This window comes from Rhizobium sp. TRM95796 (assembly GCF_025779995.1).
In the GTDB taxonomy this organism is placed as follows: Bacteria; Pseudomonadota; Alphaproteobacteria; order Rhizobiales; family Rhizobiaceae; genus Rhizobium_E.
In genome coordinates this window covers 853,985-964,922 of the sequence record NZ_JAOXHE010000001.1, presented here as the reverse complement: position 1 = coordinate 964,922, position 110,938 = coordinate 853,985, and the positions used below count along the sequence as shown (strand labels likewise).

Here is a 110,938-nt window from a genome sequence, read left to right as displayed (position 1 = left end):
CGGCGAACGCGGCGGCAGCGGAGAACAAGAGCCTCAACGAGTGGATCGCCGATACGATCCGCGCGGCCGCCGACGCCGCCTGACCTCAACGCCCTTCGCGCCACCAGGTCGAGCCGAGCGCCAGCGCCAGCAAGCCCAAGCCGAGGAAGCCGGCGAAGAGCGGTATCGAGGTCACGCCCTTCAGAACCGTCTCGTCGGTCATGCGGATCACCATCCGCTCGGGATCCGAGATGCGCACGTCGCCGCGCACGGTGAGGATCTGCGGCAGGGTCACGCCTTCAGCGCCATCGTCGAGGCGCTTGACGATGCCCTTGCTGGCGGCGGCCAGCGGCGCGAGCTTTTCCGTGGTCGAGATCATCTCGCGGAACTCAGGCGCATCGACCGCGCCGACATGGACCAGCGTCTTCAAGCCGCCATTGTCGACCTCGTAAAGGCCGTTCCGGGCCGTGCGGAGAGTCGTGCGAAACAGGCCCGGCTCTTCCTCGGTCAAGCCGGTCTCCTGGCGCGCGCCATCGGGCCCGATGACGACGGCCTTGTCGACCGTCTTCTTGAGGCTCTGGCGGGTGATCTCGATGTCGCGGCCGAGCGACCGCGCCGTGAGCCGTTCTTCCTCCAGCGACGGCTCCTTCATCAGCCAATGGGCGATGCGTCGGTAGAGGTCGACATGGGGGCCGCCGCCTTCGAAGCCGCGCGCCCAGAGCCAGCCCTGATCCGAGAGCAGCATCGCCACGCGGCCCTGATCGACATGGGAAAGGACGAGGAGCGGCGAGCCGTCGGAGCCGTTCATGACCACCTCGCCTTCCGGCGGGGTCATGTTGACGGCGCGGAACCAGCGGCCCCAGCGCGGCGGTTCGGCGGCGGAGCCTTCCAGCCCACGGGTCACCGGATGGCGCTTGCCGAGGTCCGAAAGGCGCGGGAAGAAGGGCTTTTCCAGCATCTGCCCGGTCGGGGCCGCAGGCAGGATGTCGGCGAGCGGCGTATAGGCGATCGACTCCGAGCCCGCATGCTCCGGCCCCGACACCAGCAGGATGGCGCCGCCCTGGCGGACATATTGGGCGATGTTGTCGTAATAGAGGATCGGCAACACGCCGCGATGCTGGTAGCGGTCGAAGATGATCAGGTCGAATTCACTGATCTTTTCGACGAACAATTCGCGGGTGGGGAAGGCGATCAGCGACAACTCGTTGATCGGCGTGCCGTCCTGCTTTTCCGGGGGCCTGAGAATGGTGAAATGCACCAGATCCACCGAGGCGTCGGATTTGAGCAGGTTGCGCCAGGCGCGCTCGCCGGCATGCGGCTCGCCCGACACCAAGAGCACGCGGAGATTTTCACGGATGCCGTCGATGGTCTGCACCAGGCGATTGTTGACCGGGGTCACTTCGCCGGGAACCTCGGCCACCGCGACTTCGACGATATTGCCGCCGGCGCGATCGAGCTTGAAGCGGGCGGTGCGGTTCTGGCCGGCGACGGCGGGAATGCGGTTGACCACTTCGCCATTGACGCTGACGGTGATGTCGGCCGGCTGGGAGATCGGGCGGCCGTCGTCGATCACCCGGAGCACCATTTCCTGCTCCTGATCGACGAGACCGAAGCGCGGCGCTTTGATCACCTGGATGCGGCGGTCGAATTCGTCGGCCTTGCCGGTGATCAGTCCATGCACCGGCGCATTCACGCCCGGCAGCCTGTCATCGGCCGGGATATCATGGACCTGACCGTCGGTCACCGAGATCACCGCGCCCAGCCGCGACGGCGGCACGTCTTCGAGCGCCGAGGCGATATTGCCGAACAGGCGCGTCGACGGCGTGTCCGAGCCGTCGTCGCCGCCGGCGTCGATCACGCGCGTCTCGATCCCGGAGAAACGGCCGAGCGCGGCGCGAAGATCGGCGACGGCCTTGTCCGTCTGCGCCTTGCGAGGCCCGACGTCCTGGCTCTGGCTGCGGTCGGCGGCGATGGCGACGACGGTGGGCAGAGGCTCTCGCTGCTCGTCGACCAGGATCGGATTGATCAGCGCCAGCGTCAGCGCCGCGAGCGCGATCGTCCGCAGGATCATGCCGCGCTGGCGCCGGTAAAGGCCGAAAGCCGCGAGCAGAGCAGCCAGCGCGCCGACAAGCGCGATCAGCCAAAGGGGCAGGAACGGGTCGAATGTCAGGTTCATCACTGTCCCAGCCTTTCCAAAAGCGCCGGCACATGCACCTGATCGGCCTTGTAGTTGCCGGTCAGCATATACATCATGATGTTGACGCCGGTGCGGTAGGCCATTTCGCGCTGGTTTTCATCCGGCGGCACGAGCGGCAGCAGCGGCGCGCCCAGATTATCCACCGCCCAGGCGCCGGCGAAATCATTGCCGGTGATCATGATGGGCGTGACGCCGTCGCCCTGCCGCGCCGGGCGGTTGGGATCGCTCTTGGCGTCCGGCTCCGCCTCCACCCAGAGCGGGCTGCCGGAATAGCGGCCGGGATAGGATTTCAGGAGATAAAAGGCCTTGGTGAGCACATGGTCCTGCGGCACCGGCTCGAGCGGGGGAATGTCTATGCGCGCGAGAATGGCGCGCAAGCGCTCCGTATTGGCGCTGACGCCGCCCATGGCGGTGATCGAGGAGGCCTGGTCGCGTGTGTCGAACAGTACGGTGCCGCCCGAACGCATATAGGCGTCGATGCGGGAAATGGCGTTTTCCGACGGCATGGCCGCCGACGCGTCGACGGGCCAGTAGAGGATCGGGAAAACCGACAATTCGTCCTTGGCGATGTCGACGCCGACGGGATCGCCGGGTTCGAGCGTGGTGCGGTAATAGAGAAAATCTGAGAGGCCGGCGAGGCCGCGTTCTGAAATCCGGTCGACTTCCGCCTCGCCGGTGATGACGTAAGCGAGATGGGTCTTGTCGAGCCGGCTCATCAGCACGTCGTCGCCGGGGCGGGCGTCGTCGGCGCGGGCCGGGTCGACGCCGCCCGCAAGCCCGCCGATCATAGCGAGGGCGCACATGGCGGCGGTCGCCGCGCGTCGGGCGAAAGCGCCGCCGAGGATCAGCATCGCCAGCGTGTCTGCGAGCGCCAGAATGGCGGCCGCGGCGAACAGCCAAGGCTTGAGATCGAAGGCGTCATCGCCGGCGAAACCGCTTTCCGTCACGGAAAAGTCCTGCGGATAGGCGATCGGCGCGAGCGCCGCGTCGGATGCGAAGAGGTTGACGGCCTCGAAGCCGTCCTCGCCGCCATAAAGGCCCGGCGGGCTGTCGAAGGAGGGCGTGACGGCGGCGCCCGCCTCGATCGGCTTGGCCAAACCTTTCTCGGTGGTCAGCGCTCCCGCCGCCGTCAGCAGGCGATAGGGCGGCAACACGGTTTTGCCGTCTTCGCTGCGGGCGGCGTTGCTGGAATGGGAGAGTTGCACGATCCGGCGCAGCATTTCGACGAATTCTCCCGACAGCGGCAGGTTCGACCAGGACGATTCGGCGCTGACATGGAAAAGGACGATGCGCCCTGCGCCGATGCGGCGGGCGGTGACAAGCGGCGTTCCATCTTTCAGGCTGGCCCAGGTCAGGCCGGCGAGTTCCGGCGTGGGTTCGGCGAGAACCTGCCGTTTCACCAGCACTTGGTCCGGCGGGGTCAGACCGGTGAACGGGCTGTTTTCCGGATAGTTGTCGAGCGTCTGCGGTTCGGCCCAGGACATGGAGCCGCCCAATGCGCGCTCGCCTTCGCGCAATCGCGTCGGGATCAGCGGATCATCTGCGGGCGCTGCGGCCAGACGAGGTCCGGCGAAACGCACCAGCGAGCCGCCGTCGCGGATCCAGTCGGTCAGAGCCTTTTCAGCGCTGGCCGGCATCCGGCCGATATCGGCCATGACGATGACCGATGGCCGCGCCTTGATCATGGCGGGGATGGCCGAGACGAGATCGGAGCCGTTCGCCTCGGAGAGATTGGCGAAGGGCGAGAGCGCACGGTTGATATAGTAGAGCGGCGACAGCAGCGGCTGGCTGCGATCGCCGGCTTCACCGGAGATCAGCCCCACCGAGCGTCGCTTGAAACTGTCGTCGAGCAGCCGCACCGCGCCGGCCGTGTCGAGGCCATCCACGGTGAGACGCGCGAATTCGTTTCGCAGTTCGAATGGCGCCGTGATCTCGCCGCTCGCCCTGGCCTGACCCGCGCCGAAAGCGATGCTCGTCGCGCCGAGAACGCGGCCCTGAATGTCGCGCGCCGAGATCGCCACGGTCTGCGGCGTAGCCGTCTGCAGGCGGGCGGCGGTGACGGTGAGCCGGTCTGCGGCGTTGTCCGCGCCTGTCACCGCGATGGCCGCGGCATTGTCGGCGCCGATCACGTCGAGGCGGGTCACGCCCGCGTCGCGCAAAGCGGTGAAGAGCGCGGCGTCGCCGACTCCCCTCACGCCATCGGCGATCAGCACGGCGCGTTCGGGCTTCTCCTGCTGGAAGCTCGCCGTCAGCGCGGCCGCGGCTGCGGCGCGATCGGCAGGCAAGGGGGCGGGCTTGGCGGCGGCCAGCACCGACAGCGCTTCGTCGGCGCGCTTGAAGGTGGCGTCCGGATTGCGGTCGGTGGTGAAGGTGAGGCTTACGGGCGCATCGCTTTCGCCGGCGCGGCGGATGAGATTTTCGGCGGTGGCGCGGCGCTTGTCGAAATCGGTTGCGCTGGCCCAACTGTTGTCGACGATGACCGCGAGGCTGCCGCTCGTCGCGCCCAGCCGGGCGTTCGGGTCATAGACGGGGCCGGCGAGCGCGAGCACGAGCAGGCCTGCGATCAGCATGCGCAGAGCCAGCAGCCACCACGGCGTCGTCGCCGGCGTCTCCTCCTGCCGCTTCAAGAGCAGCAGCAGCCGGAAGGGCGGGAAGGCCTCGCGCGACGGCTGCGGCGGGGTGATCCGCAGCAGCCACCAGATCGCCGGGAGCGCGATCAAGGCTGCAAGGACGAGCGGAGCGGCAAAAGCGAGACCCGGCATCAGCCTGCTCCCCCGTGGCGAGCCCGATCCGGCTGGCCGGAAAGATACATATGCACGGCGGCCAGCGCCTCGGATGCCGGGCGGCCGGTGTTGTGGGCGATAAAATTCCAGCCGAGATGGCGCAGGCCGTCGCGCAGGGTCTCGCGACGGGCGTGATAGAGGGTCTTGTATTCCTCGGCCAGGGCTTCCGATCGCCCCGAAAGAAACTTGGCGCCGGTGGCCGGATCGGAAAATTCCACGCGACCGGCATAGGGAAAGGTTTCCTCGGCGGGGTCGGAGATTTCGATGACGTGGCCCCGCAGGCCGCGCCGCGACAGCGGCTGCAGCGCGGCGAGCACATTTTCCGGCGGTTCTAGAAAATCGGAAAACAGCACGATGTCGCTCGCGCCGCGGATCATGCGCGTGTCGGGCAGCGCAGCCGTCGGATCTTCATGCGCCAGCGCATAGGCCAGTCGTTCTGCGGCGTTGCGGGCGGAGATGGGCTCCATCACGCCCGGGCAGCCGATCCGTTCGCCGGAGCGGGCCATGATCTCGGCGGCGGCCAGCATCAGCACCAGCGCCCGGCTCTCCTTGGACACCATGCCGAGGCTCGATTTATACATCATCGACGGGCTCATCGACGCCCAGAGCCAGATCGTGTGCGCCGCCTCCCATTCGCGGTCGCGGATATAGGTGTGGTCGTCGCGGGCCGAGCGGCGCCAGTCGATGCGGGCCAGGCTGTCGCCTTCGACGAAAGGACGGAATTGCCAGAAATTCTCACCCGGGCCGCGCCGCCGGCGGCCATGCCAGCCCGAAATCACCGTATTGGCGATGCGTCGGGCTTCGACCAGACAATCCGGCAGAAGGCGCGCCCGCTCGCGCGCGCGGACGAGAGCGGCGCTCGAGGGCGTCGGAATGACGATATGGCCTATGGACGCCAAAATGCGGATCCGCCTCTGCTGTTCCTATTTCTCATGGATTCAAGGGCTCCACCAGTTTGGCGATGACGTCCTTCATCGACACGCCGTCGGCGCGGGCCGCGAAGGTCAGCGCCATGCGGTGCTGCAGAACGGGGCCGGCCAGCGCCGCGACATCGTCGATCGAGGGGGCGAAGCGGCCCTGATAGAGCGCACGGGCGCGGGCGGTGAGCATCAGCGCCTGGCCGGCGCGCGGGCCGGGACCCCATGCGATGCGGCTGTCGGTGAATGCGTCGCCGTGGCCGGGCCGCGCCGAGCGGACGAGCTTCAGGATCGCCTCGACCACGCTTTCCGGCACCGGCATGCGGCGGATCAAGCCTTGAATTTCCAGAAGCCGCGCCGGCGTGATGACGCCTTCGACCTGGGCTTCGGACGTGCCGGTGGTTTCCAGCAGAATGCGCCGCTCGGCCTTGAAATCGGGATATTCGACGTCGATTTCCAGCAGGAAGCGGTCGAGCTGGGCTTCCGGCAGCGGATAGGTGCCTTCCTGCTCCAGCGGGTTCTGCGTCGCCAGCACATGGAAGGGATGCGGCAGGTCATAGCGCTGGCCGGTGATGGTGACGTGATATTCCTGCATGGCCTGCAGCAGCGCCGACTGCGTCCGCGGGCTGGCGCGGTTGATCTCGTCCGCCATCAGCAATTCGGAGAAGACGGGGCCTTTGACGAAGCGGAAAGAGCGGCGGCCATGCTCGTCCTGATCCATCACTTCCGAGCCGAGAATGTCCGACGGCATCAGGTCGGGCGTGAACTGGATGCGGTTGGTGGCGAGACCGAGAACGGTGGCGAGGGTAGAGACCAGCTTGGTCTTTGCGAGGCCGGGCACGCCGACGAGAAGCGCATGGCCGCCCGAGAGCACGGCGAGCACGGTCTGCTCGATCACGCTTTCCTGGCCGAAGATCACCTTGCCGGTTTCGGCGCGGATCCGGGCGATGTCCTCCAGCGCCTGTTCGGCCTGGGCCGCGACGGCCTTTTCGTCGATGACGGCGTCCGTCGGTGTCAGTGCGCCCATGAAACCCTCCGGCGATGGTGGCGTTGGTGGTTCGAATCGACCTATCGAAACCCCATATGTCAGATTAAGAGTGACAGTGTGGTCAGAGCGTGACAAGCGCGAAGCTTTCAAGATTGCGTTAGCAATGGATGATGAATGAGGATCAAATCATGGCGGTAGGTGATATCGGCGCACAGAGGAATGCGGGCGACCTCGCCGCGCTGATTGCCCGCGCATCCGCCGATTCCCAGGCGGAGGGACGATCCATGCCGCCGGTCGAGCGCTGGGACCCGCCGTTCTGCGGCGATATCGATATGGAGATCCGCGCCGACGGCACATGGTTCTACATGGGCACCCCGATCGGCCGCGCGCCATTGGTCAGGTTGTTTTCCACAGTCCTGCGCAAGGACGAGGACGGCAAGACCTATCTGGTGACGCCGGTGGAGAAGGTCGGCATACGCGTCGAGGATGCGCCGTTCCTCGCCGTCGAAATGGCGGTCGAGGGCGGAGGGGCGGACCGTGTCCTGTCCTTCCGCACCAATGTCGGCGACGTCGTCGCCGGCGGCTCCGATCATGCGCTCCGCTTCAAGATCGTCGGCGAACAGCGACAGCTCAAGCCCTATCTGCATGTGCGCGGTCGGCTGGAGGCGCTCCTGGCGCGGCCGGTGATGTACGAGCTGGTGGAACTCGGGGAAGTCGTGGATCTGGGCGGCAGAGAGATGTTCGCGGTCCGCTCCGGCGGCGTCTGGTTTCCGATCATGCCGGCCGATGAGCTCGAGAGACTGTCGGCATGATCGGCGCCTTCTCTGCCGGCGATTTTCGCAGCCGAGCCGAACGACATTTGGCCGCAGGACCGGGCGATTTTCTCAGCTATGGCGATTATCGCCTCAATCCCGGCGCGGAAAGGGGGCTTGTCAACCTGGAGCTCAGGGACGCGGCCGTGCTGGTGCCCGTGGTTGACGAGGGCGATGACGCCCGCGTCATTCTCACCAAGCGAACGGCGGCGCTGCGCAAGCATTCCGGCCAGATCGCCTTTCCCGGCGGCAAGCTGGAGCCGGATGAGAGCCCAGAAAGCGCAGCGCTCCGCGAGGCCGAGGAGGAAATCGGGCTGGCGCGGCATTTCGTCGACGTCATTGGCCATCTGCCGCCGATTCCCGTATTGTCCGGCTTTCGCATCACGCCGGTGCTCTCGATCGTCAAGCCGGGTTTTACCCTGTCGCCCAATCCCGGCGAGGTGGAGAGCGTCTTTGAAGCGCCCTTGTCTTTTCTGATGAACCCAGACAACCACGCCCAGGAAACGGCGCTGTTTCGCAATCAGCAGCGCCATTATTATGTCATGCCCTATGGCGAATGGCGCATCTGGGGCATCACGGCCGGCATACTCCGGTCGCTTTATGAAAGGTTTTACGAATGACCTCCGTCGCAGGCGAGACCTGGTTTCGAGATCCCGCGCTCACCCGCGTCTTCACGCTGCTCAACGCCGATGGCGGCCAGGCGCGCGTGGTCGGCGGCGCAGTGCGCAACAGCCTGATGGGCCTGCCGGTCAGCGACATGGACATCGCCACGACGCTGAAGCCCGAAGAGGTCAAGGCGCGCGCCGAGGCGGCCGGGATCAAATGCGTGCCGACCGGGATCAAGCATGGCACTGTGACCTTGGTGATCGACGGCAGGCCGTTCGAGGTCACAACCCTTCGCCGGGACGTTTCCACCGATGGCCGCCACGCCGAAGTCTCCTTCACAGACGATTGGCGCGCCGACGCCGAGCGGCGCGACCTCACGGTCAATGCGCTCTATGCGGACGCTCAAGGCGAAGTGCATGACTATGTGGGCGGACTTGCCGATATCGACAGCGCCACGATTCGCTTCATCGGCGACCCGGCGACGCGGATCGAGGAGGATCATCTGCGCATCCTGCGTTTCTTCCGCTTCTTCGCCCATTACGGCCGCGGCCGACCGGATGCGGCCGGGCTCAAGGCCTGCGCCGCCGCTCGTTCGCGGCTTCAGTCTCTTTCGGCCGAGCGCGTCTGGGCGGAGTTGAAGAAACTGCTCTCGGCGCGCGATCCCGGCCGGGCGCTTCTCTGGATGCGCACATCCGCGGTGCTGACCGAGGTGCTGCCGGAGACGGAGAAATGGGGCATCGACGCCATTCCCGGCCTCATCGCCGCGGAGGCGGCTTATGACTGGACGCCTGATCCGCTGCTGAGGCTCGCGGCGGTCATCCCGCCGGTCGATAGCCGGGTTGAGGCCATGGCGGATCGTCTGAAACTCTCGGGCGCCGAGCGCGCGGTCCTTGCGGATTGGGCCGGTTCGGCCGAGATCAAGCCTGATTTCTCCGAGAAGGACATGCGGCTGACGCTTTATCGCAACGGCAAAACCGGCGCGATCCACCGGTTGAAGCTCGCGCTCGCCGGGCAGGTGTCTAAGGGAGAGGATGATCTCGAGGCGCTGGGCCGGCGCGGCGGGCTCAAGCGTCTGCTCGATCTCGCAAACCACTGGGAAAGGCCCGTCATGCCCGTCAAGGGCAGCGATCTGATCGGAAAGGGTTTTGCGCCCGGCTCAGAGATGGGCGCGGCGCTGAAGCGCATCGAGGAGCGGTGGGTCGCCTCGGATTTCAAGGCCGACAAGAACGAACTGTTGTCCGCGCCGTCGCTCTGAAAGCCGGCGGCGCGGTTAAATCATCCTCAGCGCATGTAATCCGGCATCGCCCAGGCCTGGAAGCAGTCCGAGCCCTTGGGCGCCGCGACATGCTTCTTGAGGCCTGCCAGGCGGTTATCGTTGCCGGCTTCGGCAATCGCCTCGGCATGCTGATTTTCATAGTAGAAAATCTGTTCGATCATGGACCGCGTCTTGGCGTCGCGCACGGTTTCCAATTTCGTGTCACCAGCCGTCTTGTCATTTGTCGTCATGACACTCCTCCTCAGGTCAATCGGCTAATACAACGACTCATAGCATGTTTCTGTTCCAATTGCATGACATGAATTCTATCACGCATGTTCAAAATCCCGGCATCACGGCCAGCGGACCACCGGCGGCAGGGAAGAGAGGATGGATTCGACATTTCCGCCCGTCTTCAACCCAAAGGTGGTTCCGCGATCGTAGAGCAGGTTGAATTCGACATAGCGGCCGCGGCGGATCAGTTGCTCGTCACGGTCCTCTTCCGTCCAGGGCTGGTTGAAGTTCGCCCGGACGATCTTCGGATAGACCAAGGAAAAAGCGCGGCCGACATCGCGGGTAAAGGCAAAGTCGGCGTCCCAGCCGCCGGCTTCGTCGTCGGAATGCTGCCAGTCATAGAAGATCCCGCCGATACCGCGCGGTTCGTTGCGGTGTTTCAGGAAGAAATACTCGTCGCACCAGCTCTTGAACCGAGGATAATCGGCGACGGGATGGCGGGAGCAGGCGATTTCCATCGTGCGGTGAAAGATCTGCGCGTCCACGTCTTCCTGATTGCGACGCGCGCCGAGCACGGGAGTCAGGTCGGCGCCGCCGCCGAACCACCACGAATTCGTCACCACCATGCGCGTGTTCATATGTACGGTCGGCACATGCGGGTTGACGGGGTGAGCGATCAGGGAAATGCCCGACGCCCAGAAACGCGGGTCCTCCGTCGCGCCGGGGATCTGCTGTCGGAACTCGGGCGAGAATTCGCCGTGCACCGTCGAGGTATGGATGGCGGCCTTTTCGAACACCCTGCCTTCGAGCATGGACATCACGCCGCCGCCGCCGGATCCTTCCTCCCTGAGCCAGGCCTTGCGTTGAAAACGGCCCGGGGGCTGGTCGGAGAGAGGACCCTGCAATTCGTCTTCGAGGGATTCGAATGTCTGGCAGAGATGGTCTCTCAGGCTTTCGAACCAGTCGCGCGCGGCCTGCTTCTTTTCGTCGATGTCGGCGGGCAGGCCCGCAGGGAGGGTGGGTCGTTCCATCGCCATGCGCTTTCTCGAAGTTCTCGTTGATTCGTCACACTGCTCCGAAATGCTGAAGAGAAAATCAACCATGCGCCAAAATTTCCGCCGCGTGGTATTTATTTCAAGACGCATTAATCCTTTCCTAGGACATCCGACCGTATCGATTTACTCAGGCTTAATTTTTGCGCGCCAATGAATGGCCGTGGGCCGGCAAAACTGTGCATGCGCGTAACCAGGAGTTGCATGGACAATTGGACCGCGTTTGGAAGACTTGCCTCCAAGCGCATCTGGCAGGTTAGCGATGTGGTTTAGCGGATTGAAAAAGTCATCTGGTGCGATGTCAGGCGCCAAGTCCGTCGAAGGAGGCGGACTTACGGTGATGTTCAATGACGGACGCGACGTGATCAAGGCGCTGTCGCAATTCAATGCGCGGCGCGTGAAGCAGATGATCGCCGCGATCAACCTCCTGATCGTGCTTTCGCTCATCAACAACCTCGTCTTCGACAGGGGCGTTTGGCTCAGCGTCGCCGCCATGTCGGTCTTCGGGCTGCTCTGGATCGCGCGGATGTTTTTCGATCGCGAGCGACCGGCGATCGGCCAGTTCCTATTTATATGGACGATCTTCGCTTCGGTCACCGCGATCACCTGGCTGGGCGACGGGCTGCGCGACCAGGTCATCCTCGGCAACGTCACCGTTCTGGTGTTTGCGGCCATGCTGTCGACGCCGAAGCATTTTCTCATTCTTTATCTGGCGATCGTCGCCAACGCTTTCGCGCTGGGCTTCGCCAGCGAATATCACTGGGTCGATTTCGGGCTTTTCCCGTTCGATTGGTCGAATGTCGGCGATGTGCTGCTGCTCTATTCGGTGACGGCGGTGACGATCTTCATGCTGGCAACCGACATGCGTTCGCTGCTGGCGCGCTACAACAGCGAGTATCGAAAGGCGAAGGCGTCGGAAAACGAGATCTACAGGCTCGCCAATCACGACGCCCTGACCGGGCTGCCGAATCTGTTCAGCGCCCAGAAGAAATATCGCGACGATCAGGCCCGGGCGCCGGATGCGCAGGCGACGTTGTTTCTGATCGGTCTCGACAATTTCAAGGCGGTCAACGATTCACTCGGCCATGTGTTCGGGGATCTCGTGCTCAAGACCATCGCCGACCGGCTCAACAAGATCGCCGGCGACGACTTGATCGCGTTCCGGGTCGCCGGAGACGTGTTCGGCATCCTCACGCATCGGCCGTCGAACACCGACGAAATCATGGCGACCGCAGAACGGATCAGCGGCAAGGTCAGCGAACCGCTCGGCGCCGGGCACCAATATATCATGCTGACCTGTTCGATCGGGGCTGCGCAGGGCTCGGGCGTCGATCCCGACTTCGAAACCTTGCGCCGTGAAGCCGACATCGCGCTCTATCGCGCCAAGGGCTCGGGACGAAACGCCTTCAAACTGTTCGACGAGAGCATGAACAGCCAGGCGATCGCCTCGATCAGCATGGCGGCCAAGCTCAAGACGGCGATCGAGCGGCGCGAATTCCAGATCTATCTCCAGCCCAAGGTGGAGCTGGACACCGGCCGCATCAGGGGCGCGGAAGCGCTGTTGCGCTGGTTTCCCGAAGGCGAGCCGCCGGTGCGTCCCGACGATTTCATCCCGGTCGCCGAGAATACCGGCATGATCGTGGAAATCGGCGAATGGGTCATCCAGCAGGCCTGCATGGAATGCAGGCGCATTCAGCGCCTGGATTTGCCGGACTTCTCCATCGCCGTGAATGTTTCGGCGGTGCAGTTCAAGAGGGGCAATCTCGAGCACGTCGTGCTGGACGCTCTCTATGTGAGCGGTCTCGGACCGCAGTCGCTGGAAATCGAGCTGACGGAATCCATGCTGTTGGAAGACGAATACGATATTCGCGGCCAGATCAGCCGCCTTGCGGCGAAGGGCGTGAAATTCTCCGTCGACGATTTCGGCAAGGGTTATTCCAACCTCGGCAATCTCAGCCGTTTCGAAGTGTCGACGCTCAAGATCGACCAGTCCTTCGTCTTCGGCATGTTCGACAATCCGCAGAGCGCGGCGCTGGTCGAAGCCATCGTGCGCATGGCCAAGGCGCTCGGCCTCAAGATCGTCGCCGAAGGCGTGGAAACACAGCGCGCCGCCAATATGCTCGGGCTGCATGGTGTCGATTATGCTCAGGGCTATTTCTGGTCAAGGCCGCTCGACGTCGAATCCTTCATCGCCTATGCCGCGCCGGATGGCATGGCGAAAGCGAATCGGGCCTGACGGCGCCTTTTTTTACTCCAGGACGCAAATACGACCCGGCCGGTCGCAGGGCACGGGGAGCGTCAGCTCGCCAGCAGCCGTTTCAGACCGGCGCCGTCGCTGTTCATGATGTTGAGCGCCTGCGCCCGCAGCGCGTCTCGCGTCACCGACGCCAGCAGGGCGTCGATTTCCTTGCCGATGTCCATGGGCCCCTTGTCGCCGCTCGATTGCTCCACGGGATCGCCGTTCGGCCGCCGCACCGCGTCGAGACGAGCGCCGCCGCCGGCGAGACCCGCCGTGATGGAGGCGAGCGCCGCGCGCATGCCCTTGAGGTCCTCGTCCGACATATCGTCGGTGATGGAGATCTCGCGCGACAGTTCCTGGCCGTAGGAGGCGTCGTCGGACAGGAGGTGATAGCCGCCGAACTCCAGATCCTCGGAGGCTCCGTATGTGCGGGTGAGAATGCCGTCGGCCGCGTCCGCGGAACTGATCAATAGGATCGGGGACGTGTCCACCGGGATGGCGTCGTCGCCGGCCGGGAGCGGCAGCCTCTTGTCCTGCGGGTCCTGGCCGAAGTCGAGCGTGAGCCAGTTCACGCCGTCGCTCTCGGCGTCGGCGATTTCCGCTCGGAGGCGGTCTTTCAGCATATCGACATCGGCGCCGAGATCGCTACGCCGCTCCGGCTCCTTGATGGCGGCGTCGACCCGGCCGAGAATGGCGGCCACCGTTTTCTGCACCTTTCGCAGGCCGACATCCGCCGCATCCAGGCTGGCGGAGACCCTGTCCGATTCCGGGGGGGCTGCCTCGACGGGTTGATCGAACGCAGTCGTCGGTTTTTCCACATAGGTTGGAATGTCGAAGGGGCGTTGACCGCCGGGGGCGACCTGCTCCCCGGGCATCGGCCTTTGCTTGATCCAGAACGGCGTCACGGGCGCCAGAAGACTTGGTTTCATCGATCTTATCCCTGTTTTGGGACGATGATAAGGAAACCACCTCGCCATTCCGTGAAAATAAGTAGTAAATAATAATCAAATCTCGTCGAAACCGGTCTGGCGCAGCGCTTCGCCGGCGATCATGGCCGCCGACATCGCGACATTGATGGAGCGGCGTCCCTCGCGCATCGGGATCAGGACCCGGGCGTCAGCCTTGTCATGCACGGCATCGGGCACACCGGCGCTTTCGCGACCGAACAGCAGGATGTCGCCGTCGGCGAAGGAGAAGTCGGTATAGCGCATCGCCGCCTTGGTGGAGGCGAGAACCAGCCTGCGGCCTTGCTCCGCCCGCCAGGCTTCGAAATGCGCCCAGTCGATATGGCGATTGAGGCTCGCCGCCTCGAGATAATCGAGCCCTGCGCGGCGCAGGTTGCGGTCGGATGAATCGAAGCCTGCAGGCTCGATGAGCTCCACCGTCAGGCCGAGACAGGCCGCCAGCCGCAGGATCGTGCCGGTATTGCCGGCGATATCGGGCTGGTAAAGCGCGATCGACAGGCCCGGCATGGCATTTCTCCCATCTCGATATGGTTGCTCGACGGTGCGTTACCGCCTCTGTGCTCAAATGGCAACATGGGCCGTCCGCAAGACCTCGGACGCCAGATTTCGCGGGGCCGGGGCTGGCGATCGCCCCAATTTGCGGTTAGTGAAGGCTCACTTTCAATGCGGAGAGGGAGGACGCTATGGATAACATCGCTGTGGTCGGCGTTCTCATCGCCTGGCGCGCAACCCGCCGCCGCTGATTTTTTCCCGCGCATCTTTACATCTGCAATTTGTTTCGCCGCCGGCGCAAGCGCGCCTTGAGCTTCAGTCCTCTGAAGCGCGGCAGCCGCCAATGGAGCATCGTCATGTTCGCCTGGTTCGAATCCCGTGTGAATCCCTATCCGGTCGAGGAGCCCGCCCGCCCGCCTGCGACGCTGTTCGCCTTCATCCTGCACTATTCCCGTCCGGTCATGTTCTGGCTGATCCTGATGGCCGTCGTGACCGCCGCGATCGGCGTCGGCGAAGTGATGTTGTTCAACTTTCTCGGCCAGATCGTCGACTGGCTGGCGAAGTCGGACCCCAAGACCTTTTTCGCCGACGAAGGCGATACCTTGCTGGCCATGGGCGCCTTCGCGCTCATCGTCCTGCCGGGGCTCGTGGTGTTCCAGTCGCTGATCGTGCATCAGGTGCTGCTCGGCAATTACCCGATGATCGGCCGCTGGCAGATGCATCGCTATCTGCTGCGCCAGAGCATGACTTTCTTCGCCAATGAATTCGCCGGCCGCGTGGCGACCAAGGTGATGCAGACCTCGCTCGCCGTGCGCGAAGTGGCGATGAAGGTGCTCGACGTCTTCGTCTATGTGTTGAGCTATTTCATCTCAATGTTCGCCGTGGTCGGCATGGCCGATTGGCGGCTGATGGGCCCGCTGGCGCTCTGGGTTGTCTGCTACGCCGGCTTGCTGACCTATTTCGTGCCGCGCCTGCGGAAGATCTCGGAAAAGCAGGCCGACGCCCGCTCGATGATGACCGGCCGTATCGTCGACAGCTACACCAATATCGCCACGGTGAAGCTGTTCTCGCATGCGGGGCGCGAAGAGGCCTACGCCAAGCGCGGCATGGACGAGTTCCTGCAGACCGTGCATGGCCAGATGCGCTACGTGACCACCTTCCACGCGCTGGTGCACACCAACAACGCCATACTCGGCGTGCTGACGACGACGATGTCGATCTGGTTCTGGTCGAACGGCTCGATCGAACTCGGGGTGATCGCTGTCGCGATCTCGCTGGCGCTGCGCATCAACGGCATGTCGCAGTGGATCATGTGGGAAGTGTCGGCGCTGTTCGAAAACATCGGCACGGTCTATGACGGCATGGGCATGCTGTCGAAGAAGCAGGACATTCTCGACAAGCCCAATGCGCCGTCGCTCAAGGCCGACAAGGGTGGCATCGAGTTCGACCGTATCCGCTTCCATTACGGCAAGAGCAAAGGCGTGATCCAGGACATCACGCTGTCGATCAAACCGGGCGAGAAGGTTGGTCTGGTCGGCCGCTCCGGCGCCGGCAAGACCACGCTGATGAACCTGCTCCTGCGCTTCTACGATCTCGAAGGCGGCCAGATCCGCGTCGACGGTCAGGATATCGCCGATGTGACGCAAGACAGTTTGCGCGCCAAGGTCGGCGTGGTCACGCAGGACACGTCGCTGCTGCATCGCTCCGTGCGCGACAACATCGCCTATGGCCTGCCGGGCGCCAGCGACGCGGAGATCATCGAAGCGGCCAAGCGCGCCAATGCCTGGGAGTTCATCGAGACGCTGGTCGATCCGCAGGGCCGCAAGGGCCTCGACGCCCAAGTCGGCGAGCGCGGTGTGAAACTGTCCGGCGGCCAACGCCAGCGCGTCGCCATCGCACGTGTTTTCCTGAAGGACGCGCCGATCCTGATCCTCGACGAGGCGACCTCCGCGCTCGATTCCGAAGTCGAGGCGGCGATCCAGGAAAACCTGTTCGCTTTGATGGAGGGCAAGACGGTGATCGCCATCGCCCATCGCCTGTCGACCCTGACGGAGATGGACCGGTTGGTGGTGCTCGACAAGGGCGCGATCCAACAGGAAGGCGCTCATGCCGATCTGGTCGCCCAAGGCGGCATCTACGCCGATCTCTGGCGTCGCCAGTCGGGTGGCTTTCTCGCCGACGATCCCGAAGCGGAAGCCGCGGCCGAGTAAGACTGAGGCCCACTGCTTACTCCGCCGCCTCGGACCCTTGCGGGTCCCGGGCGGGTTTTAATTCGAGTGGTGAACCAGCCTCGCTGCAAAGGTTGGAGTTGGGCCCTGGCGTCAAGATCGGCGTATCAAGGGCTCCGACCCTTGTTCCGCCATCAAAAGTCTTTATAGCCCCATCATGATCTTTCGCTCCATTTCCCGGCTGTTCGAAAGCTGGATCGATCCGTTTCGCCCTCGCGACAATTATCGCCCGCCGGAAAAGGCCCTGGCCTTCGTCTGGCATTTCGTGTCCCAGGCCAAGGGCGCCTTTCTGGCCATGCTCGTCCTCGGCGGCGTGGTGGCGATGCTGGAGGCGGGGTTGTTCTGGTTCACGGGTCGGCTCGTCGACCTGCTCGATGGAGCGACGCCGGCCGCCGGCTGGGCTGGATTGCTGGGCGATCACGGGCTCGAAATCCTCGGCATGGCGTTCATCGTGCTGGTCGTGCGTTTTCTCGCCATTGCGCTCGGCGCGCTGGTCGAGGAACAGACGGTTGTGCCGGGCTTCTTCAATATGGTGCGCTGGCAGGCGCATGCGCAGGTGTCGCGCCAATCGCTGACCTTCTTCAACAACGAGTCGTCCGGCCGCGTGGTCAGTCGGGTCTGGTCGGCGGGGCAGGCGACAGGCGATCTCATGGTGTCGCTCCTGCAGGTCGTCTGGTTCATGCTCGTCTATACGATGACGACGCTGACGCTGATTTCGAGCCTCGATCTCAGACTGGGCGGCATCGTCGCAGCCTGGATCGTCGTCTTCGGCCTGATCGCCCGCTATTTCGTCCCGCGGGTGCGCAAGCATGCCCGCGAGACCGCCGACATGTCGTCGATGATCAACGGCCGGCTCACCGACAGCTACGCCAATATCCAGACGCTGAAGCTCTTCAGCCGCGAAGAGGACAATGATCGCTTCATCCGCGACGGCTTCGAGCAGTTCCGGCGGACGCTGATCCGCTTCACCCGTCATCTCACCGGGGTCCGCGCCTCCCTCGCTTTCTTGTCCGGCCTGATGATCACGGCAATCGGCGCGATGGCGATCGAGCTGTGGATGCGCGGGGAGATCACCACAGGCTCTGTCGCCTTCACCCTCGGCCTCGTGCTCAGGATGAACATGCTGCTCGGCCGCATGATGGGCCAGTTCAACGCGGTGATGCGCAATATCGGCACGATCCAGAATTCCGCCGACATGCTGGCCGCGCCTGTCACGCTTATCGACAAGCCCGGCGCGCCCGAACTCGTCATGCGCGAACCGTCGATCCGCTTCGACAATGTGCGTTTTAACTATGGTCGCGAGGCGGGCGTCATCGAAGGGCTGTCGCTGGCGATCGGGGCAGGGGAGCGGGTCGGCATCGTCGGTCGTTCCGGCGCGGGCAAATCGACGCTCGTCAATCTGCTGCTGCGATTCTACGACGTGCAGGGCGGACGTATTCTGGTGTCCGGCCAGGATGTTCGAGACGTGAAGCAGGAAAGCCTGCGCAAGCATATCGGCATGGTCACGCAGGACACGGCGCTGCTCAACCGTTCGATCCGCGACAATATTCTGTTTGGGCGCGGGGACGCGTCGGACCAGGCGATGGCGCAGGCTGCCGCGGAAGCCGAGGCCGACGGCTTCATCGCCGATCTCGTCGACCACAAGGGCCGCAAGGCCTACGACGCTCATGTCGGCGAGCGGGGCGTGAAACTGTCGGGCGGCCAGCGCCAGCGGGTGGCGATCGCCCGCATGTTGCTCAAGGATGCGCCGATCCTCGTCTTCGACGAGCCGACCTCGGCGCTCGACTCGGAAGTCGAAGCGGCGATTCAACAGAATCTGGAGCGGCAGATGCGGGGCAAGACGGTGCTGGTCATCGCGCACCGTCTCTCCACCATCGCCCATCTCGACCGCCTCGTCGTGATCGACGGCGGGCGGATTGCGGAGGAGGGAAGTCACGAGGCGCTGATCGCCCGGGGCGGCATCTACGCCGATCTGTGGGCGCGTCAATCCGGCGGCTTCATCGCGCCGGACTGAGCATTCTCATTCTTCCCAGACGATTTCGCTGATCAGGCCGTAATGATTGGAGCCGATCGGATCGGGGATGCGCTCGAGCGCGCCGATCTTGACCTGGCCGCGCGCGAAGACGTGGTCGATCGCCATGCCGATCTGCGGCAGAGCGACCGGCCATGTGTTCGGCTCGGAGCCGGCCGTTCTCAGGCCGGTCGCGCGCAGGAAGGCGCGAATGTCGGACACGAGAATCGAGGCGTTGAAATCGCCCGCAAGCACCATGGCGCCGGGATAGGCGTCGAGGCGGCGGGCGACCTGAGCCAGTTCGATTTCATGGAAGTTGTCGAAATACGGCTTGGTGAGATGGACATTGGCGAAATTGACGACCCGTCCGTCGAAATCGATGCTGGCCAGCATCAGGCGGTCGCGATAGATCGGGCTCGCGGTGAAGACTTCGCCGCGCAGGAAGGGCCGTTTGGACCAGAGGGACTGGTCGCAGGTGATGGTCTTGGCGCCGCAGCCCAGCCGATAGGGATAGACGGCCTTGATGCGGTCGATCTCCGGGCCGATCGGCGCCGATTCCTGGATGAAGACGACATCGGCGCCCGATCCGATGATGTAATCAGCGATACGCGGCCCGCCCGGACCGTTGTTCCCCATGATATTGAATGACAGGAAGCGGAGAAGCGGCTTGGCCTTTTCGGCTCTGACAGGCTCCTGGCGGAACTCCCCGAGCATGAAAACACCATGCGCGCCGATCGCCACGGCGAGCGCCATCATCAGTCCCGTCGTCACGCTGCGATGCAACATGAAGGCCAAGCCAGCGATCAAAAAAGCCAAGATCGCCGCCTGAACTTGAAAACTAGAAATTGTAAAGAAAAGCCACGAATTCGAGAAATATCTGCCGGTTAACGCGACTAGCAGCAGTGCTGAAAGCGTGCCGAGAATGGTCGAAATCGTCTTCATGGTTGATGCTCGAGAATATTGCGCTGCAGCGCGCTACCATCTGGGAATGTCGGGCGCAATTGGGATTTGTCAAACGCATAGGCGCAAAGGATCACATTTTGCTCCGGTGGCGGCGCCGAAGTGGAAAATCGGCCGGCTCCTCCGCGACAATCTGCCCCCATCCCATTGCCAACCCTAGACTTAATCTGCAATCAAGCATAGAACGCAATTTGAAAGTTGGGGAATCTAAGGCCGTTTCGCGGCTATCGGAGAACTTTCATCTAATCTGGTTTAAATCGACTCTGCGCAAAGGATGGGAAAACCGTGAGCGGACACGAGACGACAAGCGGGGATGCAGGCGGGCCGACCCGTCGCGATTTTCTTTACCTCACGACGGGCATGGCGGGCGCAGTGGGCGCCGTTGCCGTTGCCTGGCCTTTCATCGATCAGATGCGCCCTGATGCGTCTACTCTGGCTCTCGCCTCCATCGAAGTGGATGTCGGCGCGCTCGAGCCCGGCATGTCGTTGACGGCAAAGTGGCGCGGCAAGCCGATCTTCATCCGCAACCGCACCCCGGAAGAAGTCGAAGCCGCCAACAAGGTCGCTTTGACGGACCTCAAGGACCCGGTGGCGCGCAACGGCAATCTGCCGGCCGACGCCCAGGCGACCGATCTCGATCGCTCGGCGGGCAAAGGCAAGGAAAACTGGATCGTGATGATAGGCTCCTGCACCCATCTCGGTTGCGTGCCGCTCGGGCAGGCCGGCGATTTCGGCGGATGGTTCTGTCCCTGCCACGGCTCGCATTACGATACGGCGGGCCGTATCCGGAAAGGTCCGGCGCCGCAGAATCTCGCGATCCCGACCTTCTCGTTCGTTTCCGACACTGTGATCAAGATCGGCTAAGGGGGACTGCGGATCATGAGCGCTGAACACCATTCGACATACGAGCCACGCACGGCTCTGACCAAATTCATCGATTCCCGGCTGCCTTTGCCGCGCCTGATGTATGATTCCTTCGTGGCCTATCCGGTGCCGCGCAATCTGAACTTCGCCTACACCTTCGGCGCCATGCTGTCGGTGATGCTGATCGTGCAGATCCTGACCGGCGTCGTGCTCGCCATGCATTACGCAGCCGAGACGACGGTGGCCTTCTCCTCCGTCGAAAAGATCATGCGCGACGTCAACCATGGTTGGCTGCTGCGCTACATGCACGCCAACGGCGCGTCGTTCTTCTTCATCGCGGTCTATCTGCATATCGCCCGCGGCCTGTATTACGGCTCCTACAAGGCGCCGCGCGAAATCCTCTGGATCCTCGGCGTGATCATCTATCTCCTGATGATGGCGGCGGGCTTCATGGGCTATGTGCTGCCCTGGGGCCAGATGTCTTTCTGGGGCGCGACCGTGATCACCGGCTTCTTCTCGGCTTTCCCCTTCGTCGGCGATTGGATCCAGCAGTTCCTGCTCGGCGGCTTCGCGGTCGACAACCCCACGCTCAACCGCTTCTTCGCGCTGCATTATCTGCTGCCGTTCATGATTGCGGGCGTGGTGGTGCTGCATGTCTGGGCGCTGCACGTCACCGGCCAGACCAACCCGACCGGCGTGGAAGTCAAGTCCAAGACCGACACCGTGCCGTTCACCCCTTACGCCACGCTGAAGGACGCCTTCTATGTGGTGTTGTTCCTGCTGGTCTATGCCTGGTTCGTCTTCTACCAGCCGAACTTCCTCGGCCATCCGGACAACTATGTCGAGGCCAATCCGCTGAAGACGCCGGCGCATATCGTGCCTGAATGGTATTATCTGCCCTTCTACGCGATGCTGCGCGCCATCACCTTCAATGTCGGCCCGATCGACTCCAAACTCGGCGGCGTGCTCGTGATGTTCGGTTCGATCATCATCCTGTTCTTCCTGCCCTGGCTCGACACGTCCAAGGTCCGTTCGGCGGTCTACCGTCCCTGGTACAAGACCTTCTTCTGGATCTTCGTGGTCAATGCGATCATGCTCGGCTGGCTGGGCTCGCGCCCTGCGGAAGGCCTGTATGTGATCATGTCGCAGATCGGCACCGCCTACTATTTCGGTTTCTTCCTCGTCATCATGCCGCTGCTCGGCCTGTTCGAGACGCCGCGCCGCATACCGAATTCGATCACGGAAGCCGTGCTCGAAAAGACCGCCAAGGCCTGAGGGGAAGGACGAAAACCATGAAGACTGTGTTTAAATCCCTTCTCGCCGCCGCCATGATCGCGGGCGCCGGCTTCGGCGTCGCCTCGGCAGCGGAAGAACATGACCTCAAGGCGCAGGTGGAACACGCCGTCGCGGCTGGTCACTTCCCGGTGTTGAAGCCCGAGCAGGAAGAATGGAGCTTCGCCGGCTTCTTCGGAAAGTATGACAAGGCCCAGTTGCAGCGCGGCCTCAAGATCTACAAGGAAGTCTGTTCGGCCTGCCATTCGATGCATCGCGTGGCCTTCCGAAACCTCGAGGATCTCGGTTATACGGAAGCGCAGGTCAAGGCTTTCGCGGCCGAATACGAAGTGCAGGACGGCCCCAACGGCGATGGTGAAATGTACACCCGCAAGGCCGTGCCGTCTGATTACTTCCCTTCGCCCTTCCCGAACGAAGAGGCGGCAGCCGCAGCAAATGGCGGCGCCGCCCCGCCGGACTTCTCGCTGATCGCCAAGGCGCGCAGCGCGGAGCGCGGCTTCCCGCAGTTCATCTTCGATATGTTCTGGCCCTATCAGGAAGGCGGCCCGGATTACATCCACGCGCTGCTGACCGGATACCAGGAACCGCCGGCTGGCGTCGAAGTGGCGGAAGGGACGCATTTCAACCCGCATTTCATGTCCGGCATCGCGCTGAAAATGGCGCAGCCGATTTCCGACGATCAGGTGACCTATGACGATGGTTCGCCGCAGACGCTGGAACAATATAGCCGCGACGTCTCCGCCTTCCTGATGTGGGCCGCCGAGCCCAAGCTGGAAGAGCGCAAGCGCACGGGCTTTATGGTGATGGTGTTCCTGGCGGCTCTGCTCGGTCTGGTCTATCTGACCAAGAAGTCGGTCTACGCCAACAAGCACTAAGCGGGTCACCGTTTAAAAGATGAGGAAGGCGGCTCCCGGGCCGCCTTTTTTGCTGGCGTCGGGGGCTGTCATTGCTATGGTCCCAACCGCTCAAGCTTTTTGCTCGCAATGGACAGACCCTCACTATGACAAGCCTTCAGGACGATCTCGTCGCCGCCATCCGCAACATTCCGGATTATCCGAAGCCCGGCATCATGTTCCGCGACATCACCACGCTGCTCGGCAATCCTCGCGCCTTCCGTCGCGCCATCGACGAATTGGTGCACCCCTATGCGGGAACGAAGATCGACAAGGTCGCCGGCATCGAGGCGCGAGGCTTCATTCTCGGCGGAGCCATAGCCCATCAGCTCTCGGCCGGGTTCATCCCGATCCGCAAAAAGGGCAAGCTGCCGCATGACATCGTCCGCATCGCCTACAGCCTGGAATATGGCGTCGACGAAATGGAAATGCACCGCGACGCGGTTCAGCCCGGCGAAAAAGTCATCCTCGTCGACGATCTCATCGCGACGGGTGGAACGGCGGAAGGCGCCGTGAAACTGTTGCGACAGATGGGGGCGGAAATCGTCGCCGCCTGCTTCGTGATCGATCTGCCGGAACTCGGCGGGCGCAAGAAGCTCGAGGATCTCGGCGTCACCGTACGGACGCTGATCAGCTTCGACGGGCACTGAAGTCCTATTCGAGACGCGGCTCTGGGAGGAGCGCAATCATGACCAAGACAGCATTGATCTTCTGGGGCGGCTGGGAGGGACATACGCCACGCGAAAGCGCAGAACGCGTCGCTTCACTTCTCTCGCCACACAGCGTCGATGTGACCGTGGGCGAGGGCACGAAGACGCTGCTCGAACATGACCTGACGGGCTTCGATCTGATCGTGCCGATGGTGACCATGTCGACGATCGAAAAGGACGAGGTCGCCGCGCTGCTCCGCGCCGTCAAGGGTGGCGTGGGACTTGCCGGCTTCCATGGCACGATGGGCGACAGTTTCCGCAATGAGGTCGAGTATCAGTTCATGGTCGGCGGTCAATGGGTTTCCCATCCGGGCAACATCATCGACTACCGCGTGAACGTGACAAAGCCCGACGACCCGATCATGGCCGGCATCGGCGATTTCCCCTATCGTTCCGAACAATATTACATGCATGTCGATCCCTCCAACGAGGTGCTGGCGACGACGCGGTTTACCGGCGAGTATCTCGATTTCATCGACGGCGTGGAAATGCCGGTGGTGTGGAAGAAGCGCTTCGGACAGGGTCGCGTCTTCTATTCCTCGCTCGGCCATCAGGCGAGCGAATTCGACGTGCCGGAGATGCGGACGATCTTCGAGCGCGGCGCGCTCTGGGCGATGCGGTGAGGGGGCGGACCGCTATGCGGGGATAGAGCGGCGGCCTGTCCATTCCGCTTATGGATGCGGCGTGATCGCAAAGACCGTGATCTCGGACTTGCTCGGACCGTAGAACCAGAAGATCCGATAGGCGCCGGGCGTGTTATTCTCGGCATAGGCCTCGAACACATCTTCGCCACGCGGGCCTTTCAGCGATGAGAATTTATGCGTGTTGAGCCCCGGGTGTCGAGGATTTGTCTGCAGATATGCCAGCGCCTTGCCGACTGCTTTCCACCGCTTGTTCAGCGCGGGATCTGATTTCAGCGCGTCCAGCGCCCGCAGGGCTTCGTCGGTAAGAAAAAGATCGAAGCCATTACTCATCGACCTCTTCCAGAAACGATGAGAAGTCAGGCGCCTTTGTCACCCGACCCGCCTTTGCGTCGGCGAGACCGCGTTCGACCATCTCTAAGGCTTTAGGGCTGTTTTGCAGCCAAGCTTCGTCCGCGGAAGCATCGGATGTCGGCTGCAGTATAAGGCTGCCGTCGGGGCGCTGGCTAATCCTGTAGCTACTGACACCCGCGGCAAGCGCGCCAAGGGAAACACGCCCTTCGGCGTCCGGCTTCACCGTAATCGCTTTCATCGCCATGATGTAAAGTCTCCGCTCGCCTGAAATGTCGCACCGAGCGCCGGAGAATTCAAGGCGTCACACGAACTCCACCACCCGACTGTCGAAGCGCATCACCGTCTCGCCGTTCTGGTTGATGGCTTCGAAGCGGATGTTGCAGATCTCGTAGTCCGGCCGGTAGCCCGGTCCGTCGCCGAGGAAGGTCAGCGAGAAGGCGATGGTGTCGCCCGCGAAAACCGGTTTCAGCCATTTGAGATCGCGGATGCCCGGGGAGGGGCCGAGCTTCGGCGGTTCATGTCCCTCGGCCTTCAGGCGCAAGGCCTCTTTCTGGTTATGGGCGACATTCAGCTTCATGGCTGCGGCGGCGACGTGCCAGCCGGAGGCGCAGAGGCCGCCGAACAGCGAGTTTTTCGCCTTCTCCGCATCGACATGGAAGAAATGCGGATCGTATTTGGACGCGAAGGCGATGATGCCCTCGGCGTCGAAATGATAGGAGCCGATCGCGACGGGCGCGTTCAGGGGCATCAGATCGCGAACTCTCATGCAGCGGCTCCCGCGCGCATCCGGAACATGCCGGGATTTTCCATCGCCATCACCAGTTCGCCGCGCTGGTTTCTCACTTCGTGGCGCAGTTTGACCAGGCCGATGCCGGGGCGGGATTTCAGCGGCCGCGCCGCGATCACTTCAGCGACGCCGCTCAGCGTGTCGCCGGCCAGCACCGGTTTGCGCCATTCGACGAAATCGATGCCGGGCGCGCCTTCGCTCGAGGAGAAATGCAGAAGATTGTCGTAATAGAGCCGCATGAACATGGCGCAGCTATGCCAGCCGGAGGCCGAGAGGCCGCCGAGAATGCTTGCCTCACCGGCTTCGACCGATAGATGAAAGGGCTGTGGATCGAACTCGCTCGCAAACTCCACGATCTCGTCGGCGGTCACCGTCTTCGAGCCGAGATCGAAGCGCCGACCCGGCGTCATGTCCTCCCACCAGTAAGCGATTTCGCTCATGATCCTTGCTTTTGCCTCCTGAAACGTTTCTTTGGAATAGTGCCGCGCGGAGATGATGCAAGTGAAATATGACTTATCGGACTGGGAAAAACGTCGTCGGGGATTGGCGCCGTTGGTGGAGGACGCGGTGCGCGCCGGACTGGTGGCGGGCGACAAAGCGGCGCCGCTGATCGAGTTCATGGTGTCGCGCGGCGCGGCGCTCGGGGATCGGCCGCAACCGCTTCTGGCGGCCGGCGAGGCGGGCGGCGTCGATACGCCTGTCGCCGCCGAGCCCAGCGTCGGACTGGAAGAATCCGAAGCGCCGCGCTTCATTCGCGGTTTCCACGACGTGCTGATCACCATCGGCCTGGTGATCGGGTTGATCGGCTTGGGCGGCCTATGGTCCGTGCTGGCGGTCATCCCCGCCGTCATTGTGCTGTCGGAAATTCTCGTGCTGCGGCAGAGGCTGGCGTTGCCGGCGGTGGCGCTCACTTTGGCCTTCGCTGGCGCATCCAGCTTTGCAGTCGCCAGCCTTCTAGAAGGCAAGCTGGGCGATTGGGAATGGGTCGCGATGTCCTTCGCGCCCTTCGTGATGCTGTCGATCTATTATTGGCGCTATCGCGTCCCGGTCAGCCTTGCGCTCGCCGCCATTTCAGGTTTTGCGGCGATCGTGTTCTTCATCGGAGAACTGCTGATGCATTGGGCGGGCAATGATCTGCTGTTCGTCAATCAGCCGTGGCTTATCTCGGCGCTGATCGGTCTGTTCGCACTCGCTTCTTTCGCCACTGCGCTGCATTTTGATCTTTCCGATCGCGCCCGCATCACGCGCCGCTCCGACGTGGCTTTCTGGCTGCATCTCGCCGCTGCGCCGGCATTGCTCTATACGGTCATCAGCCTTGTCTACCTGCGCGATCCCAATGCGTCCTGGTTCGCCGACGGCACGACGCTTGGCCAAGCGACAGCGATCGTGGCGGCGGTCGCGGCGCTGATGCTGACGGGCATCCTGCTCGATCGCCGCGCCTTCGTGACCTCGGGATTGCTGTCCTTCGGCTATGCCTTCAAGATCCTGCTCGACGAGGGCGGCGTCAGCGGCCTGTTCACCTCGTCCGATACACTGCTCTTCGTCATCCTCTGCGCCGTCGGCGCAGTGGTTTTGAGCCTGGGCATAGGCTGGAAGGTCTTGCGGAAGCGCCTGTTGGCGATCCTGCCGGCCGCAGTGCGGGACCGGTTGCCGCTCACCCTTTGAAACGAAAAACGGCTCCGCGCCAAGCGGAGCCGTCCTCGGTCGTCTCTCGCCGGCTCGCCTCAGGTGTTGAAGCGGAAATGGATGACGTCGCCGTCGGCAACCACATATTCCTTGCCTTCGTCGCGCGCCTTGCCGGCTTCCTTGGCGGGCACTTCGCCGCCCAGCGTGACGAAATCGTCATAGGCGATGGTAAAGGCGCGGATGAATCCGCGTTCGAAATCGGTGTGGATGACGCCGGCTGCCTGCGGAGCCTTGGTGCCGCGCTTGATCGTCCAGGCGCGGGTTTCCTTGGGGCCGACGGTGAAATAGGTGATCAGGTCGAGCAGGTGATAGCCTGCGCGGATCAGCCGGTCGAGGCCGGCTTCCTCAAGCCCTAGGGCTGCGAGGAATTCCTTGGATTCTTCGTCGGGAAGCTGGGCGACTTCCGATTCGATCGCCGCGGAAATGATCACGCATTCCGCGCCCTGCTCGGCGGCCATCTTGGCCACGGCCTTGGTGTGTTCGTTGCCATCCACCGCATCGCTTTCGGCGACATTGCAGACATAGAGCACCGGATGGGACGTCAGCAGGTTGAGCCCCTTGAGGATCTCGACCTCGTCGGGCGCGAGCGTCTTGAGAAGCAGGCGGGCCGGCTTGCCGTCGTTGAGCAGCGCCACCACGGCCTCCATGATCGGAAGCTGGGCGACGGACTCCTTGTCCTTGCCGGTGGCGCGCTTGCGGGTCTGGTCGACGCGGCGCTCCAGGCTTTCGAGATCGGCGAGCATCAGCTCGGTCTCGATGGTCTCGGCGTCGCCGACCGGATTGATGCGGCCTTCGACATGGGTGATGTCGTCGTCTTCAAAGCAGCGCAGCACATGCACGACGGCGTCGACTTCGCGGATATTGGCGAGAAACTTGTTGCCGAGGCCTTCGCCCTTGGACGCGCCGCGCACCAGGCCGGCGATGTCGACGAAGGAAATGCGGGTCGGGATGATTTCCTTCGAGCCGGCGATCGAGGCCAGTTTCTGCATGCGCGGATCGGGAACCGCCACTTCGCCGGTGTTGGGCTCGATGGTGCAGAATGGGTAATTGGCGGCCTGCGCCGCCGCCGTTCTGGTCAGCGCGTTGAAGAGGGTGGATTTGCCGACATTCGGCAATCCGACGATACCGCATTTGAAGCCCATGAAACTCGTCCGTCTGGTGATCTCTGTTGCCCCTGCCTATGCGGAAAGGGGAGGGCAAGGTCAAGACGATCAGGGCCTGCGCCGCCATTTTATTGCTGCGGGGCGCAGACTTGAAAAGCGGGTGCGCCGCACACATAATATGTGGGTCGCCGCCTCTCCGAGCGAGAAGACCATCTGCGCGGCCGATCTTTCGCCAAAGACAGCACCCAGACATCGGAGACCGCCGGTGAGCGACAACAATACGATCATCACCCCCAAGACCGTGGTCAAGCCGAAGGTGGAAAAACCCCGGCTCTACAAGGTGATGCTGTTCAACGACGATTATACGCCGCGCGAATTCGTGCTCGCAGTGCTCAACGCCGTGTTCAAGACCGGCGAGAGCGCCGGCTACCGCATCATGATGACCGCCCACAAGCTCGGCAAATCGGTGGTCGCGGTCTATACCCGCGACGTCGCCGAAACCAAGGTCAAGGAAGCGATGGACTGGTCGAAGCAGGCCGGTTTTCCGCTGATGTTCACGGCCGAGCCGGAAGAGTGAACGGGCCTATTTCTTTTTCTTCTTCGGACTTTCCACACCCAGCGCCTCGGCGGTGATCCAGAAGACTTCGCCTTCGGATTCGGCCGAGTCCAGCCAGAAGAAATCGAGATCCGGGAATTCCTCTTCCAGAAGCTCGCGGCCGGTGCCGATTTCGCAGATCATGCCGCCGCCGGGATTGAGGTGCTTCGGCGCCTCCGCCAGGATACGGCGCACGAGATCGAGACCGTCGGGGCCGCCGTCGAGCGCCATGGCCGGTTCGGTGCGGTATTCTTCCGGCAGCACCGCCATTTCCTCGTGATCGACATAGGGCGGGTTGGTGATGATCAGGTCGAAGCGCCGGTTGCCGAGCGGCGCGAAAAGATCGCCCTGATGCAGCGTCAGGCGGCTTTCAAGCTCATGCTCGGCGACATTCAGCCTGGCGACTTCGAGCGCGTCCTTGGACAGATCCACGGCGTCGATTTCGGCGTTGGGGAACAGCTTGCCGGCGAGGATGGCCAGGCAACCGGAGCCGGTGCAGATGTCGACGACGCTTTCGACGCCATAGGGATCCGGCAGATAGAGGGAGTCTTCCTCGCCCGAATATTCGGTGAACAGGATCTCGCCGATGAAGGAGCGCGGCACGATCACCCGTTCGTCGACCAGAAAGCGGACGCCCTGGATATAGGAGCGGCCGGTGAGGTAGGCCGAGGGCTTGCGGCTGGAAACGCGCGTCTCGATGCGCTCTGCGAGCAGGCGGCGTTCGGCGCTGGTCAGCCGAGCGTCGAGAAAGGGGTCGAGGGCGTCGATGGGCAGGTCGAGACTGTCGAGCACCAGAAAGGCGGCGTCGTCGACAGCGGTCGAGGTGCCATGGCCGAAGGTGAGGTTTTCGGCGCGGAAGCGGCTGATGGCGTAGCGCCAGTAATCGCGGACCGTTTCCAGTTCGCTTGCAAGCTTGTCGAGATCCACCGTCGCCGTCATTCTGCCCTCCATGCGCTGCGTCGCCTCGGGATACACGCTCGCTCGCGTCTCCGCCACATCAAATGCCATTGTAACCCCTCGAAATCGATCGTTAACGTTTTCCCTTAGGGGACGGTTGAGGCCTTCCTGTTATTCTGAAAGGACGATCGAGGAGGTGAATTGTTGCAAGCCGGCGTCTATCATTTCGCCATTGCTGGGCTCGGTTTCTGCCTGATCGGCGCGGCGGCCCATGCGACGCGGGCAATTTTCAACGTGTTGCCCGATCGGCTGAGCGACAATGATCGCATGGACATGATCCTGAGCGACGGATATTCGCTCGGCGACAAGATCTTCGGCACGGAATATGACGACGCCGGCTACTATCGGCTCGACAGTCTTCGCAATCTCAAGAATTCGGTCGCGGCGACGCTGATCGGCGGCTGGGCGGCGATGTTGCTCACGCCTGGCCTGTCCGCGTCCATCGCCCGAGGCGTCGAATGGGCGGAAGACTGGCTCTGGGATCTCTTCCTGCATCGGCTGGAGACGCTGACGCTCTGGTAAGGCGTGCTCAGAACCGGATCTGGAAGCCCTGCTTGGACGCAGTGAGGCCGCAGGCCCGATAAAAAGCGTGGACGGCGGGATCGGGCCGTCCGGTCATCAGCATCACCTTGTAGCAATCGGCCTCGCGTCCCGCATCGATCACGGCCTTTACGACAGCCTTGCCATAGCCATGGCCGCGATGGGTCGAGAGGCTGACGACATTCTCGACCAATCCATAGGGCCGGCCGCCGCGCGTCATATTGGGAAGGACGAACAGCGTCGCCGTCGACACCAGCAGCCCGTCGAGATCGCCGACGAAGACGCCGCCCGGCATGGCGAGCATTGCGCTGAGCCGGGCTTCGGCGACCTCCGGCGAAAGGCGAGGGTCGCCTGGGTTGAGATCGCGATAGAGCGCCAACAGGCCGTCCAGATCCTCCATCGTCGCGTTACGCGCAACAAATGCCATGTCGATATCCTTTTCGTCTCCTCCTGCCACAGGTCCATGACGGAAAAAAGAAGCCCGCCCGGCGAGATGCGCGGGCGGGCTCGAGTCGCCCAGAACGCGATGAGACCGTCTCGGTCAGAACTCCGACCAGGTCTGCTTGAGCATGTTCAGCGCTGCGTTGCCGCGTGAGGCGAGAGCGGCGGCGGACGCCGTGCGCGGAGCTGCGGCGACCGGGCGCGGGCGCGACTGGGCCTGAGATGCGGTTGCGGCCGCGCCGATCCGGAAGCTCGCCATCAATTCCCCGAGGCGGGCGCTTTCCTGGGCGAGGCTGACGCCGGCGGCGTTCATCTGTTCGACCATCGCGGCGTTCTGCTGTGTCGCCTGGTCCATATGGTTGACGGCGGTGTTGACTTCGCCGAGGCCCGAAGCCTGTTCCTGGGCTGCGACCGCAATGGCGTCCATATGGGCGTTGATCGCCTGCACCACTTCGGCGATGGCCGACAGACCTTCACCGGTGTCGCTGACGAGGCGGACGCCTTCGGCGACGGCAGTTTCGGAATTGCCGATCAGCGCCTTGATCTCCTTGGCGGCGTTGGCCGAGCGTTGCGCCAATTCGCGGACTTCCTGGGCGACGACGGCGAAACCCTTGCCGGCTTCACCCGCGCGGGCGGCTTCGACGCCGGCGTTGAGCGCGAGCAGGTTGGTCTGGAAGGCGATCTCGTCGATCACGCCGATGATCTGGCTGATCTGCTTGGAGGAGTGTTCGATCTTGCCCATGGCGGTGACGGCGTTGGACACGACCGCGCTCGAGGTCTCGGCGCGGCTGCGGGCGCCGCGCACGAGGTCGCGGGCTTCGGAGGCGCGCTTGGCCGTCGCCTGGATATTGGCGGTCACTTCTTCGAGCGCCGCCGCCGTCTCTTCCAACGATGCGGCCTGCTGTTCGGTGCGGTTGGAGAGATTGTCCGAGGCCTGCGAGATTTCCGCGCTGCCGTCGCGAACCATGCGCGCGGCCTGGCCGACGCCGACCAGAGCATCGCGCAACTGCTGGACGGAGGCGTTGAAGTCGCGACGGAGCGGTTCGAACTGCTCGGCGAAAGGGTTGTCGATCTGGCAAAGCAGATCGCCGGCTGCGAGGCTGCGAAGACCGGAGGCAAGAGCGCCGGTCGCCTGGTTGAGGCGCTCGTCGGCTTCCTGTTCGGCGCGGCGCTGAACCTCCAGCCGCTCTTCTTCCGAACGCTTGCGGGTTTCCTCGGTCTGGCGCTCCAGATCGGCGTTATGGATCGCGGCCTGACGGAAGACCTCCAGAGCGCGGGCCATTTCGCCCACCTCGTCGTGACGGCGCAGGCTCGGCACGGCGATGGCGCTGTCGCCATGCGCCAAGGCTGTCATGCAGCGGGTCAAGGCGGCGATCGGGCCGGTGACGCGGAACAGGATGATCGAGATCGTCACAGCGCAAATGAAGAGGATCATCAAGAAGGCGGCTGCACACAGAACCGCTGTGGTCAGCGCCGTCCGCTGATGGTCGCGCGACGACGTCGTCAAAATCGACACCGCCTCCGAGGCGACATCGGCGATCAGCTTCAGTTTTCCGGTGACCATCGGACGCCATTCGTTGATGACCAGCGACGTCGGGGCGCCTTCCTCCAGCGCCTTGATGGTCCGGTCGCGCAACGCGGTGAAATCCGCGCTGAAATAGCCATTATTCGCCTGCAGGACCGCAGCCTTCACAACATCCGGGGTCGCTTCATGATTCACAAGCGTTTCGGTGGCTTTCCACCCGAAGGACGCCGTCGCCAAGTTGGCGTCGATCTCACTGCTCTGTTCCTGGGTCAGTTTGCCGTCGCCGGCCAAGGCGGCGTTGATGCTGAGAAACGCTGCGCCTGCTGTCGCGCGGGTCGACCAGGCCAAAGCGCGGATCTGGGTGAGCGGCGCCAGATTTGGGTCTGCAGAACGGATATCGGCTTCGGCGAGGTTCGACGCCGTTTCGAGCTCGTTCAGGAACTGATCGCCCTCACTCATGATGGTTGCCTGCGCAGCGGCTGCGTCGCGGACCGCCAGCGGGCTGGAGACCGCCGCGTCGACATCGACGCGAACGGCGAGAATGCGATCGTAGCGCGCAAACAGTTTCGACAAGGCGTTCCTGATATGGCTGCTGTTTTCAAAGCCGGCGGCGGCCTTGATCTGCGACATCGATTCATCCACCGCGGCGCGCTTTTTCGCGAGGGATGCGAGGGCGGCTGCGTTGTCGTTCACGTCGAGCTTCAGCGCAGCGATGCTGTCGCCCCGTTCGTTTCTGAAATTGAGGAGAATGTGAAACACGCTTTCGTCCAGAACCGCCAATTCGTTGACGCGGGACTGCGCAGTATATTCATTATAGGCTGTGAGTGTGGATTTGCCCATCAGCCCGCTGGCGATGAGGCCGATGAGGATGAATGTTCCCATCAGTATATTTCGAATTGAAATGGCCATCGTGTCCCCTTTGCCGTTTTCTCCGGCGAAAAATCTCAAATTGACCCTGCGCCCGGGCAAGTCGGATTGCCGGCGAAGTTTTACTCTGATCTTGTGGAAGCAATAATGTTTCCCTAGAGCAAATTCACTTCAGAAAGTTTCGCTTGTCTTAATGAAAAGCAGAAGATCTCGTAAAAACTAGGACGTTGTCTCAGCTTTCTATACGTTGAGCCATTTGGGATTGCGTTTTAAATCACTTTTACAATCAAAGAATTATAATTAGATGTGACTTATTTAAGATATTAAATATACGTAATTGTATTAACTTATAGAACGAACCGAAGTCGCCGACTGATCTATGGCCGGCGTCATGACGCTTGTCTAGTCGCTGGGGCCTCCCAGGAGCTTTTTGAGCATATCCGCCATAGGGCCGATGGTCGGCGTCTTCTGGCTCTGTGGGCGCGCTTGGCGGATATGGGATTGTCCTGCGGGTTTTGCCTTTAGAGGTTCGCCCTTGGCCTCGCCGCCCGCCAGCCTGTTCATGAACTGGCTTCCGTCGCCCTCGAGCAGAAGCTGGGCGTGAAGGGCGATGTCGTCGAGCAGCGGGTCGAGCCAGGTCTGATCGGCTTTGGCGAAATCGCCGAGAACATGATTGTGCACCAGTTCCTTGGCGCCGGGATGGCCGATGCCGAGGCGCACGCGGCGATAGTCCCGCCCGCAATGCGCATCCATCGACTTCAGTCCGTTGTGTCCGCCATGGCCGCCGCCGATCTTGACCCGCACTTTGGCTGCGGGCAAGTCGAGTTCGTCGTGAAAGACGGTGATATCGGCGGGAGCGAGCTTGTAGAAGCGCATGGCTTCGCCGACGCTTTCTCCGGAGAGATTCATGAAGGTCTGGGGCTTCATGAGCAGGATCTTTTCGCCGCCGATGTCGCCTTCTGAAATCTCCGCCTTGAACTTCTTCGACCACGGGCCGAACGGCAGCTTGCGGTGGATGGCGTCGATGGCCATGAAGCCGATATTGTGGCGGTTGCCCTGATATTTCGAGCCCGGATTGCCCAGTCCTGCGAAGATTTTCATCGGTGAATGCCTCGGCTTGCCCTATGCGCCTTCCAAGCCGCAACCGGGCCGGAATGTCAACAGTTCCATCCGGCGCGGCATGAAAAACCCCGCGCGGCTTTCGCCGGCGGGGTTCGAAGTCGTCGCCCGGCTCGCGCCGGGCGGCAATATTGTTGTTGTTATTCCTGTTCGCCGGTTGTGCCGCCAGCCGGCGACGCGATGGTGGCGATCGTGAAGTCGCGGTCGGTGATCACGGGGGTCACGCCAGCCGGCAGCTTGATGTGCGAGATGTGGATGCCGTCGCCGATCTTGAGGCCTTCCAGGTCGGCCGTGATGAATTCCGGGATGGCGTCGGCCGGGCAATGGAACTCGACTTCGTGACGCACCACGTTCAGCACGCCGCCGATCTTGATGCCGGGGGACTTTTCTTCATTGATGAAGTGAACCGGGATCTCGACGGTGACCTGGGTGTTGCCGGACACGCGGAGGAAGTCGACATGCATGGTGAAGTCGCGGACCGGATCCAGCTGATAGTCCTTCGGCAGGACCGAGATCTTCTGGCCGTCGACGTCGATGGTGGCGACGGTGGTCATGAAACCGCCGGCGTGAATCTTCAGCGTAACTTCCTTCACGGGGAGGGAAATCGACAGGGGGGCCTGCTTGTCGCCATAGATGACGGCAGGGATGCGGCCGTTGCGGCGAAGTTCGCGGGAGGACCCCTTACCAACCCGTTCGCGCAGCTCGGCCTTGAGCTCGTAAGTTTCCTGGCTCATGGCTATTCCTTTCAAGTTTGCGGAGTGTCCCGGGCGGCGCGGACGCCGACCCAAAACGACATATCTTTGTGGATACGCCTCCGCCGTGCCTCCAAGGGTGTCCCGGCGGATGCGGGCCTATAACAAAACAGTCTCTGGAATGCAAGTCGCGGGCATGGCGGGAAAGATGCGCCCGCCGCAATTGACCCGCAGGACAGGCCGGGGCAATCTCCGGCCATTCGAATCCGACTTCATACGGAGCCTGCCATGATGCGCAAAGCGCTATTCGCCGCGACGGCTGTCGCCCTCGTTCTTTCCCCGGTCGCCTCGCGCGCGGCGGAAATCAACGAGGCCGGAGCGCAAAAACTGCTCGACAGTCTGACGTATTATCTGCCCAAGAACGTCAACGACAGCGGGTTCCTGCGCGTTACTCCCGGCTCGCAGCGCTATGAACTGCGCATGGACTTCAGCGCGCTCCTCAAAGATGTCGATCCCAAGACCTTCGCCATCGAGGGCTTGAAGCCCATTTCCTATTTCCTGACGCCGCAGGACGACGGGATGTGGAAGGCGGAACTCAGCGACCGGCTCGACGTTTCGGGCAGCTTCACCGCCGACGGCAGGCCGTCCACCTTCGTCTACAAAATCGAGAAGATGACCGGCGACGCACTGTATGATCCGGCCGTCTCTTTCTTCCGAACCAGCAATTCAGCGTACGAGAATGTCGCCATCACCACCCAGACCGGGGCCGAAATGGTGGATATCGCGGTCGCCAAGGCCTCGCAGGACATGCGCCTCGAAAACGTGACCGACGGCCGCGGCGACCTCGTCAGTAATTTCGGCTTGAGCGGGCTCAGCGAAACGATCAACAGCCCGGGCCAGGCGGGGCAGGTGCGCATCGACGCGGCGTCCATGGATGGACGGGTGCAGTTGGACAAGGCCGGGCTCGCGCCGCTGCGCGATCTCGTCGTCTTCGTGCTCGATCTGATAAAGTCCGGACAGCAGAATCTGACGGCGGAGCAAAACACCAGGCTGAAGGCGCTGATCCGGGCCAATGTGCCGCTGGTCGACAATCTGGTCGAGGACATCCACATCCGCGACGTCAAGGTCAATGCGTCGAACATGAATTTCTCCGCCGCGGATATCGGCTACAAGCTCGCCTTCAACGGCTTGAAGCCCGACAGCCGCTTCGAATTCGAGGTGAGCGCGACCGATCCGACGGCGCCGGCCGGACTTCTTCCGCCGGGCACGGAGGGGGCGTTGCCGAAATCGCTGAGCTTCGGCATGGCGATGCGCTCTCTCAATCTGGAAGGCATGATGACCTATCTCGCCGATCACGCCGACTTCACCAAGGATCAGCCGCTGACGCCGCAGCAATCCGAGGAACTTGGCAAGATTGTGCTGCCCGACGGCAAGATGAATTTCGAATTCACCAATGTCGCCGCCAAATCCGACGTCTACGATATCGCGCTCACCGGCACGATGCAGGTCGATCAGGCCCAGAGCGACAAACCGAACATGAATGTCGACATCGTCGCGCGCGATTTCGACAAGACCGTCAAGTTTCTGCAGGACAATGCCGCCACGGTGCCGGAATTCGGCCAAGGCGCCTTCATGGCGCTGATGATGAAGGGCTTCGGCCGCGAACAGCCGGACGGCTCCATTCTCTGGAACGTCAAGATGGGCGCCGACGGGGAGGTCTTCATAAACGGCCAGGCGATGAAGATGTGAGCCAGGCGCGGCGCGCAAGCGTCGCACAATTGCGACAGGCCGGCAGGGCAGGGGCGAATGCGTCACATTTTCCTTATGTATGCCGGCCTTTTCATGCTAGCTCTATGAGTGGAATGCCGGGAGAATGACGAACGCGCGCACAGCGCCGGATGTAGACACGGGCAGACGCTTTGGGAGGAGCTCATGCTTGGATCGAACCAGCACGCGGATAAAGTCTATCAACTGACCCAGGAAAAGTCGGCCGGCGCCAGTTCGCCGATCGCGGCGTCCTGGCGGCGATGTCTGACGCGATACGGGCTGACGCCCGAGGAGAAACGCGATCCCCACAGACTGACGGAGGCCGAATTCCAGGAGGTGCTCGGGCAATCCGGCCATGTGGTCGAGGAAGCCTCGGGCGAACTCGACTGGCTGTTCGGCATGGTCGGCCGGGCCGGCTGCTGCATCGTCATCACCGACAGCAACGGCGTGGTGCTCGACCGTCGCGGCGTCAGCGGCGAGGATAAGGAATTCCGCGATCTCGGACTGTGGACCGGCGCCTTGTGGAGCGAGGCGAGCGTCGGCACCAACGGCATCGGCACCGCGCTCGCCGACGGGCGGATGGTCACCGTGTTCCGCGACCAGCATTTCCTGTCGTCCAATATCGGCCTGTCATGCGCCTCCGCGCCGGTTCGCGACCATGTCGGCCGCATCGTCGCGGCGATCGACATTTCCACCGCCCGGCGCGACGCCTCCGAAATGATCATGCCGGTGCTGGCGCAGGCGGCGAGGGACACCGCCGGCCGCATCGAAGTCAATCTGTTTCGTCGCGCCTACAGCCGCGCGCGGATAGTCCTGCTCGACAGTCAGTCGCATTCCGGATCGGCTCTGCTCGCGGTCGATCGCGACGACATGGTGCTGGGCGCGACGCGCGCGGCGCGACTGGCGCTCAAGATCGACGATGCGATGATCCAGAGCGGCATTCCGGCCTCCGATATTCTCAGCGAAAGTCGTGACGACAGGAGCGCCGATCTCCTCGCGGCCGAACGGGCTGCGTTGCGGCGAGCATTGGCGCGCAACAACGGCAATGTGTCGTTGACCGCGCAGATGCTCGGCATCAGCCGCGCGACATTGCACAGGAAGATCAACAAGTTAAATCTGCACGGGGAGTGAGGCGCGTCTCTTCGGCCGAAGACCGCCTCTGTAAACCGAGGCGTTTTCTACCTAGGATTTTAGTCAAAGTTCGCCGATGGACGCGTTGAGCCTGCGTTTCAGCGCCTCCAAGCCGATACTGCCCTTTAGCGTTGCAGAAGAGAGAACCCTAATTAAGCCAGTATTAAACCGCCCGTGATAGATGCTTGATGCTAGCGGGGGAGCCGATGCTGCTGATCGTCAGAAAATTCTTTTCCATTCCGGCGGATAAGCCCGAACTCGCGCTTGCCCAGTTCTCCGCTTTCCAGCGCCAGGTGCCCCTGATGTATCTGATGCTGGTCGCCAATACGGTCGCTCTTTCCCTCACGCATGCCGGCTTGGCGCCATGGCAATTGACCGTCGGAGCGCCGAGCATTCTCTATCTTCTCTGCGGCTACCGACTTGTCGGCTGGGTCGTCAGGCGCAAGCAGGTGGTCACGGCCGAGGCGGCCATCGCCAGGCTCCGCGGCACGTTGCGCTTCACCGTCGTGCTCGGCGTCGGCTTCACCGCCTGGGCCTTCTCGCTCTACGGCTATGGCGGCGACCTCGAAAAGGGCCATGTCGCTTTCTACATGGCGATCACGATCATCGGCTGCATCTTCTGCCTGATGCATCTGCGCGCGTCCGCGGTGCTGCTGGTGTTCATCGTGCTCGGCCCCTATGTGGTGTTCTTCGCCTCGACCGGGGTGGAAGTCTTCCAGATGATCGCGGTGAACGTGCTGCTGGTATCGGCCGCGCTTCTGTTCATCCTGCAGATCTATTACACCGATTTCGCCAATCTCATCGCCTCGCGCAAGGAGATCCAGGCGCAGCAGCAGGAAGCGCAGCGGCTGTCCGAGGAGAATCTGCGGCTCGCCAATCTCGACAGTCTGACCGGCCTGCACAATCGCCGCTGGTTCGTGACTGCGCTCGAGCGGCGACTGGCCGCGGCGGAGAGCGCCTCCGAACGGCTCGCCATCGGCATGATCGATCTCGACGGCTTCAAGCCGGTCAACGACGCCTATGGCCATGGGGTCGGCGACAAGGTTCTGATCGAGATCGGCAGGAGACTGTCCCTCGCCGCTGAGCGGGAAGGGTTGGAAATCGCCCGCCTCGGCGGCGACGAATTCGGCTTCATCCTGCACAATCCCGCCTCCGACGAGGCCGCCGTCGACGCCGCGGCGCGTCTGATCGCCGATGTCAAACAGCCTCTCGACCTGCCGGAACTGACCGTGCGCGTCGGCGGATCGAGCGGCGTGACCATTTTCCCCGACCATTGCCGTTCCGCGGAAGAGGCCTTCGAGCACGCCGATTACGCGCTCTATCACGCCAAGCTGACCCGGCGCGGCGCGGTCATTCTGTTCACGCAGGCGCTCGCCACCGAGATCGCCTATCGAAGTCTGGTCGAGCAGGAAATCAAGCGGGCCGATCTCGATCGGGAGTTCCACCTCGCATTTCAACCGCTCTGGTGCGAAAGCGGACGCCGGACCTACGGTTTCGAGGTTCTGGCGCGTTGGGATTCACCGGTGTTGGGTCCTGTGCGGCCAGACGTCTTCATTCCCGTGGCCGAACGCTGCGGCATGATCGGCGCGCTGACGCTGTCGATCTTCTCGCGGGCGCTGAAAGCGGCGAGCGCATGGCCCGACGACGTGCTCCTGTCCTTCAACCTCTCGATCAAGGATATCGAGGCGCCCCAGATTCTCGAAGGGCTCCTCGAGATTCTGGCGCGGAGCGGCTTTGATCCGCACCGGCTGGTTTTCGAACTCACGGAAACGGCGGTCATGCAGAAGTTGCAGATCGCCGCCGGCAATATTCGCCGTCTCCGCGACCTCGGCATCGGCGTGGCGCTCGATGATTTCGGCGTCGGCCAGTCCAATCTGGGTCAGATCCACCGCCTGCCGGTAAGCGCGCTCAAGATCGACCGGAGCTTCATCGCCGACATTTGCGAAAGCACGGTCAGCTGCAACATCATCCGAACCCTCAACGACCTCGCGCGCAACCTGGATTGCGCCTGCATCATCGAAGGCGTTGAAACACAAGAGCAAGCGGCGGTGTTGAAGGCGCTGGGCCTCACCTTGTTCCAAGGCTATTTCTTCGGTCGACCGATGAGCGAGGCGGCTGCGCTCGACCGTCTTCAATCGGAATACGCCTCGTCGCACGCGGCCTGAGGCGCAACCTGCGAACTTACGGAACGGTCGTTCAGAAAAAAAAGGCCGCCGGAGTGTCAGGAGATGGGGTTATCTCTTTGTCCGGGCAAGTGGATCTCCTGGCGGCCTTGAGTCCGAAGTCCTAAACGCGTCGGTTGCAGTGGTCAAGAATAACGGCCTTATCATTTTTGGGGGTATTTTCGACGCCGACGCCTGGTATGTCAGAGGCCTGCCTCGCAGGCTTCGTCGATCACCGCGAGCTTGACGGCCTGGCCTAGAAGATAATCCTGGATGAATTTCTGTCCGACCCACAGGGGAGACTTTCCGGGCTGGCCCGTCCATCCCATCGCCCCATGGGCCTCCGCCTCCCGAAGCTTCCTCGACAGATGCGGCCGGGATATCGCCAGCCGGATCGCGAGCTCGGACGTCGGAATGAAGCCGCAGATCAGCCTGTCCGGCTGTTCCGGATCGGGGCTCCATGTCTGGGCGAGGATATCCATGAGATGCGCGCCGGCGTCGAGCCAGTTCAGGAGCGCGAAATCCCTGCCGATCGCCTCGAAGCCCCGTCGCTGCGCGAGCCCGCGCGCAAGCATGGGCTGTATGCGCGGCAGGGCGGCGGGATCCGACATCAGGCGTCGCACGCGTCCGCCGGGCGAAATCCGATCGAGCGTGCCGAGATGCACGAGCAGCCAGAGCTGGTAGATTTGGAAGACGGACTGCACCGGCTTCAGCGGCTTGCGGCGCCGGTCCTGCCAGCTGTCCGCCGTCTCCAGATAGCCGTAATTGACCAGTTCCTTGCAATAAGCGTCGGCCGTGTTGCGGCTGGCGATGCCGAGATCGGCCACGGTTTCGGTGAAGGTCGTGATGTTCAGGCCAGGCGCGTCCGGATCCCGCATCTGCTCGAAATAGAGAGCCAGGCCGATATGGCTCATCAACCAGCGCTGCTGGTTGGTGAAAGCGCTGGACAGTCGGGCTTCGGAATTCGACGCCTCGATCAGCTGTCGCGATTGATCCCTGATCAGATCTGCGAACCCGACATGGCCGATAATGACTTCATGTGTAAGCGCCAAGTCGCATTCCGCCTCCTACGGAAGTTCCGGCGGCGGTTACACGATAATGGCGCCGCGCCCGTTTCTCAATCGAACAAGCTCGACACGGACTCTTCGAGCGCAGTGCGGTGGATCGCCTCACCCATCAAGGGCGCAGTCGAAAGCACGCGGATATTGGCCGCCTGCAGCACCGCGGTGGTCGGCTGAATGGAATCGGTAATCACCAGTTCCTTGAGCTTCGACGCCACCACACGATTGACGGCGCCGCCCGAAAGCACGCCATGCGTAATATAGGCCGTCACGCTGGTCGCGCCCTGGTTCAACAGCGCTTCGGCTGCATTGCAGAGCGTGCCGCCGGAATCGACGATGTCGTCGATCAACAGGCAGTCCTTGCCGGCCACGTCGCCGACCACGTTCATCACTTCGGATTCGCCGGCCCGTTCGCGACGCTTGTCGACGATGGCCAGATTACGGTCCGACAAGCGCTTGGCGAGCGAGCGGGCGCGCACCACGCCGCCGACGTCGGGCGAGACCACCACGACATTGTCGAGATCGTAGTGGGACTTCACGTCGCGCGCAAGAACCGGCACGGCAAAGAGATTGTCGGTCGGAATATCGAAGAAACCCTGGATCTGGCCGGCATGGAGATCGAGCGTCAGCACACGGTCTGCGCCGGCTTCGGTGATCAGGTTGGCGACCAACTTGGCGGAGATGGGCGTGCGCGGACCGGATTTGCGATCTTGGCGGGCATAGCCGAAGTAAGGAAGGACAGCGGTGATGCGGCGGGCCGACGATCGACGGAACGCGTCGATCATGATCAGCAACTCCATCAGATTGTCATTGACCGGATAGGAGGTCGACTGGACGACGAAGATGTCTTCGCCGCGGACATTTTCCTGGATCTCGACGAAGATTTCCTGGTCGGCAAATCTCCGGACGCTTGCCTTGCCGAGTGGAACCTTCAAATAGGAACAGATCGACTCGGCCAGTTGCCGGTTGGAATTGCCCGAAAAAACCTTCATGACCTGCCGCCTGTTTTCATGCCGGATGCCGGCTTAATAACCGGCTTTGCCGTGAATGCAAGGGGATTCCGACGAATCCCCCCGCTGTTTTGCAACGCGGTAAACCGGCGCCGATTGTTTGCGCGCCGGTCTCCGACCCATCTCGCGGATGTGGTCTTGCAGAGGGTCAGTCGGCGGAAGCCTGGGCCGACGCGTCGGGCGAGCAGGCGGTGAAGCGGGTGTCGCAGAGCGCGCCGAGGCCGCGGCAATGCTTGAGCGCGGTGCGGATAGCCACCCTTTTGTTTTCATGGACGAAATAGGCAAAGTTGTCGCCTGCGGGCGCTTCGCCCTGGAAGCGCGCGACGCTGAAGCAGGCGTTCGAGAAGGTCAGGAGCGGCTCGCAGCGGAACCGGGACTGGCTCGTGCATTTGCTCGCCGCCGCCTGCCGCGCTTCGCCTTCGCCCTGTTGGTTCTGCACCGAGTAGATAACGCCGGCCTGATCGATGGAGGCGGCGCCCCAGATGCCGGTCGACCCCGGGATCGGCGTTTCGGGCGCGCTCGCCGCCTCGCCGCCGGCCTGCGGCGTCTTGAGAGAGGCGATCTGGGTTTCGAGCGTGTCCTTGTCGGCCTTGAGCGCCGTCATGCTGTCATTGAGCTTGTTCAGCTGAGTCTGGAACAGATCGCGCTCCTCCCGCAGGCTGGCGACCTCCGCCTCGAGCTGCTGTTCGCGCGCGGAGGGCGTCGCTGCCTGGGAGGCGTCGCTTTCGTCTTCGGCCGGCGGGGCGTTGCGGGCCGCGTTGAGATCGGATGTGAGCTGCGTCACCTTGTCGGCGAGTTGCTGCCGCTCGAGTTTGGCGGAAGCGGCGTCGGCGGCTACTTTCTGCAGGGCTTCGAGCTGCACCGTCAGCACCGAGATCTTGGCCTGAGCCTCACGCAACTGGTTGCTGCGCTCGAGCAGCGCGGCATTGGCTTTTTCGACGTCTTCGTCCGGCGCGGGGGCTTCGGCGCTCGGAGCGGGCGCTTGCGCCTTGAGGTCATCGAGCGCCTTCTGCGCGGCGGCGAGTTCCTCCCGCGCCTTGTCGCGTTCCTGCGCCGCCTGATCGGCGCGTTTCTGGAGATCGTCTATCTTGCCTTCGGCGATGACGGCGCTGTTGGCGTTGGTATTGCCGGCTGCGGCGCCGCCGTCACCGCTGGACAGCGCATAGCCGAGGCCGGCGCCGAGAAGAAGGAAAACACAGGCCGCGATCGCCGTCGGACGCCAGCGCGAGGGCTGATGGTCTTCCGGCTTGTCGCCGGCGAGGCGAGGACGGTCCTGGGACAGGCTGGGCGCGATCGTGGGCGCCTCGGAGACAACCTCTTCGTCTTTCGCCGCGCTGTCGATGGTCTGGGCGTCATCCTTGCCGGGGGCGAGCGTGGCGGCGGCGGAAATCGGCGCGACGGCTGGCGTCTCGGCGTCCGGCGCTTCTGCAGCGGGGGCCGTTTCGGTTTCGCCTCTTTCGGATGTCGCATCGCCGTCGGCTTCGGCAGACGCTGCGAGTGGAACGAGGCCGATCGCCGCGAGGCCGTCGTCCTTGGTCTCCTCGTCATCGCTCTCGACGGCGTCCGCCACGGCCGGCGGCGCGTCCTTGCCGCCGGTCCAGATGACCGGCTGCACAAAAGCCGCCGCCGGCGCTTCGATTTCGAGGGCCGCGAAAGCGGGGATCCTGCGGGCGAGATCGGCGTCCAAGGTCAGCCGGGCTTGTCCCTCGACGATCTCGGCGTCGCCGGGCAGGAAGTTGGCGGTCTTGCTCCAGCCTCGTTTCGACAGAAATTTCCCGGAGGCGACGTCGCGCAGCCTGAATCGGGTTTCGCCGTCCGGCGGGTCCTTGATGGTGATGGTGGCGACGCCCGTCTCGGCGTCCTGCTTGATGTCGATCTCCGCCACTGTCGGTCAACTCCTGGGGTGCAAAGGGGCCCTGTCTCACCCTGACTAAGGTTTTAGATGGGCGAGATTTGGACGGAAAGAGGCATGAACCGAATTTTTTCCGGCCACTTGAATCGACCGTTTCACGCAACATATAAAGTTACATGAAAAGAGATTCGCGACTGTCCGGCGTGCTGCACGCCATTCTGCACATGGCTCAATCCGAGGCGCCCGTGACCTCGGAGCAGTTGGCCAAACATATGGACTCCAATCCGGTGGTGATCAGGCGGATCATGTCGGGCCTCAGGGAAGCCGGCTTCGTGACGTCCTCCAAGGGCCACGGCGGCGGCTGGGTCATGGCGCGCCCGCTCGCCGAGATCAGCCTGCTCGATGTCTACCAAGCCATCGGCGCGCCTGCGCCGTTTGCGATCGGCAACCGCAACGAAAGCCCCGGCTGCCTGGTCGAACAGGCGGTCAACAGCGCTCTGGACGATGCGTTTCGCGAGGCCGAGGCGATCTTGGTCGCCCGACTGGGCGCGGTCACGTTGGCCCAGCTTTCCGAGGATTTCCATCGCCGCTTCCAGGCGCTCAAGAAGGATCATGTCCATGTCGCTTTATGATGTCGTCGTCATCGGAGGCAGTTACGCCGGCCTCGCGGCGAGCCTGCAGCTCGCCCGCGCCCGTCGCAACGTGCTGATTGTCGACGCCGGTCTCCGGCGCAATCGCTTCGCATCGACGTCGCACGGTTTCCTCGGCCAGGATGGTCGCCCTCCGGCCGAGATCGTCGAAGAGGCCCGGGCGCAGGTGCTGGCTTATCCCAATGTGGGCATTCATCACGGCAGGGCGGAAAGCGCGCGCGGCGAGAAGAACGAATTTTCGGTCCTGCTCGACGACGGCTCCGCCGTGCAGGCCCGGCGGCTGGTGCTGGCCACCGGCGTGAAGGACATTCTGCCCGAAATTCCCGGCCTCGCCGAGCGCTGGGGACGGAATGTGTTCCACTGCCCCTATTGCCATGGCTATGAACTCGATTGCGGCAGGATCGCCGTGATCGCCGTCGGGGACATATCGATGCATCACGCGCTGATGCTGCCGGATTGGGGCGAGACCACGCTGTTCACCAATGGTCGCTTCACGCCCGACCCTCAGCAAGAAGAGGCGCTCGCAGCCCGGGGAACCCGGGTGGAACACGCCCTCATTTCGGCGCTGGAAGGCGAGGCCGACATCGTGCTCGCCGACGGGCGACGCCTGTCTTTCGCCGGCGTGTTCACCGCGCCGACGACGGTTCCGTCGTCGCCGATCGCCGATCAACTGGGTTGCGCCTTCAAGGAGGGGCCGCTGGGGCGCTATATCGATGTCTCCCCGATGATGGAGAGCAGCGTGGCCGGCGTCTTCGCCTGCGGGGACGTCGCCCGCATGGTGGGATCGGTGTCGTTCGCGGTCGGCGACGGCGCCATGGCCGGCGGCGCGACGCACCGATCGCTCATGTTTGAGTGATCAGCCCTGGCTCTCTCGCCACTTCATATAGGAGGCGATGGTGGCCGAACCGATCGATTGCATGACCTCGGGCGGCACGGCGCTCCAGGCGTCAGCGCCCTTGGCAGGCACGATTTCCTGTCCCTGGATGCGGTGCAGGCGGGCGCCTGCATTGTCGAGCACGTCCCAGACATAGATGACTGTCACCCGCTGGCCATCCGAAAAGGCGGACAGATAGCCCTTGAGCACATGTTCGGCGTTCTGATCGTTCGACCCCTTGATGGTCAGGCCGTTGCCTCGGGCCGAGGTTCCGAGTTCGCGCGACAGCGGCGTCACCGCAGCGATCGGCGCGCCGATGATCGGCATGAAGCGGATCGCGCCCTTGACCGGCTGATTGGAATAGATGCTGGGCGTCGCCGGCGCTGCGCCGTCTGTGCGGTAGAGATTTGCGCCGAGAGTCCCGTTGTTGGCGCGGGGCGCGGCCGGGGTAGCCGCGACCGGCTCGGCGGCGGCGGGATTGGCCTGACCGCCCTGCAGAGCCTGCGCCTGAGCTTCGAGCGTATTCTGGGGCGGTGAAGGATCGTCGCCGTCGTCGATCGGGGGCAGGCCGGCCTGCGGCTGCGCAGACGCCTGCCGGGTCGGTGGCGCATCCGATGAGGGGTCGACGGGAACCGTCTGCTCGCTCGCGGCGGGCGCGTTGGGAATGTCCGCCTTCGGCGTCAGCGCATCGGTGGAGTTGCAGGCCGACAGGGCGATCAGCGCCGAACCGAGGATCGCCAGACATCCGTATCGCTGCATCGTCGACTCCCGCTCGCCGTCCACTACAAGTTTATGACGGCGAGCGCGTCGGTCTGTCAATTCCGCAAACTTCACACCGACAAAAGGTCGAGGCCGAGCCGGCTCAGGCATTTGGCCGGACCGGAGGTGGTGAGATAGGTTTGACCCAGGGTCATGGCGACACCCGTCTCCGAATCCATGATGATCATATGCACGAAAAGCGTCATGCCCGGCAGGATCGGCTCGGGATTGCCGATGTGGAACATCTGGTGCTCCATCCAGGAAGGGGAGAAGCGGGCGCCGAGCGAATAGCCGCAGGCGTTGAGCCGATGACGCGCCAGCCCGCGTTCGTCCATGATGCGCGCATGGGTGTCGAACACGTCGCCAAAGGTCGAGCCGGGCGCCAGCACCTGTTCGATCGCCTCGATCGTGTCGCGGGCGGCGGCGTAGAGTTCCTTCTGGCGGTCGGTGGGCTTGCCGATCACGATCGTCCGCATCATCGCGGCGTGATAATGGGCGTAGGCGCCGGCCCATTCCAGCGTCAGTTGATCGACCTGGTCGAGCACGCGGCGGCCGGCCTTGTAGCGGCAGAGCAACGCGTCGGGGCCCGAGCCGATGATGAATTCATTGGCGGGGTAATCGCCGCCGCCGGAGAAGATCGCGCCTTGCATGGCGGCGAGAATGTCGGCCTCGTTGGCGCCGGGCTTGATCAGCGGCAGCGCCGCTTCGAGCGCGTCGTCGGCCAGGACCGCGGCTCGGGTCGCATAGTCGATCTCGGCCTGCGACTTCACCAGACGGAGGCGGCTGACGACATAGGAGGCGTCGAGGATCGTGCCGAACGATGTCAGCTGATTGTCCAGCAGCCGGGCGTTCTTGCCGGTCAGGCCGTGGGTGTCGTATTCGACGCCGATGCGGGCGCCGAGCAGATCCAGTTCCATCAGCAGGTTCTTGAGATCCGCAGCCGGATCGGCATTGGCGCGGTCGATCCAGATCCGGATGTCCTCGATGGTCGAGGTCAGTTTCGCCTGGCGCAGATCGGCCGAACGGGTCATCAGCACCATCTGGCCGTCGGCCTTCACCACCAGCGTCTGGAAGAAGCAGTAGCCGAACGTGTCGTAGCCGGTCAGCCAATACATGCTTTCCTGGGCGAAGAGCAACATGGCGTCGAGCCGCTCTTCCTTCATCCGCGCCTTCAGGAGTTCGAGACGCGCGGCGAATTCGTCGCGTGAGAAATGCAGCGCCATAGTCAGTGCTCCCTGATCATGATGGCCGAGATCTGCCGGCCGTAATCGTCTTCCTTGCGATGCGTCGCGCGGCGATATGAGAAGAAATTCTCCTCGTCGGCATAGGTGCATCGGTCGATATTTTCCGCCTGCACGCCTGCGGCTCTCAACCGCTCGACGGTCAGGGCTGGCAGGTCGAACATGCTGTGCCCGGTCTTTTCGGACGGTTCGAAGAAGCGCGACCATTCGGGGTCCACGGCGACGAAGCGGGCGACGAATTCCGGGCCGACTTCGTAACTGGCCTGCGATATAGACGGGCCGAGGCTGGCCGCGATCCGCTCGCGGCGGGCGCCGAGCGCGATCATCGCCTCGATCGTGGCTTCGAGCACGCCGTCGAGCGCACCCTTCCAGCCGGCATGCGCCGCGCCGATGACGCGGGCCTCCCGATCGGCAAACAGCACAGGACCGCAATCGGCGGTCAGAACGCCCAACACAATGCCGGGGGTCGACGTCACCTGGCCGTCGGCCTGCGGGCGCTCGCTCTTGTTGGCGGCGTCGACGGTGACGACGTCGGCGGAATGGATCTGGTAGAGCGTGGCGAGATCGCCGACGTCACGTCCGAACCAGGCCGCGACGCGGCTGCGATTTTCCTGGATGGCCGCGGGCGCGTCCTTCGAGCCAAGGCCGACATTGAGTCCGGAATAGAGTCCTTCGGAAACGCCGCCCTTGCGGGTGAAGAAGCCGTGTTCGATCGCGGCGCCTGCCGTGTCCGACAACAGCGCGCTTTGGATAGGCCGGACGCCTTGGAAATCTTCATGGGTCATCGGGAAGGGCAGCCTTGTCAAACTCTGTCGATCGGAGGGGCGGGGTCGCGCGACGCAGTCACCGTGAGGCTGGCGGATGTTTGCAGCGTCGCGGGAGGCGAGTCAACTCTGGAACGGCGGAAGATCCACCGCCGGGCTCGTCACCACCAGCGCCTTGAAGAGTTCGCCCATCTCGTTTTCGCCATCGCCCGCCAGGCGGCGCACCGCCGACACGATTTCTTCCTGTCGGGAGGCGTCCTTGCCTGCGCCGAGCGCGCCGGCGCGGTCGGCGAGGCCGAGGCCGAGCAGGAAATCGCCCTGGCTGCCCAGGCCCGCGACGTGAACGGCGCAGTGACGCGCCACATCGGCGAGCGCGGAGAAATCGACATGGCTGGTCAGATCGGCTTCGCCGGGATGGGCGAGCGGCGGATCATAGGCATGGCGATAGATCGCCTGCAGCGTATCGCCGAAACCCTGTTCGACATGGCCGTAATCGATGATCAGGCCGACGCCGCCGGTGCGGAACAGCCGTTCGGAGATCGCCTGCATGATCGCCGCCCGCGCCGGGGCGAGCTCCGCCACGGCGCCCATGGGCGCCTCGCGATGGTCGGGCGGCAGCAGGATCGGGTCGACGCCCGCGACCCCCACCGCAAAGGTCAGTTGATCATCGGCGTCGAGCCCGACGAGCCGCTCGCGAAAGCCGTTCGGCGTCTTGACGAATTGCCGGATCGGCACCGCGTCGAAAAATTCGTTGGCGACCAGCAACAGGAAGCCCTCGGGGATCGCGTCGAAGGTCTCGCTCCATTCGGTCTTGCCGGCATGGTCGGCCAGCGTCTTCGCCTGGATGTCGCGCAGCGTCGGACTGGTCTCGATCATATGCACGGAGGCCGCCGCATAGAGTTCCGGTTCGAGACGTTCGATGGTGCGGAGAATGTCGGCCATCATCGTGCCGCGGCCCGGGCCGATCTCGGCGATGCGCAGCTTGTCGATCGGCTTCAGATGGCGTCGCCAGGCTTCCACGAAGAAGACGCCGATCATCTCGCCGAACAGCTGGCTGATTTCGGGAGCCGTGACGAAATCGCCGCCACGACCGAAGGGATCGCGGGTCTTGTAATACCCGTATTCCGGATCGGCGAGGCAGAGCGCAAAATAGTCGGTGATCGAAATCGGGCCGTTGGCGCGAATGATGGCGCGGATTTTCTCTCGAAGCGGCGTCGTCATGCGTCGGCGAACTCCCGACCGGCGGCGCGTCTGGCGCGCGCCATCGCCCAGAGGCCGAGCAACAGCATGGGCAGCGACAGAACCATGCCCATGGTCAGCCAGCCGCCGGCGAGATAGCCGAGCTGCTTGTCCGGCTCGCGCACGAATTCCACCGCGATCCGCGACAGCGCGTAGAGGCAGACGAATGCGCCGGCGGTGAAGCCGGGCGTCTTCAGGCTGCCGCGCAGGAAGACGAGCGCGGCGAGGATGAGGCCGGTGACAACGCCTTCCAGGCCCGCTTCATAGAGCTGGCTCGGATGCCGCGCGAAGGGCTCCTGACCGGGAAACACCACGGCCCAGGGGACATTGGTGATCTTGCCCCACAATTCGCCGTTGATGAAATTGGCGATGCGGCCCATGAACAGGCCGGTGACGCAGACTGTGGCGACGACGTCGAACAGCGACCACACGCGGATGCCGCGACGGCGGGCGAACAGGATCATGGCGATGGTGGTGCCGGTGATGCCGCCATGGAAGGACATGCCGCCGTTCCAGATCTCTATCGCTCGCAGCGGCTCGGCCAGCACGCTGTCGAGATCATAGAAAAGGATATAGCCGAGACGCCCGCCCAGCACGATGCCGATCGCCGCCCAGAAGACGAAATCATCGATGTCGTTCAGCGTCATCGCCGGCTTGTCGTTGCGCCACAGCCGCGGGGTGGTGACGATCTTGCGAGCATAGGCCCAGCCCAGGAGAATGCCGACCACATAGGAAATTCCGTACCACTTGACCGAGATCGGCCCGAGCGACAGGGCGACCGGATCGATGTCGGGAAAGGGGAGAATGGCGAGATTGTACAGCGTCTCGGTCAATGGCTCGCTCCGTGCAAGTCTTGTTCTCGGAAAGCGCGGCTTATAGCATGGTTGCTCCGGCAGGACAGAGGCGGGAGGCGGAAGTCGGGATTTTTTGCCGCGCAGGGCCGAAATTCCTTGCATCGCGAGGGGCCATTGCCTACCTCCGGTTCATGCATTCATTCCGTTTTCGGAGGCTCAAATGACCACGGGACCCAACCGCATTCTCGACGATTTCGCCAAGCTGATGACCGACGCGGCCGGCGCGGTCCAGGGCGTTGGCAAGGAAGTCGAAACGGCTTTCAAGGCGCAGGCCGAGCGCTGGCTGAACAGCATGGATCTCGTCAAGCGCGAAGAATTCGAAGCGGTTCGTGAAATGGCGGTCAAGGCTCGCGAGGAAAACGACGCGCTCGCCGCGCGCATCGCCGCGCTCGAAGCGAAGCTGGGTGGGTCTGGAGAATAAATCCAGACACTTATAGGGTTTATGACCGGTTAAATCGGCGGGTGTGGTTTATCCACAGCCCGCCGATTTTGTTTTCAGCAGTTTTTTGCGGCCTGTGGAAAGGATCGAAAAATCCTTTTCGGAGAGTCGGTTAAGTTTGGCTGTTGAATCTGAATATCAGTCTTTTCTAACCGGGGTCCGCGCAAATTCGAAAGTACAGGGCTGGAAACGCGAATCCGGCGCTATAGACTGATTTTACAAGATGATTCGAAGCGAAAGACGCAAGTTCCGGGCAGGGTAGTAAGCTCATACTCAGTGCGTCGCCTCGCGGGTCATTCCTAGAATTTAAACATTTGCCCCCGCGACGGCGTTGCCGCTTTCGCGGAGGGTCGAGAATTGTCACTCTTCAGGTGCAGCATGAGCCTTTTTGATATCAAGGTCGAGCGACAGTCCCATCCGGTGGACATGATCGAATTCGTCGCCGACACCAACGACTGGTCCTTCGAGCGTTCCGCCGACGACGAGATCGCCATGACCGTCGCAGGGCGCTGGACCGATTATTACGTGTCCTTTTCCTGGATGGAGCAATTCGAGGCGCTGCATTTCTCCTGCGCCTTCGACCTGCGCATTCCCGAGGCGCGGCTCGCGGAGGTCAACAAGCTCGTCGCCATCATCAACGGCGACATGCTGCTCGGCCATTTTGACGTGTGGAACAAGGCGGAGTCGGTGATCTTCCGCCAGTCGCTCCTGCTGTCGGGCGGGCTCGAGCCTACGGGTCGGCAGGTCGAGGCGATGCTGGCGTCGTCGATCGACACTTGCGAAGTCTATTTCCAGGCGTTTCAATTCGTCGTCTGGTCCGGCATGGGCGCGCAGGCCGCCATCGACGCCGTCAGGTTCGAGACGGTCGGCGAAGCATGAGCGCGATCAAAGGCCCCATCATCCTCATCGGCGCCGGCAATATGGGCGGCGCCATGGCGCTCGGCTGGGTGCGCAGCGGAATTGCGCCGCAGACCATCATCGCCGCCGATCCCAACCCGCAGGGGCCGATGAAGGCGCGGCTGTCCGACGCCGGCATCGGTTTCGTGTCCGAACCGCCGAAAGGCGTGAAGGCGGGCGTGCTGTTCATCGCGGTCAAGCCGCAGGTGATGGGCGAAGTGCTGCCTGCCTACAGGCCGTTGGTCGGACCTGACACGATCATCGTTTCGGTCGCCGCCGGCAAGACGCTCGGCTTCATCGAGGCCAATCTCGGCGAGGCGGCCATGGTGCGCGCCATGCCCAACACGCCGGCCATGATCGGCCGCGGCGTGACCGGCGCCTTCGCCAACGAACATGTGACATCCGAGCAGCGCGCCGCGGTGGATGCGCTGCTCAAGGTCTCCGGTCCGGTCGAATGGGTCGAGACGGAAGCTTTGATCGACGCCGTGACCGCCGTTTCCGGCTCCGGCCCGGCTTATGTGTTTCATCTCGTCGAGTGCATGGCGGAGGCAGGCCGTAAACTCGGTCTGCCGGCGGACCTCTCCATGCGTCTCGCGCGAGCTACAGTGTCGGGCGCTGGTGAATTGCTTCACCAGTCGCCCGGCGAAGCCGCCGAATTGCGCAAGAACGTCACCTCTCCCGGCGGCACCACGGCCGCGGCGCTCGCCGTGCTGATGGCCGAAGACGGCATGCAGCCGCTGTTCGACATCGCCATTAAGGCCGCGCGCGACCGCGCCGAAGAACTGGCGGGCTGAGGTCATGACGGAACAGATTTCCTACGCCGATTTCGAGCGCGTCGACATTCGCGTCGGCACGGTCGTCGACGCCCAGCCCTTTCCGGAGGCGCGCAAGCCGGCGATCAAGCTCGTCATCGATTTCGGGCCCGAGATCGGCCTGAAGAAATCGTCGGCGCAGATCACCGCCCATTATACGCCGGAGTCGCTGGTCGGGCGGCAGGTGCTCGGCGTCGTCAACTTTCCGCCGCGCCAGATCGGTCCATTCATGTCGGAATGCCTGACGCTGGGCTTTGCCGACGCGGATGGCGCGATCGTGCTGGCGCGTCCGGATGCAGCCGTTCCGAACGGCCAGAAACTGATCTGACGCAATTCCTTCCTATTCCTGCGCTACATCGCGCCGCGATGAACCGACCGGAGGCCGCCATGCCGCTCAGCGCCATTCACGAGAAATTCAAAGTGTCCTGCCTGCCGCGCGCCACCGAAGTTGCGCGGGAATGGCGCGCGACGCATGTGATTTCCCTGCTCGATCCCGGCATCGCCGACGAACATGTGCCGCGTATTTCCGGCGCCGAACACGTCGTGGCGCGGCTGCGGGACCAGGAAAACATGTTGGAGACCGGCCACTTTCCCGATCTGGTCGTCAGCCTGTTCGAGACGGTGCGTGCGGCCGCCGAGCGCCACGACGCCCGCATCCTCGTTCACTGCCATGCCGGCATTTCGCGTTCGACGGCGTTCGCCTATTCGCTGATCGCCCATCGCGCCGGACCGGGCCGTGAGGCGGAGGCTTTCGACGCCTTCCTGTCGATCGTTCACAAGCCCTGGCCGAACCGCCGCATCGTGGAGATCCTCGATCGGCATTTCGGCCGCGACGGCGCGCTGCTCGCGCCGCTGGATGCGCTCCGGGAGAAACATCCGCGCCGGATCGATGCGTTGCATCGTCACAATATCCGCCGCGGTTTCTTCGAACTGGTGCCCTGCGAAATCTACAATCGCTGAAATCAGACCGGGATACGGATCGTCGCGCGAAGGCCGCCCAGCGGGCTCTCCGACAGCGTGACGTTGCCGCCGTGACCCCGGGCGATGTCGCGCACGATGGCGAGGCCGAGGCCGGTGCCCGACGCATCGAGATTGCGCGCCTCGTCCAGCCGGAAGAACGGCTTGAACACCTCTTCCCGCATCGCTTCGGGAATGCCCGGACCATCATCGTCCACAGTCACGGTCAGGAAACGGTCGGTGTTGCGCGCCTCGATCCGGATCGTCTGGCCATGGCGCCATGCATTGGCGACGAGATTTGTGACCAAACGTGAAAAGGCCATCGGCCGGACATGCACCATGGTCGCCCCCGCGACCGAAGAGGTCAGTTCCTTGCCGTGCAACAAGGCGTTTTCCTCGAGCTGAGAGAAGAGCTTGGTGAGATCGAGTTCGCCATGCGCCTCCTCGATCTGGCCGCGGGCGAAGGCGAGATAGCCTTCGAGCATGCTGTCCATGTCGTCGATGTCGCGATTGAGGTTTTCGAGGTCCGCGGGCGTTTCAGCCACCGCGAGTTCCAGCCTGAAGCGGGTGAGAATGGTGCGCAGATCGTGGCTGACGCCGCTGAGCATGGCGGTGCGCTGTTCGATCTGCCGCTCGATGCGCTCGCGCATTTGCAGGAAAGCGTAGCCGGCGCGGCGCACTTCGTCGGCCCCTCTGGGAATGAAAGGCTCGGCCGGCTTCTGCCCCTTGCCGAAGCTCTCGGCGGCCCGCGTCAAGGCGACGATCGGGCGGATCTGGCCGCGCAGGAACAGGATGGAGATGAGCAGCAGCACCAGCGAGGCGCCGACCATCCAGATGATGAAGATATGGGTGTTGGACGCGTAGGCGCGATCGCGGCGCGTCACCACGCTGAGGATACGCTTCGGACCGAGCTTGATCCGCACTTCCACCGTGCGCTCGTCATTGCTGGTGTTGAGCCAGAAAGGACGGCGGATCTGTTCGCTGATCTGCTCGGAGAGGATCTGGTCGAGAATGGAAAATGGCGGCGCGGGCTTCGGGGCGGGCAAATCGTCGTCGGAGAGAATATGCACCTGCAGGCCGAGCCGGCGACCGGCGATGCGGACGACGTCGCTTTCGATCTGGGGAGAGGGAAGGGTTTCCATCACATCGATGATCGCGGAAATGTCGCGGGTGACGGCGGCGGAGAGCCGTTCGGTGACCATCTGCCAATGACGCTCCATGAAGACGGCGGCGACGACGCCCTGCAACAGCACCATCGGGATGATCACGATCAGCAGCGAGCGCGCGAACAGGCCGCGCGGCAGGTTGCGGCGCATGAAGCGACTGAAGGCGCCCTCGCAATAGACGGGGCGCAGGGCGTCGTCCGAAGCCTCGGGCGCGCTCATCCGTTCTGGTCCAGCGACAGTCTGTAGCCGATGCCGCGCACCGTCTGCAGCCAGACCGGATTGGCGGGATCGTCCTCGATCTTGCGCCTGAGGCGATTGATCTGAACGTCGATGGTGCGCTCGCCGACATCGCCGCCGCCGCCGGAGAGTTCGTGCCGCGGAATAGTCTGGCCGGCATTGGCGGCGAAGATCATCATGATCTCCTGCTCGCGGCCGGTGAGGCCGATGATCGATGCGCCGCGGCGAAGCTCCTTCTTGACCAGATTGAAGTTGAACGGGCCGAAAATCAGCTGGTCGATCTTGGGCTTGGTCGGATTGGTGGAGCGCTTGAGGATATTGTTGATGCGCAGCACCAGTTCGCGCGGTTCGAACGGCTTGGCGAGATAATCGTCCGCGCCCGCTTCGAGGCCGGCGATGCGCCAATCGGCTTCCGATCGCGCGGTCAGCAGGATCACCGGGATATTGCGGATGTCGCGCAGAGAGCCCGTCAGCGCGATGCCGTTTTCTCCCGGCATCATCACATCGACCACCATCAGGTCGAAATCGAGGCCTTCGAGCTTGCGGCGCGCCTCGGCGGAGTCTGCGGCCACCGTGACCCGGAAGCCCTTGCCGGCCAGAAATTTCTGCAGCAATTCGCGGATGCGCCGGTCGTCGTCGACGATCAGCAGATGCGGGGCGTCGTCGTCGAGTGTTCGCATCTCGGTCACGGCTGGTCCTCCTTGTCGCACATGCCCTTCAGAAAGGCGAGAACGGCGCCGCGCGTCTCGTCGTCGGCGCCGCCGAGAGCGCCCGCGATGCGCCGTGATTGCGGCCGTGCGAGGGCGAGGGCGAGACTGCGGCCCGCCTGGGTCGGATAGAGCCGTCGCTGGCGGCGGTCGTCCGGCCCTTCCCGCTGGGCGATGTAGCCGGAATCGATCAACTGCTTCAGCACCCGGGCGAGCGACTGCTTGGTGATGTTGAGCGTGTCGAGCAGATCCGCCACCGTCATGCCCGGACGGCGATTGACGAAATGGACCACTCGGTGATGCGCGCGGCCGAAGCCGCTCTTTTCCAGGATCGCGTCGGGGTCGGAGATGAAATCGCGATAGGCGAAGAACAGCAGTTCGATCATCTCGAAATCGATATCGCCGCCGCCATCCATGCGATCGGTCACGAGATCAGCCGCTACGTCCATCCTGTCTGCCTTCATTCTTGGTCACCGCGTTTGCCGCTCGTCGCGCCGGGATGTTATGTCAGCATCACTGACGCAATTTCCAGCCCTTATCGTCCGAAATCGTCGCGCATGCGCAAAACGTCTGTTTTCGGGCAGACGACGAATAGATTGAGCCTGCCCGCCGTTTTCCCAGCGAGGTTACATCATGGCCTTGTCGATGACCAGCGATGGACCGCGCCGCCGCCTGTTCCCCCGGTGACGTCACACATCGAATTTTTTTGCGACTGTCGGGGAGCCATTTTCGTCGCCGCGCGTTGCGGTCAGTGCAAGGATAGGGACTTAAAGCCATGAATCATATCAGCAATCCGGACGTTTCCGTTGCCCGTCAACTTCGCCCTCTGGTCGCCATCGTCGCTGCGTTCAGCATGAGCGTCTTCGCGCTCCTGATCACCACCGCGAGCCTGGGCGCATCGCCGATCAACACGATGGAAATGGCCGACGCCGACATCTGATCGACGGCGCAGGTAGAGATCTTTTTGCAGCGCCGGCAAGCGCGGCAGGCGACAAATATCTCTCGGCATGTTTTATCATCGCCCTCCGGAGCATGAATCAGGAGTAGGCGCATGGCCAAGCTGCAAGCGGGGATCATTCCCGTCACCCCCTTCGAGCAGAACTGCACGGTGCTGTTCGATCAGGATACGATGAAGGGCGTGATCGTCGATCCCGGCGGCGACGTCGAGGTGATCCTGCAGACGTTGCAGGAAAACGGCATCCAACTCGAAGCGATCTGGATCACCCATGGTCACCTCGATCACGCCGGCGGCGCAATGGAGCTCAAGGAGGCGCTGGGCGTCGACATCATCGGCCCCCATAAGGCGGACCAGCCGTTGATGGACCAGATCGAGGCGCGGATGAGCGCCTTCGGGGCAAGCGGCATGCGCAATTGCACGCCCGACCGCTATCTCGACGAGGGAGACACCGTGTCCTTCGGCGAGCATGTGTTCGAGGTCTATCACGCGCCCGGCCATTCGCCGGGGCATGTCATCTTCTTCAACCGCGACCAGAATTTCGCCCATCTCGGCGACGTGCTGTTCAACGGCTCGATCGGCCGCACCGACCTGCCGGGCGGCGATCACCAGCAATTGCTGGACTCCATCCGCGACAAGGTCTTCCCGCTCGGAGACGAGGTCGGCTTCATCTGCGGCCATGGGCCCGGCAGCCGGATCGGCGACGAGCGTCGGAGCAATCCTTTCCTGAAGGGCCTCTGAAGTCGAGACCGAACGGATCGCGAAAAGGCCCCGGGAGGGGCCTTTTCTCATTCATTCGACTGTGGTTATGCGCCGGTGCAGAAATGATCCTGGCCGTCATAGCCCCGATAGGTGCCGGTGCGGGCGTTGAAGGACTGGTAGCGCTCCGCGCAATAAGCGCGCCAGCGCGCGGTCCAGGGCTGAAGCGTCGCGGCGGAGGCGTCGACCTGTCTGCGGGCAGGGCGCGCGGGATAATAGTCCTCATCCTGCGCCGGCGCGGCGTAGTCTTCGTCCAGCGTATCGGGCTCGGCGTAGACGTCTCGGGGCGCCGGTTCGACATAGACGCGACGCGGCGCCGGTTCGACATAGACGGGCTCCGGTTCCACATAGACGCGGCGGGGACGATAGATCACCTCCGGTTCCGGATCGGCGGCCAGCGCGCCGCCGATGATGGCGCCGGCCGCCAGACCAATCACGCCGGCTGCGACGGCGTCGCCATGATGGTGATGGCGCGGCGCGTGCCGCCAGTAATAATCACGACCGCCGGCGCTCGCGAATTGGAAGGAGCCCGCGGTTGCGGCAAGCGCAGCTGCGCCGAGGATGGCGGATTTGACAAGACGGTTCATCGTTTTCCCTCTTGGGCAACAGTCGAATTTCAATGGCGCGACCCTAGGATCGGATCAATGAACCGTGGCTGAACGAAATGAGGAGAAAAAGTGACGTCCGGTCATCAACAAAGAAGCGCCGCCCGCCGGATTTCGGCGGCGACGCTCACGCGTAAACACGGTTGAACCGCGGCTGGATCAGCCGGTCACCTGGAGGTTGACGGCCTTCGGGCCCTTGCCGCGGCGATCGGGCTCGGTGTCGAAGGAAACTTTCTGGTTCTCGGTCAGCCCGGTCAGGCCCGACGCCTGCACTGCCGTGATATGGACGAAAATATCCGAGCCGCCCTTGTCCGGCTTGATGAACCCAAAACCCTTGTCGGTGTTGAAGAATTTAACGGTGCCAGTTTCGGCCATGGAGCAGTTCCCTTTTCCTCTCTGTCCTTATTTGCGCGTTCGGACAGCATGTCATGAAACCCGTAGGGGCTGGCAGGCATATTTCGACTAGAGGAAAGGTCCTACTATCGTGAATGGGTATCGGCGACCCGTCTCCCACACACCCGGAGCTTATTGCGCCTCCGGCGCGTTATTCTCAAGGTTTTCCCATTGTTCGCAAATTGCCCGAACGCGGTGAGATTGCGGGCAATCCCCAATTTTGGCAAGCAAAACTTTCACGTTTGATGCAAAATTGGCACGAAACGTGATGTCCCGGCTGCCGCAACGGAACGCCATGCTCGCGATTGAAGCAAAAATCTAAAGGTTATTTCACGCGGCTACTATAGCCGGCGTTTTTTTGTAAATTCCGGTACGAGTTCCACCAGCAACATAGCAACGAAGATGAGGGCGCAGCCGATATAGCCGACCCATCCCATGCGCTCGCCGAGCAGCATTGCTCCGAACAGAGCCCCGAACAAGGACTCGCTCGACAGGAAAATCGCCGCTTGCGGCGCGGTGGTCCAGCGTTGCCCCACGACTTGAAGGATGAAGGCGACGCCGGAGGAAAACAGGCCGGCGTAGAGAAGCTCCGGCGCGGCGTCGACAATGTCGCTGCCGGCGATGGGCTCAAGAAACGCCGCCAGCGTCAACCCGCCCAAGGCGCAGACGAGGAACTGGACGGCGGAAAGCGCCATGGGCCTTTCGCTGCCAGGCGCGAAAATGCCGACGAGCAGGACCTGCGTCGCCCAGAACAGGGCGCAGACGATGGTCAGGAGATCGCCGACGGTCAGCTTGGAGAGATCTCCGCCGCTGAGGTGATAGATGCCGGTGGTCGCAAGCAGCGCCGCCGGCCAGACGATCCAATGCGGCAGCTTGCGCAACACGATCACGCTCATGATCGGCACGATGATCACATAAAGGCCGGTGAGGAAACTCGAATTGGTCACCGATGTCGTGAGCAGACCCAGTTGCTGGGTGCTGGCGCCGCCGAACAGGGCGAGGCCGATCAGCGCGAATGTGAGCAGCTCCTTGCGGGCGAGAGGAGCGGTCACCCGCCGGTGCTCCCGAAGCGCAAGGGGCAAGGCCACGAAGAAAGCGAGCAGAAAGCGCAAACCGACGAACCAGAGCGCGCCGAGATGGGCCATGGCGCTGTCCTGCGCGACGAAGCCGGCGCCCCAGATGGCGGCGGTCAGGACGAGGATGAGATTGGCGTTGAGACGGGACATGGCGCTCTCGGAGGGACTGCTGATCCCTGCTGATACGCGTTCGCGACCCCGAGAGCAATTTTACATTTGTGCAATTTGACGGCCGGAACCATCAGTTCCGGTGATGCGACGCTGCGGCGCCCGATCAGCGCGTCCTTTTGCCGAAGGCCGTCGCGCGACGAAGCCCGCCCAGCTGCGGCGGCGCCGAATAGATCGACTTGGGCATATGCAGAGCCGGATCGTATCGCTGAAGCTCCTGGGACTGGCGTGTGTCGAAGGCGGCGGCGTCGTTCGTTTCGGGAAATTCGTCGTTGAAACTGGTCGGGGCGATTTCCGGGCGCGCCAGCGCATAGCCCTGCAGCAGCGGCACTTCGAGGTTTTGGCAGAGATCCGCCTGCCTGAGATCTTCGAGCCCTTCGAAGATCGGCACGGCGCCCTGATCCTTGATCTGGCGAACCATGACGCCCAGCAGCGCGTAGCCGGCCGAATTCTCGAGGAATTCCTTCACCCAGGACGCTTCGAATTTGACGAAATCCGGCTTGAGCAGCTTCATGCGGGCCGCATCGCGTTCATCGGCGCCGTATTCGTCGATGGCGATCATGAAGCCGCGTGCGCGCAGTTCCTCGACGAAATGCGCCAGCATGTCGGCGCTGTCGTTTTCCTTCTGGGTGATTTCGCACACGACGCGTTTGGGCGTGAGCCCGGCCTCATTGGCCGCCAGCCGCATCATTTCGACTTCTCGCCGGATGTCGGCGTCGGTCACGAAGAGACCCGGATGAAAATTGACGAACAGCTTGGCGCGGGCGCGACCCAGCGCTCCGGTGTTGAAAATGTGCAGGGTGCGGCAGAGGCTGTCGATCATGCCCTTGTCGTCGCGGGTCACGGCCGGGAAGAACTCGGCGGGACGCACGGGATCTCCGCCCCTGCTGGGGCGGATCAGTCCCTCGAAGGCCTGAACTTCGAAATGTCCCTCGGCGTCCTGGCTGAAGATCGGCTGCAAGGCCGATTGCAGCACGAAGGGTCCGTAAGCCGCAGTCCAGGACCCATCGCTCTGGCGGCTGAGTTTGGAAAAGATGCTGCTTGCTGTCATTGTGTCCCGGCAGAGTTGATGACATTCCCGGTAGTTGTAGCAGACGACCGTTACTATAGCCTTAAATGGGGTCCAGCGCGCCGGAATATCAGGCTTTTGCCGGTCGCGGTCGACTTGATCCCGACCGGCGCGGGGCCTATAAGTCCGTGCCTTTTATTGCCTCTCAGACAAGGAATTCAGAAATGGCCTTCCTCGCCGACGCTCTGTCCCGCGTTAAGCCCTCCGCAACCATCGCCGTCGCGCAGAAAGCGCGCGAGCTGAAGGCGAAGGGGCGCGATGTCATCAGCCTCGGCGCGGGCGAGCCCGATTTCGACACGCCCGACAACATCAAGCAGGCGGCGATCGACGCCATCAATCGCGGCGAAACGAAATACACGGCCGTCGCCGGCATCGTCGAGCTGCGTGAAGCCATCGCCAGGAAGTACAAGCGCGAGAACAATCTCGACTACACCGCGGCCCAGGTGATCGTCGGCACCGGCGGCAAGCAGATCCTGTTCAATGCGCTGATGGCGACGCTGAATCCGGGCGACGAAGTCGTGATCCCCGCGCCCTACTGGGTGTCCTACCCGGAAATGGTGGCGCTGTGCGGCGGCACGCCGGTGTTCGTCAACACCACGATCGAAGCCAAGTTCAAGCTGCAGCCGGAAGACCTGGAAAATGCCATCACGCCCAAGACCAAGTGGTTCATCTTCAACTCGCCGTCCAACCCGTCGGGCGCGGCCTATACCCATGCCGAACTCAAAGCGCTGACCGACGTGCTGATGCGCCATCCGCATGTCTGGGTGCTGACCGACGACATGTATGAGCACCTGACCTTCGACGACTTCAAGTTCGCGACGCCTGCCGAAGTCGAACCCGGCCTTTACGACCGCACGCTGACCATGAACGGCGTCTCCAAGGCTTACGCCATGACCGGCTGGCGCATCGGCTATGCCGCCGGCCCGCTGCAGCTGATCAAGGCGATGGACATGATCCAGGGCCAGCAGACCTCGGGCACCAATTCGATCGCCCAGTGGGCTGCGCTCGAGGCGCTGAACGGTCCGCAGGATTTCATCGAGCAGAACAAGAAGGTATTCCAGGGTCGGCGCGATCTGGTCGTCTCCATGCTCAACCAGGCGCCGGGACTGTCCTGCCCGACGCCGGAAGGCGCCTTCTACGTCTATCCGTCCTGCGCAGGCCTGATCGGCAAGACGGCGCCCACCGGCAAGGTGATCGCCACCGACGAGGATTTCGTGACCGAGCTTCTCGAATCCGAAGGCGTGGCCGTGGTGCATGGCTCGGCCTTCGGCCTCGGCCCCAATTTCCGCATCTCCTACGCGACGTCCGAAGCCCAGCTCGAAGAAGCCTGCCGCCGCATTCAGCGCTTCTGCGCCGCCTGCCGCTGAAAGACAACGACATTCACAAGGGCGCGTCGAAGCCGGCGCGCCCTTTTTCGTGCATTTGTAAAACCCGCGCATTGCGTGTGGCGGGTGGGATTGTCGATTTTCTCCCTTCGCCCTGCTTTTCGAAAAGTCTCCATTTTCCCGGGCTTTGACGCTGTTCCACAAATCGGGTTAGCCCGATCCTGTTCCTTGTAGTCAGTTCCGGAACATCGATCACGAGCGATGCGTCGTCAGGCGAAAACACAGGACGTGAACCGGCTTTCAGGCGGCGGCCGGCCAGCTCTCGACGCGGCGGCGCGCTCTTCAGGCGCAACGGGCGACCCAAAAGGAGGGTCTTCATGACCAGTGTTTCCTCTGCCAGCAGCAGCTATAATTATTACCAGACCTCGATGAAGTCGAACTTCAGCAAGCTCGACAGCGATGGCGACGGCAAGGTGTCGTCGGACGAATTCACGGCGGGCAAGCCGTCGGACGTTACCTCCAAGCAGTCGAGCAAGTTGTTCTCCTCGCTCGACAGCGATGGCGACGGCTCCGTCTCTGAAACCGAAATGACGAGCGGCATGTCCTCGTCCGATCCCTTCTCGCGGATGTCGGGCGATGCCGTCGCCGTGATGATGCAGATGCAATCCGGCTCGTCCTTCGGCTTCTCGTCGTCGGACGCCTATAACGAAATGGACGCTGATTCCGACGGCAGCGTGACCCAGGCGGAATTTGTCTCGGCCCGTCCCGACGGAATGAGCGAGGAGGACGCGCTGACACTCTACAAGACGATCGACACGGAAGGCACGGGATCGATCACCGAAGAGCAGTTCAGCTCGAGCATGGAGAGCTCTGCGCCGATGGGGCCGCCGCCTTCTGGCGGAAGCTCCGACGAGGATGACACGAGCACCGTGTTCGATGCGCTCGACACTGACCAGGATGGCGTTGTCAGCGCCGAGGAACTGGCCGCAGCCAAGCCTGACGATGTCAGCGATGAAGACTCCGCCTCGCTGTTCGACGCTCTCGACGAAGATTCGAGCGGCGGCGTGACGCTGGATGAATTCGAGAGCGCGCGTCAAAGCTTCATCGCCAACACCCGCATCTCGATCGGCGGCGACGACGATGACGACGACTCCTCCTCGTCGTCGTCTTCGGCTGTCTCGGATGTGCAGTCCATTCTCGACACGCTCAACACGACCACCACCACCGAGACCGACAGTACGGGCGCTTGATCGCCTCGCAGACCAAAGAGACCGGCGGCTCCCTCACGGGGGCCGTTTTCGTGAGCGGGAATTTTGGGCAAAAAAAGAGGGCCACGAGAAATCTCGGGCCCTTTATAGTTGTGAAGGTAATTTAAACCTCCAGAGGGGAACAGCTGATACGGCGGCACTGGGAGGAAAACCGCCATGTGCATCAGCTGTGTGCGATATGATGTTTAAATGTGCATTGCGCAAGGACTCGATGCGCATGTCAGCCATGCAAAACATGCATGATAGTTAGTGATCCGTTTCCAATTGGTTGAAATGACGTGTTTTTTGGCTGCGGCACAAAGACGCGCCACACTCGAAAAAAACCTTTTCATGCTGATTATTTTCGTCCGGCGCCGTCTTTTCGATCGATCGGCGTCGATCGCCGTCTTCTACAGCGGTCTCAGAAATTCCAGTTACGCGCCTTGGCGACGATGAAATCGCGAAAAACCTTCAGCTTGGCGGCGTTCTTCATCTCGCTGGGATAGCAGAAATAGGTGTCGAAGGACGGGATGTCGGCATCGGTCACCAGTTGCACCAGGCCGGGATCGCGCCCGACGATATAATCGGGCAGCATGGCGATGCCGATGCCCAGCAGCGCCGCGCGCTTGATCGAGGTCAGGCTGTTGATCTGCAGAACCGGCGACCGCGGACTGCCTTCGGGGCGGCCGGCGATTTCCAGCCAGTTGACGTCGAGCAAATAGTTCGGCGCGGGCTCGCCGAAAGTGATGATGCGATGCTGGTCGAGCTCCTCGATCGACTGCGGCTGGCCGTAGCGGCTGATATAGGACGGCGCGGCATAAACATGCATATGCACGGTGAACAGCTTGCGCTGGATCAGGTCCGATTGCTGCGGCTCGCGCAGGCGGATGGCGCAATCGGCGTGACGCATGTTCACGTCCAGCTCCTCGTTGTCGAGGATCAACTGCACCTGCATGTCGGGATAGAGACTCAGGAATTCCTGCACCTTGTCGGTCAGCCAACCCTGGCCGAGACCCACCGTGGTGGTGATGCGCAGCCGGCCGGTCGGCTTTTCCGTGGTCTCGGTCAGCTGGACCTTGACCATTTCGAGCTTCATCAGCACGTCATGGGCGGTGCGGTAGAGCAGTTCGCCCTGTTCGGTGAGGATCAGGCCGCGGGCGTGTCGATGGAAGAGCTTGGTGTTGACCTCGGCTTCCAGCGCGCTGACCTGCCGGCTGATGGCGGACTGGGACAAATGCAGCTTGTCGGCGGCATGGGTAAAGGATCCGGCTTCCGCAGCGGCGTGGAAAATTCTCAGCTTGTCCCAGTCGAGCGACATTCATTCCCCCAGATGGCCTGATGCGGCCCGCATTGTTACTCGGCCGCCTGCGCCACGTGCAAATGACCGGCCAGATAGCGCTCGGCTTCGAGCGCCGCCATGCAGCCCATGCCGGCGGCGGTGATCGCTTGGCGGAAGGTGTCGTCGGTCACGTCGCCGGCCGCGAACACGCCCTCGATATTCGTCGCGGTCGAATCCGGCGCGGTCCAGAGATAGCCGTTCGGCTTCATGCGCAGCTGGCCGGCGAAGAGTTCGGTGGCCGGCGCATGACCGATCGCCACGAACAAGCCGTCGATCGGCCGTTCGGTGATTTCTCCGGTCCTGGCGTTGCGGATCTTCACACCGGTGACCGAGGCGGGCATCGGCGGATGCAATTGCTCGCCGGTGATCTCGGCGATCTCGCTGTTCCACATTACCGAGACGTTCTCGCGCTGGAACAGGCGTTCCTGCAGGATCTTTTCCGAGCGGAAGCTGTCGCGGCGATGCACGACGGTGACCGACTTGGCGATGTTGGAGAGATACAGCGCTTCCTCGACGGCGGAATTGCCGCCGCCGACCACGATCACGTCCTTGTTGCGATAGAAGAAGCCGTCGCAGGTGGCGCAGGCGGATACGCCGAAGCCCTGATACTTCTTCTCGGAATCGATGCCCAGCCACTTGGCCTTGGCGCCGGTGGCGATGACGATCGTGTCGGCGATCCAGGCCTGGCCGGAATCCGTGGTCACATGGAAGGGGCGGCTGGACAGGTCGACCGAGGTGACGAGGTCGTTGATGATCTCGGCCCCGACATGTTTGGCCTGGCCGAGCATCTGCTCCATCAGCCAGGGGCCCTGGATCGGGTCGGCGTAGCCGGGGTAATTTTCGACATCGGTGGTGATCATCAACTGGCCGCCTTGCTCCATGCCGGCGATGAGCACCGGCTGCAGCATTGCGCGGGCTGCATAAATGGCGGCGGTGTAGCCGGCCGGGCCGGAGCCGATGATCAAGACCTTGGTGTGACGAGCGGACATTCCAACAAATCCTTGGAGAGAGTGCGACCGCAGACGCGGTCTTTTGCGCCTATCTATGAATGGAACGCATGGATATTCAAGGGCGCGCCGCGATTTCCACCGATTTGGCTGCCGAGTTCTGGCGCGGATGCGGACCGCGCCCCGGCCGGTTGGGGAAAATGTGCAAGATCCGTTGTATTAGCCTTTCGTCTTAAACCTTCCGTCTTTCCAGCAGGAGCCGCATCCGATATGCAAGTTTCGGGGAAACGATGTCCGGCGAAGATCGGACGACGATATAAGTGGAGGACGCATGCAAGCTCTGCTCGCCTTGAGCAACGGCATCGACGCCGTTTCCAGAAAATTCGGACAGGTCGCGAGTTACCTCGTGCTGTTCTGCGCCCTGATCTCGGCCGGCAACGCGATTGTGCGCTATCTCTTTTCGATGAGTTCGAACGGTTGGCTGGAAATCCAGTGGTATATGTTCGCGGGCATAGTTCTGCTCGGCGCCTCGCAGACACTGAAAATGAACGCGCATATTCGCGTCGATCTGGTTTACGGCATGCTTGGACCGCGGGCCCGGCTCTGGGTGGATATTATCGGGCTCATTGTGTTCTTGTTTCCCGTCACCATCCTGTTCACATATCTCTGCTGGCCGTTTTTCTATCAATCGTTCGTGGGCAATGAGCAGTCGCTGAATGCGGGCGGTCTGACCCGCTGGCCGGCGAAGATCTTGCTGGTGGTCGGGTTCGGCATGCTGGCTATTCAGGGATTCTCCGAACTGATTAAGCGCATCGCGGCGCTGCAGGGCCTGTCGCAGATCGACACGTCCTACGAAAAACCGATGCAGTGAGGGGAAACGTCCATGTTCGAATTCGGCATTCTCCCGCCCGCTATGTTTCTCGGCATGATCCTGTTCATGCTCTACGGATTTCCCGTCACTTTCTCGCTGGCGGCCGTGGGTCTCTTCTTCGGCGCCATCGGTATCGCCACCGGCCATTTCGAACCGGCCTTCATGGAGAGCCTGCCGTTCCGCTTCTACGGCATCATTTCCAATGAACTGCTGTTGGCCATCCCCTTCTTCACTTTCATGGGCTCTATCCTGGAACGATGCGGGTTGGCCGAAGATCTGCTCAAAGGCACCGGCCGTCTGTTCGGCGGCGTGCCTGGCGGGCTGGCCTTCGCGGTCGTGGTCGTCGGCGCCGTGCTGGGCGCCATCACCGGCACGGTGGCGGCCTCCGTCATCACCATGGGCATGATTTCGCTGCCGATTATGCAGCGCTACAATTATTCCATGAAGCTCTCGACCGGCGTCATCGCCGCCTCGGGCACCATCGCGCAATTGGTGCCGCCGTCGCTGGTGCTGGTGGTGCTTGCCGATCAGCTCGGCAAGTCGGTGGGCGACATGTATCGCGGCGCCATCGGCCCTTCGATGCTGCAGATCGCGGTGTTCATCGCCTATATCGCGCTGATCGCCATTTTCCGTCCGCAGATGATGCCGCCGATCCCTAAGGAAGAACGCGGCAAGCTCGACGCGGAGCTGATCCGCACCATCCTGCTCGGCATGATCCCCTCCATCGTGCTGATCTTTTTGGTGCTCGGCACGATCTTCCTCGGGCTCGCCACGCCGACCGAAGCCGGCGCTCTCGGCGTTGTCGGCGCGCTGGTGCTGGCGGCGCTCAACCGCCGCCTGACCTGGGCGCTGGTGCGTGAAGGCATGGACACGACCATGCGCATCACCTCCATGGTGGTGTTCATCCTGATCGGCTCCACAGTGTTCAGCCTGGTGTTCCAGGGTATGGACGGCTCGCGCTGGATCGAACATCTGCTGACCGGGCTGCCCGGCGGCCAGTTGGGCTTCCTGATCTTCGTCAATATCTTCGTGTTCTTCCTTGCCTTCTTTCTCGATTTCTTCGAGATCGCCTTCATCATCGTGCCGATGCTGGCGCCGGTGGCGGCGGCGCTCGGCATTGATCTCGTCTGGTTCGGGGTGCTGCTCTGCGTCAACATCCAGACCAGCTTCATGCACCCGCCGTTCGGCTTCGCGTTGTTCTACCTGCGCGGCATCGCGCCACCGTCGGTGAAGACCTCCGACATCTATCTGGGCGCACTGCCGTGGGTGGGGCTGCAGCTTCTGATGGTCGTGGTGGTGATCTTCTGGCCTGAGTTGGTGACCCATTGGCTCGACAATGGGCCGAAGATCGATCCCAACACGATCGAGATCAAGATCGACCTGCCGACGCTCGGCGGCGATCCGAACGCAGCTCCGGGCGGCCTGCCGGGCCTGCCGGCGCCCGGCGGATTGCCCGGCTTGCCGGGTGGCCTTTCGCCGCTCGACGGACCGCCGAAGGTGAATTGAGGCCGCTGGCCAAGATCGAGCGCTGCTGCTATGGCGGACTCCATGAGATTGGAGCCCGGTCATGACCCCGAACCGCCCCTTGCGCCGAACGCTGATCCGGCTCGCCTGGCGCCTCATCGGCGGCAGGCGGCGGGCGCATTTCCAGGAATGGTTTCCCGGGCTGGACATCGAGCCCGCCGATGAGGGAACCGCGGGCGTGATCCGCTACCATGGACGGGCCGTAGCGCCGGCCATGGCTCTCAAGGCGCTCACCGAGCGCGCTTCGGACGAGGTCTTCGTCATCGGTTCCGGCCCGTCTCTGCGCGACCAGGACCTGTCCCGTCTTCCCGATAGATCGGCTCTGCTGCTCAACGGCGCCATCAGCCTGATCGGTGGACCCGTGGGCGAGCCCCTGGCGGTGGTGATGGAAGACGAACGCTTCGTCTGGCGGCATTTTCACGACATCATCGCGAAGGTTCCCGCCGGCGCAGTGGCGATCCTTTCGGCCGAGGTCATCCGCGCCATCTGCGAACTCGACGGCCGATGGCTCGCCGACAAGCGCGTCGTCGCGCTGTTCGATGCGCGCAAGCCGCTCCGCGACGCGGCCTTATCGGGGGATGAGTTGCGCAGCCGGAACTGGGTCCGGCTTTCGGACGACGGCGCCACAGGTTTCTCGTCGGCGCCCGACAAGGGCGTATTCAAGGCCGGCTCGGTGGCGGTCAGCGCCATGCAGTTCGCGCTCGCCTGCAGTCCTCGACGCGTCGGGCTGCTGGGCGTCGACATCTCCAACGCGGTCGCCGGCGCGGAGCGGTTCAACGAGCAGGCGGGCAAGGTCGCGTTCACCGGCGTCGCCCGCGCTCAGGACAAGATCGTCGCGCATCTTTCGCTGGCGCGCGAGATCGCCTTGTCGAGAGGCGTTGCGGTCACCAACTATTCGCCCGTATCGGCGCTTCGCGCCGCAGGCTTCGGCTATGACGATCGCTTTGCGCTGACGCCGCCACCCTCGGCTTGACAGAAGGCGGAAATGGTGGTGACGCAGCGCACGACAAACGCGCCGCAACGGGCAGGAATATCCATATGGGTCTCTTCGGGAAAAAACTTCCCTACACCAAACATCTCGCGATCACGCCGCCGCATCCGGCGGCTGGACGCTCCGGCCTCGCGATCGCCGCCTGCGTGCGCAACGAAGGCCGCTATATCGGCGAATGGCTGCAGTTTCATATCGCCGTCGGCGTTCGGCATTTCTACATCTATGACGACGGCTCGACGGATGGCACGGCGGAGATCGTGCGCGATGTCGCGGGCAGCCATGCGACCATCATGCCCTGGGCGGGGCGGATGACGGATGTATCGAGCGCCAATCTGCTGAACAGCCAGGCGATCGCCTTTTCCCATGCAATTCTGAATTTCGGCGCGAGTTACGAGCGCATGGCCTTCATCGACGCCGACGAGTTTCTGTTGCCCAAGCAGGGCGATACGGTGATGGAGGCGCTCGCCGGCGCCAAAGGTTTCCCCAATATCTCGCTGCCCTGGCACATGTTCGGGACCGGCGGTCACAAGGCGCGGCCCGAGGGCGGCGTGTTGCGCAACTACCTCATTCGCGCGCGCGATCCGCTCAGCAAGCTGAAGAACGCCAGCAACTTCAAATGCATCGTCGACCCCTGCGCCGTCAGGGAGGTCAGCATCCACCAGTTCCAGACGGTCGAGCATGGCGAAATGACCGCCAATGACGCGGGACAGACCTTCACGCGCAAGGGCCGCAAGAAGCCGGAGTTCTACAGCGCCCGCTATCTGCAGCTCAACCACTATTACAGCAAGTCCGGACAGGATCTTGAGGAGAAGCTGAAGCGCGGCCCGGCGTCGCCGGCGTCGCGCGAGCGCTATAACGAACGCGTCTTGTCAGCCGTCGCCAATATCGAGATCGACACCGTGGAAGATCGGGCCATGGTCGAGTTTCTCGATCGCCGCGGCGTCGATCTCTGACGCGGAAACCCTCCGGCTTCAGCCGAAGACGGAGGTATCCTTCTTGAGACGATAGAAAATCCGGCCGAGGATCATGTTTTTGACCCGGAGGAAGCGGCGAAAATGCGGATAGACCGCGAGGTCGCGCGCATCCATCGCTTTCATCTCGGCCGCCGTCATCGGATGATAGCCGTATTTGCCGCGGTTCCACAGCAGGAGAGACCTTTTGAGCGCGCCGTTGCGATAGCGCTGCGGGAAGGGCATATGCATCGCCACCGGCGTGAAGGGGAAGTAGCGCTGATAACCTTTGTCGGCAAAGGCGTGCTTGTTGGCGCGTTCGCCTTCGCCGATCTCGACGCCGCTTTCGGCCAGCCTCTCCAGATCGGTGACGCCGACGTCGGCATAGGAGGTGCCGCTGTCATAGCGATAGGCCCTGAGCGCCGGCAGGACTTCGAATTCGCCGCGGCGCAGGAAGCGCGGATCGACCTGCAGCACTTTGGGATTGGCGTCGAAGATTCGCTGATACTGGTCGAGAACATCCTGCGAAAGCGGACGGACGAACTGCATGTCGTCTTGGAGCATCATCAGGTAGCGATAGCCGTTCGCGCGCGCATAATCGCACATCTGGCGGATATTGGCGTAGAGATTGCCGTGGCGCTTGCCGTCCTTGGAGGACGTGTTGGTGAACACGCCCTTCAGCCGCGGACGCCAGCGCTCCAGCACCGCCTGCGTCACCGGATCGCCGCTGGCGTCGTCCATGACGACCACGTCGAAACCGGGGCACAATTCGGCGATCGACGACAGACAGTTTTCGAGCGTCACGCCCATATTGTAGGAGAAGACAGCGATCAGAAGGTTGCGAGTGTTCAATCCGGTTCTCCGCGACATATGACCGTCGCCCGTTATGATCGAACTTTGACGTCTTGATGTCTCAATCGCGTCTCTAAGCCGGGTTGCGCTATCCGTGCAACCCCTCCTTCCTGATCTTGTCGAGAACGCGGTTCTTTTTGGACTTCCATTTCACCGCCCGCCATCCGTCGTAGAACAATCGCAGGGGCGCGGTGGCGGAGATGAGCTTATCGATCCGCTTATTGGCCTTTTCGAGCTTCTCGCTCAGCACCAGCAGCATTTCGCTGCGCGCATCGTCGCGGTCCAACTGCGGAAAATGGCGGAAGAAGGCAGGGTATGGATCCTGCTCACGCGGCACGTCGTTTCGGATCAGTCCGCCCTTCTCCATCAGCCGGAGCGCGGTCTGCTCGAAGGTCCAGTCATGGATGTGGAAAACTTTCCACTTGAAGCCACGTTCGCCGGAAAATCCCGTCAGCCGCACATCGATGTCGGGCGCGACATGCTTCAACCACGCCGTCATCGCGAAGCCGCTGCTCGCCGTGTGCTGCGGCGGGTAGAAACTTTCCATAAATTCGGTGAGATCGAGGAAACCTGCGGGAATCTCGTCAAATTCCTCAGGACGGTTCAGCCGTTCGCGCGATGCGGCGCGCAGATTGATCACACCCTTGAAGAATGGCGCCGGCATCAATCGCATCATGCCCGGCAGCCGACGTCGGTAAACCACTTCAGACCCTGCCGTATTGCAACGGGTGACCAGCACGCAATCATGCGGGAAGGGGGTGTCGAGCACGCGATCGATCTTGTTGAAAAAGACATAGAGCGGTTTCGGCGGCGGGTCGCGCAGGATTTCGCTCAAGCGTTGGTCGTCACTGTTGGCGACCAGCACGATCGTCTGAAAATTGGAGAAGAAGGCGCTCCATTCGATGTCCTCTCGCAAGCCCGCGGTTGTGGGCGTCACAAGAGTAGGGGGCGAAAAGACGTAAGGAGCGACCTGCATCGATGGAAGTTCCTGCGCGCGCGAAACAAACAACTTTCATCAACTATTTTCAGTTCCAAAAGTTCCTCGACTCGTCGGCGATGTCAAGAATTTCTATCAAAAAGTGCATTGATATGGGCGCGCTCTCATCCGAGATCGCGTGAGAAAGCCTGCCGCGGATGTGCGTGCGTTGCGGTCAGGGGCTGCTTTTCAGAAATAGCCGCGCGTAAACCCCGTTCAAGCCCTCGACCTCATTGGCGATGGCGAAGGTCTCGCGGACATGACGGGCCGCGTATTCGCCATGGCGGCGGGCGCGCTCGGGGTCTGCCAGATAGGGTTCTATGGCGTGTTTCAAAGCCTCGCCGTCGCCGGCTGCAACCACGAGGCCGGTGCGCCCGGGCACGATCATTTCGGCATAGGCGCCGGCGTCCGAAGTCACTGCGGGCGCGCCCGACGCCATGGCTTCGAGCGGCGTCAGTCCAAATCCTTCATTGCGAGACGGAGCGACGAAGAGCTGAAAACGCCGATACCAGGGTTTGATGTCGTCGACTTCGCCGATGAAGCGGATACGATCCTTGAGGCCCGCTCGGTCGATCCGGGCGCGAAGATCGGCGGCGAAACCTTCGTGTTCCGACGTCACCCGTCCGGCGATCACCGCCGTCCAGGCCGGGTAATGCGGCAGAAGCGCGATCATGGCGTCGACGAACAGATCGGTGCCCTTTTGCGCCCGCACGCGGCCGGTGCAGCCGATGATCAACCTGCCGTCGAGAGCCGGCGCAGGATCGGCGTCGTCCGCCCGGACAGGACGGAAGACGTCGGTGTCGACGCCGTGCATGATCACGGTGTGGGGAACATCGAGATAGGAGCCGGAGCGCGCTGACGTGGCGACGACCGCGTCCATCTTCGAGATCAGCCATTTGGTGTAACGGGAGTGCCTACGCTGGGCGGCCGAGGTGAACAGCAGCAGCATCGGCATGCGCAGGATATCGCGCAGGACCAGGCCCGCCAGCATCTCGTTGTTGCGGCGGGCGTGCCAGATGCGCTTTCGGCCGCTCGCCGGTCGTTTCCAGCAGGCCAGGAGATCGAGAAAACCGATGCGGGGCATGGTCGCCGGCAGGCCGGGCCCGAGCGTGGCGAGCTTGACGCCCGCCTCGACCTGCTTCGGCGCGAGTTGAACCACCGTGGTGGTCACGCCGGAGAGGCGCCGCTTGAAATGCGGCGCGATGATCTCGATCTCGCGGATGTTCATGGCGGGGGCTCAGCCCCAGGCGATGCCGATGATTTCGTAGCCCTTGGCGCCGCCAGGCGCGTTGACTTCGATCATGTCGCCGACTTCCTTGCCAATCATCGCGCGGGCGATGGGCGAAGAGATCGAAATGCGGCCGGACTTCACGTCGGCTTCCTGATCGCCGACGATCTGATAGGTTCTCTCTTCCTCGGTGTCCTCGTCGATCAGCTTGACGGTCGCGCCGAACTTGATCTTGTCGCCGCTCATCTTGGTGAGGTCGATCACCTCGGCGCGGGCGATCAGATCTTCGAGTTCGCCGACGCGACCTTCATTGTGGCTCTGCGCCTCTTTCGCGGCGTGATATTCCGCGTTTTCCGACAGATCGCCATGGGCGCGCGCTTCGGAAATCGCTTCGATGATCCGCGGGCGCTCTTCCTGCTGGCGCCAGCGCAGCTCTTCGGAGAGCTGTGCAAAACCGCGGGGCGTCATCGGTACCTTTTCTACCATCTCATCGTCCTCAGCATTACCTTGCGCCGGTCTCGCCGGCACAAAAAGAAAACGGTCCCGGAAGCGCAAACTTCAGAACCGTCCAGAAAATCGACTGTGGTGTGTATAGCAGAACTGTCATCGAAAATGCGAGAAAATTATTTTGCAGCCGCCGATGGAACATCTTTCGAGGTCGTCCGCCGGGTAAGCGCGAGGTCGGGGTCGGAACGAATTCTGACTGCAAGATGAACGCGTCATTCAAAGGCGGTTCAAGCATCGGCGTGTAGAAAGTCATCATCGACTTGCAAGGCTGCTGGAGAGCCACATGAAAAAGTTCATCATCACCGCATCCGCCGCGCTGATCGCCGTCCTGTCCCTCACTGGCGTCGCCACCGCCAGCGATCGTCGCGGCAGCGAAGAGGTCTGGCGTCATCACGGCGAAAGAAGCGAGGCCCATCGTGATCGCGGTCGCGATCCCGGCTTTCGCGATCGCGACCGCCGCCATGTCGACCGTCATGACTGGCGCGGCGATCGTCGGCACTGGCGACACGACGGTTGGCGCTATGGCGGCTATCGCGGTTATTACTGGGGCGGCCCGCGCATCGTGATCGGCGGCCCGGTCTACGCCTCGCCCTATTGCTTCAAGAAGAAGGTCTATCGCACCGACGCCTGGGGCAATGTCTACATCAAGCGCGTTCGCGTCTGCCGCTGAGGACGGCCGAACCCCTGTGAGCGTGAGCGGCGACACGACCTCGCCGCTTCCTTTGGTCCCGACATGCAAAACGCCCCGCGAGGTCTCCTGCGCGGGGCGTTTGACTTTCGATACGTCCGATCTCAGGCGAAATAAGCCTGTAGCGGCTTGACTTCGAGATTGCCGGCCTTCAGCGCGCGGATGGCTTCGGCGGCGGCGAGCGCGCCGGCCATGGTGGTGTAATAGGGCACCTTCTGCATCAGCGCGGCGCGGCGGAGCGACTTCGAGTCGGATATCGCCTTGTTGCCGTCGGTCGTGTTGATCACCAGCTGGACCTGGCGGTTGCGGATGGCGTCCTCGATATGCGGACGCCCTTCCAGAACCTTGTTGATTTTCACAGACTCGATGCCGTGTTCGGCGAGGAAGCTGCGCGTGCCGCCGGTGGCCAGCACCTTGAAGCCGATTTCATGAAGGATGCGCATGGCTGGCAGCACCCGCTCCTTGTCGCTGTCGCGGACGGAGACGAACACAGTGCCGGAACGCGGCAGTTCGACGCCAGCGCCCAGCTGGCTCTTGGCGAAGGCCAGCGCGAAATCCTTGTCGAGGCCAATGACTTCGCCGGTCGAGCGCATTTCAGGGCCGAGCAACGTGTCGACGCCGGGGAAACGCGCGAAGGGGAACACGGCTTCCTTGACGGCGATGTGCTCGAGATTGCGGCTGTCGGGCTTTTCCGGCGTATAGGCGGAGAAGGCGGTGTCGAGCGTTTCGCCGGCCATGACGCGGGCGGCGATCTTGGCGATCGGCGCGCCGATGGTCTTGGCGACGAAGGGCACCGTGCGCGAGGCGCGCGGATTGACTTCGAGAATATAGATCACGTCGTCCTTGATGGCGTATTGCACATTCATGAAGCCGCCGACATTGAGCGCCTTGGCGAGCGCCCGGGTCTGTTCTTCGAGCTGGTCGACGATGTCCTTCGACAGGGTGCGCGGCGGCAGCGAGCAGGCGGAGTCGCCGGAGTGGATGCCGGCTTCCTCGATATGCTCCATGATGCCGCAAATATAGACGTCCTTGCCGTCGGACAGGCAGTCGACATCGACTTCGATGGCGTTGGAGAGATAGCTGTCGAACAGCAGCGGGTTCTTGCCGAGCAGCGTGTTGATCTGGCCCGTCTTGTCGTTGGGGTAGCGCGCCTTGATGTCCTCGGGCACGAGTTCCGGCACGGTGTCGAGCAGATAGGTCTGCAGCTGGCTTTCCGAATGCAGGATCTGCATGGCGCGGCCTCCGAGCACGTAGGACGGGCGCACGACCAGCGGGAAGCCGATCTCGGTGGCGACGAGGCGCGACTGCTCGACCGAATAGGCGATGCCGTTCTTCGGCTGGGTGAGATCCAGCTTCATCAGCAGCTTCTGGAAGCGGTCGCGGTCTTCGGCGAGATCGATCATGTCGGGCGCGGTGCCGAGGATCGGGATGCCGGCGCGTTCCAGCGCGTCCGCCAGCTTCAGCGGGGTCTGGCCGCCGAACTGCACGATCACGCCGAGAAGTTCGCCCTTCTCCTGCTCGATCTTGAGGATCTCGATCACGTCTTCCGCCGTCAGCGGCTCGAAATAGAGACGATCGGAGGTGTCGTAGTCGGTCGAGACAGTCTCGGGGTTGCAGTTGACCATGATGGCCTCGAAGCCCGCATCCTTCAGTGCGAAGGCGGCGTGGCAGCAGCAATAGTCGAATTCTATGCCCTGGCCGATGCGGTTGGGACCGCCGCCTAGGATCACCACCTTCTTGCGCTCGGAAATCTCGGCCTCCGAGCGGGTCGCGCCGGCGAACGGCGTTTCATAGGTGGAGTACATATAGGCGGTCGGAGAGGCGAATTCGGCCGCGCAGGTGTCGATGCGCTTGTAGACGGGGCGCACGTTCAAAGCGTTGCGGATCTCGGCGACTTCCTTCGGGCGCTTGCCGGTCAGCGTGGCGAGACGAGCGTCGGAGAAGCCCATGGCCTTGAGCATGCGCAGGTTCTGGGCGTCGGTAGGCAGGCCATGTTCGCGGATGCGGGCTTCCATGTCCACGATCGCCTTGATCTGGGCGAGGAACCAGGGATCGATCTTGCAGCCGGCATGGACTTCTTCCGGGCTCATGCCGAGGCGCAGCGCCTGGGCCACCATGCGCAGACGATCCGGCGTCGGCGTGCCGATGGCGGCGCGGATGGCGTTGTGGTCGTCGCCGTCGCCGAGGCCGGGGATCTCGATCTCGTCGAGGCCGGTCAGGCCGGTCTCGAGGCCGCGCAGCGCTTTCTGCAGGCTTTCCTGGAAGGTGCGGCCGATGGCCATGACTTCGCCGACCGACTTCATCGCCGTGGTCAGCGTCGGCTCGGCGCCGGGGAACTTCTCGAAGGCGAAACGCGGAATCTTGGTGACCACGTAGTCGATCGACGGTTCGAAGGAGGCCGGCGTGGCGCCGCCGGTGATGTCGTTTTCAAGCTCGTCGAGCGTGTAGCCGATCGCGAGCTTGGCGGCGATCTTGGCGATCGGGAAGCCGGTAGCCTTGGACGCCAAGGCCGAGGAGCGCGACACGCGCGGGTTCATTTCGATGACGATCAGGCGGCCGGTTTCCGGATTGACCGCGAACTGCACGTTCGAGCCGCCGGTTTCGACGCCGATCTCGCGCAGCACCGCGATCGAGGCGTTGCGCATGATCTGGTATTCCTTGTCGGTCAGCGTCAGCGCCGGCGCGACCGTGATGGAATCGCCGGTATGGACGCCCATCGGATCGATGTTTTCGATCGAGCAGATGATGATGCAGTTGTCCGCCTTGTCGCGGACCACTTCCATTTCATATTCCTTCCAGCCGAGCACGGATTCCTCGATCAGCACTTCGGTGGTGGGCGAGGCGTCGAGGCCGGAATGGACGATGTCGAAGAATTCCGAGCGGTTATAGGCGATGCCGCCGCCGGTGCCGCCCAGCGTGAAGGAAGGACGGATGATCGCGGGCAGGCCGACGAAATCCAGCGCCTTGGCGCCGATCGCCTGGGCATGGCTCATATAGCGCTGCTTGCGGTCGCTCTCGCCGAGATTCCACTGGTTCTCCAATTCGTCGAGCGCGGCGTCGAGCTCGTCGCCGGAAAGCTCGGCCTTGAGCTTGGCGCGCTCGGCCTCATGCGCCTTGCGATCGGCGTCCTTGATCTCGGTGGCGTTGGCGAGCATCGAGCGGGGCGTTTCCAGCCCGATCCGGGCCATGGCCTCGCGGAACAGCGCGCGGTCTTCGGCCATGTCGATGGCTGCGGGCTTGGCGCCGATCATCTCGACATTGTAGCGGTCGAGCACGCCCATGCGCTTGAGCGAGAGCGCCGTGTTGAGCGCCGTCTGGCCGCCCATGGTCGGCAGCAGCGCGTCCGGGCGCTCCTTGGCGATGATTTTGGCGACGACCTCGGGGGTGATCGGCTCGACATAGGTCGCGTCGGCCAGGTTCGGGTCGGTCATGATGGTGGCAGGGTTCGAGTTGACCAGGATCACTCGATAGCCTTCTTCTTTCAATGCCTTGCAGGCTTGCGTTCCCGAATAGTCGAATTCGCAGGCCTGTCCGATGACGATCGGACCGGCGCCGATGATGAGAATGGATTTGATATCCTGGCGCTTCGGCATTGAGCTTTCCATCATTTTAGCCTGCGGCAATCGCCGGCTGCGGTAAATTACCGGCCGGGGCGCAGGAGCTTGGGTCTTTAAAGGCTAGAAGCGGCTTATAGGGAATAGTTCCCGGAAACGGAACCCCATAATTGGCGTGGAATGTGGAAAGTTGGGGACGTTCCCACATCCATGATCGGGCGTTCCGGTTTATCGCGGCCACGCCACAACGAGACATGGCGGCCACAGCCCGCCATGTCGCCGAAGATCGCGTTCAGTGGCGCAAGACGGTCAGAACTCTTCCCAATCGCCCCCGCCCGAGGATGGCTGCGAGCCGAAAGCGGCCGCCACCTTGTTGCCGAGCGCGCGGGCCGGCGAAGGAGCAGGTCGGGAGGCGGCCGCAGCGGCGCGGAGAGCGGCGATGGGACGCGAAGCCGTCTGGGTAGTCGGCGTCGAAGGCCGCGCCATGCTTGCGCCTCGGTGAACAGCGCCAGCGGTGGATGCCCGCGCCGCGCCGAGATTGAACTGGCCGAGGCGGTTCGACAGCGCCGTCACCTCCGTCACCAGCGTATGCGAGGCGGCGTTGGATTCCTCCACCATGGCGGCGTTCTGCTGGGTGGCCTGATCCATCTGGCCGACCGCGCCGTTGATTTCCTGCAGGCCGGTCGCCTGTTCGCGCGCGGCCTGGACGATGGCGGCGACGTTTCGGTTGATCTCCTGGACTTCCTCGACGATCGATTCCAGCGCCGCGCCGGTCTGGTCGACGAGCATCACGCCTCGCTTGACGTGATCGCCGGACGCGGTGATCAGCGACTTGATCTCCTTGGCGGCGTTGGCGGAGCGCTGGGCGAGCTCGCGCACCTCCTGCGCCACGACCGCGAAACCCTTGCCGGCTTCCCCGGCGCGGGCGGCCTCGACGCCGGCGTTGAGCGCCAGCAGATTGGTCTGGAAAGCGATTTCGTCGATGACGCCGATGATGTTGGAGATCGATTGCGACGACTGCTCGATCGAATCCATCGCCTCCACCGCGTTGCGGACGATGACGCCGGATTGTTCGGCGCTCTCCTTGGTGCGGGCGACGCGGGCGCCGGCTTCCTCGGCGCGCAGGGTCGAATCCTTCACCGACGTGGTGATCTCTTCCAATGCGGCGGCGGTTTCCTCGACCGAGGCGGCCTGCTGTTCGGTGCGGCGGGCGAGATTGTCGGCGGCGTTGCGGATCTCCTCGGAGCCGGCCTGGATGGCGGCGGCGTTTTCCGAGAAGGAGAGCATGGCGCCCTGCAGCTTTTCGACCGACTGGTTGAAGTTGCCGCGGATCTCATCGAGCGCCGCGGTGAAGGGCCGCTCCAGCCGCACCGTCATGTCGCCGTCGGAGAGACGCGACAGGCCGCCGGCCAGTTCGCCCACGGCGAATTTGACGTCCTGTTCCTGCGCTTCGGCGATGCGGGCGCGCTCGGTGCGCTCCTTTTCCCGCGCCTGGCGGATGCTTTCAGCTTCCTTTTCGAGCCGCACTTTGTCCCGGTTGGCGTCGAGCAGGATGCCGAGCGAGCGCGAAAGGTCGCCGAGTTCGTCATTCTTATCGCGGTCGGTCAGCGCCACGTCGAGGTCGCCCTGGGCAATGCGGGTCGTCTCGCCGATGACGGTTTCGATGCGCCGGATGAAGCGGCGGGCGATCAGCCAGCCGACCAGGCCGACGAAGACGGCGCTGGCGGCGATCAGTCCGCCGGCGAGCCAGATCATCCGGTCCAGCTCAGCGAACACCACGGCTTCGGGGGCGGAGACGACGGCATACCACACGGCGCCCTCGAACGGCTTGACCGGCGCGGCGATGGCGATGTTCTTGCCGCCGCCCGGCTCGGTGATTTCCACCGGCTGGCCCGCATCGGCGAGGATCGACTTCCAGGCGGCGAGATCGAGCTTGGCGCCGTCGAGCGGCTTGCCCATCATCGAGGCGTCGGGATGGGAAACGACGTAATCCTTGCCGGAGACGAGCGCGACATAGCCCTGGCCGAACGGCTTCATGGCGGCCAGTTCTTCCGCCGTCTTGGCGAGATCGATATCGGCGCCGACATAGCCGACCACCTTGTCGCCGACGCGGGTCGGCTCGGAGATGGTGGTCATCAGCACGTCCTTGCCGTTGACCGGATAGACATAGGGTTCGAGCAGCGTCAGTTTGCCGGTGTCGTGCGGCACGATGTAATAATCGCCCACGCCGGGCTTGTCGTAATCGACCAGCACGTCTTCCTTGATGTCGGCGCCGTCACGGAAGACATAAGGCAGGTAGCGACCGGTTTTGTCGTGCAACGGCTTGCCGGCGAAGTCGTTATCCTTGCCGTCGAAAGTTCCGGGATCCCAGCCGGTCGACAGGCCGAAGGCCTCGGGCGAGCGCGCCAGCGCGTCGCGCATGATGGCGCGGACGTTTTCACGGGTGGCCAGTCCCTGGTTTCTGAGCGAGGAGATGGTCATCTCCAGACCCTTAACCATCTGGCTGGCGGCGCGCAGATCGCTTTCGATCTTGGCGCCCGTGGCGCCGGCCACGGTGCGCATCTCGTTCAGGCTCGCTTCGCGCATATGGCCGTAGGACATGTAAAGCTGCACGGAGGCGGCGGCGACCGTGGATACGAGGCCGAGCGCGACGGCGGCGAAAATATTGCGGCTGGTGGCCGATCTGAACAGCATGCGGGGTTCTCCCGTAAAAAAGGCCGAGAAGGCTCGAAGGTCATCGCTCGTAAAATTAGGGAAGCATAATTAAAGTAAGGTATATTTTAGCGGACAAAGTGAACGCATCGCGCGGGAACTTCGTTGCGGACCGGTGGGCTCCCGTCGGAGCCGGCCCGCATCGTCCTTGACCATGTCCATCACGAGAGCTTCATCGAATGCTGACTGTTCACTATCTCGAAAAATCCCGCGCGCACCGCATTCTCTGGCTGTTGGAGGAACTCGGGCTCGAATATCGCGTCGAGACCTATGAGCGCGGCGCCGATTATCGGGCGCCGGAGTCGCTCAAACGCGTTCATCCGCTGGGCAAGTCTCCGGTGATCGAAGATGACGGCCAGGTCGTCGCCGAAAGCGGAGCGATCCTCGAATATCTTCTGGCGAGGCATGGAGAAGGACGGCTGAGACCGGCGATCGGCTCGGCGGAATGGGTCCGCTATCTCTATTGGCTGCATGCAGCCGAGGGTTCTGCCATGCCGCCCCTGGTGATGCGGCTGGTCTTCGCCTCCATTCCCAAGCGCGTGCCATTTTTCATCCGTCCGGTGGCGAAGATGATCTCTCAGGGCGCGATCGCCAGCTTCATCGATCCGCAATTGCGAGTGCAGATCGCCTATTGGAGCCGCGAGCTCACGCGCGGCGGCTGGTTTGCCGGCCGAGATTTCAGCGCCGCCGATATCGCCATGAGCTATCCGGTCGAGGCGGCTCTGTCGCGCCTGCCGGAGGCGCGAGGCAACCCGCAGCTCGTCGCATTTTCGGAGGCGATCAAGGCGCGCCCTGCCTACCAGCGCGCTGAGGCCAAGGTCGGGGACGCCGCGGGCATTCCGTCTTGAGCCACGATTATACGCGGTCGCCGAACCGGTCACGAACGTCAGCCGCATAGGTGCGACTGACCGGGATTTCCGAGCCGTCGGTCAATTCGAGCGTCAGACGATTGGGGCCGCGTGACAGCCGGCGGACGACATCGTCGGCCACCCAATGCGAGCGATGCACCTGCAGCCCCGGCGTCGCGCCGGTTTCCCTGATGGCGTCGGAGAAGCGCAGGAGGATCAGTTCGCGGCCGCGGCTGGTCACCACATCCGTATAATGATCCTGCACCGACAGCCGCAGCAGCCGTCCACGCGTTTCCGGCTTCAGCCGGGTCAAGAGCGGCGGCGGCTCGGGCATGTCAGAGGCGGAAGGCTGGGCAGGCGAGGATGCAGGCGTTTGAGCTGGCGGCTGCATGAAGGGCGAGGGCGTCATGGCTTGCGGCGCTTCCGCCCTGCGTCCGCTCGCCGTCAGGTAGATCAGCAGACAGAAGAGCAGGCAGAGCGGCAGCGACACCGCAAATTGACGACCGAATTCCTCGAGCGTTGCCGGATCGCCCATCAGTCCGGATTGGAGGATGACGATCCAGCCGCCGATGGGCGCTGCGGCGAGCGCTGAGCCGATCATCATGCGCACCAGCTTGTTGCCGATGATCCCCGAGAGCGCCATGTCGGCGAGGGCGGCGGAGACGGTGGCGATGGTAAAGGCCGCGCCATGCAACAGGAGCCAGAAGGCCAGTCGCTTGACCGGACCCATGGCCGCCAGCGTGCCGAACGGGCCGGTGATCCAGAAAACGAGAACGACGACGCCCACCGTCAGCCAATAGCGGGGCGACATCAGCGCGGCCTGCAGTTCACGAAGCGCGGATTGCGGCTCGCCGTCACTCACGAAGTTTCCTCCACCTTCACGCAGTTCTGCTTCACGTTCGCCCTCTTCTGCCGAAGAACAGGATGAAATTCAATCGAGGTCCTGTCCATGACGCTAGAACCGCTTCTCACTGCTCCCCTTGCCGTGCAGATCCATGTCGCCACTGTATTGCCCGCCGCCGTGATCGGGGCGTTCCTGCTGCTGTGGAGGGGCAAGGGCACGCCGACGCATCGCTTTCTCGGCAAAACTTGGGTCGTGCTGATGTTCGCCTCGTCCCTGTCGAGCCTGTTCATCCATGAATTGAATGTCTGGCGCGGTTTCAGCCCGATTCATATCCTGTCGCTGGTCACGATCCTCGGCTGCCTCTACGCCGTCCGCGCCGCCATGCGCGGCGATATCCGGGCGCATAGGAGAACGATGACGCAGATCTATGTCGGCGGCATATTGATCGCCGGCGGCTTCACATTCGCGCCTTACCGCATCATGAACCGTGTCGTCATCGAGGGCAGCACGGCATGGCAACTCGTTCTCCTGACCAGTCTCGTCTTCGGACCTTGGCTCGTCCTTCATTGGGCGCAACGGCGGACGCGGCGGGCGCGGCCCGCCTGAGGAAGGGCCGGGAACCGATTGATCGCTGGGGCATTCCATGCGAGGTTCCGCGGAATAATTGCTTGGGGTGCAGCATGGAATGGAAAGGCCGTCGTCAAAGCGACAATGTCGAGGATCACCGCGGCGACAGCGGCGGATTGGGTCGCGATCCGTTCGGCGGGCGACGGGGGATCAACATTCCGATCGGACGAGGCGGCTCCATCGGCTCGATCGTATTCTTCATCGTCGTCATCCTGATCCTGCAATTCATGGGCGTCGATGTCGGCCAGTTGCTCGGCGGCGGCTCGAGCCAAACGCCCAGCTCGAGCTATAGCGACAGCCAGAACGCGCAACCCGGCGCCAATGACGAGATGAAGGCTTTCGTCGGCACGGTGCTGGCCGAGACCGAAGACGCCTGGAACGGTATTTTCGCCGCGGCCGGCCGGCAGTATGCCGAGCCCAGGCTGGTGCTCTATTCCGGAACATTCCCTTCGGCCTGCGGCACGGCGAGCTCGGCGACCGGGCCGTTCTATTGTCCGCCGGACCAGAAAGTCTATCTCGACACCGATTTCTTCCGGGAAATGTCGCAGAAGTTCGGCGCGTCGGGTGACTTCGCCCAGGCTTACGTCATTGCCCACGAGGTCGGCCATCATGTGCAGAACCTGATCGGCGTGCTGCCGAAATTCAACCGCGCCCGCGAGTCGATGAGCGAAACCGAAGCCAACGCCATGTCGGTGCGGGTCGAACTGCAGGCGGATTGTTTCGCCGGGATCTGGGCGAAATTCACCGACCAGCGCGGTTTGCTGGAAGCCGGTGACATCGACGAGGCGCTCAACGCCGCCCATCAGATCGGCGACGACGCCTTGCAGAAGAAGTCGCAGGGTTATGTCGTGCCCGACAGCTTCACCCACGGGACATCCGCGCAGCGGGCCAAATGGTTCCGCCGCGGCTTCGACAGCGGCAAGATGAGCGCCTGTGACACCTTTTCGGGCGGGATCTGAGTCCGACGGAAAAAATGTGACGGCCGCCGCGAGACGTCTGGCAGGGGGCAGGAGGCGACCGTCACGTCCGGAGGGAGAGCTCCCCGGACAAGTCATTTTTCAGAGGTCGAAATAAGAGGCCTTGAAGGCGATGGCGTCGTCGAAGTGGAGCGTGAAGTCGCTCTTCTTGTCGCCGTTCACATCGACATGGACGTCCGTGCCCGTCTTGGATTTCACAGTGCGCAATTCCCCGGCGTCGCCCGAGAATGCGGCGGTTCCGATGAAGTCGAAGGCCTGGTTTTTTGCCGTCGTCACGTCCGCGTCCAGGCCGGAAAGATTGATGCGGTCGCCGCCGGAGCCCGAAAAGTCGATGATCGTATCGATGGCGGAGCCGCGTGAATCGGCGAGTGATTTGAAGACGAAATCGTCGGCGCCGGCACCTCCGGCGAGAGTATCGGCTCCTTTGCCGCCATTCAGGCTGTCCTTGCCGGCATTGCCGTCCAATCGATCTGCGCCTGCGCCGCCCGAAAGCGTGTCGTTGCCGCCGCCGCCGATCAGCCTGTCCCTGCCGCTCATTCCCGACAGCGTGTCGGCTCTGTTTCCGCCCTGATAGCTGTCGGCCCCCGCGCCGCCGGTAAAATCGACGGACTGGGTCTTGAGATAAGCGAGAAAGTCGGAGGCGTCGCCGGTCATGAGGCCGTAGAGGATATCGTTGACTGCGTCGCCGTCGGCGGCGTCGAGGCCGAGATTCTTGAATGCGAGATCGGTGGTCCCGAGCTTCATCTTGGTGGAGGTCGTGCCATAGCCGGCGGTGACGCCGTTCAGTTCGGAACCGAACGCGATCGTATCGAGCCGACCCGTCACGTCATGGGTGGACAGGCTGTAGCTGAGATTGCCGGTGGCCCTCATCGCCGCGCCGCCGGTGAAGACCGAACCTTCCTTGGTTTCGGCCAGACCATATTCCGAGGCGCTGTTCAGATTGGTGTAGAAATAGCCGAAGTTCATGGCCTGGAGATCGAACATCGCCGGCAGGTCTGAAAAATAGCCGCTCGATCCGACATTCAGATTGACGCCGGCGGATGAGCCGACCGTGATGGCAATCGCCATGATCTCGTCTCCTGTTCAGGATTGATTGGCGGCGAGGGGCCCCCCCGCCGCCGCAGTGGGGTCAAAGATCGAAATGGCCTGCCTTCATGGCCATGGCGTCATCCAGGTGAAGGATGAAGTCGACCTTGCCGTCGCCGTTGCGGTCGGCTTCGATGATCGTGTCGCCCTTGACCTTCTCGAAGCGCAACTCGCCGGCGTGTTTGGAGAAGTCGTCATTGCCGATGAAGGAGAAGGCTTGGTTGCCGTTCTTCCTCGTGTTGGCGTCTACGGAAGAGAGGTCGATCGTATCGGCGGCGGTGAAGTCGTAGATCGTGTCATAGGTCTTGCCGGCCGAGTCCGAGGCGGTTGAGAAGACGAAGACATCGGCGCCCTTGCCGCCGGTGAGCTTGTCGGCGCCCGCGCCGCCGGCCAGCCGGTCGTCGCCGTCGCCGCCATGCAGCGTGTCGTTGCCGGCGGCGCCGGTGAGCGAGTCGTCGCCTGCCGCTCCCTGTAGGAGATCGGCGCCTGCGCCGCCGACCAGTTTGTCATTGCCCGTCTGGCCGTAAAGCTTGTCGTTGCCCGCTCCGCCGAACAGCGCGTCATTGCCCGCGCCGCCTTTGAAGGTGTCGTCGCCGCCATTGCCCTTGGCTGTGTCGCCGAACATCGTGCCGGTATAGGCGTCGGCGCCTGAGGAGCCGAGGAAGGTCTGGGCGTAGGAGGCGAGCAGCGCCTTGACATAGGCGAACTCCGCCGGCGTCGCCTCGTCGGGGCCGTGCATGAAGGCGGAGGCGACGAGATTGACCTCGCCGCTCAGACGGTTGTCCGGCGTCGTGCCGCTTTCGAGGTCGAGGCCGCTGATCGTCAGTTCCGTCTTGTTCACGCCGTCGGTGGTCGAGCCCGAGCCGAAGACGAGGTCGGTAATGGAGCCGGCCACCACATGCACGTCCTCGCCGGTTTCCGGGTCGTTCCAGACATAGGCGAGCGAACCCTTCATGGAGAGAATGGTCTGCCCATTGCTGTAGAGGAATTCAGAGGAAGGATTGCTCGTGCTCCAGCCGGTGCCGGACGGCGAAAAATTGGGCAGCCAGTAATCGAGTTTCGACCAGTAGTCGTCGAGATAGGTGTTCCAGTTCAACCCGCCACTTTTGCCGGCGGCGAGCGTGTTGGCGTCGATGGTAATGTTGCCGCGCGCGGTGTCGCCCGTCTCTGCAGTGTCGAGCACCTGCACTTCGAAGGTCTTTTCCTGGGTCTCGCCCTTGGCGTTCTCGACCTCGATGGTGACGGAATAGCTGTCCTGCTTCTCGTAATCGAGCGCCTTGTTGGTGACGAGATAGTAGCGGGTCTCGCCATCGACCACGCGGGTCTTGAGCGAGAACGCGCCATTGGCGTCGTCGGTGAGTTCGGCGCTGACCGGGACGAAGGAATCGTCGAACTTCATCACATAGCCGAGTTCCTGGCCTTTCTTCGCCGCTTCGGTGACGGAGAGCCGGTCGTATCCGGTCGGCGACGAACTGAGCTTGAAATAGTCCTCTTCGGCGGTGACGCCGATCGTCTCGGTGGCCGAAGCGCCATTGCCGTCGGTGGCGGTCACTACGAGATCGTAGACGCCGCCCGAGCTTTCGTGATCCAGCGCCGCCTTGAGCACGACGCTGACCGTGCCGTCATCATTCTCGACCAGGCTGAATTTATCGTCATTGTCGCCCTTTCCGGTTTCCAGCGTCCAGGTGATCGCGTCGCCCTCGGCGTCGGTGGCCGAGAGCGTGCCGACCACGAAGCCGACGCGGGCGGATTCCTTCAGCGTGGCGTTGGAAATGGAGATGTCGGTGGGGGCGGTGTTCCGGGCGACGTCGATCGTGAATGTCTGCTCGACATCGTTTTCGCCGTCCGACACGTTGACCACGATGTCGTAGGATGCTGCATCCGACTCTTCCAGGCTGCCGTTGAGCGCCACGGAGGTCACGCCATTGGTCGTCACCAGTTTGAACAAGCCATTGGCGTCGTCTGCGAGCGTATAGGTCAGCGTATCGCCCTCGGCGTCGGTTGCCGAGAGGGCGCCGATGATCGTGTCAACAGCGGCCGCCTCATCGACGCCGGAGGCGGAAAGGGCAATGTCTTCAGGCGCTTCATTGACGGTGACGGCGTAAAGGAGCTGTTCGCTAACCGAGAAGTCGGGACTGAAGGCGTCAAATCCCATTTGCACGACGTCTTCCGCCGACAGGTCATAATCTTCTCCGACGACCAGGGTGATGGTCTCGGAAGCGCCTCCATTGAGAATTACCCCGCCGACGCTGGCGATCTCGTCCGACGTATATGTCACGCCATTGTAGATTATGCTGAAGTTGTTGGAGATGCTCAGGCCGGCGACGCCGCCCGCCGAACCGATGCCGACGCCACCCACTCCGAGTTCGCTTGCGATCGTCACGGAAAAGGTCGTGCCCGCTTTGAGCAATTCGCCCCAGACGAGATCATCTTCGATCGTGATTGTAAAATTTTCGCTTGAGATTACGCTGGCCATGGAAGTGGTCCACTTTGCTTTCAATGATTGCAAGGAAAGCCAGGGCGCTGGAATGGCTGCGCCCTGGCCGATATGTTCTGCGATTTATGCGAAATCGAAATTCGCCGACGTCAGCGCGCCGACGCCGGTCGCGGCGACGGCGAAATCGGCCGCAGCGTCGCCATCGGTGTCCGCATAGAACTTGCCAGCCGCGCCGTCGTACCAAAGGCTGTCGGCGGCGGCGGTGGAGCCGCTATAGCCGCCGCTCAGGCCGAGCGCGCTGACATCCAGCACGTCGACGCCGCCGAAGCCGGAGGCGCTGAAGCTGGTGATGGTGTCGAAGGCGCTGACCGAGCTGTCGGACACCGCGGCGAAGACGAAGGTGTCATTGCCCGAGCCGCCATTGAGCGCATCCGCGCCGCCGCCGCCGGCAAGGGTGTCATTGCCGCCATTGCCGTTCAGCGTATCGGCCTGGCTGCCGCCCTGATAGGCGTCGGCGCCCGCGCCGCCGTTGAAGGTGACGGCATGAGTGGACAGCCAATTTTCCAATCCGCTTTCATCGCCGTTCATCAGGCCGTAAAGCACGGTGTTGACGTCGGCGCCGGTCATGTTGAGATTGGACAGCGTCACATCGGTGGATGCGAGCGAGGCGTTGGTGGACGTGTAGCCGGTTCCAGCGGCGGTGACGCCGTTGAGGCCCGTGCCGAAGCTGAGTTGATCCACCGTGCCCGAAAGCGCGCCGCGGCTATAGTTGAAATTGCCGTTGACGATCCAGGCGGAGCCATCGTCATAGACGCCGTCTGCGTCGTTGTCGGCCGTGGCGATCACATATTCCGTCGCGCCGATATAGGATCCGGCGGAGGACGCCACGTTGAAATAGCCATACTGGCCGGTGGCGGGATTAAAGCCGTCGCCGACCGTGTCGAGATAGTTGCTAGCGCCATAGTTGAGGTTCACGCCGGACGTGGTGTTCACTGTCGCAGTGGCCATTGTCATATCTCCTGGGTGTTTTGCAATTGATCGGCTGACGCCTCAGCGCGCGGCCGACAGACTATTTGTGTCCGCGCGCCCTGACCGAATCCGTCGTAAACTCCAGTAAAACTTTGTTTTAAAACCATAAAAGTCTCCGTTCGCGCCGGATTCCCTAAAAGGAGCCGGCGCGTCAACGCGCTTTCACGCGCGGTGGGACCGCGGCGCGAAAAATGGATTGCAATGTGACGGATAGGTTCGCTGGCGGGCGGCGTCGCGTTGGCTTCTTCTGAAACGCCGACATTCGCAGTGGCTGGCTCAACCTCTGGGCGTTTATTAAACTAACATGACTTTTGGAGTCAACATAAAAATCAAACAAAGATTGCGTCTGGTGGGCATTGCGCGCTCGCCGATTTGATGCAACTGCAAAAAAGATCGGTTGAAAATCGAAATATGTTCTGTCTATGTTCCTATCGCCGCATTCAGACGGCGCCGGAGGCCGCATGCTCGACGAAAAGAAGGCCCGGCTCGGGCTCTGGCTGGTGTTCTTCATCCTGCTCATGGACATGATGGGCATCGCCCTGATCATGCCGGTAATGCCGGCTTTCCTGAAGGAACTGACCGGCGCCGACGCCAGCCATGCGGTGCTCGAGGGCAGCTGGCTGTTCATCGCCTATTCCGGCATGCAGTTTCTGTTCGGCGCGTTCATCGGCAATCTCAGCGATCGCTTCGGCCGGCGGCCGGTGCTGCTCGCCTCGGTCTTCACCTTCGCGCTCGACAATCTCATCTGCGCTTTGGCCGGCAGCTACGGCATGTTGTTCATCGGGCGCATTCTCGCCGGCATCTCCGGCGCCAGCTACGCCACGGCTTCGGCCTATATCGCCGATATCTCGACGGACGAGAACCGCTCGCGCAATTTCGGTCTGGTCGGCATTTCCTTCGGCGTCGGCTTCACGCTCGGTCCCGTCATCGGCGGCTTCCTCGGCGAATTCGGCCCGCGCGTGCCGTTCTACGCCGCAGCCGGAATCGCCTTTCTCAACTTCGCCATCGCGCTCTTCGCGCTGCCGGAAACCTTGCCGGCGTCGATGCGGCGGCCCTTCGATCTCAAGCGCGCCAATCCGCTCGGCGGCCTGCTGCAGATGCGCAACTACAAGGGCATCGGCTGGATCGCCACGGTGATGGTGCTGTTCTGGCTCGCTCACGTCGTCTACCCGATCGCCTGGCCCTTCGTCGCAGATTATCGTTATGGCTGGAGCCAGGGCATGATCGGCCTGTCGCTCGGCGCCTTCGGGGTGATGAGCGCGCTGGTGATGGGGCTGGCCTTGCCGCGCATCGTCAAGCGCTATGGCGATTGGCGCGCCGGCGTCATCGGCCTGTTCTTCTGCATGGCCGGGTTTTTCGGCTACGCCTTCGCATGGGAAGGCTGGATGGTGTTCGTGATCATCTTCCTCTGCTGCCTGGAAAGCATCACCGATCCGGTGCTGCGGTCGATCTCGGCGGCCGGCGTGCATCCGTCTCTGCAGGGTGAATTGCAGGGGACGCTGACCAGCCTGTCGAGCGTCACCTCGATCATCGGGCCATACATCTTCTCCAGCCTGTTCAGCGCCTTCACCGGTCCTGCCGCCCCGATCGAATTTCCCGGCGCGCCTTACGCCGTGGCGGGATTGATGTGCGTGGCGGGGCTGGTCGTCTTCATCCTTTATGTGCGTCCGCCGGAAACGGGAGGCTCCGAGACCGCTCCGACGCTTCACGCGCATTGAGGGCAACCATTCATTTTCGTGACGCATCGGCTGCGCGACTGGCCTGCCGGACCATTTTCCGCTAGCTAGCGACGCGTCAAGGAGATGATCATGGAACAGGCGATCCAACGCGGGCCGCAGACGGATTTCGGCAACAACAGCTGGCTCGGCCATATCCGCGCCACGGTGATGCTCGGCGTGCCGCTGGTCGGCGCCCAGCTCGCCCAGCTCGGCATTCACGTGACCGACGTCTTCGTCATCGGGCGCCTCGGCACCGAAGAACTCGCGGCGATCGTTCTGGCGGGGCAGTTCTACTTCACGCTTTTCATCTTCGGCACCGGCTTCTCCGTCGCGGTCGTGCCGCTCGCGGCACAGGCTTTCGCCCGCGGCGAAGGCGTGGCGCTGCGCCGCTCGGTGCGCATGGGCCTTTGGACCGCAATCGCCTATGGCGTGGTGGTGGTGCCGGCGATCCTGCATGCGGAGACGGCGCTGATCTGGGCGGGGCAGAATCCGCATATCGCCAAACTGGCCGGCGATTATCTGCTGGTGGCCGGATGGGGCGTGCTGCCGGCGCTGTTCTTCATGGTGCTGCGCTCTTTCCTGAGCGCGGTCGGCCATGCCGGAATCATTCTCTACGTCACCATCGTCATTCTGATCTTCAACGCCTTCTTCGCCTATGGCCTGGTGCTCGGCCATTTCGGCCTGCCGGCGCTGGGCATGTTCGGGGCGTCGGCGGTGGCGCTGTCGGCCAATATCCTCGGCCTGATCCTCACCATCGCCTATATCCAATGGCGGCCCGATCTGCGCGCTTATGAATTGTTCGTCCGCTTCTGGCGGCCGGACTGGCGCATGCTGTGGGAGGTCTTCCATCTCGGGCTGCCGATCAGCTTCACCATCCTCGCCGAAGTCAGTCTGTTCACCGGCGCGTCGCTCTTGATGGGCTGGATCGGCACGGTCGAACTCGCCGCGCATGGAATTGCGCTGCAATGGGCGTCGGTCGCCTTCATGATCCCGCTCGGCCTGTCGCAGGCGGCCACCGTGCGCGTCGGCCTAGCGGTCGGCGCGGGCGATCATCTGGCGCTGACGCGGGCCTCCTGGGTGGTGGTCGGCCTGTCAGCGGTGTTCGCGGCGGTCGGCGGACTGTTGTTCTTCTTCTTTCCGCGCGAGCTCGCCTCGCTCTATCTCGACGCCGGCAAGCCCGAAGCCGCTGTGGTTCTCGCTTACGCGACCAGTCTCGTCGTGATCGCCGGCCTGTTCCAGATGGCCGATGGCCTGCAGGCGATCGCGGCCGGCTTGCTTCGCGGCGTCAAGGACACCCGGGCGCCGATGTGGCTGGCCTTGATCTCCTATTGGCCGATCGGCTTTCTCTTGGCTTACGTGCTGGCGTTTCCGGCGGGCATGGGCGGCGTCGGCGTCTGGATCGGCTTCCTGGTCGGCCTCGTCGCGGCGTCCATCCTGCTGCTCGGTCGCTACGCAATGATGGTGAGACGGATGTCACGCGCCGTCTGACGCCCGAGGTCAATGAAACGAAAGCGCCGCGCCGGGATGAACCGACGCGGCGTTTTTCATTCGATACCGAAATTCGCCTCAGCGTTCGGCGAGCGCCGGTTCACCCTTCTTCTCATGAATGAGATTGACGAAGCGGCGGAAGAGATAGTGGCTGTCCTGCGGGCCGGGCGAGGCTTCCGGGTGATGCTGCACCGAGAAAACCGGCTTTCCCTTGATGCGCAGGCCGCAATTGGTGCCGTCGAACAGCGACACATGCGTTTCCTCCACATTTTCCGGCAGCGACTTGGCGTCGACGGCGAAGCCATGGTTCATCGAGACGATCTCGACCTTGCCGGTGGTGTGGTCCTTGACCGGATGATTGGCGCCGTGGTGGCCCTGATGCATCTTCTCGGTCTTGCCGCCGACGGCGAGGCCGAGCATCTGGTGTCCCAGGCAGATGCCGAACATCGGAATACCGGTGTCGATGAGGTCGCGGATGACGGGCACGGCATATTCGCCGGTGGCGGCCGGGTCGCCCGGGCCGTTGGACAGGAATACACCGTCAGGCTTCTGAGCCAACACGTCTTCGGCGGTGGCCGTGGCCGGCAGGACCGTCACCTTGCAATCGAGGCCGGCGAAGAGGCGAAGAATGTTGCGCTTGACGCCGAAATCGAGGCAGACGACGTGATGCTTGGCGGCGGCGGCGTCGAGTTCGGAATAGCCTTCGTTCCAGACCCAGGGCTTTTCCGACCATTGTGAGGATTGGCCGGAGGTGGCCTCCTTGGCGAGGTCGAGGCCTTCGAGGCCGCTCCAGGCGCGGGCTTCGGCCTTCAAAGCCTCGATGTCGAACTCTCCGTTGGGATCATGGGCGATCACGGCGTTCGGCGCGCCATGCTCGCGGATCCAGGCGGTCAGCGCGCGGGTGTCGATACCGGCCATGCCCACGACGCCGCGGGCCTTCAGCCAGGCGTCGAGATGCTTGGCGGAGCGGTAGTTCGAGGGATCGGTGATGTCGGCCTTGAAGATGACGCCGACTGCGCCGCGCCGCGCCGCCGGCGTCAGGTCTTCGATGTCTTCGTCATTGGCGCCGATATTGCCGATATGCGGGAAGGTGAAGGTGACGATCTGGCCGAGATAGGAGGGGTCGGTCAGGATCTCCTGGTAGCCGGTCAGCGCCGTATTGAAGCAGACTTCCGCCTGGGTTCGGCCCGTTTCGCCGATCCCCTTGCCTTCAATGACGGTGCCATCGGCAAGAACGAGAAGGGCGGTGGGTTTTTCGGTGGTCCAGCCAGGCGTGCTCATGGTGCTCCGTTCCGGCAGGCGGGCCTGCCTCGTGCTCGCAGAAAAAGGCGCACGGTTTGATCCCCGTGTTGCCGCGCTTTCCCCTTGTCATGGTGTTTGGCGGAAAATAGTGAGGAGGGCCATTGCGGTCAATGCTTGCGCCGGTTTTCCCGTCAAATATTTAGTCAGTTATTTCAACAGGATGAGCCCTCGCGTTGCTTTTTGTGCCTCAAGGCGTCATAAGCGGCTTCAATTGTTAAGGAGAATCCGCCATGCGCGAAAAACTGATGGCCGCCCTCAAAGAGGCGATGAAGAGCAAGGAAACCACGCGCGTCAACACGATCCGCATGGTGCAATCGGCGATCAAGGATCTCGAAATCGCCAACCGCACGAAGCCGGACGCGACGGTGACCGACGGCGACATCGCCCAGCTTCTCTCCAAGCTCGTCAAGCAGCGCGAGGAATCCGCCAAGGTCTATGACGAAGGCGGCCGCCCCGAACTCGCCGCCAAGGAGCGCGAGGAAATCGCCATCATCACCGGCTTCATGCCCAAGCAACTCTCCGACGACGAGGTGACCGAGGCCATCAACGCGGCGATCGCGGAAACCGGCGCGGCCAGCATCAAGGACATGGGCAAGGTCATGGCCGTGCTCAAGGATCGCTTCCCCGGCCAGATGGACTTCGCCAAGGCCTCGGGCCTGATCAAGGCGCAGTTGGGGTGAATTGTTGCTAAACAAGCTGGATCAGCGCTTCGGCGCTGATCTCTTGCCTCATGTGGCGCGGGTCAACCGCTTTTTTGCTGCTTCTGGTCGTTGATGAAATGGCGGAGAACGGCGTTGATCCGTGTCTGGTAACCCTTGCCGGATGACTGGAAATAATCCAGCACATCCTCGTCCAGGCGGATCGACACAGCCTTCTTCTTTTTCGGAATGACCATCACGGCCTTGGACCAGTCGATATCAAGGAATTCCTGCCAGTCAGGATCGTCGCGCATGTCGCGCTCGATATCCTCGTCGGTCTTGGCGTCGACACGCGCCCAATCGGTCTTGCTCTCGCCGCGAGCAATTTTTTCCTCGATCTCTTTAAATGTATATCTGACGATACGCTCTTTGCTCATTTTTGCGTGCAGCCCTTGCTGAAATGATCCGACAGATGTCGTCCCGCATTTTGTAGACAACCGCGATCAGCCGCGACGAGTCAGGGCAGATCGCCAGCGTTCTCGCTTCGCCGCCGCGGTTTGAGGGAAGATCCAAGCGGCTTTTGGAGCGCTTTTGCTGCCTGCAGAAAATCAATTCCATGCTTTCGCTGGTTGATCTCGTTCTTGTTTTCGTCCCAATCAAACTGTTCAAATTCTTCCGTCGCTGATTTCATTTCTCGGCATCCTACATCGCAACTGAATGTCGAATTCACTCATGTGAAATCTCCTTGGATGCCATGATCGGCGAGTAGATATACATTTGTATATACATTCTGAGCACCTGTGTCAAACCGCTTATTGAGATGGCAAAGGTCGGAAAGAAGGAGTAATAGCCCAGCATGCGTTTTTCCAACTCCTTCCTCGATGAACTGCGCGACCGCGTTCCGATTTCGGACGTGATCGGTCGGCGCGTGACCTGGGACAGGAAGAAGACCAATACCGGCCGCGGCGATTACTGGGCCTGCTGCCCGTTTCATGGCGAGAAGTCGCCGAGCTTTCACTGCGAGGACCGCAAGGGGCGCTATCACTGTTTCGGTTGCGGCGTGTCGGGCGATCATTTCCGCTTCCTGATGGAGCTCGACGGCGTGAGCTTTCAGGACGCGGTGCAGTCTATCGCCGACATCGCCGGCGTCGCCATGCCGGCGCCCGATCCGGAAATGGCGCGGCGCGAGCGCGAGCGCCACAATCTGTTCGACGTGATGGAGCTGGCTACGCAGTTCTTTCAGGATCAGCTGCAGACCTCGGCCGGCGCCAAGGCGCGCGCCTATCTTCGCGACCGCGGGCTGACGGGCCGGACGATCGAGACCTTCCGGTTGGGCTATTCGCTCGACAGCCGCAATGCGCTCAAGGAGTTCCTGGCGGGCAAGGGCGTCGATCGCGAGCAGATCGAGGCCTGCGGCCTGGTCGTTCATGGTCCCGATATTCCGGTGTCCTATGACCGGTTCCGCGACCGCATCATGTTCCCCATACTGTCTGTCAGGGAAAAGGTGATCGCCTTCGGCGGACGCGCCCTGTCGCCGGATGCGCCGGCCAAATATCTCAATTCCAACGAGACCGAGCTGTTTTCCAAGGGGCAGGTGCTGTTCAACCACGCCCGCGCCCGCCGCGCCGTGCAGGGCGCCGATGGCGCCGGCACGGTGATTGCGGTGGAAGGCTATATGGACGTCATCGCGCTGGCCCAGGCGGGCGTCGACAATGCCGTGGCTCCGCTCGGCACGGCGCTGACCGAGAACCAGCTCGACCTCTTATGGAAGATGACGTCGGTGCCGGTGCTCTGCTTCGATGGCGACGGCGCCGGCCTGCGCGCCGCCTCGCGCGCCGTCGATCTCGCATTGCCGCATCTGAAACCGGGCCAATCCCTGAAGATCGCGCTTCTGCCCGACGGCAAGGACCCCGACGATCTCGTCAAGACCGAGGGGCGGACGCCCTTCGACAAGGTCATCGCGGAATCGCGTCCGCTCGCCGAAATGGTCTGGCTGCGCGAAACCACCGGCGCCAGCTTCGACACGCCGGAAAAGCGGGCCGAACTCGAAGCGCGACTGAAGACCGTGACGCAGGTCATCGCCGATGAAAGCGTTCGCCGGCATTACCAGCAGGATATGCGCGATCGGCTCTACGCCTTCTTCTCCGCGTCCTCGCCGCAAGGGCAGGCGCGCGCCGCTTTCAAGCGCGGCCAGGGCGGCGGGCGAGGCGGCGCGCAGCCGCAGAACAACAGCCCGTCCCGCCAGGCGCCGGTGTCGGATCGGCTGGCGAAGTCCGGCATGGTCTCTGGCTTTCGCGGCCTGCCGTCTTTACGCGAGAGCGTGCTGGCGATGGCCATCGTCAATCATCCCGGCCTGTTCTTCGAGGATTACGACGAAATTGCTCATCTCGAATTCGAAAATCGGGACATGCAGCGTTTCTGGCAGGCGGTGATGTCGGTGGCGGCCGCCAGCGGCCCGGGCCTCACTCGCGAGGAGCTGATCACGGCGTTGGAAGTCCAGGGGTTCGATAGCCTGCTCGCCTCGCTCGAACAGCAGATCCGCTTCGCCCGCGTGTGGATCGCCACCGAACAGGCGGCCATCGAGGATGCGCGCGAGGGCTATCGCCAGGCGCATGCGCTCCACACCCGCGCCCGCGCCCTGATCCGCTATCGCCGCGAACTCGAACGGGAAATCGGCGACGCGATCGAGCGTGGCGCGGAGCAGGAGGTCGAACAATTGCTCTCGGCCCTCAAGGAAAACCAGCTGGAATCGCTTCGGCTGGAAAGCCAGGAGGCGCTGATCGACGGCTTCGGCGTGATGTCGGGACGGGTCAAGGGACCGGCGACGGGGCACTGATGCGAGATCGCGGTTGTTGCCGCTTCTTGCTACATGTTCTTCGTGCGAATAGCACCAAGACCAGAACTTACTCCGATTGGTTTGACCGCCTCCGTGAGGCGAAGTCGCGCATAACCGTGCGTATCTTACGCCTTGCTTTGGGTCGTGCAGGAGATGCAGGGGCTTTGGGATCGGGCCTCTATGAAATCCGTGTCGACCAGGGTCCCGTCTACCGCATGTATTTTGTACATGGAGGCCGTGAGATCATCGTGCTGCTCTGCGGCGTCGATGAAGGCTGCCGTCACCGGGATATCGAAACCGCAAGAAGGCTGGCGCGAGATGGTCGAGAAGGAGCATGACGGCGATTCAAGCGCCTGGAATGTCGTCGATTGTCTCGGCACGAAAGAGGCGACCGAGCGTTTCTTAAAGCCGCTATAATAAAGACGCCGCGAAGATCGCGGCGTAAGGAAGTTCCGTTTTGGCGGGCGATTACTTCTGGCGCGCCTTGCGGGCGGCGTATCGGCGGTCGCGCTCGGCCTTGCGGCTGGCTTCGTCGCCCACCACGCGGGCGATGCGTTCTTTTTCGGCCGCTTCGCGGGCTTCGGTTTCCTGCCGCGCTGCGGCGGCGATTTCAGCGAGGCGGGCCTCTTCGGCGAGACGCTCGCGGTCACGCTCTTCGGCCTTGACGCGGTCGCGTTCTGCGCGGCGTTCGTCGCGGGCCGCGGCGATGGCTTCGCGCTCGGCGAGCTTCTCCGCCAGCGCGGCTGCGCCGGTTTCGCGGGCCGTGCGGTAATTGTCGAGCAGCGCCTTGCGTGCGGCGGCTGCGCCGTTGCGGCGGTCGTTCAGATCCTGGTTCTTCTGGTGTTTCAAACTCTGTTCCGTTTCTAATCGTCGTGGCGCCGCGGGCAGTCGCCGCGGCTTGAGGTCAGAGGTCGCCTTCGGGCCGCGAGGCGGCGAGGTCGGCGGCTTCCTTGGCCTTGCGCATTTCGCGCAGGCGATTGGTCTTCTCGTTGCGCGCAGCCTCGATTCCCTCGTTTTCCGTGAGAAGTCGGTTGCGGGCGAGCGATTGGGACTGCGTCTTGAGGAAGGCTTGTTCGGCCTTCTGGCGTGGCTTGCTGAGATCGCTCAAGAGAGTGTCCTTGCGGGATGATATCCCGGTTGCGCCGCGGACGGCGGTTCGCGACGACTGTCGCGGAAAACAAAAAAGCCAGGCGAGGCCTGGCTTTCGAGGTCAGCGTTGCGATGCCAGTACATCCGTGGTCATCGCTTCACCGAAATTCATCAGGCAGCGCGAAGCTGGCCCGCGGACATCTTGCCCGACTTGCGGTCACGCTCGAGCTCGAACGAAAGCTTCTGGCCTTCGACGATGGAGCCCAGGCCGGCGCGCTCGACTGCGGAGATGTGGACGAAAACGTCCTGGCTGCCGTCGTCAGGCTGAATGAAGCCGAAGCCCTTGGTGGCGTTGAACCATTTTACTGTGCCAGTGGTCATGACGAACCCTTTCTTAGCAATTGCATTGCCGTGGCGCGAAAATCGCGCAACGGATTTGGTGATCGATTTTTGAGGGGAGTTCGTCGACGGCGCGTTAGCGCGAAAACAAAGTCTAGCAGCAAATATCGTGCTCTTCATATAGGCCGCTATGCTCACGGCGTCAACCATTAGTTTTTCGGAAAGCCGATCTCTTCTACTTTTTGCTGCCCTTTTGGCCGCATCGGGTCCGGGTTCGAGCGATCTGGACCCGGGGAAGCCCACCACCACGCGAAGCGCCGGTTGGTCGCGGGCCGCCGCGCCCATGTCGCTTTCAGCCTATCGGATGTCGTCCGCGCCCTCTAGCCTGAGCGGATTGACGACGAGGAGACCGCCATGACCGCCGCCTATATTACCGAACCCGCCCGCGAGATCGAGGTGATTCACAGGACCGACGTGCTGGTGATCGGCTCCGGCCCCGGCGGATTGGCGGCGGCATTGGCTGCGGCGCGAACCGGCGTCGAGGTGGCGCTGGTCGAACGCTTCGGCTGCTTCGGCGGCAATATCACCACCGTCGGCGTCGAGGGTTTCGCCTGGTATCGGCATGAGCAGACCGTGGAGGCCGGCGGCATCGGCTGGGAGTTCGAGGAGCGGGCGAAAGCCATGGGCGCGGCCTATCCCGAAAGCCAGTCGCTGTCCTATGAACTGGATTCCGAAGGTTTCAAGCTGGTGGCGGACGCGCTGGTGGAAGAAGCCGGCGTGCGCGGCATGCTGCACCGGCAATTCGTCGCCCCGATCATGGACGGCGACCGGATCATCGGCGTGATCACGGAATCCAAGGCGGGCCGCGAGGCCATCCTCGGTAAAGTGGTGATCGACGCCACGGGCGACGCCGACATCGCCGAGCGGGCAGGGGCCGTGACCCGCAAGACGCCGGTCGAGGAGATGCAGGCGGCTTCGGTGATGTTCCATCTCGCCGGCGTCGACAAGCGCGCCTTCATGGCGGGCGTCAAGGCCGATCCGCAGACCTATGGCGACTGGTCGACAGGCGAATGGCAGATCGAGACCTCGGGCAAGGAAGACCAGATGTTCTCGCCCTTCCTCGCCAAGCCTTTTGCACAGGCCATCAAGGACGGCGTCATTCCGCGCCATCTCAACACCATCGCCGGCACCTGGGGCGTGGCGCATGACACGGGCGAGCTCACTTACATGAACCTCGTCCATCTGGCCGGCTGCGACGGCACCGATCCGGATTCGATGACAAAATTCGAGATCGAAGGCCGCAAGCAGGCGATGCTGGCGATCGAGGCGCTGAAGCGCTACACGCCGGGCTGCGCCGGCGCGCGGCTCAGAAATTTCGGCATGACGATCGGCATCCGCGACACGCGCAAGATCGACGCGGTCTACAATATGACCGAAAGCGACGTGCGCCACGAGGCGCGGTTCGAGGATACGATCGGCATCTATCCCGAATTCATCGACGGCTATGGCGTGCTGATCCTGCCGACCACGGGCCGATACATGCACATCCCTTATCGCGCCATGCTGCCCAAGGGGGTGAAGAACCTGCTGGTCGCCGGCCGCGCCATCGGCGGCGACCGTATCGCGCACGCCGCCACCCGCAACATGGCCTGCTGCGCGGTGGCGGGCCAGGGCGCGGGCGTCGCGGCCGCGCTCGCGGTCAAGAGCGGGCGGGATGTGGATGCGGTGGATATCGGGGCGGTGCAGGCGGAGTTGACGCGGCAGGGCGTGCGGCTGCAGTGAGCGTGATGGGATGCGGAAGACGGCGCGGCGGGTGAGGCCGCGCCGGAGGAGATGGGTTACCAGAGATCGGCGCCGGTAACTCCGAGCCCTTCTTTCAACGAAAGAGGGCCGGTATAGGTGTGTTTTCCGTCGGAAAACACCGTGATCGGCTGAGAGCCGTGGTCGAAGAAGTCGATCACCTCGACAGATACGATGTTTTCTCTGTGAGTTTCGCCGGTGGTTTCATCGTATACTTCTTCATATCCGCTGATCCGAAGATCTCCTTCGGATTTGCTGAAAATGAGGTCATCAATATCGCTGTTGAAAAGGAGCGTCGCTCCCGCCTCTTTTGTCAACGTTATTGTAACGTCGGATTGGTCGGCGATTGAAATCAGATTGTCACCGCCATTGTCGACGATGGTGTCGTTACCCCTGGCGAGATAGATGTCATCCCCCTTTCCCCCGTTCAACAGGTTATTTCCCTCGCCGCCGGCGAGCAGATCGTCGCCCGCCTGTCCATAGAGCTTGTCGCCGCCGCCGCCTGAAAGCAAGGTGTCGTCGCCCTTGCCGGCCAGGACATAGTCATGCTCGCGGCCGCCATACAGCGTGTCGCTTCCCGCGCCGAGATCGAGGGCGAAGATGTTGTCGGAACTGGCCTTGCCGATGGCCACGGTCACGACATCATTGCCGCCGGCAGCGGACAGCCGCCAGTCGAAACGTCCCGATACGGTATAGCTTTGGGCTGCATTGCTGTCCGTCGAGATCTTGTCGAACAGTTCGTCGGTGGCGGCCGTGAAATATTTGGAAATTTTGTTGGTCATGTCGCTCTCTTTCTCGGCTCACCAGAGATCGGCGGCTTCGATGGATTTGTTGTTGGCGAGATCGAGGAGATCGTCGTTCGAGACGGTTTTGCGTGTGCCGTCGAAGAAAATGCTGGACTTCTCGATGTAACCGCCATCGAAGAAACGCAGGATGTCAGCGGTGTAGTCTGTATTGTCAAAGCTGATGATCAGGTTGTCCCCTGACCGCGTAAACTTGGTCTCGGAGGCGGCCACGTCGTAGAATACGAGCAAGTCGGAACCGCTGAGATCGAGGATTGTGGTGTCGCTCGTCTGGCCGAAGACGAAACGATCATTGCCGCCGCCGACATCGGTAAATCTGTTGTCGCCGAGAATGTCGTTGAAAAAGTCATTCTGGGAACCGCCAATCAGCCTGTCGTCTCCCGTCTCGCCAATCAGTGTGTTTTTCCCGTCGCCGCCGTAGAGCGTGTCGTCGCCGTCGCCTCCATCGAGATAGTCCTTGTCGGCATCGCCATAGATCACGTCATTTCCGGCGTCGCCATAGAGGCTGTCATTGCCGTCTCCGCCCATGAGCGTATCCCGACCGAGGCCGCCCAGCGCCATGTCGGCGCCCTCACTGCCCCGCAGTTCGTCGCGTCCGCTATCGCCATAGATTGTGTCGCTGCCGACGCCGCCCAGCAGTTGGTCATCGCCATTACCGCCATAGAGCTTGTCGTCGTCGTCTTCGCCCCAGATCACGTCGTCGCCGATGCGGCCAAACAAGATGTCACTGCCGACCCCACCATAGACCCGGTCATTGCCGGAACCAGCCGAGATCCAGTCGTCATGCGCGTCGGACGACTTCAGCCAGAATGTCTCGCTCGAGCCTTCTCCATATATGACATCGTTGCCGGCATCGCCGAGGATCGTGTCGGAGCCGTTGCCGCCATAGAGAAAATCTCGCCCCGAACCGCCGCTGAGAAGATCGTCCCCATCTTTCGCGTCGAGCATATCCCGACCGCTCAGGCCTGCCATCCGGTCATCGAGATTTGAACCGATGATGCTCTCGTCATCGCCCAACGTCCCCACTCTTTGCACCAATTTCAGCCCCCTGTTGTCACAAATGTCGTGAGCCGAGAGGTAAGGTGATTTGCTGTGTTGTGCAAGCAATGGTATAAGAATGAGGATTGCATTATATTAGGTTGTGATTGTGTGTGTTGTTCTGTTTGTCTGTTGTCATTGACCTCCCCAGCCGAATGGCGTTGTTTGCGCCTCGTCATTCAGGGGTGATTCAGCATGAAAACGGCAATCGTACTCGGCGCGGGCATGGTGGGTGTGGCCACTGCGCTCGACCTTCAGGATCGCGGCTTCAAGGTGACGCTGATCGATCGCCGGCCGCCGGGGCGCGAGACGAGTTTCGGCAATGCGGGCATCATCCAGTCGGAATCGGTCGAGCCCTACGCCATGCCGCGCGGCATTCGCGAACTGTTCGACATCGCCACCGGCCGCAGCAACGACGTGGTCTATGCGATGCGCGAATTGCCCGGTCATCTCGGGCCGCTCTTGCGCTATTGGTGGCATTCCGAAAAGGGCCGCCATCGCGCCATCTCGACATCCTACGCCAGCCTGATCGCCCAGGCCGCCGGCACGCATGACCCGCTGATCCGTCGGGCGGGCGCCGACAATCTCATCCAGCGGTCGGGCTATCGCACGCTCTATCGTTCGGCTGCGAAATTCGAGGAAGGGCTGCGCAAGGCCGAGGACATCCGCGCCGCCTTCGGCACGAAATTCCGCGCGCTGACGGCTGAAGAGACGCTCGCCGAGGAGCCGGGGTTGACGGCTGCCGGCGCCGGCTCCATTCACTGGATGGAGCCGTGGACGGTGGCGAGCCCCGGCGATCTCGTCTCGGCCTATGCGGCGCTGTTCGAGCGCGAGGGCGGGACGTTCGTCGAGGCGTCGGTGGAGGAGCTGCGCCAGAGCGTGTCGGGTGAGGAATGGCTGGTCCGCACCGGCGCGGGTCTTCTCAATGCGCGGCATGTGGTGATCGCGCTCGGCGTCTGGGCCGGTGGCGCGCTGAAGCCGCTGGGGTTGAATTTTCCGATGGTGCTGAAGCGCGGCTACCATGCCCATTACGCCTCGCCGCGCCCGCTCGGCCACACCACCATGGACACCGAAAACGGCTATGTGCTCGCCCCCATGCGGGCCGGCACGCGCATCACCACCGGCGCGCATCTGACGCTGCCGGGCAAGCCGCCTGTCTATCGCCAGCTGGAGCGGGCGGAGCGAGCGGCAAGCCAATTGATGGCGCTGGGCGACCGCGTGGAAGACACGCCCTGGTCCGGCACGCGGCCCTGCATGCCCGACATGCTGCCGGTGATCGGGCCTGCTCCTAAGCATCGCAATCTCTGGCTCAATTTCGGCCATGGTCATCAGGGCTTCACGCTCGGTCCGGCCTCGGCGCAGCTGCTCGGCGCGATGATCGAAGGGAGCAAGCTCCTCGTCAATTCGGCGCCGTTCCGCGCCGACCGCTGATCCCTCTGCGTTGACGCGGCGTTTGATCCGCGTCGCGCAGGGGAAAGGCCCTGTCTCGTCTGCGGCGCGATTTCGCCGCGCCCTCCGCTGTGCGCCGCGATGAAGCGTGCTATCACCGCTGCATCGGTTGCAGCGCGGAGATACAAGCATGACGACGGCCTTTCTCGACCATCTCAGAACCGAGCTCGACGGGTTGAAGACGTCAGGTCTCTACAAGGCCGAGCGGGTGATCACCTCCAAACAATCGGGCCAAATCGAGGTCGCCTCCGGCGCGCATGTGCTCAACTTCTGCGCCAATAATTATCTCGGCCTCGCCGACAATGACGAGATCACGGCGTCCGCCAAGCAGGCGCTTGATCGCTATGGATACGGCATGGCCTCGGTGCGCTTCATCTGCGGCACGCAGGAGGAGCACAAGCAGCTGGAGGCGCGGATTTCGCGCTTTCTCGGCCTGGAAGACACGATCCTCTACTCCTCCTGCTTCGACGCCAATGGCGGGTTGTTCGAAACGCTGCTCGGTGAAGAAGACGCGATCATCTCCGATGCGCTCAACCACGCCTCGATCATCGACGGCGTGCGTCTCTCCAAGGCTAAGCGCTTCCGCTACGCCAACAACGACATGGCGGCGCTGGAAGAAGAGCTGAAGAAGGCCGAGGGCAGCCGCTTCAAGCTGATCGCCACCGACGGCGTCTTCTCGATGGACGGCATCATCGCCAATCTCGGCGGCGTCTGCGATCTCGCCGAACAATACGGCGCGATGGTGATGGTGGACGACAGCCACGCCGTCGGTTTCGTCGGCCAGCACGGCCGGGGCTCCGCCGAACATTGCGGCGTCGAGGGCCGGGTGGACATCATCACCGGCACGCTCGGCAAGGCGCTGGGCGGCGCCTCGGGCGGTTATACGTCCGGCAAGGCGGAAGTTGTGGATTGGCTGCGCCAGCGGTCGCGGCCCTATCTGTTCTCCAACACGCTCGCGCCGGTGATTGCGGCTGCTTCGCTGAAAGTGTTCGACATCATCGAAGGCGGCGACGCGCTGCGCGCCCGGCTCTACGACAACGCCGCACTGTTCCGCTCCGAAATGACCAAGCTCGGCCTTAAGCTCGCAGGAGAGGGACATCCGATCATTCCGGTGATGCTGGGCGAGGCGACGCTGGCGCAGGAGATGGCGGCGCGCATGCTGGAGAAGGGCGTCTATGTCGTCGGCTTCGCTTTTCCCGTGGTGCCGCGCGGCCAGGCCCGCATCCGCACCCAGATGTCGGCGGCGCATAGCCGCGCCGATGTCGAAAAGGCGATTTCGGTGTTCGCCGAAGTGGGCAGGGATCTGGGCGTGATTTGAAGGGTGCGACAGGGAGTGCCCCCTCCCGGCCTGCCGGCCACCCTCCCCACAGGGGGGAGGGAGACTCGGGGGTTGCTCCCTGCCCACTCCACCAACAGCGAGCGGCGGAAATGAACGGGCGCCACATGCTTCCCTCCCCCTTGTGGGGAGGGTGGCCGGCAGGCCGGGAGGGGCTCTCGCGTGAGACAACAATATGAGGAAAAACCAATGTCCAACATGATGCGCGCGCTGGTGAAGGCAAAGCCCGAGATGGGCTTGTGGATGGAGCATGTGCCGGTGCCGGAACCCGGCCCGAACGACGTGCTGATCAGGGTCAAGAAATCGGCGATCTGCGGCACTGACGTGCATATCTGGAACTGGGACCAGTGGGCGCAGAAGACCATTCCCGTTCCGATGGTGGTGGGGCATGAATTCGTCGGCGAGATTGCCGAGATCGGCTCGTCGGTCACCAAGTACAAGGTCGGCGAGCGGGTGTCGGGCGAGGGCCATATCGTCTGCGGCAAATGCCGCAATTGTCGCGCCGGCCGCGGCCATCTCTGCCGCAACACGCTGGGCGTCGGCGTCAACCGGCCGGGCTCGTTCGGCGAATATGTCTGCATTCCCGAATATAATGTCGTGCCGATCCCGGACGACGTGCCCGATGAAGTGGCCGCCATCTTCGACCCGTTCGGCAACGCCGTGCACACCGCTTTGTCCTTCGATCTCGTCGGCGAGGACGTGCTGGTCACCGGGGCAGGGCCGATCGGCATCATGGGCGCCATGGTCGCCAAGCGCTCCGGCGCGCGCAAGGTCGTGATCACCGACATCAACCCCGTACGCTTGGAGCTGGCGCAGAAATGCGGCGTGGATTACGTCGTCGACGCTTCCAGCCAGGACCTCAAGGAGGTCATGCGCGAGATCGGCATGAAGGAAGGTTTCGATGTCGGCTTGGAAATGTCGGGCGCCCCGCCCGCCTTCCGCTCGATGATCGACACCATGAACAATGGCGGCAAGATCGCCATTCTCGGCATCGCCCCCGAAGGCTTCGGCATCGACTGGAACAAGGTCATCTTCAAGATGCTGACGCTCAAGGGCATCTATGGGCGGGAGATGTTCGAGACCTGGTACAAGATGATCGCCTTCGTCCAGGGCGGGCTCGATCTCAGCCAGATCATCACCCACCGCATCAGGATCGATGAGTTCCGCGACGGCTTCGAGGCCATGCGCTCGGGCAACTCCGGCAAGGTGGTAATGGACTGGGCGTAACCGACGCTTCCGGATGCTGCCGAAAAGGCCGGCCGTCGCGCCGGCCTTTTTCCTGTCACCCAGGTGACAGCGCGCCTCCTCCGATCGTGGCACAAACGCTCTCGTCACGATCGATTAACGAGGTGTTAACCATGTTGAAGCTGTTCGCCTTTTTGCTGCTCGGGCTCGTCACATTTTCGACATGCGCGTCCGTCATCAGCGCCACAGAACACAGCGCGGCGCGCGTCGCCGCAAACCAAGCCGTCCGTTGAAAGCCGCCTGCCATGAAGATCATCTATTTCATCCTGTTCGCCCTCGTCGCCACCACCTTCGGCGCCTCCGCTTTGGAACTCTCCACCCGCGAAGCGAGCGCTTGCACGCTGACGCTCTGCAACTGACCGCCCGACGCCTGCCGGGCCGTTCGGGCCCGCCGTGATCGCGGGCTCATCGCCGCACGGAACTCAATCCTTCCGACATCGTTGTTGAAGCCGAAAGTCTCCGTCGTCAGCGGAGCTTTGCTGTGTTTCGATCAGGAGGTTCCGATGACCGATATTCTGTGGACAAAACCGGTCAAGGTCGCCACGGGACGCGGCTATCGCGTGGTGGCGGGCCCATCCCAGGCGCTCGACTGTCTGGAAAACTGGCAGGGCGGCAAAGGCCGTTTCTACAGCCACGCCCGCGACATCTGCCGCTCCGCGCTCGCCGCGCCCGAGAAGGCCGGCAAGGCGCGCGAGGCCTTCGTCGCCGCCCATCTCGACGCCGCCATCCCCTTCGCCTGATTTCAGGGCGAGAAATAGCCGCTCATCCCGACGGAGGCCGCGGGCTTCGCGCCGCCGTCGAGATAAAGCGACAGCCTGTCATACTGCACCCTGTTGAACAAAGCTCCGGTGATTTTCGCCGCGATCAGAGGCGCGCCGCGCAGCGCTTCGGAGAGCGTTGCTTCGTTTACGCGACCCCAGTCCACCACCAACAGAATGCCATCGGCCGAGCGTGCGGCTTCTTCCGCGGGGTGGCCGGCGGCAAGCGGCGGCAGGTCGATCACGATCAGCTCGAAGTCGTCTTTCGCCTTCTCGATCTCCGAGGCCGGGTCGAGGTCCGGCAAAGGGCCGCCTTCGGCGCGCGGCGGCTCGGGACAGGCGAGAAGCGCCAGCGGCGCGGAGGGATGACTCAGCACCGGCAAGAACGCCGCGCGACCCGGGCCTTGCTTCGGCTCCTCTGCCAACACATGTCCGGCGAGACGACGGGACGCTTCGGGATTGACGCGATCCGCATCCACCAACAATGTCTGCTTTCCTCTCATGGCGTTCAGGCTTGCGAGATTCGCCGCAATGGTCGTCTTGCCCTCTCCGGCGCCGCAGGACACGACGCCGATGACCACGGTGGATTTCTCCCGGTCGGCGGCTGTGACATGCGACAGGGTTTTCCGGATCGCGTCCGTCATGCGGGACCGGGGATTGTCTATGGCGTGGCGGTCGAGCATGTCGGCCATTCGGATCGCATCCGGGCGGCAGATGGGAAAGGCCGAAAAATCGGGATGAAACAGCGGCGGCCGTTCTATCAGGGGAATCAGGCCAAGCACAGGCGCGTCGACGAGGCGCCGCAGCCGGTCGGGCCTGCGCAGCGATTGATCCGAAAAATCCCGAAGGATGGCCGCAGCGAGCGCCAGCGCCAGGCCGAGACTCGTGGCGATGAAGAGCGAAAGAGCTTTTCGCGGCGAAGAGGGCTGCGTCGGCAGCGTCGGCGGCGAAATCACCGCCGCGGCGATTTCCGGCAGGCTCACCTCCTGCCGCGCAGTATCCAGCCGGGCGAGATGGTCGATATAGAGGCGGCGGGCGTTGTCGGCCCGGCTTTCGAGATCGCGCAACGTCACCTGCACGGCGTCGAGATCCGACTTCTCGGCGCCGGCTCTGCCGATATCGGCCGTAAGCGCCTCGACACGGGCCCGCGTCATCTCCGCTTCCGAGCGATAGGCGGCGGCGATGCGCGATAATTCCTCGAACATCTGGCGACGAAACTCTTCCGCTTCCCCCTTCAGCCGCCGCGTCTGCTGATGCTCGGCGCCGTATTTCGCCGCGAGATCGGCGCCGCGTCTGCTGGCTTCGAGATATTGCTGACGGAGTTCGTTGACCAGCGGGCTCGCCAGGCTCTGGGCGACGGCGGCGTCCAGGTCGCCGCCGGTGAGGATGGCTTCGAGTTTCCTGTTGCGGGCGTCCGCCTGTCCGAGCTCGGCCTGGGCGAGCACCAGCTGTTCCGTCATGCTGACGAGGCGCTGATCGCCGATCAGCCGGCCGTTGCTGGCGAGCAGGCCATGTCGCCGGCGGAAGGCTTCGACCGCGTCGTCCGCGGCCAGAGAAAGCCGGTGAAGCTCCTCGACCTTGCCCGACAGCCAACCGACGGCTCGCCTTGCTGCTTCCGCTTGAGTTCGGCGGCGAGCGTCGAAATAGGCTTTCACCACCTGTCCCGTCATCGCCGCCGCGGCCTCGGGACTTCGGGCGGAATATGTGATCGACAGCACCGAGGAGTCCCCCAGCCGCTTCACCGTCAACCTCGTCTCCAGCAGGGCGAGGGCTTCGGTGACCGGATCCGCCATCCTGTCTCGCCCGAGCGCCGCACGCAACCATCGAACCAGCGCATGAGGACGCTGACGCGCGAGGTCCTCGGTGAAATCCGGCTGCGTCAGCAGACCGCCATCGACGACCAGCCGCCTCAGGGTTTCGCCCGACTTGATCAGCTCCATCTGGCTTGCGAGGTTTTCGTCGAACGTCGCCGCTGGATCGGCGCCGACCGGCTTCCGCCAGTAGTCCGGCCCTTCGGCGAGGATGTGGATGCCGGCGCTCGACTGATAGGTAGACGTCGCCAAGGCGAGATAGCTCGCCCAGGCAACGAGGCTTACGACGAGGATGGTTGCCACAAGCCGGAATTGGCGGCGACAGACGAGCCAGAGCCGTGCGAGCGGATCGGCGTCGTCGTCGCGTTCCAACGCCGCAGGGGTATGCGATGGATGGTCTGCCTGCTGCATGATCGGCGAACCTCGACTGTCGCTTCGGCGCCGAGGCCGAGCTGAAGCAACGGTTGCGAAACGAAGAATGAGCTGAATAGGGTCGATGCGCACAACGAGAGGTCGTAGTTAACGATGGATTTGCAAAAACGGCAAGAGCTCTCGGCGTCGAAATGAAATCGCGCGTTCGGCGCGAATGACGCCGCCTTGTCACAGAAGACGTAAATGATGTGCATGACCGGGAAATCTCTGCCGCCGTCTTCGCCCGGCTTTGACATCGCCGCGCCGTTCGCGCAGAGATGGCTCGCCATTTCGAGAAGGATTTCGAATGCGTTATCTGATCACGGGGACAGCCGGCTTCATCGGCTTCCATCTTTCTAAGCGGTTGTTGGATGAAGGTCATTTCGTCGTCGGCTTCGATGGCATGACGCCGTATTACGATGTCTCCCTGAAAGAGCAGCGGCATGCGATCCTGGCGCGCTCCAACGGCTTTACGCCCGTGATCGGCATGCTGGAAGACAAGGCGGCGCTCGACCGCGCCGCAGAGATCGCCGAGCCGGAAATCATTATCCATCTCGCCGCTCAGGCCGGCGTCCGCTACAGCCTCGAAAATCCGCGCTCCTATGTCGACAGCAACCTCACCGGCTCGTTCAACGTGCTGGAACTGGCGCGCGAATTGTCGCCCAAACACCTGATGATGGCGTCGACCTCGTCGGTCTATGGATCGAACGAAAAGATACCCTTCGCTGAAGCGGACCGGGCCGACGAGCCGATGACGATCTATGCGGCGACCAAGAAGAGCATGGAGTTGATGGCGCATTCCTACGCCCATCTCCACAAGATCCCCACCACCGCCTTCCGTTTCTTCACCGTCTACGGACCCTGGGGCCGGCCTGATATGGCGCTGTTCAAATTCGTCGACGCCATCCGCAAGGGCCAGCCGATCGACATCTATGGCGAAGGCCGGATGAGCCGCGATTTCACCTATATCGACGACCTTATCGAAGGCATCGTCAGGCTGACGACCGTGGCCCCCGCCGAGGACAATCGCGTCACGGTCGACGGCGTCGCCGACACCCTGTCCCCGCAGGCGCCGTTCCGCGTCGTCAATATCGGCGGCGGCCAGCCGGTGGACCTCATGCGTTTCGTCGAAACGGTGGAGGCGGCGCTCTCGACGCCTGCGATCCGCAACATGCTGCCGATGCAGCAGGGCGACGTGCCCCGCACCTATGCCGCTCCTGATCTTTTGATGGCGCTGACCGGCTTCAAGCCGGAAATCGAGCTGGAAGAGGGGGTAAGGCGCTTCGTGGAATGGTTCACCGAGCACTATGCGCGGTGAGACGCTGCTGAATGTCGAAATAAAAAGCCGCGGGGCGACCCAGCGGCTTTTTTGTCGGTCGAGACAGGCCTTTTCAGCCCCTCTTAGCTTTGCCGATCGCCGTGTAGCGGAACCCGCTCTTGGCGAGCTCCGCGGCATTGTAGACGTTGCGTAGATCCACCACCACATCGCCGGCCATCGTCGCCTTGAGCTTGCGGAAGTCCAGTGCGCGGAAGGCGTCCCATTCGGTGACCAGAACCACGGCGTCGGCGCCGTCGGCGATCTCATAGGGGTCCTTGCCATAGGTCACGTCGCCCAGCATCGGCTTGGCCGCGTCCATGCCTTCGGGATCGAACGCATGGACCGACGCGCCGGCGTCTTGCAGGGCCTGGATGATGGCGATCGAAGGCGCGTCGCGCATGTCGTCGGTGTTCGGCTTGAAGGTGAGGCCGAGAATGGCGATTTTCTTGCCGCGCACCGAGCCGTCGCAGGCGGCGATGACCTTGCGGCCCATGGCGCGCTTGCGGTTGTCGTTGATGGCGACGGTGGTCTCGATCAGCCTCACCGGACTGTCGTAATCCTGGGCTGTCTTGACCAGCGCCAGCGTGTCCTTGGGGAAGCACGAGCCGCCGTAGCCGGGGCCGGCATGCAGGAACTTGTCGCCGATGCGCTTGTCCATGCCGATGCCCTTGGCGACCTTCTGCACGTCGGCGCCGATGGTCTCGCAGAGATCGGCGATCTCGTTGATGAAGGTGATCTTCATCGCCAGGAAGGCGTTTGCGGCGTATTTGATCAATTCCGAGGTGCGGCGCTCGCAGAAGAACAACGGCGCTTCGTTGAGATAGAGCGGGCGGTAGACTTCACGCATGGCGTCCATGGCGCGCGGGTCTTCCGCGCCGACGACGATCCGGTCGGGACGCTTGAAGTCGGAGATAGCGGCGCCTTCGCGCAGGAATTCGGGGTTGGAGACGACGGCCACATCCTTGTCCGGGAACTCTTCGCGGAAGATGCGTTCGACTTCGTCGCCGGTGCCGACGGGCACGGTGGACTTGGTCACGATGACGGTAAAGCCGGTGACGGCGGCTGCGATTTCGCGCGCGGCGGCATAGACATAGCTCAGATCCGCATGGCCGTCGCCGCGGCGCGAGGGCGTGCCGACCGCGATGAAGACGACGTCGGCCTCCGCGACGGCGGTGGCGAGGTCGAGAGTGAAATCGAGCCTGCCGGCTGCGGCATTGTTGGCGATCAACGCTTCGAGGCCGGGTTCGAAAATCGGCGATTTCCCGGCCTTCAGCGCGTCAATCTTAGCTTCCGACTTGTCGACGCAGGTAACGTGGTGGCCGAAATCCGCCAGGCAGGCGCCGGAGACGAGACCGACATATCCCGACCCGATCATGACGATGCGCATATAGTTCTCCAGTCCGTCTCTATGGCGATCGACATCGGGATCGCGAGTCTTGTTGTGATGCATGGTCTTCTATCGCGCCGCAGTTTTCAGGACAATGACATCTTCACGGGACCGATTTTTTCTTGATCGACCGAAGGCGCATCATCAGCGTCGTCACGGCGGCGACGAGCGCCGCAAGCCCGGAGCCGGCCAATCCCAGCTTCGGCAGAAACAGGATCGAAAGC

At 62.9% G+C, this 110,938-nt stretch carries 109 protein-coding genes (2 of these 109 cut by a window edge); 49 read left to right on the top strand and 60 right to left on the bottom strand.

The window, feature by feature from the left end:
* Positions 1 to 83, top strand: the 3' portion of a protein-coding gene (locus OCK01_RS04580) for a type II toxin-antitoxin system HicB family antitoxin (protein WP_263822873.1). The gene continues 256 nt to the left of window position 1, outside the view; the window shows 83 of its 339 coding nt (coding positions 257-339); its start codon lies beyond the left edge, outside the window; the stop codon is at positions 81 to 83.
* A gap of 2 nt (positions 84 to 85) precedes the next feature.
* On the opposite strand, the gene OCK01_RS04575 is transcribed toward OCK01_RS04580, so the two are convergent.
* Genes OCK01_RS04575 through OCK01_RS04560 form a run of 4 tightly spaced genes read right to left on the bottom strand, consistent with a single transcriptional unit; the run spans position 86 to position 6,903 of the window.
* Positions 86 to 2,155 carry a hypothetical protein gene (locus OCK01_RS04575; RefSeq protein ID WP_263822872.1) on the bottom strand — a complete coding sequence of 690 codons (2,070 nt, stop codon included), beginning with the start codon at positions 2,153 to 2,155 and terminating at the stop codon, positions 86 to 88.
* Positions 2,155 to 4,938 carry a DUF4159 domain-containing protein gene (locus OCK01_RS04570; protein WP_263822871.1) on the bottom strand — a complete coding sequence of 928 codons (2,784 nt, stop codon included), beginning with the start codon at positions 4,936 to 4,938 and terminating at the stop codon, positions 2,155 to 2,157. The genes OCK01_RS04575 and OCK01_RS04570 overlap by 1 nt, the downstream gene beginning before the upstream one ends.
* Positions 4,938 to 5,858, bottom strand: coding sequence for a DUF58 domain-containing protein (locus tag OCK01_RS04565; protein ID WP_263822870.1), 921 nt, complete (start codon positions 5,856 to 5,858; stop codon positions 4,938 to 4,940). Before OCK01_RS04565 ends, OCK01_RS04570 begins: the two co-directional genes overlap by 1 nt.
* A gap of 31 nt (positions 5,859 to 5,889) precedes the next feature.
* On the bottom strand, positions 5,890 to 6,903 hold the full coding sequence (locus tag OCK01_RS04560; RefSeq protein ID WP_263822869.1) for an AAA family ATPase: 1,014 nt from the start codon (positions 6,901 to 6,903) through the stop codon (positions 5,890 to 5,892).
* 149 nt (positions 6,904 to 7,052) lie between these two features.
* On the opposite strand from OCK01_RS04560, the gene OCK01_RS04555 reads away from it, so the two are divergent.
* Genes OCK01_RS04555 through OCK01_RS04545 form a run of 3 tightly spaced genes read left to right on the top strand, consistent with a single transcriptional unit; the run spans position 7,053 to position 9,537 of the window.
* Positions 7,053 to 7,676, top strand: a complete 624-nt coding sequence (locus OCK01_RS04555; RefSeq protein WP_263822868.1) for a DUF1285 domain-containing protein — start codon at positions 7,053 to 7,055, stop codon at positions 7,674 to 7,676.
* Positions 7,673 to 8,296 (top strand): CoA pyrophosphatase, encoded by a 624-nt coding sequence (locus OCK01_RS04550; RefSeq protein WP_263822867.1) that lies wholly within the window; start codon positions 7,673 to 7,675, stop codon positions 8,294 to 8,296. Before OCK01_RS04555 ends, OCK01_RS04550 begins: the two co-directional genes overlap by 4 nt.
* Positions 8,293 to 9,537: a CCA tRNA nucleotidyltransferase gene (locus OCK01_RS04545; protein ID WP_263822866.1), complete on the top strand. Its 1,245-nt coding sequence runs from the start codon at positions 8,293 to 8,295 to the stop codon at positions 9,535 to 9,537. Before OCK01_RS04550 ends, OCK01_RS04545 begins: the two co-directional genes overlap by 4 nt.
* A gap of 26 nt (positions 9,538 to 9,563) precedes the next feature.
* Here the strand turns inward: OCK01_RS04545 and OCK01_RS04540 are convergent, their stop codons facing one another.
* Both OCK01_RS04540 and hemF read right to left on the bottom strand, forming a co-directional pair.
* Positions 9,564 to 9,788, bottom strand: coding sequence for a hypothetical protein (locus tag OCK01_RS04540; protein WP_182828791.1), 225 nt, complete (start codon positions 9,786 to 9,788; stop codon positions 9,564 to 9,566).
* A 102-nt stretch (positions 9,789 to 9,890) separates the two neighbouring features.
* Positions 9,891 to 10,802 carry an oxygen-dependent coproporphyrinogen oxidase gene (hemF, locus tag OCK01_RS04535; protein ID WP_263823157.1) on the bottom strand — a complete coding sequence of 304 codons (912 nt, stop codon included), beginning with the start codon at positions 10,800 to 10,802 and terminating at the stop codon, positions 9,891 to 9,893.
* A 361-nt stretch (positions 10,803 to 11,163) separates the two neighbouring features.
* On the opposite strand from hemF, the gene OCK01_RS04530 reads away from it, so the two are divergent.
* Entirely contained in the window at positions 11,164 to 13,059 is a 1,896-nt protein-coding gene (locus OCK01_RS04530) for a putative bifunctional diguanylate cyclase/phosphodiesterase (RefSeq protein ID WP_263822865.1), read from the top strand.
* A gap of 62 nt (positions 13,060 to 13,121) precedes the next feature.
* On the opposite strand, the gene OCK01_RS04525 is transcribed toward OCK01_RS04530, so the two are convergent.
* Both OCK01_RS04525 and OCK01_RS04520 read right to left on the bottom strand, forming a co-directional pair.
* Complete coding sequence (locus tag OCK01_RS04525) at positions 13,122 to 13,991, bottom strand: hypothetical protein (protein WP_263822864.1); 870 nt, start codon at positions 13,989 to 13,991, stop codon at positions 13,122 to 13,124.
* 75 nt (positions 13,992 to 14,066) lie between these two features.
* The gene (locus tag OCK01_RS04520) at positions 14,067 to 14,534 is read right to left on the bottom strand and encodes a tRNA (cytidine(34)-2'-O)-methyltransferase (RefSeq protein WP_263822863.1); all 468 of its coding nucleotides are present in this window, start codon (positions 14,532 to 14,534) and stop codon (positions 14,067 to 14,069) included.
* 341 nt (positions 14,535 to 14,875) lie between these two features.
* Here OCK01_RS04520 and OCK01_RS04515 point away from each other — a divergent pair, with 341 nt between their 5' ends.
* Positions 14,876 to 16,729, top strand: a complete 1,854-nt coding sequence (locus OCK01_RS04515) for an ABC transporter ATP-binding protein (protein ID WP_263822862.1) — start codon at positions 14,876 to 14,878, stop codon at positions 16,727 to 16,729.
* Positions 16,730 to 16,904: 175 nt separating this feature from the next.
* Positions 16,905 to 18,761, top strand: a complete 1,857-nt coding sequence (locus tag OCK01_RS04510) for an ABC transporter ATP-binding protein (RefSeq protein WP_263822861.1) — start codon at positions 16,905 to 16,907, stop codon at positions 18,759 to 18,761.
* 6 nt (positions 18,762 to 18,767) lie between these two features.
* Here OCK01_RS04510 and OCK01_RS04505 read toward each other — a convergent pair whose 3' ends face one another.
* Entirely contained in the window at positions 18,768 to 19,574 is an 807-nt protein-coding gene (locus OCK01_RS04505; protein WP_263822860.1) for an endonuclease/exonuclease/phosphatase family protein, read from the bottom strand.
* Between the two features lie 429 nt (positions 19,575 to 20,003).
* Between OCK01_RS04505 and petA the strand changes: the two genes are divergently transcribed.
* The 5 genes from petA to OCK01_RS04480 all read left to right on the top strand — a co-directional run bounded on the left by petA (position 20,004) and on the right by OCK01_RS04480 (position 24,101).
* A complete protein-coding gene (petA, locus tag OCK01_RS04500) occupies positions 20,004 to 20,582 on the top strand; it encodes a ubiquinol-cytochrome c reductase iron-sulfur subunit (RefSeq protein ID WP_182828798.1) in 579 nt (192 codons plus the stop codon).
* 15 nt (positions 20,583 to 20,597) lie between these two features.
* Positions 20,598 to 21,857 carry a cytochrome b gene (locus OCK01_RS04495; RefSeq protein WP_263822859.1) on the top strand — a complete coding sequence of 420 codons (1,260 nt, stop codon included), beginning with the start codon at positions 20,598 to 20,600 and terminating at the stop codon, positions 21,855 to 21,857.
* A gap of 17 nt (positions 21,858 to 21,874) precedes the next feature.
* Positions 21,875 to 22,750 carry a cytochrome c1 gene (locus OCK01_RS04490; RefSeq protein ID WP_182828799.1) on the top strand — a complete coding sequence of 292 codons (876 nt, stop codon included), beginning with the start codon at positions 21,875 to 21,877 and terminating at the stop codon, positions 22,748 to 22,750.
* Positions 22,751 to 22,875: 125 nt separating this feature from the next.
* The gene (locus OCK01_RS04485; protein ID WP_182828800.1) at positions 22,876 to 23,418 is read left to right on the top strand and encodes an adenine phosphoribosyltransferase; all 543 of its coding nucleotides are present in this window, start codon (positions 22,876 to 22,878) and stop codon (positions 23,416 to 23,418) included.
* Between the two features lie 38 nt (positions 23,419 to 23,456).
* Positions 23,457 to 24,101: a ThuA domain-containing protein gene (locus OCK01_RS04480; RefSeq protein WP_263822858.1), complete on the top strand. Its 645-nt coding sequence runs from the start codon at positions 23,457 to 23,459 to the stop codon at positions 24,099 to 24,101.
* A 48-nt stretch (positions 24,102 to 24,149) separates the two neighbouring features.
* On the opposite strand, the gene OCK01_RS04475 is transcribed toward OCK01_RS04480, so the two are convergent.
* The 4 genes from OCK01_RS04475 to OCK01_RS04460 are packed head-to-tail and all read right to left on the bottom strand — an operon-like array spanning position 24,150 to position 25,700.
* On the bottom strand, positions 24,150 to 24,452 hold the full coding sequence (locus tag OCK01_RS04475) for a hypothetical protein (protein ID WP_182828802.1): 303 nt from the start codon (positions 24,450 to 24,452) through the stop codon (positions 24,150 to 24,152).
* Positions 24,445 to 24,717, bottom strand: coding sequence for a hypothetical protein (locus OCK01_RS04470; protein WP_263822857.1), 273 nt, complete (start codon positions 24,715 to 24,717; stop codon positions 24,445 to 24,447). Before OCK01_RS04470 ends, OCK01_RS04475 begins: the two co-directional genes overlap by 8 nt.
* Before the next feature lie 57 nt (positions 24,718 to 24,774).
* Positions 24,775 to 25,239, bottom strand: coding sequence for a MaoC/PaaZ C-terminal domain-containing protein (locus OCK01_RS04465; protein ID WP_263822856.1), 465 nt, complete (start codon positions 25,237 to 25,239; stop codon positions 24,775 to 24,777).
* Positions 25,236 to 25,700 carry a MaoC family dehydratase gene (locus OCK01_RS04460; protein ID WP_182828804.1) on the bottom strand — a complete coding sequence of 155 codons (465 nt, stop codon included), beginning with the start codon at positions 25,698 to 25,700 and terminating at the stop codon, positions 25,236 to 25,238. Before OCK01_RS04460 ends, OCK01_RS04465 begins: the two co-directional genes overlap by 4 nt.
* A 61-nt stretch (positions 25,701 to 25,761) precedes the next feature.
* Between OCK01_RS04460 and OCK01_RS04455 the strand changes: the two genes are divergently transcribed.
* Complete coding sequence (locus tag OCK01_RS04455) at positions 25,762 to 26,925, top strand: hypothetical protein (RefSeq protein WP_263822855.1); 1,164 nt, start codon at positions 25,762 to 25,764, stop codon at positions 26,923 to 26,925.
* A gap of 59 nt (positions 26,926 to 26,984) precedes the next feature.
* Here the strand turns inward: OCK01_RS04455 and ychF are convergent, their stop codons facing one another.
* Positions 26,985 to 28,088, bottom strand: a complete 1,104-nt coding sequence (ychF, locus tag OCK01_RS04450) for a redox-regulated ATPase YchF (protein WP_263822854.1) — start codon at positions 28,086 to 28,088, stop codon at positions 26,985 to 26,987.
* Positions 28,089 to 28,314: 226 nt separating this feature from the next.
* On the opposite strand from ychF, the gene clpS reads away from it, so the two are divergent.
* Positions 28,315 to 28,626, top strand: a complete 312-nt coding sequence (clpS, locus tag OCK01_RS04445) for an ATP-dependent Clp protease adapter ClpS (protein ID WP_263822853.1) — start codon at positions 28,315 to 28,317, stop codon at positions 28,624 to 28,626.
* 6 nt (positions 28,627 to 28,632) lie between these two features.
* Here the strand turns inward: clpS and prmB are convergent, their stop codons facing one another.
* On the bottom strand, positions 28,633 to 29,652 hold the full coding sequence (gene prmB, locus OCK01_RS04440) for a 50S ribosomal protein L3 N(5)-glutamine methyltransferase (protein WP_312858625.1): 1,020 nt from the start codon (positions 29,650 to 29,652) through the stop codon (positions 28,633 to 28,635).
* A 90-nt stretch (positions 29,653 to 29,742) separates the two neighbouring features.
* Here prmB and OCK01_RS04435 point away from each other — a divergent pair, with 90 nt between their 5' ends.
* Entirely contained in the window at positions 29,743 to 30,123 is a 381-nt protein-coding gene (locus OCK01_RS04435) for a hypothetical protein (RefSeq protein ID WP_263822852.1), read from the top strand.
* 7 nt (positions 30,124 to 30,130) lie between these two features.
* On the opposite strand, the gene OCK01_RS04430 is transcribed toward OCK01_RS04435, so the two are convergent.
* The 4 genes from OCK01_RS04430 to OCK01_RS04415 form a co-directional block, all read right to left on the bottom strand.
* The gene (locus OCK01_RS04430; protein WP_263822851.1) at positions 30,131 to 30,568 is read right to left on the bottom strand and encodes a GNAT family N-acetyltransferase; all 438 of its coding nucleotides are present in this window, start codon (positions 30,566 to 30,568) and stop codon (positions 30,131 to 30,133) included.
* Between the two features lie 114 nt (positions 30,569 to 30,682).
* Positions 30,683 to 33,016 (bottom strand): methyl-accepting chemotaxis protein, encoded by a 2,334-nt coding sequence (locus tag OCK01_RS04425; RefSeq protein WP_263822850.1) that lies wholly within the window; start codon positions 33,014 to 33,016, stop codon positions 30,683 to 30,685.
* 360 nt (positions 33,017 to 33,376) lie between these two features.
* Positions 33,377 to 34,075, bottom strand: coding sequence for an aminoacyl-tRNA hydrolase (gene pth / locus OCK01_RS04420; protein ID WP_263822849.1), 699 nt, complete (start codon positions 34,073 to 34,075; stop codon positions 33,377 to 33,379).
* A gap of 158 nt (positions 34,076 to 34,233) precedes the next feature.
* Entirely contained in the window at positions 34,234 to 34,827 is a 594-nt protein-coding gene (locus OCK01_RS04415; RefSeq protein ID WP_263822848.1) for a 50S ribosomal protein L25/general stress protein Ctc, read from the bottom strand.
* Positions 34,828 to 35,073: 246 nt separating this feature from the next.
* Here OCK01_RS04415 and OCK01_RS04410 point away from each other — a divergent pair, with 246 nt between their 5' ends.
* From OCK01_RS04410 to OCK01_RS04400, 3 genes are all read left to right on the top strand, one after another.
* Positions 35,074 to 36,534 carry a hypothetical protein gene (locus tag OCK01_RS04410; protein WP_263822847.1) on the top strand — a complete coding sequence of 487 codons (1,461 nt, stop codon included), beginning with the start codon at positions 35,074 to 35,076 and terminating at the stop codon, positions 36,532 to 36,534.
* Positions 36,535 to 36,717: 183 nt separating this feature from the next.
* Positions 36,718 to 37,683 (top strand): helix-turn-helix domain-containing protein, encoded by a 966-nt coding sequence (locus OCK01_RS04405; RefSeq protein WP_263822846.1) that lies wholly within the window; start codon positions 36,718 to 36,720, stop codon positions 37,681 to 37,683.
* A gap of 206 nt (positions 37,684 to 37,889) precedes the next feature.
* Positions 37,890 to 39,848 (top strand): putative bifunctional diguanylate cyclase/phosphodiesterase, encoded by a 1,959-nt coding sequence (locus OCK01_RS04400; protein WP_263822845.1) that lies wholly within the window; start codon positions 37,890 to 37,892, stop codon positions 39,846 to 39,848.
* Between the two features lie 200 nt (positions 39,849 to 40,048).
* On the opposite strand, the gene OCK01_RS04395 is transcribed toward OCK01_RS04400, so the two are convergent.
* The 3 genes from OCK01_RS04395 to OCK01_RS04385 form a co-directional block, all read right to left on the bottom strand.
* Positions 40,049 to 40,897, bottom strand: coding sequence for a hypothetical protein (locus OCK01_RS04395; protein ID WP_263822844.1), 849 nt, complete (start codon positions 40,895 to 40,897; stop codon positions 40,049 to 40,051).
* 65 nt (positions 40,898 to 40,962) lie between these two features.
* Positions 40,963 to 41,898, bottom strand: coding sequence for a ribose-phosphate pyrophosphokinase (locus OCK01_RS04390; RefSeq protein WP_182828813.1), 936 nt, complete (start codon positions 41,896 to 41,898; stop codon positions 40,963 to 40,965).
* 166 nt (positions 41,899 to 42,064) lie between these two features.
* On the bottom strand, positions 42,065 to 43,801 hold the full coding sequence (locus tag OCK01_RS04385; RefSeq protein WP_263822843.1) for a DUF4189 domain-containing protein: 1,737 nt from the start codon (positions 43,799 to 43,801) through the stop codon (positions 42,065 to 42,067).
* A gap of 143 nt (positions 43,802 to 43,944) precedes the next feature.
* On the opposite strand from OCK01_RS04385, the gene OCK01_RS04380 reads away from it, so the two are divergent.
* Positions 43,945 to 44,400, top strand: coding sequence for an RrF2 family transcriptional regulator (locus tag OCK01_RS04380; RefSeq protein ID WP_182828816.1), 456 nt, complete (start codon positions 43,945 to 43,947; stop codon positions 44,398 to 44,400).
* Positions 44,387 to 45,274 (top strand): NAD(P)/FAD-dependent oxidoreductase, encoded by an 888-nt coding sequence (locus OCK01_RS04375; RefSeq protein WP_263822842.1) that lies wholly within the window; start codon positions 44,387 to 44,389, stop codon positions 45,272 to 45,274. The genes OCK01_RS04380 and OCK01_RS04375 overlap by 14 nt, the downstream gene beginning before the upstream one ends.
* Here the strand turns inward: OCK01_RS04375 and OCK01_RS04370 are convergent, their stop codons facing one another.
* The 5 genes from OCK01_RS04370 to lgt form a co-directional block, all read right to left on the bottom strand.
* Complete coding sequence (locus OCK01_RS04370) at positions 45,275 to 46,051, bottom strand: hypothetical protein (RefSeq protein WP_263822841.1); 777 nt, start codon at positions 46,049 to 46,051, stop codon at positions 45,275 to 45,277.
* Between the two features lie 71 nt (positions 46,052 to 46,122).
* Positions 46,123 to 47,274, bottom strand: coding sequence for a M24 family metallopeptidase (locus tag OCK01_RS04365; protein WP_182828819.1), 1,152 nt, complete (start codon positions 47,272 to 47,274; stop codon positions 46,123 to 46,125).
* Positions 47,275 to 47,276: 2 nt separating this feature from the next.
* Positions 47,277 to 48,077 carry a peptidoglycan editing factor PgeF gene (gene pgeF, locus OCK01_RS04360; protein WP_263822840.1) on the bottom strand — a complete coding sequence of 267 codons (801 nt, stop codon included), beginning with the start codon at positions 48,075 to 48,077 and terminating at the stop codon, positions 47,277 to 47,279.
* A gap of 102 nt (positions 48,078 to 48,179) precedes the next feature.
* Positions 48,180 to 49,277, bottom strand: coding sequence for a class I SAM-dependent methyltransferase (locus tag OCK01_RS04355; protein WP_263822839.1), 1,098 nt, complete (start codon positions 49,275 to 49,277; stop codon positions 48,180 to 48,182).
* Entirely contained in the window at positions 49,274 to 50,128 is an 855-nt protein-coding gene (gene lgt, locus OCK01_RS04350) for a prolipoprotein diacylglyceryl transferase (protein ID WP_263822838.1), read from the bottom strand. The genes OCK01_RS04355 and lgt overlap by 4 nt, the downstream gene beginning before the upstream one ends.
* Positions 50,129 to 50,309: 181 nt before the next feature.
* Here lgt and OCK01_RS04345 point away from each other — a divergent pair, with 181 nt between their 5' ends.
* The 5 genes from OCK01_RS04345 to OCK01_RS04325 all read left to right on the top strand — a co-directional run bounded on the left by OCK01_RS04345 (position 50,310) and on the right by OCK01_RS04325 (position 53,257).
* Entirely contained in the window at positions 50,310 to 50,570 is a 261-nt protein-coding gene (locus OCK01_RS04345) for an accessory factor UbiK family protein (RefSeq protein WP_182828822.1), read from the top strand.
* 396 nt (positions 50,571 to 50,966) lie between these two features.
* A complete protein-coding gene (locus OCK01_RS04340; RefSeq protein ID WP_182828823.1) occupies positions 50,967 to 51,467 on the top strand; it encodes a YbjN domain-containing protein in 501 nt (166 codons plus the stop codon).
* Complete coding sequence (gene proC / locus OCK01_RS04335; protein WP_263822837.1) at positions 51,464 to 52,279, top strand: pyrroline-5-carboxylate reductase; 816 nt, start codon at positions 51,464 to 51,466, stop codon at positions 52,277 to 52,279. Before OCK01_RS04340 ends, proC begins: the two co-directional genes overlap by 4 nt.
* Positions 52,280 to 52,283: 4 nt before the next feature.
* A complete protein-coding gene (locus tag OCK01_RS04330; RefSeq protein ID WP_182828825.1) occupies positions 52,284 to 52,625 on the top strand; it encodes a tRNA-binding protein in 342 nt (113 codons plus the stop codon).
* Between the two features lie 59 nt (positions 52,626 to 52,684).
* Positions 52,685 to 53,257: a protein-tyrosine phosphatase family protein gene (locus tag OCK01_RS04325; protein WP_263822836.1), complete on the top strand. Its 573-nt coding sequence runs from the start codon at positions 52,685 to 52,687 to the stop codon at positions 53,255 to 53,257.
* A 2-nt stretch (positions 53,258 to 53,259) separates the two neighbouring features.
* On the opposite strand, the gene OCK01_RS04320 is transcribed toward OCK01_RS04325, so the two are convergent.
* The 3 genes from OCK01_RS04320 to OCK01_RS04310 form a co-directional block, all read right to left on the bottom strand.
* Positions 53,260 to 54,570: an ATP-binding protein gene (locus tag OCK01_RS04320; protein ID WP_263823156.1), complete on the bottom strand. Its 1,311-nt coding sequence runs from the start codon at positions 54,568 to 54,570 to the stop codon at positions 53,260 to 53,262.
* 65 nt (positions 54,571 to 54,635) lie between these two features.
* Complete coding sequence (locus tag OCK01_RS04315; protein WP_263823155.1) at positions 54,636 to 55,337, bottom strand: response regulator; 702 nt, start codon at positions 55,335 to 55,337, stop codon at positions 54,636 to 54,638.
* 5 nt (positions 55,338 to 55,342) lie between these two features.
* Positions 55,343 to 55,813 carry a MarR family winged helix-turn-helix transcriptional regulator gene (locus OCK01_RS04310; protein ID WP_263822835.1) on the bottom strand — a complete coding sequence of 157 codons (471 nt, stop codon included), beginning with the start codon at positions 55,811 to 55,813 and terminating at the stop codon, positions 55,343 to 55,345.
* Positions 55,814 to 56,139: 326 nt separating this feature from the next.
* On the opposite strand from OCK01_RS04310, the gene OCK01_RS04305 reads away from it, so the two are divergent.
* Both OCK01_RS04305 and OCK01_RS04300 read left to right on the top strand, forming a co-directional pair.
* Positions 56,140 to 56,304, top strand: a complete 165-nt coding sequence (locus OCK01_RS04305) for a hypothetical protein (RefSeq protein WP_182828829.1) — start codon at positions 56,140 to 56,142, stop codon at positions 56,302 to 56,304.
* A 111-nt stretch (positions 56,305 to 56,415) separates the two neighbouring features.
* Positions 56,416 to 57,060, top strand: coding sequence for an MBL fold metallo-hydrolase (locus tag OCK01_RS04300; RefSeq protein ID WP_263822834.1), 645 nt, complete (start codon positions 56,416 to 56,418; stop codon positions 57,058 to 57,060).
* Between the two features lie 65 nt (positions 57,061 to 57,125).
* On the opposite strand, the gene OCK01_RS04295 is transcribed toward OCK01_RS04300, so the two are convergent.
* From OCK01_RS04295 to OCK01_RS04280, 4 genes are all read right to left on the bottom strand, one after another.
* Positions 57,126 to 57,665 (bottom strand): BA14K family protein, encoded by a 540-nt coding sequence (locus OCK01_RS04295; protein ID WP_263822833.1) that lies wholly within the window; start codon positions 57,663 to 57,665, stop codon positions 57,126 to 57,128.
* 177 nt (positions 57,666 to 57,842) lie between these two features.
* Positions 57,843 to 58,058: a cold-shock protein gene (locus OCK01_RS04290; RefSeq protein ID WP_137155803.1), complete on the bottom strand. Its 216-nt coding sequence runs from the start codon at positions 58,056 to 58,058 to the stop codon at positions 57,843 to 57,845.
* Positions 58,059 to 58,417: 359 nt separating this feature from the next.
* Positions 58,418 to 59,302 (bottom strand): DMT family transporter, encoded by an 885-nt coding sequence (locus OCK01_RS04285; RefSeq protein WP_263822832.1) that lies wholly within the window; start codon positions 59,300 to 59,302, stop codon positions 58,418 to 58,420.
* Positions 59,303 to 59,426: 124 nt separating this feature from the next.
* Complete coding sequence (locus tag OCK01_RS04280) at positions 59,427 to 60,371, bottom strand: EAL domain-containing protein (protein WP_182828831.1); 945 nt, start codon at positions 60,369 to 60,371, stop codon at positions 59,427 to 59,429.
* 182 nt (positions 60,372 to 60,553) lie between these two features.
* Between OCK01_RS04280 and OCK01_RS04275 the strand changes: the two genes are divergently transcribed.
* Positions 60,554 to 61,756: a pyridoxal phosphate-dependent aminotransferase gene (locus OCK01_RS04275; RefSeq protein WP_263822831.1), complete on the top strand. Its 1,203-nt coding sequence runs from the start codon at positions 60,554 to 60,556 to the stop codon at positions 61,754 to 61,756.
* A gap of 13 nt (positions 61,757 to 61,769) precedes the next feature.
* Here the strand turns inward: OCK01_RS04275 and OCK01_RS04270 are convergent, their stop codons facing one another.
* Positions 61,770 to 62,093: a hypothetical protein gene (locus tag OCK01_RS04270; RefSeq protein ID WP_263822830.1), complete on the bottom strand. Its 324-nt coding sequence runs from the start codon at positions 62,091 to 62,093 to the stop codon at positions 61,770 to 61,772.
* Here OCK01_RS04270 and OCK01_RS04265 point away from each other — a divergent pair.
* Positions 62,092 to 62,964, top strand: a complete 873-nt coding sequence (locus tag OCK01_RS04265; RefSeq protein ID WP_263822829.1) for an EF-hand domain-containing protein — start codon at positions 62,092 to 62,094, stop codon at positions 62,962 to 62,964. The two genes, OCK01_RS04270 and OCK01_RS04265, sit on opposite strands and share 2 nt — an antisense overlap.
* A gap of 418 nt (positions 62,965 to 63,382) precedes the next feature.
* Here the strand turns inward: OCK01_RS04265 and OCK01_RS04260 are convergent, their stop codons facing one another.
* Entirely contained in the window at positions 63,383 to 64,279 is an 897-nt protein-coding gene (locus OCK01_RS04260) for a LysR family transcriptional regulator VtlR (protein WP_182828834.1), read from the bottom strand.
* Positions 64,280 to 64,314: 35 nt separating this feature from the next.
* A complete protein-coding gene (gene trxB, locus OCK01_RS04255; RefSeq protein ID WP_182828835.1) occupies positions 64,315 to 65,289 on the bottom strand; it encodes a thioredoxin-disulfide reductase in 975 nt (324 codons plus the stop codon).
* A 289-nt stretch (positions 65,290 to 65,578) separates the two neighbouring features.
* On the opposite strand from trxB, the gene OCK01_RS04250 reads away from it, so the two are divergent.
* The 4 genes from OCK01_RS04250 to OCK01_RS04235 all read left to right on the top strand — a co-directional run bounded on the left by OCK01_RS04250 (position 65,579) and on the right by OCK01_RS04235 (position 69,586).
* On the top strand, positions 65,579 to 66,118 hold the full coding sequence (locus tag OCK01_RS04250; protein WP_182828836.1) for a TRAP transporter small permease subunit: 540 nt from the start codon (positions 65,579 to 65,581) through the stop codon (positions 66,116 to 66,118).
* 12 nt (positions 66,119 to 66,130) lie between these two features.
* Positions 66,131 to 67,624: a TRAP transporter large permease gene (locus tag OCK01_RS04245; protein ID WP_182828837.1), complete on the top strand. Its 1,494-nt coding sequence runs from the start codon at positions 66,131 to 66,133 to the stop codon at positions 67,622 to 67,624.
* Between the two features lie 61 nt (positions 67,625 to 67,685).
* Positions 67,686 to 68,615, top strand: coding sequence for a glycosyl transferase (locus tag OCK01_RS04240; protein WP_263822828.1), 930 nt, complete (start codon positions 67,686 to 67,688; stop codon positions 68,613 to 68,615).
* Positions 68,616 to 68,680: 65 nt separating this feature from the next.
* Entirely contained in the window at positions 68,681 to 69,586 is a 906-nt protein-coding gene (locus OCK01_RS04235; RefSeq protein ID WP_263822827.1) for a glycosyltransferase family 92 protein, read from the top strand.
* A gap of 18 nt (positions 69,587 to 69,604) precedes the next feature.
* Here OCK01_RS04235 and OCK01_RS04230 read toward each other — a convergent pair whose 3' ends face one another.
* The 4 genes from OCK01_RS04230 to greA form a co-directional block, all read right to left on the bottom strand.
* On the bottom strand, positions 69,605 to 70,435 hold the full coding sequence (locus OCK01_RS04230) for a glycosyltransferase family 2 protein (protein ID WP_263822826.1): 831 nt from the start codon (positions 70,433 to 70,435) through the stop codon (positions 69,605 to 69,607).
* Between the two features lie 88 nt (positions 70,436 to 70,523).
* Entirely contained in the window at positions 70,524 to 71,411 is an 888-nt protein-coding gene (locus tag OCK01_RS04225; RefSeq protein WP_263822825.1) for a 3-deoxy-manno-octulosonate cytidylyltransferase, read from the bottom strand.
* A 175-nt stretch (positions 71,412 to 71,586) separates the two neighbouring features.
* Complete coding sequence (locus OCK01_RS04220; protein ID WP_263822824.1) at positions 71,587 to 72,639, bottom strand: glycosyltransferase family 4 protein; 1,053 nt, start codon at positions 72,637 to 72,639, stop codon at positions 71,587 to 71,589.
* 9 nt (positions 72,640 to 72,648) lie between these two features.
* Positions 72,649 to 73,125, bottom strand: coding sequence for a transcription elongation factor GreA (gene greA, locus OCK01_RS04215; protein WP_182828842.1), 477 nt, complete (start codon positions 73,123 to 73,125; stop codon positions 72,649 to 72,651).
* A 304-nt stretch (positions 73,126 to 73,429) separates the two neighbouring features.
* Here greA and OCK01_RS04210 point away from each other — a divergent pair, with 304 nt between their 5' ends.
* Positions 73,430 to 73,816 carry a hypothetical protein gene (locus OCK01_RS04210; RefSeq protein WP_263822823.1) on the top strand — a complete coding sequence of 129 codons (387 nt, stop codon included), beginning with the start codon at positions 73,430 to 73,432 and terminating at the stop codon, positions 73,814 to 73,816.
* A 122-nt stretch (positions 73,817 to 73,938) separates the two neighbouring features.
* Here OCK01_RS04210 and carB read toward each other — a convergent pair whose 3' ends face one another.
* The gene (carB, locus tag OCK01_RS04205; protein ID WP_182828844.1) at positions 73,939 to 77,427 is read right to left on the bottom strand and encodes a carbamoyl-phosphate synthase large subunit; all 3,489 of its coding nucleotides are present in this window, start codon (positions 77,425 to 77,427) and stop codon (positions 73,939 to 73,941) included.
* A 270-nt stretch (positions 77,428 to 77,697) separates the two neighbouring features.
* On the bottom strand, positions 77,698 to 80,082 hold the full coding sequence (locus OCK01_RS04200) for a methyl-accepting chemotaxis protein (protein ID WP_263822822.1): 2,385 nt from the start codon (positions 80,080 to 80,082) through the stop codon (positions 77,698 to 77,700).
* 197 nt (positions 80,083 to 80,279) lie between these two features.
* Between OCK01_RS04200 and OCK01_RS04195 the strand changes: the two genes are divergently transcribed.
* Positions 80,280 to 80,948, top strand: coding sequence for a glutathione S-transferase (locus OCK01_RS04195; protein WP_263822821.1), 669 nt, complete (start codon positions 80,280 to 80,282; stop codon positions 80,946 to 80,948).
* A gap of 7 nt (positions 80,949 to 80,955) precedes the next feature.
* Here the strand turns inward: OCK01_RS04195 and OCK01_RS04190 are convergent, their stop codons facing one another.
* Positions 80,956 to 81,759, bottom strand: a complete 804-nt coding sequence (locus tag OCK01_RS04190) for a LytTR family DNA-binding domain-containing protein (protein WP_263823154.1) — start codon at positions 81,757 to 81,759, stop codon at positions 80,956 to 80,958.
* A 138-nt stretch (positions 81,760 to 81,897) separates the two neighbouring features.
* Here OCK01_RS04190 and OCK01_RS04185 point away from each other — a divergent pair, with 138 nt between their 5' ends.
* Both OCK01_RS04185 and OCK01_RS04180 read left to right on the top strand, forming a co-directional pair.
* Entirely contained in the window at positions 81,898 to 82,398 is a 501-nt protein-coding gene (locus OCK01_RS04185) for a DUF2306 domain-containing protein (protein WP_263822820.1), read from the top strand.
* A gap of 74 nt (positions 82,399 to 82,472) precedes the next feature.
* A complete protein-coding gene (locus OCK01_RS04180; RefSeq protein WP_263822819.1) occupies positions 82,473 to 83,378 on the top strand; it encodes a neutral zinc metallopeptidase in 906 nt (301 codons plus the stop codon).
* Between the two features lie 99 nt (positions 83,379 to 83,477).
* Here OCK01_RS04180 and OCK01_RS04175 read toward each other — a convergent pair whose 3' ends face one another.
* From OCK01_RS04175 to OCK01_RS26440, 3 genes are all read right to left on the bottom strand, one after another.
* Positions 83,478 to 84,464 carry a calcium-binding protein gene (locus OCK01_RS04175; protein ID WP_263822818.1) on the bottom strand — a complete coding sequence of 329 codons (987 nt, stop codon included), beginning with the start codon at positions 84,462 to 84,464 and terminating at the stop codon, positions 83,478 to 83,480.
* 61 nt (positions 84,465 to 84,525) lie between these two features.
* Positions 84,526 to 86,958, bottom strand: a complete 2,433-nt coding sequence (locus OCK01_RS04170) for a M10 family metallopeptidase C-terminal domain-containing protein (protein ID WP_263822817.1) — start codon at positions 86,956 to 86,958, stop codon at positions 84,526 to 84,528.
* A gap of 84 nt (positions 86,959 to 87,042) precedes the next feature.
* On the bottom strand, positions 87,043 to 87,927 hold the full coding sequence (locus OCK01_RS26440; protein WP_318530223.1) for a calcium-binding protein: 885 nt from the start codon (positions 87,925 to 87,927) through the stop codon (positions 87,043 to 87,045).
* A gap of 482 nt (positions 87,928 to 88,409) precedes the next feature.
* Between OCK01_RS26440 and OCK01_RS04160 the strand changes: the two genes are divergently transcribed.
* Positions 88,410 to 89,666 carry a TCR/Tet family MFS transporter gene (locus OCK01_RS04160; RefSeq protein ID WP_263822816.1) on the top strand — a complete coding sequence of 419 codons (1,257 nt, stop codon included), beginning with the start codon at positions 88,410 to 88,412 and terminating at the stop codon, positions 89,664 to 89,666.
* 90 nt (positions 89,667 to 89,756) lie between these two features.
* Positions 89,757 to 91,154, top strand: a complete 1,398-nt coding sequence (locus OCK01_RS04155; RefSeq protein WP_263822815.1) for an MATE family efflux transporter — start codon at positions 89,757 to 89,759, stop codon at positions 91,152 to 91,154.
* A gap of 78 nt (positions 91,155 to 91,232) precedes the next feature.
* Here OCK01_RS04155 and carA read toward each other — a convergent pair whose 3' ends face one another.
* Positions 91,233 to 92,435: a glutamine-hydrolyzing carbamoyl-phosphate synthase small subunit gene (gene carA, locus OCK01_RS04150; RefSeq protein ID WP_263822814.1), complete on the bottom strand. Its 1,203-nt coding sequence runs from the start codon at positions 92,433 to 92,435 to the stop codon at positions 91,233 to 91,235.
* 251 nt (positions 92,436 to 92,686) lie between these two features.
* Between carA and OCK01_RS04145 the strand changes: the two genes are divergently transcribed.
* On the top strand, positions 92,687 to 93,136 hold the full coding sequence (locus OCK01_RS04145) for a GatB/YqeY domain-containing protein (protein ID WP_263822813.1): 450 nt from the start codon (positions 92,687 to 92,689) through the stop codon (positions 93,134 to 93,136).
* Between the two features lie 62 nt (positions 93,137 to 93,198).
* Here OCK01_RS04145 and OCK01_RS04140 read toward each other — a convergent pair whose 3' ends face one another.
* The 3 genes from OCK01_RS04140 to OCK01_RS04130 are packed head-to-tail and all read right to left on the bottom strand — an operon-like array spanning position 93,199 to position 93,785.
* Positions 93,199 to 93,531 (bottom strand): BrnA antitoxin family protein, encoded by a 333-nt coding sequence (locus OCK01_RS04140; protein WP_263822812.1) that lies wholly within the window; start codon positions 93,529 to 93,531, stop codon positions 93,199 to 93,201.
* Positions 93,497 to 93,667: a BrnT family toxin gene (locus OCK01_RS04135; RefSeq protein ID WP_263823153.1), complete on the bottom strand. Its 171-nt coding sequence runs from the start codon at positions 93,665 to 93,667 to the stop codon at positions 93,497 to 93,499. Before OCK01_RS04135 ends, OCK01_RS04140 begins: the two co-directional genes overlap by 35 nt.
* Entirely contained in the window at positions 93,612 to 93,785 is a 174-nt protein-coding gene (locus OCK01_RS04130; RefSeq protein WP_263823175.1) for a BrnT family toxin, read from the bottom strand. Before OCK01_RS04130 ends, OCK01_RS04135 begins: the two co-directional genes overlap by 56 nt.
* A gap of 165 nt (positions 93,786 to 93,950) precedes the next feature.
* Between OCK01_RS04130 and dnaG the strand changes: the two genes are divergently transcribed.
* The 3 genes from dnaG to OCK01_RS04115 are packed head-to-tail and all read left to right on the top strand — an operon-like array spanning position 93,951 to position 96,347.
* Positions 93,951 to 95,930 carry a DNA primase gene (gene dnaG / locus OCK01_RS04125; RefSeq protein ID WP_263822811.1) on the top strand — a complete coding sequence of 660 codons (1,980 nt, stop codon included), beginning with the start codon at positions 93,951 to 93,953 and terminating at the stop codon, positions 95,928 to 95,930.
* A complete protein-coding gene (locus OCK01_RS04120; RefSeq protein WP_263822810.1) occupies positions 95,930 to 96,268 on the top strand; it encodes a type II toxin-antitoxin system RelE/ParE family toxin in 339 nt (112 codons plus the stop codon). The genes dnaG and OCK01_RS04120 overlap by 1 nt, the downstream gene beginning before the upstream one ends.
* The gene (locus tag OCK01_RS04115; RefSeq protein WP_263823174.1) at positions 96,198 to 96,347 is read left to right on the top strand and encodes a hypothetical protein; all 150 of its coding nucleotides are present in this window, start codon (positions 96,198 to 96,200) and stop codon (positions 96,345 to 96,347) included. The genes OCK01_RS04120 and OCK01_RS04115 overlap by 71 nt, the downstream gene beginning before the upstream one ends.
* A 51-nt stretch (positions 96,348 to 96,398) precedes the next feature.
* On the opposite strand, the gene OCK01_RS04110 is transcribed toward OCK01_RS04115, so the two are convergent.
* The 3 genes from OCK01_RS04110 to OCK01_RS04100 all read right to left on the bottom strand — a co-directional run bounded on the left by OCK01_RS04110 (position 96,399) and on the right by OCK01_RS04100 (position 97,400).
* A complete protein-coding gene (locus OCK01_RS04110) occupies positions 96,399 to 96,779 on the bottom strand; it encodes a DUF6481 family protein (RefSeq protein ID WP_182828859.1) in 381 nt (126 codons plus the stop codon).
* 55 nt (positions 96,780 to 96,834) lie between these two features.
* A complete protein-coding gene (locus OCK01_RS04105; protein WP_182828860.1) occupies positions 96,835 to 97,038 on the bottom strand; it encodes a hypothetical protein in 204 nt (67 codons plus the stop codon).
* Positions 97,039 to 97,190: 152 nt separating this feature from the next.
* The gene (locus OCK01_RS04100) at positions 97,191 to 97,400 is read right to left on the bottom strand and encodes a cold-shock protein (protein ID WP_137155839.1); all 210 of its coding nucleotides are present in this window, start codon (positions 97,398 to 97,400) and stop codon (positions 97,191 to 97,193) included.
* Positions 97,401 to 97,772: 372 nt separating this feature from the next.
* Between OCK01_RS04100 and OCK01_RS04095 the strand changes: the two genes are divergently transcribed.
* Positions 97,773 to 99,140, top strand: a complete 1,368-nt coding sequence (locus OCK01_RS04095) for an FAD-dependent oxidoreductase (RefSeq protein WP_263822809.1) — start codon at positions 97,773 to 97,775, stop codon at positions 99,138 to 99,140.
* 56 nt (positions 99,141 to 99,196) lie between these two features.
* Here the strand turns inward: OCK01_RS04095 and OCK01_RS04090 are convergent, their stop codons facing one another.
* A complete protein-coding gene (locus tag OCK01_RS04090) occupies positions 99,197 to 99,940 on the bottom strand; it encodes a calcium-binding protein (RefSeq protein WP_263822808.1) in 744 nt (247 codons plus the stop codon).
* An 18-nt stretch (positions 99,941 to 99,958) separates the two neighbouring features.
* Positions 99,959 to 100,978 (bottom strand): calcium-binding protein, encoded by a 1,020-nt coding sequence (locus OCK01_RS04085; protein WP_263822807.1) that lies wholly within the window; start codon positions 100,976 to 100,978, stop codon positions 99,959 to 99,961.
* Between the two features lie 216 nt (positions 100,979 to 101,194).
* Here OCK01_RS04085 and OCK01_RS04080 point away from each other — a divergent pair, with 216 nt between their 5' ends.
* From OCK01_RS04080 to tdh, 3 genes are all read left to right on the top strand, one after another.
* Complete coding sequence (locus tag OCK01_RS04080; RefSeq protein WP_263822806.1) at positions 101,195 to 102,430, top strand: NAD(P)/FAD-dependent oxidoreductase; 1,236 nt, start codon at positions 101,195 to 101,197, stop codon at positions 102,428 to 102,430.
* Positions 102,431 to 102,578: 148 nt separating this feature from the next.
* Complete coding sequence (locus tag OCK01_RS04075) at positions 102,579 to 103,766, top strand: glycine C-acetyltransferase (RefSeq protein ID WP_263822805.1); 1,188 nt, start codon at positions 102,579 to 102,581, stop codon at positions 103,764 to 103,766.
* 207 nt (positions 103,767 to 103,973) lie between these two features.
* Positions 103,974 to 105,011, top strand: a complete 1,038-nt coding sequence (gene tdh / locus OCK01_RS04070) for an L-threonine 3-dehydrogenase (protein ID WP_263822804.1) — start codon at positions 103,974 to 103,976, stop codon at positions 105,009 to 105,011.
* A 55-nt stretch (positions 105,012 to 105,066) separates the two neighbouring features.
* Here tdh and OCK01_RS04065 read toward each other — a convergent pair whose 3' ends face one another.
* Positions 105,067 to 105,285 carry a hypothetical protein gene (locus OCK01_RS04065; RefSeq protein WP_263822803.1) on the bottom strand — a complete coding sequence of 73 codons (219 nt, stop codon included), beginning with the start codon at positions 105,283 to 105,285 and terminating at the stop codon, positions 105,067 to 105,069.
* Positions 105,286 to 105,532: 247 nt separating this feature from the next.
* Here OCK01_RS04065 and OCK01_RS04060 point away from each other — a divergent pair, with 247 nt between their 5' ends.
* The gene (locus OCK01_RS04060; protein ID WP_182828866.1) at positions 105,533 to 105,769 is read left to right on the top strand and encodes a DUF982 domain-containing protein; all 237 of its coding nucleotides are present in this window, start codon (positions 105,533 to 105,535) and stop codon (positions 105,767 to 105,769) included.
* 2 nt (positions 105,770 to 105,771) lie between these two features.
* Here OCK01_RS04060 and OCK01_RS04055 read toward each other — a convergent pair whose 3' ends face one another.
* A complete protein-coding gene (locus tag OCK01_RS04055; RefSeq protein WP_263822802.1) occupies positions 105,772 to 108,009 on the bottom strand; it encodes a GumC family protein in 2,238 nt (745 codons plus the stop codon).
* Between the two features lie 307 nt (positions 108,010 to 108,316).
* Between OCK01_RS04055 and OCK01_RS04050 the strand changes: the two genes are divergently transcribed.
* Positions 108,317 to 109,327, top strand: coding sequence for an NAD-dependent epimerase (locus OCK01_RS04050; RefSeq protein WP_182828869.1), 1,011 nt, complete (start codon positions 108,317 to 108,319; stop codon positions 109,325 to 109,327).
* A gap of 73 nt (positions 109,328 to 109,400) precedes the next feature.
* On the opposite strand, the gene OCK01_RS04045 is transcribed toward OCK01_RS04050, so the two are convergent.
* Together OCK01_RS04045 and OCK01_RS04040 are read right to left on the bottom strand one after the other, a co-directional pair.
* Positions 109,401 to 110,714: a UDP-glucose dehydrogenase family protein gene (locus tag OCK01_RS04045; protein WP_263823152.1), complete on the bottom strand. Its 1,314-nt coding sequence runs from the start codon at positions 110,712 to 110,714 to the stop codon at positions 109,401 to 109,403.
* Positions 110,715 to 110,817: 103 nt separating this feature from the next.
* On the bottom strand, positions 110,818 to 110,938 hold the end of the coding sequence (locus OCK01_RS04040) for a lipopolysaccharide biosynthesis protein (RefSeq protein ID WP_263822801.1). 1,088 nt of this gene lie beyond the right edge of the window; the window shows 121 of its 1,209 coding nt (coding positions 1,089-1,209); its start codon lies off the right edge, out of view; its stop codon occupies positions 110,818 to 110,820.

Excerpts from the sequence above, each read along its gene's own strand:
- OCK01_RS04130 (WP_263823175.1), bottom strand. The coding sequence starts at position 93,785 with ATGAAATCAGCGACGGAAGAATTTGAACAGTTTGATTGGGACGAAAAC.
- pgeF (WP_263822840.1), bottom strand. The coding sequence starts at position 48,077 with ATGACCCATGAAGATTTCCAAGGCGTCCGGCCTATCCAAAGCGCGCTG.
- OCK01_RS04340 (WP_182828823.1), top strand. The coding sequence starts at position 50,967 with ATGAGCCTTTTTGATATCAAGGTCGAGCGACAGTCCCATCCGGTGGAC.
- OCK01_RS04465 (WP_263822856.1), bottom strand. The coding sequence starts at position 25,239 with ATGAGAGTTCGCGATCTGATGCCCCTGAACGCGCCCGTCGCGATCGGC.
- OCK01_RS04425 (WP_263822850.1), bottom strand. The coding sequence starts at position 33,016 with ATGGCCATTTCAATTCGAAATATACTGATGGGAACATTCATCCTCATC.
- OCK01_RS04355 (WP_263822839.1), bottom strand. The coding sequence starts at position 49,277 with ATGACGACGCCGCTTCGAGAGAAAATCCGCGCCATCATTCGCGCCAAC.
- OCK01_RS04515 (WP_263822862.1), top strand. The coding sequence starts at position 14,876 with ATGTTCGCCTGGTTCGAATCCCGTGTGAATCCCTATCCGGTCGAGGAG.
- OCK01_RS04060 (WP_182828866.1), top strand. The coding sequence starts at position 105,533 with ATGACCGATATTCTGTGGACAAAACCGGTCAAGGTCGCCACGGGACGC.
- OCK01_RS04365 (WP_182828819.1), bottom strand. The coding sequence starts at position 47,274 with ATGGCGCTGCATTTCTCACGCGACGAATTCGCCGCGCGTCTCGAACTC.
- OCK01_RS04345 (WP_182828822.1), top strand. The coding sequence starts at position 50,310 with ATGACCACGGGACCCAACCGCATTCTCGACGATTTCGCCAAGCTGATG.
- OCK01_RS04495 (WP_263822859.1), top strand. The coding sequence starts at position 20,598 with ATGAGCGCTGAACACCATTCGACATACGAGCCACGCACGGCTCTGACC.
- OCK01_RS04225 (WP_263822825.1), bottom strand. The coding sequence starts at position 71,411 with ATGCAGGTCGCTCCTTACGTCTTTTCGCCCCCTACTCTTGTGACGCCC.
- OCK01_RS04175 (WP_263822818.1), bottom strand. The coding sequence starts at position 84,464 with ATGGCGATTGCCATCACGGTCGGCTCATCCGCCGGCGTCAATCTGAAT.
- OCK01_RS04410 (WP_263822847.1), top strand. The coding sequence starts at position 35,074 with ATGATGCGCAAAGCGCTATTCGCCGCGACGGCTGTCGCCCTCGTTCTT.
- OCK01_RS04560 (WP_263822869.1), bottom strand. The coding sequence starts at position 6,903 with ATGGGCGCACTGACACCGACGGACGCCGTCATCGACGAAAAGGCCGTC.
- OCK01_RS04510 (WP_263822861.1), top strand. The coding sequence starts at position 16,905 with ATGATCTTTCGCTCCATTTCCCGGCTGTTCGAAAGCTGGATCGATCCG.
- OCK01_RS04555 (WP_263822868.1), top strand. The coding sequence starts at position 7,053 with ATGGCGGTAGGTGATATCGGCGCACAGAGGAATGCGGGCGACCTCGCC.
- ychF (WP_263822854.1), bottom strand. The coding sequence starts at position 28,088 with ATGGGCTTCAAATGCGGTATCGTCGGATTGCCGAATGTCGGCAAATCC.
- hemF (WP_263823157.1), bottom strand. The coding sequence starts at position 10,802 with ATGGAACGACCCACCCTCCCTGCGGGCCTGCCCGCCGACATCGACGAA.
- OCK01_RS04155 (WP_263822815.1), top strand. The coding sequence starts at position 89,757 with ATGGAACAGGCGATCCAACGCGGGCCGCAGACGGATTTCGGCAACAAC.
- OCK01_RS04405 (WP_263822846.1), top strand. The coding sequence starts at position 36,718 with ATGCTTGGATCGAACCAGCACGCGGATAAAGTCTATCAACTGACCCAG.
- prmB (WP_312858625.1), bottom strand. The coding sequence starts at position 29,652 with ATGGCATTTGATGTGGCGGAGACGCGAGCGAGCGTGTATCCCGAGGCG.
- OCK01_RS04485 (WP_182828800.1), top strand. The coding sequence starts at position 22,876 with ATGACAAGCCTTCAGGACGATCTCGTCGCCGCCATCCGCAACATTCCG.
- OCK01_RS04370 (WP_263822841.1), bottom strand. The coding sequence starts at position 46,051 with ATGCAGCGATACGGATGTCTGGCGATCCTCGGTTCGGCGCTGATCGCC.
- OCK01_RS04080 (WP_263822806.1), top strand. The coding sequence starts at position 101,195 with ATGAAAACGGCAATCGTACTCGGCGCGGGCATGGTGGGTGTGGCCACT.
- OCK01_RS04390 (WP_182828813.1), bottom strand. The coding sequence starts at position 41,898 with ATGAAGGTTTTTTCGGGCAATTCCAACCGGCAACTGGCCGAGTCGATC.
- OCK01_RS04285 (WP_263822832.1), bottom strand. The coding sequence starts at position 59,302 with ATGTCCCGTCTCAACGCCAATCTCATCCTCGTCCTGACCGCCGCCATC.
- pth (WP_263822849.1), bottom strand. The coding sequence starts at position 34,075 with ATGAAAATCTTCGCAGGACTGGGCAATCCGGGCTCGAAATATCAGGGC.
- carA (WP_263822814.1), bottom strand. The coding sequence starts at position 92,435 with ATGAGCACGCCTGGCTGGACCACCGAAAAACCCACCGCCCTTCTCGTT.
- OCK01_RS04415 (WP_263822848.1), bottom strand. The coding sequence starts at position 34,827 with ATGAGCCAGGAAACTTACGAGCTCAAGGCCGAGCTGCGCGAACGGGTT.
- OCK01_RS26440 (WP_318530223.1), bottom strand. The coding sequence starts at position 87,927 with ATGGCCACTGCGACAGTGAACACCACGTCCGGCGTGAACCTCAACTAT.
- OCK01_RS04050 (WP_182828869.1), top strand. The coding sequence starts at position 108,317 with ATGCGTTATCTGATCACGGGGACAGCCGGCTTCATCGGCTTCCATCTT.
- OCK01_RS04265 (WP_263822829.1), top strand. The coding sequence starts at position 62,092 with ATGACCAGTGTTTCCTCTGCCAGCAGCAGCTATAATTATTACCAGACC.
- OCK01_RS04235 (WP_263822827.1), top strand. The coding sequence starts at position 68,681 with ATGGGTCTCTTCGGGAAAAAACTTCCCTACACCAAACATCTCGCGATC.
- OCK01_RS04430 (WP_263822851.1), bottom strand. The coding sequence starts at position 30,568 with ATGGCATTTGTTGCGCGTAACGCGACGATGGAGGATCTGGACGGCCTG.
- OCK01_RS04120 (WP_263822810.1), top strand. The coding sequence starts at position 95,930 with ATGCGAGATCGCGGTTGTTGCCGCTTCTTGCTACATGTTCTTCGTGCG.
- OCK01_RS04065 (WP_263822803.1), bottom strand. The coding sequence starts at position 105,285 with ATGATCTTCATGGCAGGCGGCTTTCAACGGACGGCTTGGTTTGCGGCG.
- OCK01_RS04460 (WP_182828804.1), bottom strand. The coding sequence starts at position 25,700 with ATGAGCGAAATCGCTTACTGGTGGGAGGACATGACGCCGGGTCGGCGC.
- OCK01_RS04305 (WP_182828829.1), top strand. The coding sequence starts at position 56,140 with ATGAATCATATCAGCAATCCGGACGTTTCCGTTGCCCGTCAACTTCGC.
- OCK01_RS04470 (WP_263822857.1), bottom strand. The coding sequence starts at position 24,717 with ATGGCGATGAAAGCGATTACGGTGAAGCCGGACGCCGAAGGGCGTGTT.
- OCK01_RS04375 (WP_263822842.1), top strand. The coding sequence starts at position 44,387 with ATGTCGCTTTATGATGTCGTCGTCATCGGAGGCAGTTACGCCGGCCTC.
- OCK01_RS04300 (WP_263822834.1), top strand. The coding sequence starts at position 56,416 with ATGGCCAAGCTGCAAGCGGGGATCATTCCCGTCACCCCCTTCGAGCAG.
- OCK01_RS04550 (WP_263822867.1), top strand. The coding sequence starts at position 7,673 with ATGATCGGCGCCTTCTCTGCCGGCGATTTTCGCAGCCGAGCCGAACGA.
- greA (WP_182828842.1), bottom strand. The coding sequence starts at position 73,125 with ATGGTAGAAAAGGTACCGATGACGCCCCGCGGTTTTGCACAGCTCTCC.
- carB (WP_182828844.1), bottom strand. The coding sequence starts at position 77,427 with ATGCCGAAGCGCCAGGATATCAAATCCATTCTCATCATCGGCGCCGGT.
- OCK01_RS04185 (WP_263822820.1), top strand. The coding sequence starts at position 81,898 with ATGACGCTAGAACCGCTTCTCACTGCTCCCCTTGCCGTGCAGATCCAT.
- OCK01_RS04380 (WP_182828816.1), top strand. The coding sequence starts at position 43,945 with ATGAAAAGAGATTCGCGACTGTCCGGCGTGCTGCACGCCATTCTGCAC.
- OCK01_RS04525 (WP_263822864.1), bottom strand. The coding sequence starts at position 13,991 with ATGAAACCAAGTCTTCTGGCGCCCGTGACGCCGTTCTGGATCAAGCAA.
- OCK01_RS04095 (WP_263822809.1), top strand. The coding sequence starts at position 97,773 with ATGACCGCCGCCTATATTACCGAACCCGCCCGCGAGATCGAGGTGATT.
- trxB (WP_182828835.1), bottom strand. The coding sequence starts at position 65,289 with ATGTCCGCTCGTCACACCAAGGTCTTGATCATCGGCTCCGGCCCGGCC.
- OCK01_RS04260 (WP_182828834.1), bottom strand. The coding sequence starts at position 64,279 with ATGTCGCTCGACTGGGACAAGCTGAGAATTTTCCACGCCGCTGCGGAA.
- OCK01_RS04200 (WP_263822822.1), bottom strand. The coding sequence starts at position 80,082 with ATGCTGTTCAGATCGGCCACCAGCCGCAATATTTTCGCCGCCGTCGCG.
- OCK01_RS04240 (WP_263822828.1), top strand. The coding sequence starts at position 67,686 with ATGACCCCGAACCGCCCCTTGCGCCGAACGCTGATCCGGCTCGCCTGG.
- OCK01_RS04220 (WP_263822824.1), bottom strand. The coding sequence starts at position 72,639 with ATGAACATCCGCGAGATCGAGATCATCGCGCCGCATTTCAAGCGGCGC.
- OCK01_RS04190 (WP_263823154.1), bottom strand. The coding sequence starts at position 81,759 with ATGTCGCCCCGCTATTGGCTGACGGTGGGCGTCGTCGTTCTCGTTTTC.
- OCK01_RS04530 (WP_263822865.1), top strand. The coding sequence starts at position 11,164 with ATGTTCAATGACGGACGCGACGTGATCAAGGCGCTGTCGCAATTCAAT.
- OCK01_RS04520 (WP_263822863.1), bottom strand. The coding sequence starts at position 14,534 with ATGCCGGGCCTGTCGATCGCGCTTTACCAGCCCGATATCGCCGGCAAT.
- OCK01_RS04140 (WP_263822812.1), bottom strand. The coding sequence starts at position 93,531 with ATGAGCAAAGAGCGTATCGTCAGATATACATTTAAAGAGATCGAGGAA.
- OCK01_RS04160 (WP_263822816.1), top strand. The coding sequence starts at position 88,410 with ATGCTCGACGAAAAGAAGGCCCGGCTCGGGCTCTGGCTGGTGTTCTTC.
- OCK01_RS04330 (WP_182828825.1), top strand. The coding sequence starts at position 52,284 with ATGACGGAACAGATTTCCTACGCCGATTTCGAGCGCGTCGACATTCGC.
- OCK01_RS04545 (WP_263822866.1), top strand. The coding sequence starts at position 8,293 with ATGACCTCCGTCGCAGGCGAGACCTGGTTTCGAGATCCCGCGCTCACC.
- OCK01_RS04490 (WP_182828799.1), top strand. The coding sequence starts at position 21,875 with ATGAAGACTGTGTTTAAATCCCTTCTCGCCGCCGCCATGATCGCGGGC.
- OCK01_RS04145 (WP_263822813.1), top strand. The coding sequence starts at position 92,687 with ATGCGCGAAAAACTGATGGCCGCCCTCAAAGAGGCGATGAAGAGCAAG.
- OCK01_RS04275 (WP_263822831.1), top strand. The coding sequence starts at position 60,554 with ATGGCCTTCCTCGCCGACGCTCTGTCCCGCGTTAAGCCCTCCGCAACC.
- OCK01_RS04245 (WP_182828837.1), top strand. The coding sequence starts at position 66,131 with ATGTTCGAATTCGGCATTCTCCCGCCCGCTATGTTTCTCGGCATGATC.
- OCK01_RS04270 (WP_263822830.1), bottom strand. The coding sequence starts at position 62,093 with ATGAAGACCCTCCTTTTGGGTCGCCCGTTGCGCCTGAAGAGCGCGCCG.
- OCK01_RS04055 (WP_263822802.1), bottom strand. The coding sequence starts at position 108,009 with ATGCAGCAGGCAGACCATCCATCGCATACCCCTGCGGCGTTGGAACGC.
- OCK01_RS04075 (WP_263822805.1), top strand. The coding sequence starts at position 102,579 with ATGACGACGGCCTTTCTCGACCATCTCAGAACCGAGCTCGACGGGTTG.
- OCK01_RS04295 (WP_263822833.1), bottom strand. The coding sequence starts at position 57,665 with ATGAACCGTCTTGTCAAATCCGCCATCCTCGGCGCAGCTGCGCTTGCC.
- OCK01_RS04195 (WP_263822821.1), top strand. The coding sequence starts at position 80,280 with ATGCTGACTGTTCACTATCTCGAAAAATCCCGCGCGCACCGCATTCTC.
- tdh (WP_263822804.1), top strand. The coding sequence starts at position 103,974 with ATGTCCAACATGATGCGCGCGCTGGTGAAGGCAAAGCCCGAGATGGGC.
- OCK01_RS04480 (WP_263822858.1), top strand. The coding sequence starts at position 23,457 with ATGACCAAGACAGCATTGATCTTCTGGGGCGGCTGGGAGGGACATACG.
- OCK01_RS04180 (WP_263822819.1), top strand. The coding sequence starts at position 82,473 with ATGGAATGGAAAGGCCGTCGTCAAAGCGACAATGTCGAGGATCACCGC.
- OCK01_RS04250 (WP_182828836.1), top strand. The coding sequence starts at position 65,579 with ATGCAAGCTCTGCTCGCCTTGAGCAACGGCATCGACGCCGTTTCCAGA.
- OCK01_RS04570 (WP_263822871.1), bottom strand. The coding sequence starts at position 4,938 with ATGCCGGGTCTCGCTTTTGCCGCTCCGCTCGTCCTTGCAGCCTTGATC.
- OCK01_RS04400 (WP_263822845.1), top strand. The coding sequence starts at position 37,890 with ATGCTGCTGATCGTCAGAAAATTCTTTTCCATTCCGGCGGATAAGCCC.
- OCK01_RS04575 (WP_263822872.1), bottom strand. The coding sequence starts at position 2,155 with ATGAACCTGACATTCGACCCGTTCCTGCCCCTTTGGCTGATCGCGCTT.
- OCK01_RS04310 (WP_263822835.1), bottom strand. The coding sequence starts at position 55,813 with ATGGACGTAGCGGCTGATCTCGTGACCGATCGCATGGATGGCGGCGGC.
- OCK01_RS04170 (WP_263822817.1), bottom strand. The coding sequence starts at position 86,958 with ATGGCCAGCGTAATCTCAAGCGAAAATTTTACAATCACGATCGAAGAT.
- OCK01_RS04540 (WP_182828791.1), bottom strand. The coding sequence starts at position 9,788 with ATGACGACAAATGACAAGACGGCTGGTGACACGAAATTGGAAACCGTG.
- OCK01_RS04045 (WP_263823152.1), bottom strand. The coding sequence starts at position 110,714 with ATGCGCATCGTCATGATCGGGTCGGGATATGTCGGTCTCGTCTCCGGC.
- OCK01_RS04315 (WP_263823155.1), bottom strand. The coding sequence starts at position 55,337 with ATGCGAACACTCGACGACGACGCCCCGCATCTGCTGATCGTCGACGAC.
- OCK01_RS04475 (WP_182828802.1), bottom strand. The coding sequence starts at position 24,452 with ATGAGTAATGGCTTCGATCTTTTTCTTACCGACGAAGCCCTGCGGGCG.
- dnaG (WP_263822811.1), top strand. The coding sequence starts at position 93,951 with ATGCGTTTTTCCAACTCCTTCCTCGATGAACTGCGCGACCGCGTTCCG.
- OCK01_RS04320 (WP_263823156.1), bottom strand. The coding sequence starts at position 54,570 with ATGCGCCGCAACCTGCCGCGCGGCCTGTTCGCGCGCTCGCTGCTGATC.
- proC (WP_263822837.1), top strand. The coding sequence starts at position 51,464 with ATGAGCGCGATCAAAGGCCCCATCATCCTCATCGGCGCCGGCAATATG.
- OCK01_RS04115 (WP_263823174.1), top strand. The coding sequence starts at position 96,198 with ATGAAGGCTGCCGTCACCGGGATATCGAAACCGCAAGAAGGCTGGCGC.
- OCK01_RS04210 (WP_263822823.1), top strand. The coding sequence starts at position 73,430 with ATGAAAAAGTTCATCATCACCGCATCCGCCGCGCTGATCGCCGTCCTG.
- OCK01_RS04280 (WP_182828831.1), bottom strand. The coding sequence starts at position 60,371 with ATGACAGCAAGCAGCATCTTTTCCAAACTCAGCCGCCAGAGCGATGGG.
- OCK01_RS04090 (WP_263822808.1), bottom strand. The coding sequence starts at position 99,940 with ATGACCAACAAAATTTCCAAATATTTCACGGCCGCCACCGACGAACTG.
- OCK01_RS04290 (WP_137155803.1), bottom strand. The coding sequence starts at position 58,058 with ATGGCCGAAACTGGCACCGTTAAATTCTTCAACACCGACAAGGGTTTT.
- OCK01_RS04325 (WP_263822836.1), top strand. The coding sequence starts at position 52,685 with ATGCCGCTCAGCGCCATTCACGAGAAATTCAAAGTGTCCTGCCTGCCG.
- OCK01_RS04100 (WP_137155839.1), bottom strand. The coding sequence starts at position 97,400 with ATGACCACTGGCACAGTAAAATGGTTCAACGCCACCAAGGGCTTCGGC.